The sequence below is a fragment of the Gordonia mangrovi genome, from assembly GCF_024734075.1.
GTDB lineage: Bacteria > Actinomycetota > Actinomycetes > Mycobacteriales > Mycobacteriaceae > Gordonia > Gordonia mangrovi.
Genome location: NZ_CP102850.1, coordinates 2,814,790 through 2,930,132, shown reverse-complemented (window position 1 = coordinate 2,930,132; position 115,343 = coordinate 2,814,790). Strand labels below are relative to the sequence as shown.

General features: G+C 67.4%; 93 protein-coding genes, 4 pseudogenes and 1 riboswitch (2 of these 98 only partly in view). Of the genes and pseudogenes, 41 read left to right on the top strand and 56 right to left on the bottom strand.

Features of this window, described 5'->3' with window-relative positions; genetic code table 11:
• Together NWF22_RS13260 and NWF22_RS13255 are read right to left on the bottom strand one after the other, a co-directional pair.
• Positions 1-2,057 carry the 5' portion of a non-ribosomal peptide synthetase gene (locus tag NWF22_RS13260; RefSeq protein ID WP_233751062.1) on the bottom strand. Its footprint begins 1,516 nt before the window's first position, so the window shows 2,057 of its 3,573 coding nt (coding positions 1-2,057); the start codon lies at positions 2,055-2,057; its stop codon lies beyond the left edge, outside the window.
• The gene (locus tag NWF22_RS13255) at positions 2,054-3,394 is read right to left on the bottom strand and encodes a salicylate synthase (protein ID WP_160902123.1); all 1,341 of its coding nucleotides are present in this window, start codon (positions 3,392-3,394) and stop codon (positions 2,054-2,056) included. The genes NWF22_RS13260 and NWF22_RS13255 overlap by 4 nt, the downstream gene beginning before the upstream one ends.
• Before the next feature lie 126 nt (positions 3,395-3,520).
• On the opposite strand from NWF22_RS13255, the gene NWF22_RS13250 reads away from it, so the two are divergent.
• Positions 3,521-3,811, top strand: coding sequence for a hypothetical protein (locus tag NWF22_RS13250; protein WP_160902122.1), 291 nt, complete (start codon positions 3,521-3,523; stop codon positions 3,809-3,811).
• Positions 3,804-5,483, top strand: a complete 1,680-nt coding sequence (locus NWF22_RS13245; protein WP_160902121.1) for a (2,3-dihydroxybenzoyl)adenylate synthase — start codon at positions 3,804-3,806, stop codon at positions 5,481-5,483. The genes NWF22_RS13250 and NWF22_RS13245 overlap by 8 nt, the downstream gene beginning before the upstream one ends.
• Positions 5,484-5,517: 34 nt before the next feature.
• Here the strand turns inward: NWF22_RS13245 and NWF22_RS13240 are convergent, their stop codons facing one another.
• The gene (locus NWF22_RS13240) at positions 5,518-6,219 is read right to left on the bottom strand and encodes a siderophore-interacting protein (RefSeq protein WP_202398580.1); all 702 of its coding nucleotides are present in this window, start codon (positions 6,217-6,219) and stop codon (positions 5,518-5,520) included.
• Between the two features lie 158 nt (positions 6,220-6,377).
• Complete coding sequence (locus NWF22_RS13235; RefSeq protein WP_160902120.1) at positions 6,378-6,725, bottom strand: GNAT family N-acetyltransferase; 348 nt, start codon at positions 6,723-6,725, stop codon at positions 6,378-6,380.
• A 187-nt stretch (positions 6,726-6,912) separates the two neighbouring features.
• A riboswitch (TPP riboswitch) is annotated at positions 6,913-7,028 on the top strand.
• On the opposite strand from NWF22_RS13235, the gene thiC reads away from it, so the two are divergent.
• The 3 genes from thiC to NWF22_RS13220 all read left to right on the top strand — a co-directional run bounded on the left by thiC (position 7,020) and on the right by NWF22_RS13220 (position 10,396).
• The gene (gene thiC, locus NWF22_RS13230; RefSeq protein WP_160902119.1) at positions 7,020-8,699 is read left to right on the top strand and encodes a phosphomethylpyrimidine synthase ThiC; all 1,680 of its coding nucleotides are present in this window, start codon (positions 7,020-7,022) and stop codon (positions 8,697-8,699) included. It overlaps the preceding riboswitch by 9 nt.
• The gene (gene thiD / locus NWF22_RS13225) at positions 8,696-9,556 is read left to right on the top strand and encodes a bifunctional hydroxymethylpyrimidine kinase/phosphomethylpyrimidine kinase (RefSeq protein ID WP_160902118.1); all 861 of its coding nucleotides are present in this window, start codon (positions 8,696-8,698) and stop codon (positions 9,554-9,556) included. The genes thiC and thiD overlap by 4 nt, the downstream gene beginning before the upstream one ends.
• 57 nt (positions 9,557-9,613) lie before the next feature.
• Complete coding sequence (locus NWF22_RS13220) at positions 9,614-10,396, top strand: HAD-IIA family hydrolase (protein ID WP_160902117.1); 783 nt, start codon at positions 9,614-9,616, stop codon at positions 10,394-10,396.
• 139 nt (positions 10,397-10,535) lie between these two features.
• On the opposite strand, the gene NWF22_RS13215 is transcribed toward NWF22_RS13220, so the two are convergent.
• On the bottom strand, positions 10,536-10,916 hold the full coding sequence (locus NWF22_RS13215; protein WP_160902116.1) for an SHOCT domain-containing protein: 381 nt from the start codon (positions 10,914-10,916) through the stop codon (positions 10,536-10,538).
• Between the two features lie 109 nt (positions 10,917-11,025).
• Here NWF22_RS13215 and NWF22_RS13210 point away from each other — a divergent pair, with 109 nt between their 5' ends.
• Entirely contained in the window at positions 11,026-12,057 is a 1,032-nt protein-coding gene (locus tag NWF22_RS13210; protein WP_160902115.1) for an LLM class flavin-dependent oxidoreductase, read from the top strand.
• On the opposite strand, the gene egtD is transcribed toward NWF22_RS13210, so the two are convergent.
• Entirely contained in the window at positions 12,044-12,997 is a 954-nt protein-coding gene (egtD, locus tag NWF22_RS13205; protein ID WP_160902114.1) for an L-histidine N(alpha)-methyltransferase, read from the bottom strand. The genes NWF22_RS13210 and egtD overlap by 14 nt on opposite strands.
• Entirely contained in the window at positions 12,994-14,265 is a 1,272-nt protein-coding gene (egtB, locus tag NWF22_RS13200; protein ID WP_373691894.1) for an ergothioneine biosynthesis protein EgtB, read from the bottom strand. The genes egtD and egtB overlap by 4 nt, the downstream gene beginning before the upstream one ends.
• A gap of 266 nt (positions 14,266-14,531) precedes the next feature.
• Here egtB and NWF22_RS13195 point away from each other — a divergent pair, with 266 nt between their 5' ends.
• A complete protein-coding gene (locus NWF22_RS13195) occupies positions 14,532-15,278 on the top strand; it encodes a Clp protease N-terminal domain-containing protein (protein WP_160902113.1) in 747 nt (248 codons plus the stop codon).
• Between the two features lie 22 nt (positions 15,279-15,300).
• Here the strand turns inward: NWF22_RS13195 and NWF22_RS13190 are convergent, their stop codons facing one another.
• Positions 15,301-15,834, bottom strand: a complete 534-nt coding sequence (locus tag NWF22_RS13190; RefSeq protein ID WP_160902112.1) for a DUF5709 domain-containing protein — start codon at positions 15,832-15,834, stop codon at positions 15,301-15,303.
• Between the two features lie 137 nt (positions 15,835-15,971).
• Here NWF22_RS13190 and NWF22_RS13185 point away from each other — a divergent pair, with 137 nt between their 5' ends.
• Both NWF22_RS13185 and NWF22_RS13180 read left to right on the top strand, forming a co-directional pair.
• Positions 15,972-17,051 (top strand): DUF2189 domain-containing protein, encoded by a 1,080-nt coding sequence (locus NWF22_RS13185; protein ID WP_160902111.1) that lies wholly within the window; start codon positions 15,972-15,974, stop codon positions 17,049-17,051.
• 123 nt (positions 17,052-17,174) lie between these two features.
• Positions 17,175-17,753, top strand: a complete 579-nt coding sequence (locus tag NWF22_RS13180; RefSeq protein ID WP_160902110.1) for a hypothetical protein — start codon at positions 17,175-17,177, stop codon at positions 17,751-17,753.
• A gap of 150 nt (positions 17,754-17,903) precedes the next feature.
• On the opposite strand, the gene NWF22_RS13175 is transcribed toward NWF22_RS13180, so the two are convergent.
• Positions 17,904-18,479 (bottom strand): HdeD family acid-resistance protein, encoded by a 576-nt coding sequence (locus NWF22_RS13175; RefSeq protein ID WP_160902109.1) that lies wholly within the window; start codon positions 18,477-18,479, stop codon positions 17,904-17,906.
• Between the two features lie 65 nt (positions 18,480-18,544).
• Between NWF22_RS13175 and NWF22_RS13170 the strand changes: the two are divergent.
• Both NWF22_RS13170 and NWF22_RS13165 read left to right on the top strand, forming a co-directional pair.
• A pseudogene (locus tag NWF22_RS13170) lies at positions 18,545-19,413 on the top strand (acyl-CoA thioesterase domain-containing protein).
• A gap of 65 nt (positions 19,414-19,478) precedes the next feature.
• Positions 19,479-20,552, top strand: a complete 1,074-nt coding sequence (locus NWF22_RS13165) for a glycoside hydrolase family 183 protein (protein WP_160902108.1) — start codon at positions 19,479-19,481, stop codon at positions 20,550-20,552.
• Positions 20,553-20,608: 56 nt separating this feature from the next.
• Here the strand turns inward: NWF22_RS13165 and NWF22_RS13160 are convergent, their stop codons facing one another.
• The 3 genes from NWF22_RS13160 to NWF22_RS13150 form a co-directional block, all read right to left on the bottom strand.
• Positions 20,609-21,244 (bottom strand): DUF305 domain-containing protein, encoded by a 636-nt coding sequence (locus NWF22_RS13160; RefSeq protein WP_160902107.1) that lies wholly within the window; start codon positions 21,242-21,244, stop codon positions 20,609-20,611.
• Positions 21,245-21,338: 94 nt separating this feature from the next.
• Positions 21,339-21,746: a hypothetical protein gene (locus NWF22_RS13155; RefSeq protein WP_160902105.1), complete on the bottom strand. Its 408-nt coding sequence runs from the start codon at positions 21,744-21,746 to the stop codon at positions 21,339-21,341.
• Positions 21,747-21,756: 10 nt separating this feature from the next.
• Positions 21,757-22,947 carry a phosphatase PAP2 family protein gene (locus tag NWF22_RS13150; RefSeq protein ID WP_160902103.1) on the bottom strand — a complete coding sequence of 397 codons (1,191 nt, stop codon included), beginning with the start codon at positions 22,945-22,947 and terminating at the stop codon, positions 21,757-21,759.
• Between the two features lie 239 nt (positions 22,948-23,186).
• Here NWF22_RS13150 and NWF22_RS13145 point away from each other — a divergent pair, with 239 nt between their 5' ends.
• From NWF22_RS13145 to NWF22_RS13135, 3 genes are all read left to right on the top strand, one after another.
• The gene (locus NWF22_RS13145) at positions 23,187-23,957 is read left to right on the top strand and encodes a deoxyribonuclease IV (RefSeq protein WP_160902102.1); all 771 of its coding nucleotides are present in this window, start codon (positions 23,187-23,189) and stop codon (positions 23,955-23,957) included.
• Positions 23,958-24,219: 262 nt separating this feature from the next.
• Positions 24,220-26,055, top strand: coding sequence for an acyl-CoA dehydrogenase (locus NWF22_RS13140; RefSeq protein WP_160902100.1), 1,836 nt, complete (start codon positions 24,220-24,222; stop codon positions 26,053-26,055).
• Positions 26,056-26,217: 162 nt separating this feature from the next.
• A complete protein-coding gene (locus NWF22_RS13135; protein ID WP_160902098.1) occupies positions 26,218-28,353 on the top strand; it encodes an MMPL family transporter in 2,136 nt (711 codons plus the stop codon).
• A gap of 62 nt (positions 28,354-28,415) precedes the next feature.
• On the opposite strand, the gene NWF22_RS13130 is transcribed toward NWF22_RS13135, so the two are convergent.
• From NWF22_RS13130 to NWF22_RS13110, 5 genes are all read right to left on the bottom strand, one after another.
• Positions 28,416-28,835: a type II toxin-antitoxin system VapC family toxin gene (locus NWF22_RS13130; protein WP_160902097.1), complete on the bottom strand. Its 420-nt coding sequence runs from the start codon at positions 28,833-28,835 to the stop codon at positions 28,416-28,418.
• Positions 28,819-29,052: an AbrB/MazE/SpoVT family DNA-binding domain-containing protein gene (locus NWF22_RS13125; RefSeq protein ID WP_160902096.1), complete on the bottom strand. Its 234-nt coding sequence runs from the start codon at positions 29,050-29,052 to the stop codon at positions 28,819-28,821. Before NWF22_RS13125 ends, NWF22_RS13130 begins: the two co-directional genes overlap by 17 nt.
• A 126-nt stretch (positions 29,053-29,178) precedes the next feature.
• Positions 29,179-29,955: an SDR family NAD(P)-dependent oxidoreductase gene (locus NWF22_RS13120; RefSeq protein WP_160902095.1), complete on the bottom strand. Its 777-nt coding sequence runs from the start codon at positions 29,953-29,955 to the stop codon at positions 29,179-29,181.
• A gap of 69 nt (positions 29,956-30,024) precedes the next feature.
• Positions 30,025-31,737, bottom strand: a complete 1,713-nt coding sequence (locus tag NWF22_RS13115) for a VanW family protein (protein WP_160902094.1) — start codon at positions 31,735-31,737, stop codon at positions 30,025-30,027.
• 225 nt (positions 31,738-31,962) lie between these two features.
• Positions 31,963-33,258, bottom strand: coding sequence for an acetyl-CoA C-acetyltransferase (locus tag NWF22_RS13110; protein WP_160902216.1), 1,296 nt, complete (start codon positions 33,256-33,258; stop codon positions 31,963-31,965).
• A 147-nt stretch (positions 33,259-33,405) separates the two neighbouring features.
• Here NWF22_RS13110 and NWF22_RS13105 point away from each other — a divergent pair, with 147 nt between their 5' ends.
• Positions 33,406-34,761, top strand: coding sequence for a 3-oxoacyl-ACP reductase (locus NWF22_RS13105; RefSeq protein WP_160902093.1), 1,356 nt, complete (start codon positions 33,406-33,408; stop codon positions 34,759-34,761).
• The gene (locus tag NWF22_RS13100) at positions 34,761-35,648 is read left to right on the top strand and encodes a MaoC family dehydratase (RefSeq protein ID WP_160902092.1); all 888 of its coding nucleotides are present in this window, start codon (positions 34,761-34,763) and stop codon (positions 35,646-35,648) included. Before NWF22_RS13105 ends, NWF22_RS13100 begins: the two co-directional genes overlap by 1 nt.
• Before the next feature lie 206 nt (positions 35,649-35,854).
• On the opposite strand, the gene NWF22_RS13095 is transcribed toward NWF22_RS13100, so the two are convergent.
• The 7 genes from NWF22_RS13095 to NWF22_RS24560 form a co-directional block, all read right to left on the bottom strand.
• A complete protein-coding gene (locus NWF22_RS13095; RefSeq protein ID WP_160902091.1) occupies positions 35,855-36,481 on the bottom strand; it encodes a hypothetical protein in 627 nt (208 codons plus the stop codon).
• Positions 36,482-36,531: 50 nt separating this feature from the next.
• Positions 36,532-36,945 carry a hypothetical protein gene (locus NWF22_RS13090; protein ID WP_160902090.1) on the bottom strand — a complete coding sequence of 138 codons (414 nt, stop codon included), beginning with the start codon at positions 36,943-36,945 and terminating at the stop codon, positions 36,532-36,534.
• 225 nt (positions 36,946-37,170) lie between these two features.
• Entirely contained in the window at positions 37,171-37,557 is a 387-nt protein-coding gene (locus NWF22_RS13085) for an Rv0361 family membrane protein (RefSeq protein WP_444881596.1), read from the bottom strand.
• A gap of 117 nt (positions 37,558-37,674) precedes the next feature.
• Positions 37,675-38,190, bottom strand: coding sequence for a hypothetical protein (locus tag NWF22_RS13080; protein WP_160902088.1), 516 nt, complete (start codon positions 38,188-38,190; stop codon positions 37,675-37,677).
• A gap of 13 nt (positions 38,191-38,203) precedes the next feature.
• Positions 38,204-38,860, bottom strand: coding sequence for a hypothetical protein (locus NWF22_RS13075; protein ID WP_160902086.1), 657 nt, complete (start codon positions 38,858-38,860; stop codon positions 38,204-38,206).
• A 224-nt stretch (positions 38,861-39,084) separates the two neighbouring features.
• Positions 39,085-39,522, bottom strand: a complete 438-nt coding sequence (locus NWF22_RS13070; protein WP_160902085.1) for an Rv0361 family membrane protein — start codon at positions 39,520-39,522, stop codon at positions 39,085-39,087.
• Positions 39,519-40,214, bottom strand: a complete 696-nt coding sequence (locus NWF22_RS24560) for a DUF6973 domain-containing protein (RefSeq protein WP_373691892.1) — start codon at positions 40,212-40,214, stop codon at positions 39,519-39,521. Before NWF22_RS24560 ends, NWF22_RS13070 begins: the two co-directional genes overlap by 4 nt.
• Between NWF22_RS24560 and NWF22_RS13065 the strand changes: the two are divergent.
• Positions 40,155-41,423 (top strand): annotated as a pseudogene (locus tag NWF22_RS13065) (IS3 family transposase). The gene NWF22_RS24560 and the pseudogene NWF22_RS13065 sit on opposite strands and share 60 nt — an antisense overlap.
• A gap of 128 nt (positions 41,424-41,551) precedes the next feature.
• On the opposite strand, the gene NWF22_RS13060 reads toward NWF22_RS13065, so the two are convergent.
• The 3 genes from NWF22_RS13060 to NWF22_RS13050 form a co-directional block, all read right to left on the bottom strand.
• Complete coding sequence (locus tag NWF22_RS13060; RefSeq protein WP_160902084.1) at positions 41,552-41,992, bottom strand: hypothetical protein; 441 nt, start codon at positions 41,990-41,992, stop codon at positions 41,552-41,554.
• A 49-nt stretch (positions 41,993-42,041) separates the two neighbouring features.
• The gene (locus tag NWF22_RS13055) at positions 42,042-42,377 is read right to left on the bottom strand and encodes a hypothetical protein (protein WP_160902083.1); all 336 of its coding nucleotides are present in this window, start codon (positions 42,375-42,377) and stop codon (positions 42,042-42,044) included.
• 472 nt (positions 42,378-42,849) lie between these two features.
• Positions 42,850-43,521: a hypothetical protein gene (locus tag NWF22_RS13050; protein WP_160902082.1), complete on the bottom strand. Its 672-nt coding sequence runs from the start codon at positions 43,519-43,521 to the stop codon at positions 42,850-42,852.
• Between the two features lie 262 nt (positions 43,522-43,783).
• Between NWF22_RS13050 and NWF22_RS13045 the strand changes: the two genes are divergently transcribed.
• Positions 43,784-44,017 (top strand): hypothetical protein, encoded by a 234-nt coding sequence (locus NWF22_RS13045; protein ID WP_160902081.1) that lies wholly within the window; start codon positions 43,784-43,786, stop codon positions 44,015-44,017.
• Positions 44,018-44,195: 178 nt separating this feature from the next.
• On the opposite strand, the gene NWF22_RS13040 is transcribed toward NWF22_RS13045, so the two are convergent.
• Together NWF22_RS13040 and NWF22_RS13035 are read right to left on the bottom strand one after the other, a co-directional pair.
• Positions 44,196-44,807: an MspA family porin gene (locus NWF22_RS13040; protein WP_160902215.1), complete on the bottom strand. Its 612-nt coding sequence runs from the start codon at positions 44,805-44,807 to the stop codon at positions 44,196-44,198.
• A gap of 368 nt (positions 44,808-45,175) precedes the next feature.
• A complete protein-coding gene (locus NWF22_RS13035; RefSeq protein ID WP_258321134.1) occupies positions 45,176-45,568 on the bottom strand; it encodes a hypothetical protein in 393 nt (130 codons plus the stop codon).
• 254 nt (positions 45,569-45,822) lie between these two features.
• Here NWF22_RS13035 and NWF22_RS13030 point away from each other — a divergent pair, with 254 nt between their 5' ends.
• The 3 genes and pseudogenes from NWF22_RS13030 (at position 45,823) to NWF22_RS13020 (ending at position 48,120) form a co-directional block, all read left to right on the top strand.
• Positions 45,823-46,227 (top strand): hypothetical protein, encoded by a 405-nt coding sequence (locus NWF22_RS13030; RefSeq protein WP_160902079.1) that lies wholly within the window; start codon positions 45,823-45,825, stop codon positions 46,225-46,227.
• Between the two features lie 64 nt (positions 46,228-46,291).
• A pseudogene (locus NWF22_RS13025) lies at positions 46,292-47,526 on the top strand (IS256 family transposase).
• A 387-nt stretch (positions 47,527-47,913) separates the two neighbouring features.
• Positions 47,914-48,120: a hypothetical protein gene (locus NWF22_RS13020; protein WP_202398585.1), complete on the top strand. Its 207-nt coding sequence runs from the start codon at positions 47,914-47,916 to the stop codon at positions 48,118-48,120.
• A gap of 323 nt (positions 48,121-48,443) precedes the next feature.
• Here the strand turns inward: NWF22_RS13020 and NWF22_RS13015 are convergent, their stop codons facing one another.
• The 9 genes from NWF22_RS13015 to NWF22_RS12975 all read right to left on the bottom strand — a co-directional run bounded on the left by NWF22_RS13015 (position 48,444) and on the right by NWF22_RS12975 (position 63,968).
• Positions 48,444-51,887 carry a DEAD/DEAH box helicase family protein gene (locus tag NWF22_RS13015; protein WP_160902077.1) on the bottom strand — a complete coding sequence of 1,148 codons (3,444 nt, stop codon included), beginning with the start codon at positions 51,885-51,887 and terminating at the stop codon, positions 48,444-48,446.
• 124 nt (positions 51,888-52,011) lie between these two features.
• Positions 52,012-53,235 carry an ATP-binding protein gene (locus tag NWF22_RS13010; protein WP_160902076.1) on the bottom strand — a complete coding sequence of 408 codons (1,224 nt, stop codon included), beginning with the start codon at positions 53,233-53,235 and terminating at the stop codon, positions 52,012-52,014.
• A 170-nt stretch (positions 53,236-53,405) separates the two neighbouring features.
• The gene (gene mcrC, locus NWF22_RS13005) at positions 53,406-54,506 is read right to left on the bottom strand and encodes a 5-methylcytosine-specific restriction endonuclease system specificity protein McrC (RefSeq protein ID WP_160902075.1); all 1,101 of its coding nucleotides are present in this window, start codon (positions 54,504-54,506) and stop codon (positions 53,406-53,408) included.
• A complete protein-coding gene (locus tag NWF22_RS13000; RefSeq protein ID WP_160902074.1) occupies positions 54,503-56,323 on the bottom strand; it encodes an AAA family ATPase in 1,821 nt (606 codons plus the stop codon). The genes mcrC and NWF22_RS13000 overlap by 4 nt, the downstream gene beginning before the upstream one ends.
• Positions 56,320-57,483, bottom strand: a complete 1,164-nt coding sequence (locus tag NWF22_RS12995; RefSeq protein WP_202398478.1) for a restriction endonuclease subunit S — start codon at positions 57,481-57,483, stop codon at positions 56,320-56,322. Before NWF22_RS12995 ends, NWF22_RS13000 begins: the two co-directional genes overlap by 4 nt.
• Positions 57,480-59,081, bottom strand: coding sequence for a type I restriction-modification system subunit M (locus tag NWF22_RS12990; RefSeq protein WP_160902073.1), 1,602 nt, complete (start codon positions 59,079-59,081; stop codon positions 57,480-57,482). Before NWF22_RS12990 ends, NWF22_RS12995 begins: the two co-directional genes overlap by 4 nt.
• 275 nt (positions 59,082-59,356) lie before the next feature.
• Complete coding sequence (locus tag NWF22_RS12985) at positions 59,357-59,971, bottom strand: TetR/AcrR family transcriptional regulator (RefSeq protein ID WP_160902072.1); 615 nt, start codon at positions 59,969-59,971, stop codon at positions 59,357-59,359.
• Positions 59,972-60,039: 68 nt separating this feature from the next.
• Positions 60,040-62,211: a helix-turn-helix transcriptional regulator gene (locus NWF22_RS24495; protein WP_160902071.1), complete on the bottom strand. Its 2,172-nt coding sequence runs from the start codon at positions 62,209-62,211 to the stop codon at positions 60,040-60,042.
• Positions 62,212-62,216: 5 nt separating this feature from the next.
• Positions 62,217-63,968, bottom strand: coding sequence for an Hsp70 family protein (locus NWF22_RS12975; RefSeq protein WP_160902070.1), 1,752 nt, complete (start codon positions 63,966-63,968; stop codon positions 62,217-62,219).
• Positions 63,969-64,247: 279 nt separating this feature from the next.
• Here NWF22_RS12975 and NWF22_RS12960 point away from each other — a divergent pair, with 279 nt between their 5' ends.
• From NWF22_RS12960 to NWF22_RS12945, 4 genes are all read left to right on the top strand, one after another.
• Entirely contained in the window at positions 64,248-67,403 is a 3,156-nt protein-coding gene (locus NWF22_RS12960) for an IniB N-terminal domain-containing protein (RefSeq protein ID WP_160902069.1), read from the top strand.
• Between the two features lie 52 nt (positions 67,404-67,455).
• On the top strand, positions 67,456-69,285 hold the full coding sequence (locus NWF22_RS12955; protein ID WP_160902068.1) for a dynamin family protein: 1,830 nt from the start codon (positions 67,456-67,458) through the stop codon (positions 69,283-69,285).
• Positions 69,285-70,766, top strand: coding sequence for a dynamin family protein (locus tag NWF22_RS12950; RefSeq protein WP_160902067.1), 1,482 nt, complete (start codon positions 69,285-69,287; stop codon positions 70,764-70,766). The genes NWF22_RS12955 and NWF22_RS12950 overlap by 1 nt, the downstream gene beginning before the upstream one ends.
• A 537-nt stretch (positions 70,767-71,303) precedes the next feature.
• Positions 71,304-73,244, top strand: coding sequence for an HNH endonuclease signature motif containing protein (locus NWF22_RS12945; RefSeq protein WP_160902066.1), 1,941 nt, complete (start codon positions 71,304-71,306; stop codon positions 73,242-73,244).
• A 22-nt stretch (positions 73,245-73,266) separates the two neighbouring features.
• Here NWF22_RS12945 and NWF22_RS12940 read toward each other — a convergent pair whose 3' ends face one another.
• Positions 73,267-73,818: a hypothetical protein gene (locus NWF22_RS12940; protein ID WP_160902065.1), complete on the bottom strand. Its 552-nt coding sequence runs from the start codon at positions 73,816-73,818 to the stop codon at positions 73,267-73,269.
• Positions 73,812-75,014 carry a glycoside hydrolase family 3 N-terminal domain-containing protein gene (locus NWF22_RS12935; RefSeq protein WP_202398477.1) on the bottom strand — a complete coding sequence of 401 codons (1,203 nt, stop codon included), beginning with the start codon at positions 75,012-75,014 and terminating at the stop codon, positions 73,812-73,814. Before NWF22_RS12935 ends, NWF22_RS12940 begins: the two co-directional genes overlap by 7 nt.
• Before the next feature lie 29 nt (positions 75,015-75,043).
• On the opposite strand from NWF22_RS12935, the gene NWF22_RS12930 reads away from it, so the two are divergent.
• From NWF22_RS12930 to NWF22_RS12915, 4 genes are all read left to right on the top strand, one after another.
• Entirely contained in the window at positions 75,044-75,613 is a 570-nt protein-coding gene (locus NWF22_RS12930) for a universal stress protein (RefSeq protein ID WP_160902064.1), read from the top strand.
• Positions 75,614-75,643: 30 nt separating this feature from the next.
• Positions 75,644-76,123, top strand: a complete 480-nt coding sequence (locus NWF22_RS12925; RefSeq protein WP_160902063.1) for a hypothetical protein — start codon at positions 75,644-75,646, stop codon at positions 76,121-76,123.
• Between the two features lie 82 nt (positions 76,124-76,205).
• Positions 76,206-76,406, top strand: coding sequence for a DUF2613 domain-containing protein (locus tag NWF22_RS12920; protein WP_160902062.1), 201 nt, complete (start codon positions 76,206-76,208; stop codon positions 76,404-76,406).
• A 109-nt stretch (positions 76,407-76,515) separates the two neighbouring features.
• Entirely contained in the window at positions 76,516-80,766 is a 4,251-nt protein-coding gene (locus NWF22_RS12915; RefSeq protein WP_258321133.1) for an alpha-(1->3)-arabinofuranosyltransferase, read from the top strand.
• Between the two features lie 59 nt (positions 80,767-80,825).
• On the opposite strand, the pseudogene NWF22_RS12910 reads toward NWF22_RS12915, so the two are convergent.
• Positions 80,826-81,821, bottom strand: a pseudogene (locus NWF22_RS12910) (acyltransferase family protein); the annotation flags it as partial.
• A gap of 179 nt (positions 81,822-82,000) precedes the next feature.
• Between NWF22_RS12910 and pgfA the strand changes: the two are divergent.
• Positions 82,001-83,212, top strand: a complete 1,212-nt coding sequence (pgfA, locus tag NWF22_RS12905; protein WP_160902060.1) for a cell envelope lipid trafficking protein PgfA — start codon at positions 82,001-82,003, stop codon at positions 83,210-83,212.
• Here the strand turns inward: pgfA and NWF22_RS12900 are convergent.
• The gene (locus tag NWF22_RS12900; RefSeq protein ID WP_160902212.1) at positions 83,142-84,308 is read right to left on the bottom strand and encodes a polysaccharide biosynthesis protein; all 1,167 of its coding nucleotides are present in this window, start codon (positions 84,306-84,308) and stop codon (positions 83,142-83,144) included. The two genes, pgfA and NWF22_RS12900, sit on opposite strands and share 71 nt — an antisense overlap.
• 213 nt (positions 84,309-84,521) lie before the next feature.
• On the opposite strand from NWF22_RS12900, the gene NWF22_RS12895 reads away from it, so the two are divergent.
• Positions 84,522-85,442: an HpcH/HpaI aldolase/citrate lyase family protein gene (locus NWF22_RS12895; RefSeq protein ID WP_160902211.1), complete on the top strand. Its 921-nt coding sequence runs from the start codon at positions 84,522-84,524 to the stop codon at positions 85,440-85,442.
• A gap of 7 nt (positions 85,443-85,449) precedes the next feature.
• Entirely contained in the window at positions 85,450-87,222 is a 1,773-nt protein-coding gene (locus NWF22_RS12890) for an MmpA family trehalose lipid delivery protein (protein WP_160902059.1), read from the top strand.
• On the opposite strand, the gene NWF22_RS12885 is transcribed toward NWF22_RS12890, so the two are convergent.
• Positions 87,149-88,330 (bottom strand): glycosyltransferase family 4 protein, encoded by a 1,182-nt coding sequence (locus tag NWF22_RS12885; protein WP_160902058.1) that lies wholly within the window; start codon positions 88,328-88,330, stop codon positions 87,149-87,151. The genes NWF22_RS12890 and NWF22_RS12885 overlap by 74 nt on opposite strands.
• 269 nt (positions 88,331-88,599) lie before the next feature.
• On the opposite strand from NWF22_RS12885, the gene NWF22_RS12880 reads away from it, so the two are divergent.
• Positions 88,600-89,280 carry a TetR/AcrR family transcriptional regulator gene (locus tag NWF22_RS12880; protein ID WP_160902057.1) on the top strand — a complete coding sequence of 227 codons (681 nt, stop codon included), beginning with the start codon at positions 88,600-88,602 and terminating at the stop codon, positions 89,278-89,280.
• 8 nt (positions 89,281-89,288) lie between these two features.
• A complete protein-coding gene (locus NWF22_RS12875; protein ID WP_160902210.1) occupies positions 89,289-90,047 on the top strand; it encodes a class I SAM-dependent methyltransferase in 759 nt (252 codons plus the stop codon).
• Between the two features lie 39 nt (positions 90,048-90,086).
• On the opposite strand, the gene NWF22_RS12870 is transcribed toward NWF22_RS12875, so the two are convergent.
• The 8 genes from NWF22_RS12870 to NWF22_RS12835 form a co-directional block, all read right to left on the bottom strand.
• The gene (locus NWF22_RS12870; protein ID WP_160902056.1) at positions 90,087-90,866 is read right to left on the bottom strand and encodes a hypothetical protein; all 780 of its coding nucleotides are present in this window, start codon (positions 90,864-90,866) and stop codon (positions 90,087-90,089) included.
• A gap of 154 nt (positions 90,867-91,020) precedes the next feature.
• Entirely contained in the window at positions 91,021-93,579 is a 2,559-nt protein-coding gene (locus NWF22_RS12865; RefSeq protein WP_160902055.1) for an ABC transporter permease, read from the bottom strand.
• Between the two features lie 4 nt (positions 93,580-93,583).
• Positions 93,584-94,459 carry an ABC transporter ATP-binding protein gene (locus tag NWF22_RS12860; RefSeq protein WP_160902054.1) on the bottom strand — a complete coding sequence of 292 codons (876 nt, stop codon included), beginning with the start codon at positions 94,457-94,459 and terminating at the stop codon, positions 93,584-93,586.
• A 107-nt stretch (positions 94,460-94,566) separates the two neighbouring features.
• Positions 94,567-95,580 (bottom strand): esterase-like activity of phytase family protein, encoded by a 1,014-nt coding sequence (locus tag NWF22_RS12855; RefSeq protein WP_160902053.1) that lies wholly within the window; start codon positions 95,578-95,580, stop codon positions 94,567-94,569.
• 260 nt (positions 95,581-95,840) lie between these two features.
• Positions 95,841-97,667 carry a phosphoenolpyruvate carboxykinase (GTP) gene (locus NWF22_RS12850; protein ID WP_160902052.1) on the bottom strand — a complete coding sequence of 609 codons (1,827 nt, stop codon included), beginning with the start codon at positions 97,665-97,667 and terminating at the stop codon, positions 95,841-95,843.
• A 165-nt stretch (positions 97,668-97,832) separates the two neighbouring features.
• A complete protein-coding gene (locus NWF22_RS12845; protein ID WP_160902051.1) occupies positions 97,833-98,231 on the bottom strand; it encodes a DUF6802 family protein in 399 nt (132 codons plus the stop codon).
• A 193-nt stretch (positions 98,232-98,424) separates the two neighbouring features.
• Entirely contained in the window at positions 98,425-99,903 is a 1,479-nt protein-coding gene (locus NWF22_RS12840; protein WP_160902050.1) for a GTPase domain-containing protein, read from the bottom strand.
• A complete protein-coding gene (locus tag NWF22_RS12835; protein WP_160902049.1) occupies positions 99,900-100,754 on the bottom strand; it encodes a hypothetical protein in 855 nt (284 codons plus the stop codon). Before NWF22_RS12835 ends, NWF22_RS12840 begins: the two co-directional genes overlap by 4 nt.
• A gap of 102 nt (positions 100,755-100,856) precedes the next feature.
• Between NWF22_RS12835 and trmB the strand changes: the two genes are divergently transcribed.
• The 4 genes from trmB (at position 100,857) to NWF22_RS12815 (ending at position 107,126) form a co-directional block, all read left to right on the top strand.
• Entirely contained in the window at positions 100,857-101,636 is a 780-nt protein-coding gene (gene trmB / locus NWF22_RS12830; RefSeq protein ID WP_160902048.1) for a tRNA (guanosine(46)-N7)-methyltransferase TrmB, read from the top strand.
• A complete protein-coding gene (locus NWF22_RS12825) occupies positions 101,633-102,376 on the top strand; it encodes an NYN domain-containing protein (RefSeq protein ID WP_202398475.1) in 744 nt (247 codons plus the stop codon). Before trmB ends, NWF22_RS12825 begins: the two co-directional genes overlap by 4 nt.
• 119 nt (positions 102,377-102,495) lie before the next feature.
• The gene (locus NWF22_RS12820) at positions 102,496-105,621 is read left to right on the top strand and encodes an MMPL family transporter (protein ID WP_160902047.1); all 3,126 of its coding nucleotides are present in this window, start codon (positions 102,496-102,498) and stop codon (positions 105,619-105,621) included.
• A 158-nt stretch (positions 105,622-105,779) separates the two neighbouring features.
• Positions 105,780-107,126, top strand: coding sequence for an MFS transporter (locus tag NWF22_RS12815; protein WP_160902046.1), 1,347 nt, complete (start codon positions 105,780-105,782; stop codon positions 107,124-107,126).
• Positions 107,127-107,150: 24 nt separating this feature from the next.
• Here the strand turns inward: NWF22_RS12815 and NWF22_RS12810 are convergent, their stop codons facing one another.
• From NWF22_RS12810 to NWF22_RS12800, 3 genes are read right to left on the bottom strand one after another with little or no spacing between them, the layout of a single operon-like run.
• The gene (locus NWF22_RS12810; RefSeq protein WP_160902208.1) at positions 107,151-107,840 is read right to left on the bottom strand and encodes a response regulator; all 690 of its coding nucleotides are present in this window, start codon (positions 107,838-107,840) and stop codon (positions 107,151-107,153) included.
• Positions 107,821-109,035, bottom strand: coding sequence for a MacS family sensor histidine kinase (macS, locus tag NWF22_RS12805; protein ID WP_233751060.1), 1,215 nt, complete (start codon positions 109,033-109,035; stop codon positions 107,821-107,823). The genes NWF22_RS12810 and macS overlap by 20 nt, the downstream gene beginning before the upstream one ends.
• Positions 109,019-110,368, bottom strand: coding sequence for an AI-2E family transporter (locus NWF22_RS12800; RefSeq protein ID WP_160902044.1), 1,350 nt, complete (start codon positions 110,366-110,368; stop codon positions 109,019-109,021). The genes macS and NWF22_RS12800 overlap by 17 nt, the downstream gene beginning before the upstream one ends.
• Before the next feature lie 34 nt (positions 110,369-110,402).
• On the opposite strand from NWF22_RS12800, the gene NWF22_RS12795 reads away from it, so the two are divergent.
• Together NWF22_RS12795 and NWF22_RS12790 are read left to right on the top strand one after the other, a co-directional pair.
• A complete protein-coding gene (locus NWF22_RS12795) occupies positions 110,403-111,554 on the top strand; it encodes a lysylphosphatidylglycerol synthase transmembrane domain-containing protein (RefSeq protein WP_160902043.1) in 1,152 nt (383 codons plus the stop codon).
• Between the two features lie 6 nt (positions 111,555-111,560).
• Positions 111,561-112,028 carry a DUF3054 domain-containing protein gene (locus NWF22_RS12790; protein ID WP_160902042.1) on the top strand — a complete coding sequence of 156 codons (468 nt, stop codon included), beginning with the start codon at positions 111,561-111,563 and terminating at the stop codon, positions 112,026-112,028.
• Between the two features lie 69 nt (positions 112,029-112,097).
• Here NWF22_RS12790 and NWF22_RS12785 read toward each other — a convergent pair whose 3' ends face one another.
• Positions 112,098-113,741 (bottom strand): NTF2-like N-terminal transpeptidase domain-containing protein, encoded by a 1,644-nt coding sequence (locus NWF22_RS12785; protein WP_160902207.1) that lies wholly within the window; start codon positions 113,739-113,741, stop codon positions 112,098-112,100.
• A gap of 150 nt (positions 113,742-113,891) precedes the next feature.
• Here NWF22_RS12785 and NWF22_RS12780 point away from each other — a divergent pair, with 150 nt between their 5' ends.
• On the top strand, positions 113,892-114,638 hold the full coding sequence (locus tag NWF22_RS12780; RefSeq protein ID WP_160902041.1) for a pirin family protein: 747 nt from the start codon (positions 113,892-113,894) through the stop codon (positions 114,636-114,638).
• A gap of 111 nt (positions 114,639-114,749) precedes the next feature.
• Here NWF22_RS12780 and NWF22_RS12775 read toward each other — a convergent pair whose 3' ends face one another.
• Positions 114,750-115,343, bottom strand: the 3' end of a protein-coding gene (locus NWF22_RS12775; RefSeq protein WP_160902040.1) for a dihydrolipoyl dehydrogenase family protein. 852 nt of this gene lie beyond the right edge of the window; only the last 594 of its 1,446 coding nucleotides appear in the window; the start codon falls outside the window, past its right edge — the gene reads right to left on this strand; it ends in the stop codon at positions 114,750-114,752.

Sequence of the window (115,343 nt, the reverse complement as noted above, 5' to 3'; positions counted from 1 at the left end):
ACGCCATCGGGCAGGGCGTCGAGTGCGCCGTCGGAGCCGACGAGCACCCGGATGTCGCCGGTGGTCAGGATCGTCGTGCGGCGCGCGGCCGGCTGGTCGTGACCGATCGGCACCCAGATCGCCGCGGCGGCGAACACCCCGAGCGTCGCGATCACCTGGTCGGGACCTTTGGGGATCTGCACGCCGACCGCATCGCCGGGCAGCACACCCGCGTCGCGGAGGGCGCCGGCCACCGCGAGCGCGTGGGCGGCCAGCTCTCCGTAGGTCAGTCGGCCGTCGCGCCAGATCAGCGCGGTGCGTTCGGGTTCGGCGATCGCCCGGGCGAAGAACTCCTGGTGCAGCACCCGACCGCTGGTCGGCGCGGTGGTGTCGTTGACCCGTCGCCGCACATCGCGTTGCGGTTCGGGCAGGGCGGGGGCGGCGGTGGCCAGCCATCCGGCGTCACCGTCGGTCAGTCGCTCGATGGCCGAGATGTACTGCTCGAACATGGCTTCCACCACCCCCGGCGGAAACGCCGAGGCCCGGACGTCCCAGTTGAGCAACAGTCCGCCACGCACCTCGGTCACTTGCGCGTCGAGTGTCACCTGCGGCCCCTGCGACACGATCCAGGACGGCTCGCCGAGACGGCTCAATACCCCCTTCGAGAACAGTTCACCGAGACCCAGTGCGCTCGTGTACACCACCGGGGCCAGGACCTGCTCGCCGCGGGTGCGGCCCAGGTCGCGCAGGACTTCCAAGGCGCCATAGCTGGCGTGTGAACCGTTGGCGTGCATGGTTTTCTGCATTTCGCGGGTGAGGTCAAGCACCGATCGCGTGTGCCGCACGTCGACGTCGACCAGTATCGAGGAGCTGAAATCCCCGGACACCCGGTCGATCTCGGGATGGAGCGGCTCGCGATGGAAGAGCGGGACGTTGAGCAGGAATCGGTCCTCGCTCGACCACGCACCGATGGTGGCGGCGAACACCGCGGCCAACGCGACCGCCGGCGTCACCCCACGCTCGTGCGCGGCGCGCAGCAGCGTTTCCTTGGCTGTCGCGTCGAACCAATGATGATGGCGCACCACCCGGTTCGAATCCTGCGCACGACTGCCGGTGGCATCGCCGACGGCCTCGGTACGGCTGGGTAGGGCCGGTCCGGACGGCAGCTCGTCGAGCCGCTCCGACCACCAGCGACGGTCCCGGTCGTGGTTCGGGTCCGGGTGTTCGGCGCGGTAGGTGAGGTAGTCGCGGTAGGTGACCTCGGCCGCGGGTTGGGCCTGTCCGTCGTACAGTGCCACCAGGTCGGCGAGCAGCATCCGGTAGCTCATCGCATCCGCGGCGAGCATGTCGATGTCGAAATGCAGCCGGTGCCGGCCTTCCGGCAGCAGGGTCAAGGTGAGGTCGAACACCTGGCCGGCGGCCACGTCCAGCATCTGATGGCTCTTGGCGTCACGGATGGCATCGAGTTCGCGGTCGATCGCTGCCGCCGAGTGTGTGCGGAGATCGCTGACGGTGAACGGGTCTCGGCCGGGGCGATCGAGTATCTGCTGAGTGCCGTCGGGAAGGAACCGCGCCCGGAGCATCGGGTGGCGCTGCACGAGCCGATCGGCGGCGGTGCGCAACTGCTCGGCGTCGAGTCCGGCACCGTCGAACTCGACGTACAGGTGTGCGGCCACCCCGCCGAGGTCGGCGGCTTCGGTACGGCCGATCCAGTACGCATGCTGCATCGGGGCGAGGGGGAACGCTTCCTCGGCCGACTCCACGGTGCTCTCGGCGGGATTCCGGGTTCCGTCGGCGGGATTCCGGGTTCCGTCGGCGGGATCCCGGGTTCCGTCGGCGGGAGGTGCAGTGGTCTCGAGCATTCTGGCCCACGCATCGACGGTCGGCTCGGCGGCGAGTTGAGCGAAGTTGAGTCGGTGTCCGCGCTTACGCCAACCGCCGGCGATCTTCATCATCCGGATCGAGTCCAGCCCCAGGGAGATGAGGTCCGCATCGTCACCGATCTCGTCGCATGGAATTCCCAGCGCGTCGGCGATGGCGTCCTTGACCTCGTCGCGCGCACGCATCGCCTCGCTCATCGGCCGTCCTCCCCGCGCCGCACCACGAACGGCGCGACACTGTCGAGCTTCTCGCAGGTCTCTTCGAACTCGCGTGCCGGATTCGACTGGGCCACAATGCCTGCCCCGGCCCGCAGCCACGCTCCCGCCGCGTTCGCGAAAATCGTCCGCAACGCCAGGGTGGCCTCGAGGTCGCCCGCCGACGATGCGGTGACCACCGCACCCGAGTAGAGGCCGCGACGGTCGGGCTCCAGCCGATAGATGGCGTCGAGCGCCGGCGACTTCGGTATTCCGGAGGCGGTGATGGACGGGAACAACACCGACAGCGCCCGCCACGGGTCGGCCTCCCGGGACATCTCGCCCTCCACGGTCGACGCCAGGTGCTGCACGCTGCCGCGTTCGCGGATGACCATGTACTCACTCACCGAGGTGGTCCCCGGGCGGGCGATGGATGCGATCTCGTCGAAGCATGCCCGCACCGACATGGCGTGCTCGGCGATCTCCTTCGGGTCGGCCAGCAACTCGGCCCTCGCCACCGAATCGAGTGCCCGGCCACGGCCGAATGCCCGTGTGCCGGCGAGGGGTTCGGTGACCACATGACCGTCTGGTCGAGTGGCCACGACGAGTTCGGGACTGAACCCGGCGGCCGACAGCGCACCCAGTCGCAACAGATAGGACCGCGCCGGGTCGCCCGCCTCACGCCCTCGGACGAAGGTGTCCGGCATGTCGATGTCGAAGGGGACATCGACGCGTCGCGACAGGATGACCTTCTGATAGTCGCCGCGACCGATCTCGGCCACGGCGCGGGCCACCCGACCGCGGTAGTCGTCCGGGTCGTCGACGACCCGGACGGGTGTGGCTGGGGCGGGTTCGCCCGCCTCCGCAGCGATCGCGAACAGCCGAGCCGCGAGCGCCGGATCGAGGTCGCCGGTCTCGATGCCGTCGGCGTCGATGACCACCTCGTGTTCGGGCACGATCAGATGGGCCAGCTCGGCATCGTCGGGGACATGCTGGAGCAGGCCGTGGTATGCCGCGCAGAAATCGAATCCGACCCAGCCGTAGACACGCCAGTCGGGGTCGGGCAACGATGCCAGGGACTCCGCAATCGCCTGCGCAGGGTCCTGTGACCACTCGGTCATGCGGCGCGTGGAGCCGTGGATCAGTTCGACACCCCGGCGCGTGAGTACCAGTCGGGCACGCACACCCCCGGCGAACACCCACCGATCCTCGTTCTCGTAGACCACGTATTCGTCGAACGTGTCGGATGCGGCCCAGGCGGCACACACTCGAGCTGCGTTCACGGGCCGAGAAGTCCCCTCGGCCGCACCCCCTGCGGTCGCCTCGACGGCAATCGACATGACCGAGCCCTCCTCGCACAAACCCCGATTCCTGACAACCTTCGTTAGGTAAGCCTAAACGATGGTTGAGCGCAGCCTAGCCTGACATCGGTAAGGCTGACCTTACAAGTGTGTTTGAATACACACATGGGTACTCGGAGATCGTCGTGGTGGCGTCGGGTGAACATCCCCGTGGTGATCGCCGCCGCCGGCGTCGCCGCGGTGATCTCCGCGTTCGCGGTGGCTCTCGTGTTGATCGGCCTGGTCATCGCCGACAGCCGCGAGAGCCCTCCCCCACCGCAACCGAGCGTCATCGACATCGGTGCAGCACAACCCGGCGCAACACAACCCAGCGGAGCAGCACCATCCAGTGAATCCCCAGAGCCGAGCACGCACCGGACATCAACCACCGAGCCCGACGGCGCGCCCCGTGCATGATCACGTCCGGCCGCCCGACCCGGAGGACCTGCGGACCGGCTTCCGCCCGCATCCCGACGTCCTTGCCGAGCGGTACCGACGGGCCGGTCTGTTCGACGAGCAACCGCTGTGGCAGCTGGTCGAGCAGTCCGCGCAACGCCGGCCGGACGCACCGGCAATCACCGACGCCTCGAGCGACGACCAACGCACCCTCACCTACCGGGAGCTGTCGGCGGCGGTGGCGCGGCGCGCCGGCGGCTTCGTCCACGCGGGGCTGCGGCCCGGCCAGCGGGTGATCCTGCAGCTGAACAACTCGGCAGCCTTTGCGGTCACGTTCTTCGGCCTGCTGCGCGCCGGAATCGTGCCGGTGATGACCCTGCCGGCACATCGGATCAGCGAGATCGCCCATCTCGCCGACGGCTCGGGTGCGGTCGCCTACATCACCGAGGACGGTCGCCGCGGCTACGACCACCGCGAGCTGGCCACCGAGTTGCAGCGCCGCGTCGACAGCGTCCGGACGGTGTTCGTCGACGGTGACCCGGGTGACTTCGCCGCGCTGCCCGACGCCGATCCGGCGCCAGCCGAGCTGCCGTCACCCGCGGACACCGACCCGGACGCGCCGGCATTGTTCCTCATCTCCGGCGGCACCACCGGACTGCCGAAACTCATCGCGCGAAGCCACAACGACTATGCGTACAACGCCCGCCGCTCCGCCGAGGTGGCCGAGCTGACCGCGGATGACACGTATCTGGTCGCGCTGCCGGGAGCTCACAATTTCCCACTGTGCTGCCCCGGGATGCTCGGCGTCATGACCGTCGGCGGGCACACCGTCGTCACCGACAACCCCAGCCCGGACAACACGTTCGACCTGATCGAGCAGTACCGGGTCACCGTGACCGCACTCGTGCCGGCACTGGCCCAGGTCTGGTGCGCGGCCACCGAGTGGGAATCCGCCGACATCAGCAGTCTGCGCCTACTGCAGGTCGGCGGCGCCAAACTGGCCGAACCGGACGCCGTGGCCCTCGACGACGCCCTCGGCGATGTGGTGCAGCAGGTGTTCGGAATGGCCGAGGGTCTGATCTGCTACACCCGCCTCGACGACCCGCGCGAGCTGGTGCACGCCGTCCAGGGCTCGCCGATGTCGGAGTTCGACGAGGTGCGGGTGGTCGATGAGCACGGTGCCGATGTGCCCGACGGCACCGACGGAGAACTGCTGGTGCGCGGTCCCTACACCATCCGCGGTTACTACCGCGCCGACGAGCACAACGCCCGCTCGTTCACCCCGGACGGGTTCTACCGGTCCGGTGACCGGGTACGCCGGCTGCCATCAGGCCACGTCGCGGTGACCGGCCGCATCAAGGACACGATCGTGCGGGCCGGCGAGAACGTCGCCGCCGACGACGTGGAGGAGAACCTCCTCGCACACGAGTCGATCCGCGCGGCCGCGGTGATCGGCCTCCCCGACGAGTCGTTGGGCGAGAAGATCTGCGCGGTCGTGGTGCTGTCACATGATCATCCCCACGGCCGGGAACTGTCGCTTCCGGAGATCCGCAGCTTCCTGGGCGAGCGCGGCCTGGCGTCGTTCAAGGTGCCCGATCAGCTCGTCATCGCGGCGTCGCTGCCGGTTACCGCTGTCGGGAAGATCGACAAAGCCCAGGTCCGCGAAGCCCTGGGTGCCATGCGCCCGGCGTGACCGGACCCGATTCTCAGCGCTGCAGGAGCGGCCGTCAGGACTCCGGGCCGTTCTCGCGCCAGTAGGCCTGCGCCTTCACATTCGCCTTGCCGAGTTGGTAGTCGTTCTTGAACGAGGCGGAGACAGCGCGGGTGCTCTTCATGTCCAGGGCGACGAAACCGAAATGGCCGGTGGCATCGAACGCGGCGTCGCGAACCGCATCCGATAGCGCTGGTCCGTCGCGCCGGATCCAGTTGACCGTGTCCTGATCCCGCAAGCGCAGCGGTAGCGCTTTGTCGGAGTCGTGGGCGTACTCGAACCAGACAGTGGCCGCAGCCGACGGGTTCGACGACGCCGAGATCGCATCGAGCAGCGAGTTGATCGCGGGTAGCGCAGCCGCGTCCCCGGCGATCAGCCAGCCCTGCGGGGCCGGGTCGGGGAAGGTGAACTTCGACCCCATGAAGGTCGACGAGATGGTGTCGCCGGGACGCGCGGCCTGCGCCCACCGGGTGGCCGCACCGTCATGGAGGGCGAACTCGAGAAAGAAGGAGTCGGAGGCCGGGTCGGGATCGACCAGCGTATAAGCACGTTGATGCAACTTCCCGTGCTTGTTCTCGAACCAGATCCGGACCCACATCGCGGGGTTCACCGGCCGGTCAGTCAGTAGTCCACCGCCGGTGACACCGAGACGGATGTACTGGTCGGTGACCGGTTCGTTGCTGGTGACGGTGAATTCGTAGTCGTCGGCGCCGAGCATCTTGAGGACGGCACCCTGCCACCCGCGCGACTTGGACTTGGTCTGCTCCACGATGTGGCACGCCTTCCCTCGACAGCAACGTATGTCAGGGTAGCCTAACTTATCTATCCGGCTTCTCGCGTCGAGGTTCCGCCCTTACCGGTGATCGGAGACGGGCCTCACGCCGGCGCCAGCGCCACGATCCCCGGGTGGGCGTCGAGGTAGGACTTGGTGAACGAACACACCGGACGCAACCGTGCCCCTTGGTCGCGGACGTACGCGATCGCGCCGACCATCAGTCGGGTACCGAGGCCGTGGCCGGTGTACTCGTCGTAGAGCACCGTGTGCAGGAACGTGATCGTGGGACGCCCCTCGCTGACCTCGGTGCTGTAGCCGAGCACCCCGACGAGGTCGCCGGCCACCCACAGCTCGAACCTGTCGCGATCGGGATTGTGAACCACCTGGGCGATCTGCTGCAGAATCGCCTGCGCCGACTGCGGTGGCTGATGTCGATGCCTTCTCTGCACAACCCCTCCTGCATGCCACGGATCGCCGCCGGCGGGGCTCCCCTCCCGACCACGGCGCGGATCATATGTGATTCCTGTCACAGGCTACCTTACGATGACGTAGGTTGTCGTTCGCCGCCCCCGATCAGGCGCTGAACGTGGCGACGTCGTAGGGTGGGGCCTGATCGCAGCAGACGCCGCGGTCGACAAATGAACACGCGGGGGCTCCCACGATCACCGGGGGCTGAGATGGCGACGGGACGGTCGCCGACCGCCTGAACCTGTCCGGATAATGCCGGCGTAGGGAGTCGCATCATGGGAACACGTGTATCCGAAACTGCCGTCTCGACGGTCACCCACGGCCCGATCGAGGGAAGCAGCAAGCACTACCGCGAGGTCGATCATCTCCGGGTTCCGGCGCGACGCATCCAGCTGACCAACGGCGAGCACCTCGACGTCTACGACACGTCCGGTCCGTACACCGACGCGACCGCGACCATCGACGTGGAGCGGGGATTGCCGCCGACTCGCGATGCGTGGCACCGACCCGACCCGGTGAACGGGGCGTCGACGCAGCTGGCGTGGGCGCGCGCCGGCATCATCACCGACGAGATGCGCTTCATCGCCGCCCGCGAGGGTGTCGCCGGCGAACTCGTGCGTGACGAGGTGGCCGCCGGACGTGCGGTGATCCCCGCCAATCACCGTCATCCCGAATCGGAGCCGATGATCATCGGCAAGCGGTTTGCGGTGAAGGTGAACGCCAACATCGGCAACTCGGCGGTCACGAGTTCGATCGCCGAGGAGGTGGAGAAGATGGTGTGGGCCACCCGGTGGGGCGCCGACACCATCATGGATCTGTCCACCGGCCGCGACATCCACATGACCCGCGAGTGGATCATGCGCAATTCGCCGGTGCCGGTCGGCACGGTCCCGATCTATCAGGCGCTGGAGAAGGTCAACGGCGATCCCACGGAACTGACCTGGGAGATCTACCGCGACACCGTGATCGAGCAGGCCGAACAGGGTGTCGACTACATGACCGTGCACGCCGGGGTGCTGTTGCGTTATGTGCCGCTGGCTGCCAAGCGCGTCACCGGCATCGTGTCGCGCGGCGGCTCCATCATGGCCGCGTGGTGCCTTGCGCATCATCAGGAGTCGTTCCTCTACACCCACTACGAGGAACTCTGCGAGATCTTCCGTCGCTACGACATCACCTTCTCGCTGGGTGACGGGCTGCGGCCCGGGTCGATCGCCGACGCCAACGACGAGGCGCAGTTCGCCGAACTGCGCACCCTGGGCGAGCTCACCAAGATCGCCAAATCCCATGGCGTACAGGTGATGATCGAGGGTCCCGGTCACGTGCCGATGCACAAGATCGCCGAGAACGTCCGCCTGGAAGAAGAGCTGTGCGAGGAGGCGCCGTTCTACACCCTCGGGCCGCTGGCCACCGACATCGCGCCCGCCTACGATCACATCACCTCGGCCATCGGTGCCGCGATGATCGCGCAGGCCGGCACCGCGATGCTCTGCTACGTGACGCCCAAGGAACACCTCGGACTACCCAACCGTGACGACGTCAAGGTCGGCGTGATCACCTACAAGATCGCCGCCCACAGCGCCGATCTCGCCAAGGGCCACCCGGGGGCCCAGGAACGTGACGACGCCTTGTCCAAGGCGCGCTTCGAATTCCGCTGGACCGATCAGTTCAACCTGGCCCTCGACCCGGACACCGCACGGGAGTACCACGACGAGACGATGCCCGCCGAACCGGCGAAGACAGCACACTTCTGCTCGATGTGCGGCCCCAAGTTCTGCTCCATGCGCATATCGCAGGACGTACGCGCCTACGCCGAGGAGAACGGACTGGAGACCACCGAGGACATCGACCGCAAGATCGCCGAGGAGATGGCCGCGAAGTCGGCCGAGTTCGCCGAGCACGGCAACCGGGTGTATCTGCCGCTGGAAGCGACTGCCGGAGGCTCCCCCACCCGATGACCGACGATCTCCGATTACCCACTGCGCCACCGGGTGTGACGCCACGGCGGGTGCTCACGATCGCGGGTTCGGATTCGGGAGGCGGCGCCGGCATCCAGGCCGACATGCGGACCTTCGCCTTGCTCGGCGTGCACGCCTGCGTCGCGGTGACGGCCGTGACGGTGCAGAACACGGTGGGTGTGCAGGGATTTGCGGAGATCGCGCCGGAGACGGTGGCCGCGCAGATGCACAGCGTGGTCACCGACATCGGTGTCGAGGCCGTCAAGACCGGAATGTTGGCGTCCGCACCCATCATCGAGGCCGTCGCTGCGGCGTGCGCCGACCTCGGGATCGGACGCGACCGGCCGGTCCCGCTGGTCGTCGACCCGGTGTGCGCGTCGATGCACGGCGATCCGTTGTTGGCGGCCGAGGCATTGGACACGTTGCGCTCCACGTTGATCCCCATCGCGACGGTGGTGACGCCGAACCTCGACGAGGTACGGCTGATCACCGGCATCGACGTCGTCGACGCCGGCACGGAGCGGGATGCGGCGCGCGCCCTGCATCGGCTCGGCGCCCAATGGGCGTTGGTCAAGGGTGGGCATCTACGGACGTCCACGCAGAGCCCAGATCTGCTGTTCGACGGCGAACACTGGCACGAGTTCGTACACCCACGCATCGACACCGGCCACGATCACGGCGCCGGCGACACCCTCGCCGCAGCGACGGCCGCTGCACTCGCGCACGGTTACCCCGTGCCCGAGGCCATCGACTTCGCCAAGCGGTGGGTGACCCGCGGACTCGAGGCCGCCTACCCGTTGGGCGCCGGGCACGGTCCGGTCAACCCGCTGTGGCGGGTGTCCGACCGCCCTGGCTGACCGCCCGAACCCGAACCCGCGACCCGGCCATGGCCGATCCCGGCCATAATGCGGTACATGGGCTGGAACTACCTGATGGACATGGACGGGGTGCTCGTCCGCGAGGAACATCTGATCCCCGGAGCCGACGAGTTCCTGGCCGAGCTGCGGGCCAACGAGGTCCCGTTCATCGTGCTGACCAACAATTCGATCCGCACTCCGCGTGACCTTCGGGCGCGCCTGCTGCGTACAGGTCTCGACATCCCGGAGGAGTCGATCTGGACCTCGGCGCTGGCCACCGCCCGCTTCCTGGACTCGCAGCGCCCCGGCGGATCTGCGTATGTGGTCGGCGAATCGGGGCTCACCACCGCACTACACGAGATCGGCTACGTGATCACCGAATCGGACCCCGACTACGTGGTACTCGGCGAGACCCGGACATACTCGTTCGAGGCGATCACGACCGCGATCCGCCTCGTCGAGAGCGGGGCACGGTTCATCGCGACCAACCCCGACGCCACCGGGCCGTCGGCGGCCGGTTCGCTTCCCGCGACGGGCGCGGTGGCCGCGCTGATCACGAGAGCGACCGGCCGCGAGCCGTATTACGTCGGCAAACCGAATCCGCTGATGATGCGCTCGGCCTTACGCCAGATCGGCGTCCATTCCGAACACACGCTGATGATCGGCGACCGGATGGACACCGATGTCATCTCCGGTATGGAAGCAGGCCTGGAGACCATCCTGGTGCTGTCCGGAATCTCGACACCCACGTCGGTGGAACTGTTCCCCTACCGCGCCACCCGGGTGATCGATTCCGTCGCCGACCTCGTCGGCCGCACCGCGAACCCATTCAGGACCTGAGCGGGTTCCGCGCCCAGCACGGCAGCCGACAGAACCCTGTTTCGCGCCGACAGCACCCGCCCCAAAAACCCAACAGCACCCACCCCTACCAAGGAGCGGGTGCTGTCGGCGCGAAACCCGATGCTGTCGGCCGCGAAAGCTAGCTGAGCGCCTTCGCCTTCAACGAGTCGAATTCCTGCTGGGTGATGGTGCCGGAGTCCAGCAGCTGCTTGGCATCGGCGATCTGCTCCGCCGGGCTCTTCGGCGTGGCGACCGACTGGATGTAGCTGTCGGTGGCCTGCTTGGCCTCCTTGACCGCTTCGCTCTGACGTTCGGCCATGCCGCGTCCCTTGGCGAGCAGGTAGACGATGGCGGTGATGTACGGGAGGAGGACCAGGAAGATGATCCACACGGCCTTGATCCATCCGGACGACTTGTCACGGAAGAGGTCGATAATGATGTGCCAGAGGACGATCAGGTAGGCCACGAACGCGAAGATGACGATCGTGTACCAGATGAAGTCCCAGAACGAATCCCACATCGGGCATGCTCCTTAGCCGGTAGGTGACGGTCGGCGAGTCATCGCCGCTGCGTTCCATAGCTTCTCACAGGCACTCGACGGCAGTTTGAATTGGCTACGATTCCTGGTCATGGAACTCGGCCTGGACACCTTCGGCGACATCACGGTCGACGGCGGCGGGACAGAGGTCAGCGCGGCACAGACGATCCGGGACGTCGTGGCGCAGGCGGTCCTCGCCGACGAGGTCGGGGTCGATTTCTTCGGCGTCGGGGAACACCACCGCGACGACTACTCCATCTCGGCTCCCGAGGTCGTGCTGGGCGCGATCGCGACCAGGACCCAGAGGATGCGGCTGGGTTCGGCGGTGACCGTGCTCAGTTCCGACGATCCGATTCGGGTGTTCGAGCGGTTCGCCACTGTGGATGCGCTGTCGGACGGCCGGGCCGAGGTGATTCTGGGACGCGGATCGTTCACCAAATCGTTCCCGCTGTTCGGCTACGATCTCGCCGACTACGAGGATCTGTTCACCGACAAACTCTCGTTGTTCGCACAGCTGCGTACCGGCGAACCGGTGACCTGGACGGGTGCGACCCGCACTCCGCTGACCGCCCAGTCGGTGTATCCGCGGTTGCAGTCGGCGCCACTGCCGACCTGGATCGCGGTCGGCGGCAGCCCGGAGTCGGTGATCCGAGCCGCGACCTATGGTCTGCCGCTGATGCTGGCGATCATCGGCGGCGATCCCGCCCGGTTCAAGCCGTACACCGATCTGTACCGCCGTGCGCTCGGGGAACTCGATCGGCCGACCGACCTGCCGGTCGGCGTCCATTCCCCCGGCCACGTCGCCGAGACCGATGAGCTGGCGCGCGAGCAGCTCTGGCCGCACTACCGGACGTACATGGCCCGCATCGGTCGCGAACGTGGCTGGCCGCCGCCCACCCGAATCGAGTTCGAGCGTGCGGCGGGTCCGGCCGGCGCGCTGTATGCGGGTTCCTCCGAGACGGTCGCCACCAAGATCGCCACAACAGCGAAGACGCTGGAACTCAACCGCTTCGATCTCAAGTACTCGCACGGCACACTGCCGCACGAACACCTGATGCGCAGCATCGAGCTCTACGGGACCCGCGTCATCCCGCGGGTGCGGGAACTGCTCACCGACGACTGAGGGTCAGCAGGAAATCGTTGTGGTCATCGGTCCATTGGTGTTCCACCACGACTCCGGCCTGGGCGAGTTCGTCGGCGAGCACCGTGGGGTCGAACTTGGTGCTGATCTCGGTCAGCACCTCGGCGCCGCGCGCGAGCTGCCACTGCCGGTCCAGTCCGCGGAACCGGACATCGATGTCGCGGCGGGCGCGCAGCCACATCTCGATGCGGTGGTGCATCGGGTTCCACCGCGCGATGTGGTCGAAGTCGTCGACGTAGAGCCCATCGGCGTCCAGCCCGCGGCGGAGCACCTCGATCATGTTCCGGTTGAAATCGGCCGTGACTCCCGCCTTGTCGTTGTAGGCCGCCACCAGCCGACCGGTGTCCTTGATGAGGTCGGCGCCGAGCAGGAAGTAGTCACCCGGTTCGAGCGCCTTGGCCAGCCGGCTCAGGAAGGTCGCCCGCATCGCGTCGTCGAAGTTACCGATGGTGCCACCGAGGAAGACCGCGATCCGCGGACCGTTCGAGGTCGGCAAGGTGAGGTCGGACGCGGTGAAGTCGGCGACCGCCGGTTCGATGTCGATACCCGGATAGTCGCGGGCGAGTTCGGCGGCCGACGATTCGAGGATCTCGGTACTCACATCGAGCGGTACGTAGGTGAACCAGCGCCCGGTGGTCTCGGCCCGATCGGCGAACGCCTGCAACAGCAGCCGCGTCTTGGTCGAGGTACCCGAGCCGAACTCGACCATCGTCGCCGCGTCGGTGAGCGCGGCGATCTCGGTGGCACGGGCGTGCAGGATCGAGGTCTCCCGGCGGGTCGGGTAGTACTCCGGCAGTCGGGTGATCTCGTCGAACAGGAGACTTCCGCGCTCGTCGTAGAGCCACTTGGTGGGCAGGGTCGGCGGGTCGGACCACAGTCCCGCCACGGCGTCGTCGGCGAGCCGGCCGTCGGCGGCGGTCATCGGGCCAGCCGCAGACCGGAGAAGGCCCACCGCGCCGGGGCCGGAAAGAAGTTGCGGTAGGTGATGCGTTCGTGCCCTGGCGGGGTCACTGCGCTCGCGCCGCGCAACACATGCTGGTCGCACATGAACTTTCCGTTGTATTCGCCGACGGCGCCGTTGGCGGGAACGAAGCCGGGATAGGGCAGGTACGCGCTCGCCGTCCATTCCCACACATCGCCGATCATGGTGGACCCGGCTCTCCCCGGATGGCAGCGGGCGACGTCGAGCAGTTGCCCGTGCGTCCGGTCGCCGGTCGCGGCGGCCGCCTCCCATTCGAACTCGGTGGGCAACCGGGCGCCGGCCCAGCGGGCATAGGCATCAGCCTCGTAGAACGAGATATGCACCACCGGCTCATCGGATACCGGCCGGCGCCGACCGGACAGGGTGAACGTCGTCCACTCGCCGTCGATGAAACGCCAGTATTCCGGTGCTTCCCAACCGGTTTGCGAGATGTGTGCCCATCCGTCCGACAGCCAGAGCTCGGGGCGGTGGTACCCGTCGTCGGCGATGAACTCCAGCCATTCGGCGTTGGTCACGGCCCGCTCGGCGATCTCGAAGTCCTCCAGAAAGACTCGGTGTCTGGGGCCTTCGTTGTCGTAGCTGAAGCCGGCCGACCCCTGCGTCATTCCCACCTCGGTGACACCCCCGGCCACCGAGCGCCAGGTGAGCGGTCCGGGTTCCCCGGGTTCGTCGATGTCGCGGTCCACATACACCGGGTCGAACGCGTGCGTGGAGAACAGATGCTTGATGTCCATCAGGAGCAGTTCCTGATGTTGCTGCTCGTGATTGCACCCCAGTTCCAGCAGCCCCAGCGCGTCGTCGTCGAGCAACCCGCGCTCCAACGCGTCGACCATCGCGCTGTCTACGTACTCCCGGTAGAGCCCGACGTCGGCGACACCCGGACGGGTGACCAACCCGCGCTCGGGGCGTGGATGCCGCGCACCGACCGCCTCGTAGTAGCTATTGAACAGATAGCGGAACGTGTCGTCGTAAACCCGATAGGAGTCGACGTTGCGGAGGATGAACTCCTCGAAAAACCAGGTGACGTGCGCCCGATGCCATTTCGCGGGGCTGGCGTCGGTCATCGACTGCGGGGTCTGGTCTTCGGCGGACAGGCGCGCGCTCAACGTGTCGGTCAACGCACGCACGTCGAGGAATCTGCTGGCCTGAGCGGACATGGAGTGCGCCGATTCGGTCTCGATCGACACAGGGCGATTGGTGATGCTCACCGGTACCTCCCGTTGTGGTGGACCCGGCGGCAAGCCGGGGGCGGACGGGCAACCCTTCCATCCATCGTTACCAGCCTCCTCACCGCTGTCAACGACGCTCGGACCAACACACTCGAGCGACGACACTGCGGCGACCGACGCGGCACCGGCGGGGCGGACGGGGTCCAGGTCATCGCAGCACACGCCACCGACAGACTCCGGCAGCCGACGGCCAGATCGTCAACCAGAGGTTGACGCTCCGTCATTCGTCAACCTAGAGTTGACGAATGACGGAGCGCACGCAGGTTCACCATGTCCGCCTCGACGATCTGATCGTCGGTGTCCGCGCCGCGCATGACGACCCCCTCGAGCAGTTGGCCGGCGCCATGGTCACCGCCGAGCACCTCGGCGATGTCGCCGATCATCTGATCGGCCATTTCGTCGATCAGGCCCGGCGGGCCGGCGCGTCGTGGACCGACATCGGCGTCGCCATGGGAGTCAGCAAACAGGCCGCCCAGAAGAGGTTCGTGACCCGCACGCCCGCCGACGCCGCGCCGACACCGCTGGCCGACGAAGCACACCCGTTCGCGCGATTCACCCCACGGGCGCGCAACGTGATCGCCGAGGCGCACAACCTGGCGGCCGCCGAGCGCAGCACTGCGGTGACGCCGGAACATCTGGCCCGGGCACTGACGGTGGCGCCGGAGTCGATCGCCGATCTGGCCTTGCGCGCCCACGGCGTATCGCTGGACACACTCGCCGCGGCGTGCCTGCCCGACCAGCGGGCCACCCCTGGGTCACCGCCCCTGCCGGACGAGAAAACGATTGTGCCGTACAATGATCGGTCGCGCGCGGTGCTGCAGGCGACTCTGACGGCAGCGGTCGAGTTGGGCCACGATTTCGTCGGCACCGAACACATCCTGCTCGGCCTGTTCGAGGATTCCGCGGTGACCGCGACGTTGTCGGAGCTCGGCGTCGAACCCGCTGCTGCGCGGGCGAGGGTGGTCGGCTCGCTCGCCGACGTCGGGCACTGACCGACGGGCGATCAGCCCGGATTCACGCGTCGGTGTCCGACTCCTCGGACCATTCCACCTCGTCGGCATCCAGGTAGTGCACCGCCGCCTCCTCAGCGGAGGCCCCGGCCCCGTCTATACCGACATCACCGGCCACCGCGTCCTTCTCGCGGTCGATACCCGAACCCTCATCGGGCGCGACCAGTCGCCCCGACCGCGCCGCGCCGGCCTGGTCGTCGCCGTCGTAGTCATCCGAACGATCGGATTCGTGTGAACGCCAGTTCTTCTCGACGTCCTCCTCGGCCGCGATGTCGTCGAGGGGGTCGGTGACACCGATGTCTGTTTCCTCCTCGGCAAGTCGCTCATCGAGTGTCTCGCCCTCCCGCTGCTCGCGTTCGGTCAGCCCATGGCGACCCCAGCTGGGCTGGTGATCGGGCGGCGAGTACCCCTCATCGAGGACGTCGTCGACACCACGGTCGACCAGGGTGTCCTCGGGTTGCAGTTGGTCGTCGTCGTCGAGGCTGTACTCGCCGTCGGAACCTTCAGGGGTGCTGCCGATGTCGTTCACCGTTTCCACGATGCCAGCCCGCCGGTGACGAATCCAGGGTGCACGAGTGGCCGAAGATGACCTGGCCCGGGAAATCCTGGCGTCGAGACACGACGCGGTATCGCAAACACTGTCGACCGGGGCCGGTGTTCCGTATCCTCCCTGCCATGACAACACCGTCAGATCCACAGAATCCCGGTTCGTCGGACCCCGATCCGGGCGCCGGCGCCGAATCCGGTGGCAACCAGGAACCGGCCGGCGGCACACCACCGCCGTCCTACCCGCCGCCGGGATCCACACCCCCGCCGCCGTCGGGCTATCCACCGCCTGGTTCATACCCGCCACCCGGTGGCGCCTACCCGCCCCCGTCGGGTCCGCCGCCCCAGGGCCCGCCCCCCGGCTACGGCACCCAGCAGCCCGGATACGGCGCGCAACCCGGCTACCCACCGCCACCCCCGCCCGGCGGCGGCTACGGCCAGCCCGCCGGCGGTCCCGGCGGATACCCGCCGCCCCCCGGCAATTACGGCGCACCGGGCACCTATGGCGGTGGCGAATACGGCGCACCGACGGCCGATCAGTTCTCCATCGGTGAGGCCTTCAGCTACGGCTGGAACCGCTACAAGGAGAACGCGCTGTCCTGGATCGTGGTGATCCTGATCTCGCTCGTCGTCACCGGCATCATCCAGACGCTGGGCAACGTGTCGTCGGACAACGGTCGGATCTTCTGGATCAGCGCCATCTTCGGCATCATCGCGACGATCGTCGGCTACATCTTCCAGGGCGCCTACGCCCGGGGCGCGCTCGACGAGACCTCCGGCACCAAGCCGGACATCGGTCGGTTCTTCAACATCAACTTCGCCGCGGTCATCATCACCGCGTTCCTGGTGGGCCTGGGTACCGTCATCGGACTGATCCTGCTGATCATCCCGGGCATCGTCTTCGCGTTCCTCGCCTACTGGTCGCTGACCTTCGTCGTGGACCGCGACATGGACCCGATCGAGGGCATCAAGGCCAGCTTCTCGGTGATCAGCAAGAACGCCGGCACACTGTTCCTGTTGGCACTGGCCGTCATCGGCCTCAACATCGTCGGTGCGCTGCTGTGCCTGATCGGCCTGCTGGTGACCCTGCCGGTCACCATGATCGCCACCACGTACGCCTACCGGTTCTTCACCGGCGGACAGATCGCCCCGCTGGCATCGGCAGCGCCGATGGCCCCGCCGCCGTACCCGCCGAATCAGCAGTACTGAGCACTCGCTGATCCCGCGCAGACGGCCCGGTCACCTGGTGGGTGGCCGGGCTGTTTCGTGCATGCGTCCAGATGTCCGAATGAATCCCACCCGCGGGAGGACGGATTACGCGACAATCGAGGCATGCTCGCAGAAATGCAGGACGAGGCCGAGGCATATCTTTCGGCGGGCGAGTACTCGCATGCGCTCGCCGAGTTCTCGGTGCTGCGCGAAATCCGGTCGCGCCGCGAAGGCCCGTATTCGGTGATGTACCTGTCCAACCTGCATGACTGTGTGCGGTGTATGTCGCACTTGCACCTGTGGGCTGATTCGACACCCCTGTGTCGCGAGTTGCATGGCAAGTATGTCCGGACCCACGGCCGTGGACAGTCGGACACCGTCGACGTCGCCAAACACTGGGCGTGGGCGCTCGTGCACCTGCACGACTACCCACCGGCCGTCCAGCTGTACCTGACCACTGCCGACGCCCTGTGGGACAGTCAGCCCGACCAGGCCCGGCGACTTCTGGCAGCGGCGGTTGCCCACCGGGCCGATGCCGACCCCGAGGTGATCCTCGATGCGGTCGGCACACGGGTCGATCCGGTGCGGCTGGCGCACAGCCACGACGTCCTCGTCGCGATGAATCAGCTCATCGACCGACTGCCCCGCGACGTCGAGGCCGCCCGCGCCGCGGTGACGATCGACGGCCTCGAACTGACCTGACCGCCGCCTGAGCGAGGACAGCAACCGCGCACCAGCCACGCACGCGCGCACGTCGCGACATGCGCGGCAGCGCGACGGGTGCGCGGTTGGACGAGAGCCGGCCGGGCACCACGATCACCTTGCGCGGTTCGCCGTCGAGCAGCGGACTTCTCAGATCAGATTCCCCGGTTCCTCGATCTTCTTCGGCAGCGTCAGCAGGGTGACCACACTGATCACGATCAGCATGATCGCCGCGATGATCAAGAAGGTGGCCAGCGCGAGTCCGGGGATCAGCATCATGACGATGCCGGCGATGATCGACACCACCCCGGACAGCACCAGGAGCCAGCGCGGCACGTGCTGAGAGCCGGCGGACGCGCGGGCGAGGTCGGCGATCCCCTGGAAGATCCAGCCGATTCCGATGAAGATCGCGAGGAAGACCAGCGATTTCTCCGGGTTGAACACCGCGACGATCCCGGCGGCCAAGATGAGCACACCGATGAGGCCGAGCGCGAAACGCCAACCGCCGGAGAGCAACGTCGACGCCGTGGCCTCGTAGAGGCGGAACAGTCCGGCCATGATGAGCGAGATTCCGAAGAGCACCCCGATGACGAGCAGGGTCGCCTCCGGCCACACGAGCGCAATGATCCCCAACACGAGGCCGACGATCGCGGTCACGATCATCGTGGTTCGCACTGCGGCCACGAGTTCGTTGGGAATCTGCCTTGCGTAATCTGCAATTGTCATGGACGCAGGTTAGTACGCGCCGATTGGTTCGACACCAATTCTTGCGTCGAACAGAAGGGAAACTCGTGACGTCGATCGCCTTCTTCACCCCCGATCCTCAACTCACGGGGTCCCCTGGCGAGACCCGATTTCTGCCGACCCGGTACGCGGCGAGCCTGTGGGCTCCGCGCACCCTCAACGGCCCGGCGGTGTGTGCGTTGGCCGCCCGCGCCGCCGAAGGTGATCACGCGGTGCCCGGCTTTCGGCCGGCACGCTTCACCATCGACCTGTTCAAGGCCGCCCGCGACGTCCCCACCACCACCCGTGGCCGCCTCCTCCGCGACGGCGGCCGGATCAAGGTGGCCGAGGTCGATGTGATCCAGTGGTCGACGATGCAGAGGTCATGGTCGCGCGGAGTACCACGGTCTTCGTGAAGGAGAGCACGAACCCGCCCGGTGAGAGGTGGGAGCGGCCGGCGGAGACCATCGAGTTCCACCCACCCGAGACCGACCGCGACGACCCGTTTCCCTGGTTCGGAACGGCCACCGGATCCGGAGAGATCGAGTGGAGCCACGACATGGGCGCCCACCAGAGCGCCGATCGCAACTGGCTGTGGACGCGTGCGGTCTCGACGGTTGTCGGCGAACGGCCGTCACCGTTCGAACGGTCGGTGATCAGCGGGGAATCGACAAGCCTGGTGTGCAATTGGGGAAGCCAGGGCATCGCATTCATCAACTGCGACCTGACCGTGGCGCTCTCGCGGCTGCCGGTGGGGTCGCGGATCGGCGTCGAGGCGGCCAGCCATGTGGAGGTCGACGGGATCTCCACGAGCACCACGAATCTGTACGACACGGCCGGCCAATTCGGCGTCGGCATGGTCACCGGGGTCAACAACGCCGCCGCCGCCATCGACTTCACCGCCGTGGACACCGGCAGCCGCTACAGCGAGGCGTGATTTTTCATCCGTTCGAAGGCCAATGTCACACTCCGATGACGCTCAGGTCTTGATAAGGTCACGCCATGACGCGGCTGACCGGACGGTGGCGCACGGCCCTGGCGGTGGCAGCTCTTGCCACCACGCTGACCGCCGGACTCGCGGCGACCCCGCAGGCCGAGGCGACCGATGTCGCCGCGGCCAACGGCCGGATCGTCGCTCGACTCACCGGCCCCGGCTCCATCAACGACACCATCGGCCGATTCAACATCGTCGGCACCGATCTCGGCGTCCTGTGGGACAACGGGAACGGTGAGATCATGGCCGCCTTCGGCGACACCCAGACGTTCAACGGATGGTCGCTGCTCTACGGCGAGTTGTGGTACTGGCGCTCCAATGTGTTGTTGCGCAGTAGCGATCGATATCTCGGCGACGGGATGACCTTCACCGGTCACGCCGGACCGCCCGGCCACGCGAAGCGACTGCTCAAACCCGATCTGCGCAAAGAGATCACCATCATCCCGACTGCTGGGGTGGCCGCCAACGGTAAGCAGTACATGAACGTCATGTCGGTCAAACACTGGGGCCCGCCGGGGATCTGGTACACCAACTGGTCCGGTCTCGTGGTGTCGGGGAACAACGGCCAGAGTTGGCGGGCCGTCAACGCGTTCCGCCCCAACGGCGGCGGCAACCACAAGTTCCAGATGTCGGCGTACCTGAAGGTCGGCGACACGATCTACACCTACGGCACCCCCGACGGTCGGTGGGGCGCGGTGTATCTGGCCCGTGTGAAGGCCTCCGACATCGAACACCTCGGGAAGTACGAGTACTTCTCCTGGGGCCGGTGGGTGCGCAACAACCCGGATTCGGCCACCCCGGTGATGGCGGCACCCACCGGCGAACTGTCGGTGGCGTGGAACGAGTACCTCGGCAAGTTCATCTCGTTGGGCCAGACGGATGCCGGCGTCATCCTGCGTACCGCGGATCGCCCGGAGGGGCCCTGGTCCTCGGGCGAACTCGTGGTGCCGGCCAACGATCCGTACTCGGGCTATGCCCCCTACATTCACCCGTGGTCGTCGGGCAGCAGCCTGTACTTCACCTACTCCATCTCTGCGGGCTATCAGGTCTATCTGATGCGCATCCCGCTGCAGAAGCCCTGACGCGCGCGGCGGGCCGAACCCGGCGCGGATGACGCGCCGAGCCGGCCCACCACCGGTCACCGGCGCAGGATCGAGTTCATCTCGTCGATCTCGTCCTGCTGAGTGGCTTTGACCCGTTCGGCCAGTTCCCGCGACGGCCCGTGGACGCCGTCGGCCAGTTCGGCGTCGGCCATCACGATCGCGCCCTCGTGATGGGCGATCATGCCTTCCAGCCACATCCGGTCGAACTCGGTGCCCCGGGCCTGTGACAATGTGGTCATCTGCGCGGGCGTCATCATCCCCGACATGTCATGGCCGGTCGCGTGGCTGCCCACCGCGTGGTCACCACTGCTGTGGCCGTCCCCGTCGCCGGAGATGCCCCACTCGGCGAGCCGCGCGGCCATCTCGTCGATCTCGGGTTTCTGCGCGTCTCTGATGCGGTCGGCGAGCGCGCGCACCGCGGGTGTCGTCGTCCGATCGGTCACCAGGTCCGCCATCACGAGCGCCTGCATGTGATGCGGGATCATCGCCTGATTGAACGTGACGTCGGCGTCGTTGTGTTCCTGGCTGTTCGACGACCCGGGTGCCATCGGCATCGTCGTGGTGATGACGGCCGTCGGCGACGTCGAGGGCGCGGGGTCGTCGGTACTCGAGCACGCACCCAGAAGCGCCGCGGCGACGATGGTCGAGCCCACAAAGATCTGTCGTTTCATTGTCTTGGAATCCTCTGCAGAGTGAAGGGTCCGCGCTGCCATCACGGCAGGCGGGGATGTCGGCGCGCCGGACACGGGGTCCGGTGGCGGCCGATCAGCAGCGGATCACCTGTAGACGTAGGTGGGTGGGCATGGCCCAGGGCGGTGGCCGGCCGGACCGGCCCCGCAGGCGGGCGGGGATCGACCGCAGCAGCGGCGGGATCGGAAATCCCCAGGCCAGCACCAGCACGGCCAGCGCGATGACGACCGGGTCGTCGCTACGCAGGAATACGCACGGGTGTTGATGCGTGTCGCAGTCGACCGCGTCGTGCATGACCGGCTCGTCCAGCGACTGCGGCGCACCGTGGATCGCCGCCATCGAGGTGTGGGCTGGTGCGGGGTGCGGTTCGAACGATCCCGCCACCACCGAATGCATCAGCAGGATGGCCAGAACGCCACCGAGGACCATCGCCGGACGCAGCCCGACCCCGAGCGGACGGCGCAGACGGCGGATGGTCGACACAGCAGCGAGACTACCCAGCCACGGAGGTGTCCGTCTCCACGCGTTGGGCCGCCTCCTGCGCACTCTGTTCGCGTTGACGTCGTTCGTTACGCGGGATCAGCCATTTCCGGTCGATCACGCGGGCGACGAAGATCACGAATGCGGCCAGACCCCACCCGAGCACGATGTCGAACACGTAGTGCTCCGCGGTGTAGACGAGGGTGAACGCCATCGCCACCGCATAGCCCATGAACAGTGTTCTCCCCAGCGCCTTGACCCGGGGCCACATGAACAGCGCGAGCAGCATCGTCAGGCCTGCGTGCAGCGATGGGATGGCCGCAACCAGGTTGGCCTTGCCCTGACCCACCTCCACCAGCGTGGACGCGGCATGGATGTTGAGGAAGTTCCAGCCGCGCGCCGAGATCCGCTCGACATAGGGCGCCGCGTCCGGATTGGTCGGGGTGACCTCGCCGAGGATGCCGCCGTCGGCGACCGCCCCCTGATGGGCCATACAGGTCGGTTCCCGCGGATAGTCGGCGACCTGTTCGGCGGTGCACCGTGCCGCGGCCCACGGCGGCGCGGCCGGCACCAGGGTGTAGCCGACCAGCGCCAGGAACGTGGTCGCGACGAAACACGCCGCATAGCGTCGCCACGCCGATCTGTCCCGCAGCCACAGCACGGCCGCCGCGGCATACGGGACGATGAAGTACGACATGTAGATGACGCTGGTGACCACTTCCCACCACGGCGGCGACGGCTCCTTGATGTGGCTCTGCAGCCACACCGTCGGGTTGACCCCGAACATCCACTCGTCGACGTCCACGGCCAGGTGCCACTGGGTGGGCATGTCGACGATGCGCGCGACGTCGCGGGTCCAGTCGTAGAGCAGCAGGATCAGCGCGAACGGCAGCCAGTCGATGATGACGCTGATCGCCTTGCGCCGCCCGATGGTGGCGGCGAGCATGCCCAGACACAGCAGGATGATCAGGCGCGTGCGGTCGAAGGCGAGTCCCTCGGCGAAGAACTCGTAGATCATGAACAGCACCCAGGCGACGATCGCGATCCGACGCACCATGGTGAGGTCGCGGCGACGTTGCGGTCGGGTGTCGACGGCGGCAGCCGCGGCGACATCGTCGATCACCGGCTCCACGCCACGCGTGCGCGACGTCGCGGCTGACTCGTCCGGCGCTGGGCCGTCGTCGACCGTGTCGTCAATGCTCACTCGTCTTGGTCCTGCCCACCCACGCCCCGCTGAGGCGCACCCGCCGGGACTCCTGCACGTTGTTTGCCGTAAGCCTAGTGATTACCTGACGTTCAGGAACCGGTAAACCGCCGTCGCAGTGCCGACAAATCCGGATTTCACCGTTAGCCGGTGATCGGCATCACCTCACCGCTCGGTCGCCGGCTCGATGGCGCCGACACGTTGGCGGGCCGGTCGGTGCCGGCCACTATCGTTGATCCATGCGCATCGGAGCACATCTGCGTGAGGACACCGACCCTCTGTCCACCGCCGGGGAACTCGGCATCGACGTCTTCCAGATGTTCGTGACCGACCCGCAGAGTTGGAAGAAACCGCAACCACGCCCGGACGCCGAGGCGATCCGCGACTCCGCGATCGACGTGGTGGTCCATTCGAGCTATCAGATCAACGTCGCGAGTCTCAATAATCGACTGCGCATGCCGTCGCGCAAGGCGGTAGAGCAGCAGGCCGCGGCGGCGGCCGAACTCGGCGCCTTCGGCCTGGTGGTGCACGGCGGGCATCTGCGTGACGGCGAGGCCGCCGCGGAAGGGTTCGCCAACTGGCGCAAGCTGTTCGATCGTCAGATCGACAAGGGCGGCTTCGGCGTGCCGATCCTGATCGAGAACACCGCCGGCGGTGACCACGCCATGGCCCGGACCCTGGAGGCCATCGATCGACTCTGGGAATCGGTGGGCGATTTCGATCAGGCGGGGTTCTGTCTGGACACCTGCCACGCGTGGGCCGGCGGCGAAGATCTGGTGGGCCTGGTGGAACGGGTCAAGGCGATCACCGGCCGCATCGACCTGGTGCACCTGAACAACTCCCGCGACGAGTTCGACTCCGGACGCGATCGACACGCCAACCTGGGCGACGGACACATCGACCCCGACGTCCTGGTGGCGGTCGCCGCCGCCGCCGACGCCCCGGTCATCCTGGAGACGCCCGCCGACGGTATCCCCAACGACCTGGCACTCCTCCGCGACGCCCTCTAGCCTGCCCCGGCCCCACCCAGAGTTCGTCCCCCGTGTATCACTTCGTCCGCAGGCTGCCGCTGGGGAAAGAAGCGATACCCGGGGGACGAACCAAGGTCGGGGCACGCTCGCACGCTTGCTCTGGTTAGCGCAGATCACAGACCGATCGATTGCTCCGTGCCGCCGATGGGGCTATTCTGTAGTTACCGGCGAGTAACTTAGCCCCTGCCGATCGTGCTTCACCACACGCGTAGCCCACACAGCCAGTCAGATAGGAACCTCCATGGGCCATTACAAGAGCAACATTCGCGACCTGCACTTCAACCTCTTCGAGCTCCTCGAACTCGACCGGGTTCTCGAAGAGGGCGACTTCGGCGATCTCGATCACGAGACCGCCGTCGACATGCTGCGTGAGGTCAAGGCACTCGCCGAGGGTCCGATCGCGGAGTCGTTCACCGACGCCGACCGCAACCCGCCGGTCTTCGACCCGGAGACCCACAGCGTCACCATCCCGGAGAGCTTCACCAAGTCCTACAACGCGTTCATCGAGGGTGGCTGGGACAAGATCGGCATCGACGAGGAACTCGGCGGCCTGCCCGCCCCGCGCTCGCTCTACTGGGCCATCGGCGAGATGATCCTGGGCGCCAACCCGCCGGTGTTCATGTACGCCGCAGGCTCGGGCTTCGCCAACATCTTCTTCGACAACGGCACCGAGGAGCAGAAGAAGTGGGCCGCCATCTGCTCGGAGCGCGGCTGGGGCGCCACCATGGTGCTCACCGAGCCCGACGCCGGCTCCGACGTGGGCGCCGCCCGCACCAAGGCCGTCAAGCAGGAAGACGGCACCTGGCACATCGACGGCGTGAAACGCTTCATCACCTCCGCCGACCAGGACATGACCGAGAACATCTTCCACCTGGTGCTCGCCCGCCCCGAGGGCGCGAAGCCGGGCACCAAGGGCCTGTCGCTGTTCTTCGTGCCGAAGTTCCATTTCGACCACGAGACCGGTGAACTCGGTGAGCGCAACGGCGTCTTCGTGACCAATGTCGAGCACAAGATGGGCATCAAGGCCTCCGCCACCTGCGAACTGACCTTCGGCCAGCACGGCACGCCGGCCGTCGGCTGGCTCGTCGGCGAGGTGCACGACGGTATCGCGCAGATGTTCGACGTCATCGAGCACGCCCGAATGATGGTGGGCACCAAGGCCATTTCCACTCTGTCAACCGGCTACCTCAACGCGCTGGACTACGCCAAGGAGCGCGTGCAGGGTGCGGATCTGACCCAGATGACCGACAAGACCGCGCCGCGCGTCACCATCACCCATCACCCGGATGTGCGTCGCTCGCTGATGACCCAGAAGGCCTATGCCGAGGGTTTGCGCGCGGTCTACCTCTACACCGCCTCGCACCAGGATGCCGCTGCCGCACAGATCGTTTCCGGGGCGAGCCCCGAGCTGGCCCATAAGGTCAACGACCTGCTGCTGCCGATCGTCAAGGGTGTCGGCTCCGAGCGTGCCTACGCCGTCCTCGGTCACGAGTCACTGCAGACCCTCGGCGGATCCGGCTTCCTGCAGGACTACCCGATCGAGCAGTACATCCGCGACTCGAAGATCGACTCGCTCTACGAGGGCACCACGGCCATCCAGGCACAGGACTTCTTCTTCCGCAAGATCATTCGCGACAAGGGTCAGGCGTTCTCCCACGTCGCCGGCGAGATCACCAAGTTCCTCGAGTCCGAGGGCGGCAACGGTCGACTCAAGGCCGAGCGCGCGCTGCTCAAGACCGCGATGGACGACGTGCAGACGATGACCGCCACCCTCACCGGATACCTGATGAACGCCCAGGAAGATCCCAAGGAGCTGTACAAGGTGGGGCTCGGCTCCGTCCGCTTCCTGCTGTCGGTCGGCGATCTGTTGATCGGTTGGCTGCTGCTGCGCCAGGCCGAGGTCGCGCTGGCCGCTCTGGATTCCGGTGCCTCCGACGATGACACGTCGTTCTACGAGGGCAAGATCGCGGTGGCGAGCTTCTTCGCGAAGAACATGCTGCCCGAACTGGCCACCGCCCGCAGCACCATCGAGAACATCGACGCCGACATCATGGAGGTCGACGAAGCGGCCTTCTGACGTCGGCTGCGCAACCCAATCCGATTCTTCCCCCGGGTATTGTTTCTTGCCCCGCGAGCGCGCGGACGATGAAGCGATAGCCGGGGGAAGAACGTTTGGGGGGTCAGGCAACACGTGGCGGAGTAATCTCTCTCGTGGCACACCACCACGAGAGGATCAGCGATGTTCGCTGCGCTCGCCCGTGTCGTCGTCGCCCATCCCTGGCGGGTGGTCGGCTTGTGGGTCATCGCTGCCCTGGCGATCATCCTGTTCTCCCCCAACCTGTCCGATCACACGACCGGCAACCAGCAGGACTTCCTGCCGTCGTCGTTCGAATCGGTGGACGCCCAGGACATCGGAAACCAGTACTTTCCGGCCACCGCCGGGGCCACCGGAACCGTCGTCGTCTCCCGGATCGACGGCGGGCAGCTGACGCCCACGGACCAACAGACCGCGCTGGGTCTGGCCACCACGCTCAGCAACGACCAGATCGCCGGCGTCACGGCCGTGACCGCGGGGCCGCAGTCGGTGGCCCCCGACGGCAAGGTCGTCGCCATTCAGGTCGCCTTCGCCGGCCAGCCCGGTGAGCCCGACGTGAATGACGCCGTGCCGGCCGTCCGGGAGGCCGCGTCCTCGGCGTTGCAGAACACCGATCTCACCTCCGGGCTGACCGGCAACGCCGCGATCCTCGTGGACAGCAACGCCGCCTACACCACGGCCGAACGCATCATCTCCATCGCGACGGTCATCGTCATCCTGACCACCCTGGGCATCCTGTTCCGCAGCCCATTGATCGCGATCCTGCCGGTGCTCGTGATCGGGGTGGTCTTCCTCGCGGTCCGCGGCGCCACCGCCTGGGCCACCCAGATCTTCGACTTCGAGGTGAGCACCACTCTCGACGCCATCCTCGTGGTGGTGCTGTTCGGCGTCGGCACCGACTACACGGTGTTCCTGCTGTTCCGGTATCGCGAACAGTTGCGCGACGGCCAAGACAGGCTCGAGGGGCTTGTCACGGCGACCGGAGCGGTGGGCCGGGTGATCGCGTCGTCGGCGCTGACCGTCATCGGGGCGTTCGCGGCGCTGTTCTTCGCCCGGCTGGGGTCATTGAACTCCCTGGCGCCCGGGCTGATCATCGCCGTGGCCATCATGCTGATCACCGCGCTGACCCTGATGCCGGCAGTCATCGCGATCCTGTCGAAGGTCATGTTCTGGCCCTTCGGTCCGGGTCGTGAGCCGCAACGGTCGGTCTTCGGCACTCTCGGCCGGGGCGTCGCACACCGGCCGGTGATCACCGCGTTGCTGATCGGCGCGCTGCTGATCGTCCTCGCGGTGTTCAGCTCCGGCTACAAGGCGACCTACGACACGCTGGGCGAGATGCCCTCGGACACCCCGTCGCAGCAGGCCTTCGACACCCTCGCCGCGTCGATGCCGCCCGGCGATCTGAGCCCCACACAGGTCTACGTCAAGGCGACCGGGCCGATCCCGCAGAACGAGTTGGCCACGCTGACAACGAATCTGGAAGGCGTGGCCGGCGTCGCCGCGGTGACGCCACCACGGGTCAGCCAGGACGGCACCGCCGCCGTCGTCAACGTCGTGCTGGACACCTCGCCGTTCTCCACGCAAGCCCTCGACACCATCGACGACTCGCTGCGGCCGGCCGCACATTCCTCGGTACCGGGTGCCGTGGTCGCCGTCGGCGGACAGACCGCCACGCTGGCCGACGTCCGTTCGCAGCTGCACTCCGACACCCGCCACGTGTTCCCGGTCGCCGTCGTCATCGTCTGGGTGATCCTGGGCGCCCTGCTGCTGGCTCTGGTGGCCCCGCTGAACCTGATCGTCAGCGTCTTCGTGACCTTCGCCGCGACGCTCGGCACGCTGGTCATCGTGTTCCAGTACCTGCTCGACTTTGTGGGCATCGACTTCTCCACGCCGATCGTGCTGTACCTGTTCGTCGTCGCCATCGGCACCGACTACAACATCCTGATGGCCGAACGGGTGCGCGAGGCGTTTGTGGCCGGCCAGTCGCCGCGCGACGCGGCGCGGATCGCCATCACCAAGAACGGCCAGACCGCGGCCGCCGCCGGCGTGATTCTCGCGTTGACCTTCGCCTCACTCACGTTGACCGGGTTGAAGAATCTCGCGGAGTTGGGTGCCGGCGTCGCGATCGGCGTGGTGCTGGCCTCGTGCGTGATGGCCCCGATGCTGGTCCCGGCGCTGTCGGTGATCCAGCGGGGTGCCTTCTGGTGGCCGACGCGGCAGTCTGCAACCGGCACCGCCGCCGGCCGACGCGTCGACGACGACGCGCACCCATCACGCTGACGCGCACGTCGCGACGTGCGCGGCCGCACGACGGGTGCGCGGTTGATCTGAAGGGCGGCCGTTCACAGCAGCTTCAGCCGAACCCCCAGCGCGCGATAGATCGGTTCGGCACGACGGTCCAGGCTCAGCAGGGTGAGGTCCGCGTGTGCGGCTGCTGCTCCGACGAGTCCGTCGTACACTGCGCCACCCGAGATACCCACCGCCGCGAACCGTTCGACGAGTTCCGCCGTGTGCTGGGGGCTCAGATGACACCGGTGCGGGAAGTTCGTCGCAATCAGGCGAGCAGCCGCACGACCGGTCAATCGCTGCGGCACCGGCAGGCGGGTGAGCACCGAGTACATCTCGAACGTCGCGTGACCGCTGAGGCCCAGCGTCTTTCCCTTCGCCTCCGCACGGACGTCGGAGTGTCCTTCCTGCTCCGGACGCACCAGCGCGATCGCGGCACTCGTGTCCAGCAGGAGGACCTCAGCGTTGGTCGCCAAGGCGCAGTTCTCGAATACTGTCGGCCGTCAGGTGCGCGCCGCCCTCCGGCAGCATCAGCATTCCTTCGTCCTCGACGAGCTCATCGGTGGCCACCGGTTCCAGAACCAACCCGCTACCCGCAACGGTGATCTCGATCTCCCCCGGTACCAGACCGACCCGGTCGCGCAGTTCCTTGGGCACGACCACGCGGCCGGCACGATCGATGGTCGTTCTCATGCCATGACGCTACCACTGAAATGGCAGCGAACAATGGCGTCACACTCACGCGCACCCGCTCGGCAACCGCGCGCGTCTCGACGTGCGCGCGAGCCGAACGGGTGCGCGTGAGTGTGTGTCGCAGCCCTACTTCGGAGGCATCCGGATGCCACCGTCGACGCGGATCACCTCGGCGTTCATGTAGGAGTTGGTGACCAGCTCGATGACCATCGAGGCGAGTTCATCGGGCTTGCCCAGACGGTGCGGGAACAGCACCGACTCGCCGAGCTTCGCCTTGAAGGCCTCGGCGGCTTCGCCCTCACCGTAGATCGGGGTGTCGATCAGGCCGGGGGCGATGGTGTTGACGCGCACACCGACGGCCGCGAGGTCGCGGGCGACCGGCAGGGTCATGCCGACGACGCCACCCTTGGACGACGAGTACGACGCCTGGCCGATCTGACCGTCGAACGCGGCGACCGACGCCATGTTGACGATGGCACCGCGCTCGCCGGATTCCAGCGGGTCGTTCTTGCTCATCGCGGTGGCGGCGAGCCGGCAGGCGTCGAAGGTACCCACCAGGTTGATGGCGATGACCTTTTTGTACGCATCCAGGTCGTGCGCCGACGAGAACTCGCCGTCGCGGCCGATGGTGCGCTGCGCCCAGCCGATGCCGGCGGAGTTGACCAGCGCCCGCAGCGGGCCGAGCTCGGTGGCCTTGGTGACGGCCGCCTCGATCTGCGCGGTGTCGGTGACGTCGACGCGCACGAATGCACCGCCGACCTCCTTGGCCAGGGCCTCACCCTTGTCGGCCTGCAGGTCGGCGACGACGACCTTGGCACCCTTGGCCGCCAGCTGGCGGACCGCGGCCTCGCCGATACCCGACGCGCCGCCCGTGACGATTGCACTTGCTCCATTGATATCCACGTTGCGGAGCCTATCGAGCGTTACATCGCTCGGTCTAGAGGGGGCCGAGGGTTGGTTGATCTCAGCCGATCACACGCACTTGACGTTGGGCGCGGGGTCGTATTTCACCGTGCGGGTGTGGCGACTGATCTCGGCGCCGGACTCGGCGTCGCTGATGATGCGGGTGTTCGAGGTGGTGAACCCGCGGCTGCCGGTGGACGCGATGCAGTTGTCACCCTTCGGCAGCTTCAGTGACGGTGGGTCGGTGTAGGCGTACCGCTCGCCGGTGATCGACTCGACGTCGACGGTGGTGGTGCTCCACATGCGGACAGTGACGTCGGACGGCGACCAGCCGGTCTCGATGTAGATCCCGTGCTCGGTGTTGTTGCGGAACACCAGGTCGATGGCGCCCTCGAAGACGGTGGCCTCACGCGCCTCCGGGTAACGGGAGATGTAGTAGCTGTGCTCGGTGTGCGTGACGTCCTCGAGACCGGCGAAGTAGGCGGCGTTGTAGAGCGTGGTCGCGAACTGGGAGATGCCGCCGCCGACCGCTTTGTCGGCGTGGCCGTGGTCGATGATGGTTGACGTCACGTAGCCCTGCGCGGTGCCGCGCGGCCCGGTGTAGGTGTTCAGGGAGAACTTCTCGCCGGGTTTGACCAGTGCACCGTCGACCTCGGCGGCGACGAGCCGGATGTTCTCGCCGGATGCGCTGGAGAACCCGGAGGTGGTGAACTCGCTGACCACTTCACGCACGCCGAGTCCGCGTGCCTGCTTGGTGGTCAGCTTTGGCTTCACAGGTGCGTAGGCGACCTCGACGACCCGGGTATCCGATGCGTCGGCCCCGGTCACGGTCGCCGCGGTGGACGCGAAGGTCTTGTCCCAGTCGACCCGCGAACCGTCGCGCGACGGCACCACGGTGGGACTACCGCTGCTCAGTGAGAACGTGGCGTCCACGGCTTCGCGTTCGGTCTCGGCGAGCTGTGGGCGCAACATCTCGGTACTGCGTTTCGGGTCTATCTCCGGTTGCAGTCCGCCGCGCCCGTCGGCGACAAACGTCAGCACCGAGCCCAGCTGGGCGGGCGTGACCCGCACGGAGACATCGTCGGCGCCCTCGAGAGTGACCGGGGCGGCCACCGCGCGGGTGGCGGCCCCGGCGACGGTCTGGCCGACCACCTCGGCCGACACGGAGGGATCGAAATCCTCCATGGGCAGGTCGACGGGCTTGTCGTCGAGCCATTGCGCCATCAGCGTTGTCGCCGCGGCGTCGCGGGCCACGCGCTTGCCGGCGGCCGGCATGTCCGCCACGGGGGTGGCCACGTCGTCGGCCACCTCGTAATGCACCCCGCCTTCGACTGCCGCCTTCTCCAGTTCGGAGCGCAGGTCGTCGAGCGTGGCGTCGAAGACCGCACGGTCGATGGTCACGACCGGTTGCACGGCGTGAGTGCGCCCGAGGATTGCCATCAGCCGGGGCCATGGGTTGCGGGGCTGATCCATCAACCGGGCTTTGGTGGCCTCGGCATCGAAGAACAGGCCGAGGTCATCGGGCGCGACCGTGGCCGACCCGGTATCCGTGTGGAGTCGTACGCGATGAATGGCCCGTTCGGAGAGTTGATCGACGACGGCCTGGGCCTCCGCGTCGTCGAGGTTGCCTGCCGGGATACCCGCGACAACTGCACCGCGTGCGGTCGCGCCGTCGGTCAGGACGAGATCGGTGGCGATGACGATGCCGAGTGCGGCGGCGATGCCGACTGCCACACGCGCCGCCGCGCGTGCGACCGGGGAACTGTTCACGGGATCAACCATAAGAAAACGACGATGGGTCCGCCTTGCCGAGACGTCGGCTGTGGGGCGCCCCACAAAACGTAGGCGCCCCGACCGAGCTGCCGGGTCGGGGGTCTGGCAGCTCAGCCGGAGCTACTCGTATATCTACGCTACTTCTCGCCGCGTTACAGCTTTCCGAGAACTTTTTTTCGGCGAGTGTGACCCGATCGATGCCGAGGCGACGATCGGGTCACATTTGCGCTGGTATCAGCCTTCGACGATGGCGGTGACGCCCTGGCCGCCGGCCGCACAGATCGAGACGAGTGCACGCCCGCCGCCGTTCTCGCGGATGGTTTTGGCGGCCTGCGCGATGATGCGCCCGCCGGTGGCGGCGAACGGGTGCCCGGCCGCCAGCGAGGAGCCGTGCACGTTGATCTTGGTGCGATCGATGGCGCCGAGCGCGTTGTCGAGGCCGAGACGCTCCTTGCAGTACTCCTCGGATTCCCAGGCGGCCAGGGTGGCCAGCACGACGCTGGCGAATGCCTCGTGGATCTCGTAGAAGTCGAAATCCTGCAGCGTCAACCCGTTGCGGTCGAGCAGGCGCGGCACTGCATACGTGGGCGCCATCAGCAGACCGTCGGGCCCGTTGACGTAGTCGACGGCCGCCGTCTCGCTGTCGACGAGGTAGGCCTGCACCGGCAGACCCCTGGCCTCGGCCCACTCGTCGCTGCCCAGCAGCACGGTCGACGCGCCATCGGTGAGCGGGGTGGAGTTGCCGGCGGTCATCGTCGCGTCGCCGAGCGAGACGCCGAAGACCGGCTTGAGCTTGGCGAGCTTCTCCGCGGTGGAATCGCCGCGCAGGTTCTGGTCGCGGGTCAGTCCGAGGAACGGCGTGATCAGGTCGTCGAAGAAGCCCTCGTCGTAGGCGGCGGCCATGTTCTGGTGACTGGCGGCGGCCAGGGCGTCCTGGTCGGCGCGCTTGATGCCGAATTCCTTGGCGGTGATGGCGGCGTGCTCACCCATCGACATGCCGGTCCGCGGCTCACCGTTGCGCGGGATCTCGATGCCGAGTTTCGGCACCAGCTTCAGCGCGGCGAGCAACTGGTCCTTGGTGCTGCGGGCACGGTTGACCTCGAGCATCTGGCGACGCATCGACTCCGAGACGCCGATCGGGGCGTCGGAGGTGGTGTCCACACCGCCGCCGACGGCGACGTCGTAGCGGCCGGACGCGATGCCGTCGGCCACGGCGACGATCGCCTGCAGGCCGGTGCCGCAGGCTTGCTGGATGTCGAAGGCGGGGGTGTAGGGCGAGAGCGCCGAACCGAGGACACATTCGCGCATGAGATTGAAATCACGCGAATGCTTGAGCACGGCGCCACCGGCGACCATGCCCAGGCGCTCACCCTGCAGGTTGTAGCGGCTCACCAGCCCGTCGAGGGCTGCGGTGAACATCTCCTGATTGCTGACCTTGGCGTAGGCCTTGTCCTGGCGGGCGAACGGAATCCGGTTGCCGCCGAGGATCGCGACCGGGCGCTGAGTGCGGGTCTTGGGTGTCTGAGCCACTTCGATCTCCCAGGGGGTGTAGTTCGATGTCTGTACAGTATTCTTACTCATGAGTAAGTTAGTTGTCGAACGTCGCTTCGCGTGAGCGTCGTCGCACACGGACTTCACCCAACACGACCTGCCGTAGAAGCACAGAGGAGACATCCCGTGGCAGCCACTGGCCTGTACTCGAACTTCGTCCATTCCGCACCCGGTTCGTTCCTCGCGAAGCAGGCCGGGCTGCCCGTCCCGCCGACGCTGCGCCGCTACAAGGCGTCCGAGCCGCCGCTGCCCGGCCCGGTGCTGCTGGGCGGAGCGGGCCGGCTCGTGGAGCCGCTGCGCGAGATGCTCTCGGCCCCCGACTACACCCTGATCCAGAACGCCACGTCCGGCCGCAGCGCCGACAAGTATGGTGCCCTGGTGTTCGACGCCACCGGCATCACCTCGCCGGCCGAGCTGCGTCAGCTGTTCGAATTCTTCCAGCCGCAGATGCGCTCGCTCGCGCCCAGTGCGCGGCTGCTGGTGCTGGGCACCACCCCGGAGCTGGTGTCCGATCCGAACGAGCATGTCGCGCAGCGCGCCCTGGAAGGCTTCACCCGCTCCGTGGGTAAGGAGCTGCAGAAGGGCGCGACCGTGCAGCTCGTCTACGTGTCCCCCGACGCCAAGACCGGTCTGACCGGCCTGGAGTCGACGGTGCGGTTCGTGCTGTCGGCGAAGTCGGCGTTCGTCGACGCGCAGGTCATCCGGGTGGGTGAGGCCGACGCGACCGCGCCGAAGGACTGGGACAAGCCCTTGGAGGGCAAGGTGGCCGTCGTCACCGGTGCTGCCCGCGGCATCGGCGCCACCATCGCCGAGGTGCTCTCCCGAGACGGCGCGCATGTCATCTGCGCCGACATCCCGGCCGCCGGCGAGGCGCTCGCCGAGACCGCCAACAAGGTGAAGGGCACCTCGTTCCCGCTCGACGTGAGCGCCGAGGATGCAGGCGCGAAGCTCGCCGAGCACGCCCTGGAACGCCACGGCGGCATCGACATCATCGTCAACAACGCCGGCATCACCCGCGACAAGCTGCTCGCCAACATGGACGCCGCCCGCTGGGATTCGGTGATCGCCGTGAATCTGATCGCGCCGCAGCAACTGGTCAACGGCCTGATCGAGAAGGGCGCGCTCAACGAGGGTGGCGCGGTCATCGACGTGTCGTCGATCGCCGGCATCGCCGGCAACCGCGGCCAGACCAATTACGGCGCCTCGAAGGCCGGCGTCATCGGCCTCGTCGACACCTACGCGCCGATCCTCGCCGAGAAGGGCGTCACCATCAATGCGGTCGCACCCGGGTTCATCGAGACCAAGATGACCGCCGCGATCCCCGTCGCGACCCGCGAGGCCGGCCGCCTGATGAGCTCGCTGCAGCAGGGCGGCCACACCGTCGACGTCGCCGAGACCGTGGCCTACTTCGCCAACCCGGCGTCGAGCGCCATCACCGGCAACGTGGTCCGCGTGTGCGGCCAGGGATTCCTGGGGGCCTGATGGCCAAGACGATCACCCTGTCCAGCGCACCCGGCACCGCCGAGGTGTACTCCAAAGCGGTCGGCGCGATGCTGCCGGTCGTCGGCAAACCCGCCACGGTGCGGGCCGATGCGGTCATCCCGGAACGTACTTATCGGATGGAGAACATCCGGGTGGACCCGGATCGGCTGCACGCCTACACGCGGGTGACCGGCCAGCGATTCGGTTCGACACTGCCGATCACCTACCCGTTCGTGCTGCAGTTCCCGCTCGCGATGAAGGTGATGACCGACGGCGACTTCCCATTCGGCGCAGTCGGTTCGGTGCATCTGGAGAACACGATCCACCGGCTGCGCCCGATCGGCGTCGATGAACCGCTGACCATCGACACCCACGCGGAGAACCTGCGCGAGCATCGCAAGGGCCTACTGATCGACATGATCTCGGAGATCCGGGTCGGCACCGAGTTGGTGACGACGCAGACCGCGACGTTCCTCAAGCAGCAGCGCACCAGTCTCTCCGACGAACCGCGCGGCCCGGAGCCCAAGCAGTACGCTCCGCCACCCCCGGATTCGATCCTGTCGGTCGACCTCGGACGTATCCGTCAGTACGCCGAGGCCTCGGGCGATCGGAACCCGATCCACATGGGCAACCTGACCGCGAAGGCATTCGGCTTCCCGAAGGCAATCGCGCACGGAATGTGGAGTGCCGCAGCCGCAGTCGCCAACGTCGAGGCGCAGCTCCCCGACGACGTCACCTACACGGTGCGCTTCGGCAAGCCGATCCTGTTGCCCGCCAAGGTGAACCTGTACACGCGGCGCATCGACGGGGCCGGGGCGTTCGACATCTCCGTCCTCGACCGTCGCAAGGGCGCCCCGCACCTGACCGCGACCACTCGCGGCGCCTGACCCTCACAGTTCCTCCCCCGGGTTTCGTCACATCCTCCGAAAGCATAGAGGGGGTTTGGCGATACCCGGGGGAGGAACTGTCGCGATTCCACTCGCCACTACCGTCACGAGCCTTCCACTCACCCTGCGGACCGTGGGACGTCGCATGTCAGAGCCACATGCGGGCGGAGTAGATGTTGATCGTGTCATCCACCGCGCGGCCTGGGTCATTCGACTTCAGTTGCGCACACCGTATACGCCCGATCGGGATGAACGAACCTACTCTCAGGGCAGTCGCCGAACTCATAGTCACCGACCAACACCTGCTCGGGGCGAAACACCGCGACCGAACTGCCGTCGCAGTCGACCACGATGGCCTTGGTGTGCAGTACCGAAAGGCACCGACCTTCCACCCAGTTGTAGTCCAGACACAGGACCACCCCGGGCTCACCCTCACTACCGGTCACCGGGTACTTGATGTCCGCATCGGACACGCAGTCATCGATAGTCGCCGCTCTCTGCACCACGACCATTCCAGACCGATCACACGGCTGAAGGGACACGACTTCCTCGACGACGGATTCGCCCTTCTCGTAGTCGATGCCTCGGAACATACGATCGATCCCGACGCAGGAGCCGACAACGAGATCCGCTTTGATCGCATCATTTCCGGCGTTCGCGCGATCCACCTGGCGCGCATTCGCTATCTGGTCGTCGAACGACTCACCCGAGGGGACGCTCGGTCGGGGGTCCTCGTCCGGGCCAACGCAGCCTGCCACCACGCCAACGGCAAGAACGGTAGCCGCAACGATGCAGAACCCGCGGCGCAGGACTTGCCTACCAACCTCAGTCACAGAACTTCCACCCGTCATCAGCCAGCTGGCTCAAGTCAGCAGCTCACGCGCTAGGTTCTCCTCCTTTCGCGCACTGCACAAACCACCGACACTCCAAGCGCGATGATGACGATCGCTATCGCAACCGCCGCTGCAGGGGTCTGTGGGTAGTGCCCTGTTTCACCTGCGGGAACGAGTTCGTAATGTTGCGGCACAGTGAGTAGGCAGAGCACGACCGGAATGACCAGCACAACGGGTAGGCCCCAGCTGATCACCCCGCCAACCGTGGATTTGCGGGCGGCCAGGAGCATTGCGGTCAACCCGTAGCAGATAGCGAATACAACGGGAATCACCAGCAGCAGAGGCTCGGTGACGAGGTTCAATCCAAGCGAATCGCCCGACGCGCCACCAGGGACGAGCACGACATTAGGCGAACGCGTCGAATACCAAACCCCGATCGTGACCAGACCAAGAACCAGACCCACGCCAGACCAGCGGAAGAATGCAGATCTAACGGCTGTTTCCCCATTCATGCTCTCGCTTCCAAGTCGACGGAGTCCCACGTTGACCGTCCCTTCACGATCGCGGTGAGAGAACGCAGCACCCCGATGACCGTCGTCGCCAGCTCGACGGCATTGCTTTTTTGCCTGGAGCTGCCGACTTGCGTGCGATCTGTCAGCGACCGCCGCGCCGACGATGGAATGGTTCTCCTAGCAGGCGAGCCATTCGCCTTCTTCCCGGATGACATTGATCTTCTCTGTGTGATCGGCGTCGCCAGATTCGTCGGAGTAGCGAAACCGTACCTCCACCTCAGCGGACGTATCGGTGCGGCTGGTGATGTTGACGCCCCGGACTTCGAGTCGCGACATCATTTTAGCCAGGCCAGGGTCCATCGGAGTGTCTGAACGCTGCTGAGTGCATTGCAGGCTGTTGTACCGGTCCCAGTCGTTGCGAGACATCGCCTCGTATAGCTGCACTGCGGTAGTCCGTATAGCGGTTTCCGTGGCGTACTCCTCGCCCATGATGTCTTCTTGAGAGTCTGGAGCACCGCAAGCGGTGATTGACCCGCAGGTAAGTGTCAGACCAAGAACGATCACAGCGAAGTGTGCCAGCCGGCGAATGAAAGCCCCTCTTCTGTTGGTCAATGTGCAGGTAGGTAGGCGTCAAATGCGTGGCGGCCGTGGTGCTCCTCAGTGCTACAAATGCGTCTACGTCTACGAGGTGGGCTCCATCGACAACCCAACCAGGCATTTGGAGTCCGCGCTGAACATGACTCGAAGCGATCCCCACGATGGCGGGGGCAGTGAACGCGAGTACGTCGCGTTCGGTCCGGGCGGCATCACGTAGCCATCGCCGAGTTGCCCGTAGCGGTGCGCGACGTCGTCTTCGGTTATGCATTCGTTGGGAGTGAAATCGATGGCGGTGAAGGTCCAGCCGTCCTCGTTGAGTCCCATCATGACCTTCACCTGACTCAGTTCGGGGCTGAGATCGACCGATTCGGTCTCGAACCGGTAGTCGGTCACCGCGTAGGAGTCCTGCCCGGTGAGTTGCTCGGCTTTGGTGGTGGTGTCCGGCGGGTTAGCGGCAATATGGTCGATCAACTCCCATGCGGTAGTGGGCATAACCTTCTCCGACTCCTGTGCGCTGGCGGGTGTGCCGTTGGCTTCGTCATGTCCGCATCCGGCGAGCATCACCACACCCACAGCCAGCGCGGCAACCGTTCCCGCCACACGTCGCGCCCGGCTACTGGCAGTACTGGCCGTAGTAGTTCGCACAACGTTGTCCTGTCGTCGATGTTGTCAGCTGCCCGTACTCGCGCCCGAGTCCGGTCCATGCACGTCGTTTGGCCGCCTGCTCAGCTTCGGGCGTCCAGATACCGGCGCTTCTCATGCGGGCGACGTCGCCGAGATACCGATCGTAGATGGCGTTCGCGGTGCCGGCCGGAGGCCCGGAGATGCCGATGTCCATGCCGCCGGCGGCGATGATCTCACGCTGGATCACAATGTTGTTGAATGTCGCCTGCCCCTCGCCGATGAGAAAACTGTCGACACAAGTCTGATAGGTCGACCTATCGATGGGCTCAGGCGGGTAAATGGCGTGCCCCATCTCGTGGGCGAGCCACTGCGAGGTCTGCGCGGTGCCGTAGGAGCCGTCGATCTGGACGACCAGACCAACGGGTAGGCCGCAGCCGATCACCCTGCCAACCTTGGGTTTGTGGCCAGCCAGGAGCATTGCGGTCAACCCGTAGCAGATAACGAATACAACGGGAATCACCAGCAGCAGAGGCTCGGTGACGAGGTTCAAGCCGAGCGAATCGCCCGAAGCCCCACCAGGGACGAACACGAAGTTTGGCGAACGCGTCGAATACCAAACCCCGACCAGACCAAGAACCAGGCCCACGCCAGACCAGCAGAAGAATGCAGGTCGACGGCTGCCTCCCCATTCATGCTCTCGCTTCCAAGTCGAAAGAGTCCCACGTTGACCGCCCCCTGACGATCGCGGTAAGAGAACGCAGCACCACGATGACTGTCGTCACCAGCTCGACGGCATTGCTTTTTGGCCTGGAGCTGCCGACTCGCGTGCGATCTGCCAACGACCGCCGCGCCGACGATGGAATGGTTCGCCTAGCAGGCGAGCCATTCGCCTTCTTCACGGATGACATTGATCTTCTCTGTGTGATCGGCGTCGCCAGATTCGTCGGAGTAGCGAAACCGTACCTCCACCTCAGCGGACGTATCGGTGCGGCTGGTGATGTTGACGCCCCGGACTTCGAGTCGCGACATCTTTCTAGCCAGGCCAGGGTCCATCGGAGTGTCTGAACGCTGCTGAGTGCATTGCAGGCTGTTGTACCGGTCCCAGTCGTTGCGAGACATCGCCTCGTATAGCTGCACTGCGGTAGTCCGTATAGCGGTTTCCGTGGCGTACTCCTCGCCCTTGATATCTTCTCGAGAGTCAGGAGCACCGCAAGCGGCGATTGACCCGCAGGTAAGTGCCAGACCAAGAACGATCACAGCGAAGTGCGCCAGTCGGCGTGGGTAACGGGTGTCTCGCGATTTCGTCATGGCCTGATCACCACCAACTTTCCGTCGCAGGCACCGGGGATACCGTCCCCCGGCTTGGGAACCACGGGAGCTTCACGAGCGAGTGTTACACACTCCGAGATGAGCCCGGCTTCGTCACCCTCGTGGCGTAGTCCGACGTCACGGCCAACTCGATTGTTGTGTTCGTCCATAGCGTGTGAGTCGGGGTTACCGTCTCCGCCATCCATTTCATGGGCGTCGCCAATCTCCTGCGCGAATCCGGAGTTAGCCTTCTCAGTCGTACTCGCCATCCAGATACAGTGCCGAGCCGCGTCCGAACGATTGTCGACCGTCGGTCCGGGGAAGTACTTCTGCGATTCTCTGTTCGCGATCTGAGGAGAGGATTGAGCGCGCGAGCAGTCGTACGGGCTGGTCGAGCACGCAGACTGCTCGTTGCGACCCAAGTTGTCGTAGCCGGTTGGTAGCCAATAAGTTCCGTCAATATTCCCACTCTCGTCCGGATCACCCACTGCAGGCACGCGACCCGGGACCGTCCCGCTCGTGAATCTAGGGGCAGTTCTGACCTCAGATCGTTCTGCTGGCTGCGGCAGTGCTGGATGATCTGAACGTCCCCGGGCCTGGTGCACACCTCTTTGTGAGGGAAGGTTGGCACCATGCCGAAGAAGTACGACGAGGCGACCCGGGCCAAGGCTGTGCGGTTGGTGATCGAGCATCGCAACGAGTATCCGAGCGAGTATGCGGCGATCACGGCGACGGCCAAACGGCTCAAGTTGACCCCGGAGACGTTGCGCAAGTGGGTGCGTCAGCATGAGGTCGACGAAGGCCAGAAGCCGGGGGTGACTCGCCAGGAGGCCGGCGAGGTTCGGGCGTTGAAACGTAAGGTGGCCGAGTTGGAGGATACAGTCGAAATCCCTAAGGCGGCAACGCCTTTCTTCGCGCGGGAGAGCGACTCGCGACAGCAGTGATGTGTGCGTTCATCGCCGAGCATCGGGCTCGGTTCGGGGTCGCTCAGATCTGCCGTGTGCTCACCGCGCACGGCGCACCGATCTCCCCGAGAACCTTCCACGCGTGGGTGGCGCGGCCACCGTCGAAACGGGCCCTGTGGGACACCACGATCACCGAGATCCTGGCTGGCTACTACAAACCTGACGAGCAGGGCAAACGCCGCCCAGAATCGCTGTACGGGGCGGTGAAGATGTGGGCTCACCTGCAACGGGAGGGCATCGAGGTGGCCCGGTGCACGGTGGAACGGTTGATGCGGGCCAACGGCTGGCACGGGGAGACCCGGCGCAAGAAGGTCCGCACCACGATCCCGGATCCGGGAGCGTCGCGGGCCCCGGATCTGGTGGACCGCCCGTTCCAGGTGCCGGCACCGAACATGCTGGTCGTGGCCGATTTCACCTACGTCCAGCGGGCCAACGGCACGCATGTGTACACCGCGTTCGTGATTGACGCGTTCGCGGCCGGATCGTGGGATGGGAGTGCTCGGCCTCCAAGACCGACCGGTTCGTCCGTGATGCGATCCGACAGGCTGCGCAAAACTACGGCATCTGGAGGGTAACCCGTTGTCCAGCAATACTATTCATCATTCGGATGCGGGCAGCCAGTATACCTCGGTGCGATGCGGGGAAACGCAGAAACTGTCTGGGTTGATGCCGTCGATCGGATCGGGGACGCCTACGCCAATGTCCCTCGCGGAGACAACCATAGGATTGTTCAATGCCTGCGCAGTACAACATGATTCGCCGTTTCGGACTGGTCCGCTACGCCACGTCGGGGATGTCGAACATCTGACCGCTGTCTGGGTCGGCTGGTTCAACGTCAGTAGGCTCATGCACCGACTCGGACGCATCCCGCCGATCGAGGCCGAGCAGAACTACTACACTCAACGTGCCGCCACATCCGTGGAGGCACACCAGTAACCAGGTGTGCACCAAACCCGGGGCGGTTCAACTTGGACGGTTGGCACTTGACGCCGGCCCCAATGGCCTGCAGGCGTATGTTTCCGACACAAGGACTGCGGGTCGTCGTGTCGCAATCAGTGCGATCGTTAGAGGGTTGTCTGGGCGCCGCACACCTGCCAGGGAGCCGACGTGGTATTGCGTTGGAGGGCAAACCTCACGACCGGCCAGGGAATCGAACTGTCAACGCGCTCTGCGTACTCGAGACGGGCGTAGACAATCGCGGTGGTGTCGATGGTGCTGTGATAGTGGAAGTCGGTGACAGTCGTCACGGGGCCGCGCCACAGGTTCTGGACGTAGTCGACGCTGGTGTCGAGCGGGTCGTACTTACCGTTCTCCACAAGCATGCGTAGCTGTCCGCACGTCGTGCTGAGCAGCGCGTCGCTGTCCTTGTCTCGCAGCTGTTGAACAACCTGTTGGACAGCTGATTCCAGAGATGAAGTGTCCGCAGGGGCGGAGCTCTGGCTATCACGAGAGGTGAAGTGGACGACAGCTACGCCAAGGATCACGACGAGGGCGGCAATCGCCACGGCTAGCGCTATGCGGCGGACTGGCCTTCGACGGGCTGTGTGTTGCCGACTAGGTGCCGGTGGTGGTGTTGTCATCGCCGTCTTCCGGTTCTGGATCGTGGTCGTGGCGGGTCGTAAACTCGAGGATGATCATCAGAAGTACGTAGAGCAGGTAGACCGCCCCCAACACTGAGATGAGGATTTCCCCCACCGGGTAGCGTCCTTCAGAGACTTCGCTGACCGAAACCAGCACAGAACCCGCCCATAGCGGGGCGACAAGCAACGCGGTGACCAGATAGAACGGTTCGATGCGAAGCTTGGTGGCAAGCCAGATCATTGCTCGGGCGATCAGCAGGAATGGATAGATGACGATGGCGATCACCGCGGCGCCGATGTTGGCGATCACGGTGTGGGACCTGGTGTACGCGCTTGACAGTTGTCGAAGTACCACTTGCCGTCTGAGGCTTTTGTCCAGGTGCGGCTACCCGCGGGAAAGTCGGGTCCCGGCGGCGGTGTCAACGTCACCACCGCGGTCGTATCAGACTGCAGTTGTACCGTTGCGTGGACCTTGGACCCAGGAAACGCCTTGTCCCCGAGTAGGTCCCGCATGGACCCGACATACTCCTCTTGGGCAAAATCGTCTCTGCATGCCTGTGACCGGTACTGGTACGCCGAGGCGTAGTCGCCCCGGAAGACTGCCGAGTACATGTCGGTAACCCGGCTCTGCAACTCGGCCCGGGCATCTTCCTGGCCCTCGTTCGGACGCACCAAGATCGCGACGATCGCTATCGCGACAATAACGATGCCCACCGCGCCAGCGAACGCTGCCAGCCGCCGCCGGTTCCGTCTCGTGCCAGCTGCGGAATCTTGTCTCGGCATCACACACACACCTCCGGCTTGACTTTACATTCACTCACCGGCGGATCAGCAGGCGGAGGAGGTTGGGAAGTGGTCGTCGGAGGAGGCGTCCACGTCGGCGTGGGCGTCGGCGTGGGCGTCCAGGTCGGTGTGGATGTCGCAGTGGGTGTGACGGTCGGCTGCTGCTGTCCGCTGTCGTTGTCCTCCGAGCCGCCGCCCTGATCGCCTTCTCCGCCGCTCCCGGAATCCCCCGACTCACCGGAGCCGTCGCCGTCACCTGAGTCGCCGCCGCCACCGCTGTCGACACCGCCACCGCCACCGCCACCGCCACCGATGATCTCGATGAGCTTGCCGCATTGTGTCCATACAGCCACGATTCCGAAAGCTTCCAGGATGAGCTCGACCTCATTTCGGTAAGTTGTCATCCATTCTTTGAGCTCCGCTGGGAGTCGCTTGCCTACGATCCCGTCTTCGGCCTTGTCGATCCGGCTGCGCATCAGTATCTTGCGCAGTGCCTCGGCGGCCTTGAATACGCTGGGATACTTCATGCCGATTTGGAACAGTTTGACTAGGAACCCTGGGGTACGAAGCAAGGGCAGGAACAGCGTGGCGAGGGCGACCGCACACCGCGCGCCGTAGTAGGGGATCCTCCAACTGTCGGGAACATCGAAAAGCCCTGCTGGAGTCGCCATGAACGTTCCAGCGAAATCGTTGGACGTCAGCTGCGATAGCGCGTCTGTATCGACGTCTGCGTCGTTCCATCCCGGCGGCATGGCGATCGGCCCGGCTGGGTCAGCGGGCGAGAGCGGACCGGGGTCGTCCGGTGGACGCGCAGGAACCGGCAAACTGTTGGGCACGCTCGTGGACGAACCTGATTGGTCGCCAGGTGCTGCGGAAGGACTCGGAGAAGCAGCAGCACTACCTTCGCTCCCGCCAGGCCTCGGTACGATTGGTGTGGCGCCTGCTGAGGGGATGTCGGTGGGTGCGTGTGCACCCATATTCGGTCCACCCGAATCCGCGGTATTGGTGTCCGTCGGGATGGTCGGTGCGGTGACCGACGGTGGCGGGGTGGTCGACGACGTGGGCGGTCCGGGGTCGACACACACGTACGGCACCGGCGGCGGCGGTGCCTGGCTGGCGGGTTTGCCGTTGGAGGCCGCCCACGATTGCGCCCAGGCACTGTTGTAGGTGGCGGTCTCCCGCGCGCAGCGTTCAGCGGGGGTTTCCGCACTCGCGGTAGGGGCTACGACCAGCGTGAACGCCGTCACCGAGGCGATGACTATCGCAAGGACGGGCGCCCAGGACGGCCTCGCGCGCCGTAGCGGCGAGGCCGTCCTGGCGCGGGATATGGTCGCGGCCGATGCCATCACAGCCACATCCGTGTGGAATAGAGGTTGAGGGTGTCATCAGCAGTCGGCGTCGACACCGACAGTCGCACGATGATGCGCACGGTCACCGGGCCGGCACATCCGTCCACCCGCACATGCACACGTTTGGCGCGGATCGACGCCCGATCGGTCTGCAACGTCTTCTTGCCCAGGGAAATCTCGTTGATGGTGCCAGGTGTGAGTTTCGCCGAGATCGACGGCGACACCGACGCCGACGCCCCTACCGACACGTTCGGCTGACCCGAGATCGTCACATTCGCGTTCGGACCGAACGACGACCCGAAACCGAACGTCGCCCCATCCGACACATCGATTTGACACCCCACCACCAGAAACTGTTCGAGCACACCCGAACTCACCGGTTGCGACGGCACCCGACCAGCCGCCGGAGTGATCAGCGCCCCTACCCGCGACGACACCCAGCCCTCCCGAGAAGCGAAACTGTTGGCGATATTGCTCATCGGGTTGACCACCAACTCCGAGGCCCGCAACTCGACGGTCCACCCATCATCAGTGACCAGCCGGTCATAGGTCGACGCCAACGGCGTCGGTACCGCGCCCCCAGAACCGGCCCCCACCACAAGACCCATCAACGCGGCAAGCACAGCACACACCGCCGCACCACCGACCCGCCCCACACCGCCCAGAATCCGAAACACAGTGCCCCCCTCAACAACTGCCAGAAACCGGCCGAGAGCGAGACGTGTCGCCAACCCCTCCAGCCTCGCCCGAAGACCCAATCGGCACGAAGGACTGGAGGACCGCACGTGAAACCCCCGACCAACACCCCACATCAACGATGTATGATAGTGAAGTGCATCTGCACTATGGCACACCCCTCGCTGCGGTGGCAACCACTTCACGAGCGTCACCCGCGAGGATTGATCGCACACGGTGACAACTGGGCCGGGACCGGTTGCCCGCTAGGGGGATTGCGGTTCGATCACGATGACGGAGATCACCCCGCCAGGCATGCCCCTTGTGCGAGATTGCGGGCGCGAGCTTGAGAATTGGCGTAGTAGTCTGCCGTCCCACCACCGGGCAGCGCGACTTGACACACCCAGGTCGCGTGAGCGGCCTCGAACTCTTCCTGGGTGATCACTTCCCCGGCAACACACGGCCCACCGGTGGGATCACCGACGACCACCGCCCAGTACATGTGCTGGTAGACCGGAGACACTGCACACCAAACGATTTCGTCTCCGTTGGCAGTGTATTGAATCCCTGACGGTAGTGCCGCGGTACTGCCCGACACCGAAGCCGGCTCAGTGCTGCCCGGCGTGCAGGCGGCGACCGAGAACGCTGAAACAACGCCCACCAGAACCGCGATGATCCCCCGACTCATCGTCATGGGGTGAACCATACGGTTCAGACCAGCCGACCCGGTACCGCGTGGCACAACTGGGATGCGAATCGCAAATCCCGAACCGAAGTGACGCAAGTCATCAAACCCCGGGGGCACCTCACCCCGACATCCTTTCGCCCGTGGCGATATCAGGAAGTGGCTCATTTCGGGGGCCCTAGAAGCCTACCCAGCGATCGACACCCCCAAACGATGCGCTATGTTCGCCACAGCAATGCCTGGCTTTACGAAAGGAAACTGCCGTGGGGGAATCCAAACCAGGCGTGCGCGCCGCGGTCGCGAGTGTGCTGTTCACTGTCGCAGTGGCCACCGGTGGTGCGGTGGCGGCCAGCCCGCCGGCACAGGCCGCGCGGATCATCCCCACCGCGCAGCCGGGTGTAACTGTGATCGAACTCAGTCACGCCGACACCGTGTCCGCCGCCCACCTCGGCGCCGGACACGTCATCAACATCCTGCTGGGCAACGACAACTGGGGTGTCATCCTCGACGACGACTCCCGCTACCGGGCCGGTTCCTACTACCGTCCGGACAAGCATCGCACCTGGAACGATGTGACCGGCCAGCAAGTGATCTCCGAGGCGGGTAAGTCCCCTGGAGTGGTGGGAAATCGGATCCGGTCCCAGCCAGGCGTGTCGGTGCCGGGATAAGTGAGGGCCATCGCGTAGATCAATGAGTTACCTCTCACAGTGACTCACAGAAAGTGACTACGCGATGACCCAGGACCATTCTGCCTTGCTGCTCAGCTTGAGGTGTTCAAGTCCGCCGAAGCCGGCGCGATGTTCGCCGAACTGATCCGCACGGGGCTGCAGGAGCTGATCGAGGCCGAGGCCACGGCGAAGATCGGTGCCGGCCGTTACGAGCGCTCTGCGGGGCGTTCAACCCACCGCAACGGGTCGCGGAGCAAGACGGTGTCGACCACCTCCGGTGATGTCGAGGTCAAGATCCCCAAGCTGCGGTCGGGGTCGTTCTTCCCGTCGTTGCTCGAGCGGCGCCGCCGCATCGACAAGGCGTTGCATGCAGTGGTGATGGAGGCCTACGTGCACGGGGTGTCGACCCGTTCGGTCGATGACCTCGTCGCCGCACTCGGGGTGGACTCGGGGATCTCCAAGTCCGAGGTGTCACGGATTTGTGCTGGTCTCGATGCGGAGATCGCGCAGTTCCGTGGGCGCACCTTGACCCACACCGAGTTCCCGTATGTGTTCTGCGATGCCACGTTCTGCAAGGTGCGGGTCGGGGCGCATGTCGTCTCCCAGGCCCTGGTGGTGGCGACCGGCGTGTCGATCGACGGCAGTCGGGAGGTGTTGGGCACCGCGGTGGGTGATTCGGAGTCGTTCGAGTTCTGGAAGGAGTTTCTTGCGAGTCTGAAGGCTCGTGGTCTGTCCGGGGTGCAGTTGGTGATCTCTGACGCGCATGCCGGGTTGAAAGCTGCTGTGGCCCAGCAGTTCACAAACTCGTCGTGGCAGCGGTGCCGGGTGCATTTCATGCGGAATCTGCATGGGGTGGTCTCGGCGAAGCAGCAACCGGTGGTGTCGGCGGCGATCAAGACGATCTTCGCCCACACTGAACCTGACGATGTGGTGGCGCAGTGGGATCAGGTTGCCGACAGTCTGGCCGACGCGTTTCCGAAGGTGGCGGCGATGATGCGTGAGGCCACAGCTGACGTGCTGGCGTTCACTGCGTTCCCGAAGGCGCACTGGCAGAAAATCTGGTCGAACAACCCGATCGAGCGGCTGAACAAGGAGATCAAGCGCCGTGCCGATGTGGTGGAGATCTTCCCGAACCCGGCCGCGTTCCTACGGTTGGCGACCGCGGTGGTCATCGAGGCCCACGACGAATGGCAAGTCACCCGCCGCTACATGTCGGATGTGTCGATGGATGAACTCAAGGTGGTGATCGCCAAGAAACACGCCGCCCAAGCGCTGGACAAAGCCCACCAAATCTCCTAACGTTCACCATGACTCGTTGATCGAAGCGACAAGCTCACCGATCCGAAGTCCACCACTCCAAGGGACGCTGTCTCCGAGGCCGCTGCCCACCCGGGCGGGCGCGTGGTGCTCGCGGTCTACACCGGCCGCTCCTTGAGCAGGTACGGACAACCGCTGTGGGTGCAACAGATCTGGTGACCGGCCGGACAACAGGGGACTCCGATGCCGTATCTCGGGTTGATCTATCTCGTGGTGCCGCTACATCCCGGCAGATGAGCCCGCCGACCGAGAGTTCCTCCAGCAGTTGCGTGATCGCGCCGCACAGCAACGCCGCACCGTCCGCGAACAACAACATGCCGCCGACCGCGCCACGTCACCGAACCGCTGGATGATCTCTCGCCAACATGGATGCGCACGCTGGGATTCGGTGAGCGCCGCGAACGCAAGCCTGTCCGACGAGCCGCGCGGTCCCGAGCAGACGCAGTACGCGCACCCGCGCCGGATTCGGCCCTGTCGGTGGATCTCGGGCGTATCCGTCAGTACGCCGAGGCATCGGGTGACCGCAACCCGATCCACATGGGCAACCTGACCGCAACGACCCGCGGCGGCGCCTGACCCTCACCGTTCCTCCCCCGGGTTTTGTCACATCCTCCGAAAGTTTAGAGGGGGTTTGGCGATACCCGGGGGAGGAACCGTTATGGGTTTCAGCCTCCATCTCAGTGGAATAGCACATTTGCGGTGAGCAACCCCGCAACGAATGCGAGGAGCGGGGCAAACGTCCGGCACTCCGTGACGTGGAAGATGGCTTCGCGCGATGCCGAGCCTCTTGGCCCTCTCCATCAGCGTCCCGTGCTGACATCAAACGAACCACCCCCTTCACAACCTTGGCGGCATCCGCGCGTATGCGCCTATGCAGCTGACATGCGCTCTCGCCATTCTCAGCTCGCCACGTCACCGAACCCTTCGATGATCTCGACAAGCTTGGTCAACCTCGTCATGTCGAACACCTGGTCCGGCCCCTGCGGGGCCTTGTCGGTGAACGGCGGATCGTAGAGTTGACCAGGTTCCATCGTGCCGTTGCGCGTCAGGTGGTCGATGATGAGCCCGACGAAGTCGATCTGGTCGGCGGTCGCGTTGGTGTCGGCCAGGAAGTCGGTGAAGCGTTCGTTCACGGCTTGTCGGTCGAGTCCGACGAGGGAACGGATGAACCTGCCGAGACCGTCGGCCTCGGCAATGGCCTGCTGGAGATCATCGGCGCTACCGGCGCCGCTGCGGGCCAGCAACTCCTGCAGTGAGTCCAGATCGCTGTCGGTCAACGGCTTTCCGGTGCGCAACTTCTGCAGGGCCAGGTTGTCGGGCTGGTGACGCAGATAGTCGCGGATCTTGGCCGTGAACCGCGCCTTGTCGGTACCGGTGGACATGGTCGGCATGTCCACCTCCTCGACGTTGGCGATGAACGAATCGGTGAAGTCGGTGTAGATCGCCGGCTGCTTCGTCTTCTCCAACAATCCGACCAGCGAGCGCAGGTCCTTGCGTGCACCCTCGAGCATCTCCGGCGTCACATCGACCCACCACTCGTCGGACGCAACCTCCCGCAGTAACTCCTCCTGCGCCTTGATCTTCGGGATGGAGAGCTGTTCGAGTAGCGCGTCGGCGATCTCACGCATCCGGTCGCGGCGGCGGTCGAACTCCGACTCGTCACCTTCAATCACGGCCAGTTGCCCACTCAGCACGATCAGATCGAACCGTTTCGCCATTTCGTCGGGATCGCGGATTGTGGTGGGCAGATCGGCGAGGTTGTCGACGATGTCGCGCAACTTCTGCTCGGTCAACGACTCCCAAGCCCCGCGGTCACGATAGGTCTCCACCTGCCGCCGCCGCGGACGTACCAGGAAGTTATCGAGATTCATCGCCTGGACGTGGCGGTGGAGCCCGTCGGCGATCTCATTGCGCAACACTTCATGTGACTGCGATCGGTCGAGGGCGTAAACGATGTCGGTGCGCTTCTCGAACAGACGCTGCGACAACGACTTCGCCATGTTCCCTTCGGCCGGGGCAGGATTGGTCCCGAAGAATTCCATGTTGCCGCAGAGATCGAAGATGAAGAAGTCGGTCTTGTCCTGATCGGGGCCGTACAGGTCGGGTCGCAGACGGGTTCCACGTCCGACCATCTGCCAGAATTTCGTCTTCGACCGGACAGGTTTGAAGAACACGAGGTTCACCACGTCTGGGACGTCGATGCCGGTGTCGAGCATGTCCACCGAGATAGCGATGTGGGGTTCGGCGTTCGGCTGCGAGAACTTGTCGATGAGGTCCTGTCCGTGCGACACGGAGTGGGTGATGACCGCCGCGAAACTCCCGTGGTACTGCGGGTAGTTCACATCGAAGCGCTCCGCTATGAAGTCTGCATGACGCTGGTTCTTGGCGAAGATGATGGTCTTGCCCAGACGGTCCCCACCGGCGACTCGGTGCCCTCTGGTCATCAACACCTCGAGGGCTTTGTCGACGGTGTCGGTGTTGAACAGCCATTTGTTGACGGCTTCGGCGTCAACCGCGTCGGGATACTCGTCCTCGTCCGGATCGGATTCGTCGTCCCAGTCCGTCGATTCCCACCGCTTCTTCTCGTCGTCGGTGAGTTCGTCGTACTTGATGCCGGTGCGCTGGAACTTCAACGGCACGGGCACTGCCCGCGGTCGGACGAGGTAGCCGTCGTTGATCGCTTCTTCCAGTTCGTAATCATCGGTGGGTACACCGGTTTCCAGACCGAACAGCTGGAAGGTGTTGTAGTCGACTTCGTCTTTCGGTGTCGCGGTGAGGCCGAGGAGGAACGAGTCGAAGTACTCGAAGATGCGACGGTACTTCTGGTAGACCGACCGGTGTGCCTCGTCGATGACGATCAGGTCGAAGTAGCCGGGCCCGAAGCGACGCGTTCCGTCGTCGACCTCGTTGATGAGATTCATCATCGTCGGGTAGGTGGACACGTAGATGCGGCCGTCGGTGTTCTTGTCGGTCAGCAGGTTCACCGGCGGGGCGTCGGGCAGGAAGGTCTTGTAAGCGTTGACTGCTTGTTTGACGAGTGCGACGCGGTCGGCGAGGAACAGGATCCGCTTGGCCCAGTTCGCACGCATCAGCATGTCCGACAGCGCGATGACCGTGCGAGTCTTGCCCGACCCGGTGGCCATCACGAGCAGCGCAGCGCGTTGTCGTTCGTCCTCGAAACGGTCGGTGACACGGCGGATCGCCCTGGTCTGGTAGTGCCGTTCGACGATGCCGGCAGGTACCTCGATGCTCGCGAGTTGCCTACGGCTGGTGCGGCGTTGGATCTCGAGTTGCAGCTCGTCACGGGTGTAGAAGCCCTCGACCAGACGCGGCGGATAGCGGAGGTCGTCGTACAGATAGGTCTCGAAACCGTTCGTGTAGAAGATGATCGGCCGTTGACCGGTCATCGACTCGAGACAGTCCGCGTACAGGCGGGCTTGGTGCTTCCCCGCCTCGGCGTCCTTCGACGTCCGCTTGGCCTCCACCACCGCCAGGGGCAGGCCGTCGGTTCCCCAGAGCACGTAGTCGACGTATCCGTTCTTGCCGTCGGGCATGCCGGTGACCGGATATTCGCGGTCGCGGGGTTGGTCGAGGGGCCAGCCTGCTTCGTGCAGAAGCAGGTCGATGATGTCGCGGCGGGTCTGCGCCTCGTTGTAGTCGTGGGTGTCTGGTCGCGCCGCAGCCGCCTTCTGCGCGGCAGCCACCTCGGCCCGGAGCTTGCCCACGAGGTCTTCCAACGATGCCTTGTCGGCGTCGGCCGCCTTGAGCTCGTTGTCACGGGCGAGGAGCTGTTCGGTGAGGTCGGCGCGTTGGGCTGCGGCCTGCGCGAGCTCGACGTCCTTATTCTCGAGCTGCTCGTTGAGCTGCTGGAGTTGCACGATCGTCTTCGCCATGGCCGGCCCGCCGCCAGGTTTCGGCAGGCGGTCCCGATCGAACTGGCGCTCGGCTGCCGGTTTGGACTCCGGCTGAGACGCGCACTCGCGGGCCAGCCACGACAGGATGTGAAACAGTTCCTCAAGGACACGCAGCCCGAACTCCTTGGTCACGGGCCTGTCGTCGTGCACCGCGTGGTTTCCGCTCTTGCGGATGAGGTTCATCTTCGGGAACAGCTGCGGTGGCAGGATCGACTGGAAGTCCGGTTGATGAATCCGAGCCGACAAGTCGTCCTTGTAGGGAGTCGGCAGGTGGTGTGCCGTGTAGAGCCATTTGACCGTCGCCTCGAGGGTGCGCCGGGCGTAAAAGCAGGTCGTGCGAGCGTCGAACAGGGCGTCGCGTTCCGCGCGCTTCGCGCTGTCATGGATCTGCGGCCACTCGCTCTGGAGAAAGTCAAAGTTCCCGGCCACGCTGCCTCCCTTCACCGCTGCATCCCGATCTTGGCACACTCGTGCCGCTCGTGGTTCGAGCCGATCAGGGTACCGAAGGGTTCTGACAGAACTTCTCGACCAACCCGACGCTCGTCACGGTCACCTACTTGCGCCGTCGTTTTCTCGGTTTGATCGCAGGTACTTTGAGCTCGGGAACCGACCTCTTCATGAACTGGTCGAAATGAGGAACGGTGAACGCCGCGTATCCGTGGCCCGGGGTGTACAGGAGGCCTTTTTCGATGAGTGTCGATCGTGTCGGAGCGCATTGTTGAGAACTGCGATTCAGCAGACGAGCAACGTCGCCGGCGAGTTGAGGTTGAGGCCCGAGTTCCGCCATTGCGCGCATGTACGCCTGCTCCAGCTCGGTCGCTCGGTCGAGTCGAACCCGGAAGAAGCTGGAATCGAGTTTGTCCTCGTATGTCGTTTGCGCCTCCCGAACGTCGTCGACGGTGATGGTTTGGTCAGCTGCGACACCCCAGACTGCATAACCGAGTTCTTGAATGAAATACGGGTATCTACCTGTTAGTTCCAACGCAAGGTCGAGTGCACCATCCGTGAACTCGGCCCCCTCCTCCTTTGCGGGTTCGTTCAACGCGTAGCGCGCGTCTTCCTCACTAAGCTCACCAATGGTCGGGAACTTGAACAGCCGCTCCGCGTACGATTTCGCCTCGCCGGCCAACTCGGCAATCTGGGGCAGCCCCGCTCCAACCATCGTGATCGGGACTTGACGCTGGACACATTTGTGGATTCCCGCGATCAGCGCTTCCAACTGCTCGCGGCGTAGGAACTGGATCTCATCCAAGAGCAACACCACGCCCTTTCCCTTGTCCTGGGCTGCCTCGCCCACCGCAACAAGGAGCTCGGTGAGGTCCATAGCGAGGTCGCCTGTGTCCGCGGCAGCATCGTCGTATCCCGAGACGTCCCACCCCGCTGTGAGGCGGCCCTCGCTGTCGACCGTCAGAGTGAACGAGCGCAGAATCGCAGCTGCCTTCTGACCTCGGGCCCCCCACCTCGTGCGGGGGGAGATACTCAAGAGAGCTTGCCTCACAACCTGCCCAATCTGGCGGCGGAAGTACTGGTCGTCATGCTTGCTCACTTCGAGCTCGACGATCGCCCAACCTCGGTCATTCGCCTTCTTCTGGAACTCGCGCAGCAGCACCGTCTTGCCTACACCGCGAAGCCCGGTGACGATCATCGACTGCTCGGTCCTAGACCTCTCCAACCGGGCAAGCAGGAGTTCGAAGTGCCGCATCTGGTCGTCGCGGCCAACGACTACGGCTGGCGTTGCTCCCGCGTTCGGCGTGTACGGGTTGAGCAATGGGTCCATATCAAGGTTTATAGCATTTTATAGCTGGACTATAAACCGCTATAACTCTTGCTACACAGCAGAACGTTGCTGAAGCAGGCGGTGCATCGGGTCACGGTCCAGGACTCCGTCACGAACGCCAAGACGTGGATGAGGTACAACTTCTGATCGAGAGCGAGACAGCCCAACAATCACCTGACCGCACCCGCGTTCCGCGGAACGCTTAGCAGCGTGTCGCGGATGGAGGAAGCACTCGCGCCGAGATCGACCGTCATGAACCGGTAGCGGTGGCCCTGGATCGTCGCGGTCTCGTCGAGGTGCTGTCCGACGACCGGGTACAGCAGCACTCCTTCGGCGGTTGTCGAGAGTTCGTCTTTGCCATGCTGCGACTGCACGTAGGCGTAGAGCTGAAAGACGTGGTCACGGGAGAGCTTGATGGCGCCATACTGATTGGGTTTGAGTGCGTCAGCGAATTTGGTTTCGACGATGATGCGCCGCGATGCGGACTCGAGCAGCGTGTCCGTCTTCATGATCGGCAGTACAGCCATCAGGCCGCTACTCGCGCCGATGACCGGCCAGTGGTGATGCACCTCGCCAACGGCGACCTTCCATTCGGAGGGCAGCACTGCGCGGTAGAAGCCGCGCACCGCGGCCTCGTAGAGCCTGCGGATCGCCTGCGCCTCGCGTTCGGGATCTCGTGTCGAGTGCTTACCCACCGACTCCGCCGGAATCGTCATCTGCAGCAGCAGGCGTGCGGCATCGATCGCTTCGACATCGTCCTGCTCATTCCGACCCAGCGCGAGTTGCGCTGCCTCACGCTGGGTCACCAGTTGAGAGGACACTCCGTACTGGGTGAGGATCTCGGCCAGTGACCGCGCTCGGCGCTCCAGCGTGAGGTCGCCGACATGCCGCGCGGCCAGGACCAGTGCTGTCCGCAGCACTCGGTTGCGGAGGTTGTCGACCGAGAGCTCGTCGAACCGGCACGCGACCCGACCTTGGGCGAGCAACATTCTCGACTCGGTGGCAAGGACATCGATCTGCCCCCGCACCCGGGTGAGCGTGTCGGATCGAGATCGGTACTGCCGGCCAAGGCTTCGCTGCAGGCGCCGCTCGGTGGCGGTGACCAGGATTTCAGACACCAGGTCGAACAGCTCATCGGGGTTGTCTTCGATGGAGCCGGTGCGGAGACGCTCGTCGCGTTGGAACAGCGTGGAGGCGTACAGCATCAGCAGCCAGAGGTTGCGTACAGGTATTTCGGTGCTGCCGCTGACGATGACGCCTGGTGTTGTCAAGGCGTGCCGATCAACTTCGCGGTCTCGGTCTCCACTCTCGCCGGGTCGTCGAACCAGTACTCGGCCAGGAGCGGCCGAATCTCTTGGTCGACGACACCACGGATCCACGAAGACGGATCGTCGATCCGCGTGTCATTGGCCGGCGTGAAGAAGCTGTGGCCAATGCAGTACTGGGCGCCGAGCGACCGGTACTCGGCGATCTGCGTGTTGAGCGCGTCGATTCGGGTGGCCAGGTCGGCGAGAACGGTTGCGTCGACACGGTTTCGGGACGACACCCAGTTCCGCCACGCGTCGTTGAACTGCGGCGACAGATCAGCGAAGGCAAACCGGCGTCGCAGCGCGAAGTCGACGATGGCCAGCGACCGGTCGGCGAGATTCATGGTGCCGATGATGTAGAGATTCTCGGGGATGAAGACCGGGTCTTCGTTTGGCTTTCGATATGTGAGGGTCAAGGCCTCCGTGGCTACACGCTTGTCGGCCTCCAGGAGTGTCAGCAGCTCACCGAAGATCTGCGCGAGATTGCCGCGGTTGATCTCCTCGATCACCAGTACGTGTTTGCGGCCGGGTGTTGCGAGCGCGTCGTTGATGATCTCCAGAAACAATCCGTCTTTGAGGGTAAGCCTGCCATCGCCGCTCGGGCGCCAACCGCGAACGAAGTCCTCGTAGCTCATCGTCGGATGGAACTGGACCGATCGAAGAACGTCAGACGCACCACGACCGATCAACGCTCGGCCAAGTCGTTTGGCAAGCCAAGTTTTCCCCGTTCCAGGTGGCCCTTGGAGGATCAGATTCTTCTTGCGATCAAGAGCTTCGAGGTAGCCAGCAAGCGTCGAGGATGGGATGAAACAGCCGTCAGCGATGATGTCGGCGATTCCGTAGGTCGGGGTCGACGGAAGTTCTTCCTCGAGCGTCTCGTCGTCACCCTCGTCAAGCACCACTGGGGCATCATCGCCAAACCTCTCGGCCCACGCACCCGTGTTGCGGAACTCGTCATAGTCTTGGTCTTCACCGTCAAATGCAAAAGCTATGAGTGCCTTTGACTTCCAATCGGCTGGCTTGACCTGCCACACCGTCTGCTGATTCGTGTAGAAGTACCACTCCCTCACCGAGTCCAGAGGTTCCCAGTCGACATCGATGTTGTAGCCATCTCCATGGTTATAGCGAATCGTCCCAACGGCTTTGATCGCCATCACCGACACGCGGTGTCCCTTGGTCTCGAAGGGCAGATCGTGCATGCGCGTGAACGCGGCCTTGATCGCGATTCTCTCGCCTGACTTCATCGACCTGACATGATCGAGGTACTTGCCCTCGTTCCCGTTGAACCAGCGACCTTCCCTGACAAACTGCTCAGTTTGATCGCCGATCGGCCCCACGTAACCCTCGAGGTCAGCAAAGAAGGCTCCAACGAACCAGTGAGACGGCAGCGCTTCTACATCAAGACCAACAGGGGTGGATGAGCGCTTCTTCGGCTTGTATTCCTGATATGCGGGAATCGCCTTGAGGTCAGCTTCGGTGATCTCAACCGGATGATCGCGAAGCATCTGACGCCCGAAATCGGTGATTCGCGACTGACCATTCTTGATCTTCTCGACGGCTTGGGCACGAGTAACGAAGGACAACGCCCAGCCGATTCGGTTGTCAGCCTTACCCTGTCCGGAATTCAGCGTCTCCGCAAGCTGCTCTTGGGTAAGTTCTTGACGGGTCATCACGGCCTGTTTGAGATCTGCAGTCTTCCAGACGTTCCCATCACTGAGAACATCCAGGACTGGGCGCGCAAACTTAGGCCACGGCGGCACAAGGGGTACGGCGGTGCTCACAACTCGCCTCGAAATGCGCGGGATTGCAGCGACGAGAAGAGGGAGTTGAGGACGACGTACTCATCCTCTAGCGAGCGTTGATGGGCTTCCACCGCGGCAACTGACTGTGCGTACGCTCGCTGGTCGACAATCGGCGGTTTGAGGATCTTGATGCCCTGCAACTCTCTGGCGTTGATGTTCGCCATGCCTATGATGCTCTTGCACATGCTCCGAAGTACAGCCTTCCCATGTCGGGAGTTGAGATAGCCGGATATGTACTCTGGATCACCGTTGTCGTTGGTGCGCACCCTGATCAGATAACCCGCGTAGGCTGCAGGGTCTGACGATCGATATACCGCGGTCTTTCCAACGAGATCGGGGCTGTTGGTGCGATTGAACAGCAGGTCACCTGATCTGACCGTGTATCGCTCAAGCTGATCGGCTGCAAGGTCCATGTACTTCAGATCGCTCACGTCGATACGTCCATTCGCAGTGAGATTTCCCATTCTCAGCACGGGGTACTTGCCCTCGGTCGAGCTCTTTTCAGACGTTCCATACCGGGCGCTCTCGACAAGTTCGCCTATCGAACCGATAGGCAACGATCTCGGGTTCGCGGATGGATCGCCAAACATGTCGATGAAGATCGACTGCTTAAGCTCGTCGAGCCGCGCGATCGTCTCCCGGCGCTTGGCGCGGAGGGCGTCGGCGTGGTCAAGGATGGCTGCGATCCGGCGTTGTTCGGGGAGGGGAGGGAGTGGCACATTCAGGGACGCTAGCCGCTTGAACGGGATGGCTTTCCGCCGTTCTGCCGACCCGCTTCCGAGGCTGGGATAGACCGCAAGCGCCCTAGCCGACTTCAAATACCGAAGCAGATATCGCGGTTCGACGAGGGCCGGGTTGACCTCAAAGACGGTGTACATCGGACTGACCAACGAGTCCTCGGGTGCGATCCCTACTGAACCTTCGTCCAAGTGAATAGTTGCATAGGCGAACTGTCCGGCCTTCACGGTCCTGTAGCCCGACAAATCACGACTGAACACCTGCTTGTTGAAGTAGTCCGAGCTGCGAACGAAACCACGGTGCTTGGTGACGGAGTAAACGGGCAGGCGGCTACCTGCCTCGCCCGCCTTCGGTCCGGCGACACCTGCGACTTCGCCCAACGCAACCTGCGGCCAGCTCACTCCCCACCCCCAGCCAGCATCTCCCGCAGCTCCGCCAACCCTGACTGGATGCCCAACTCCATTTTCTCTAGCTCGTCGAGGATCTCCGCCGGTGTCCGGTGCTCCACCTCTTCGTGGACGATCTCCTTGTAGCGATTGAGGCTCAGGTCGTAGCCCTGCTCCTCGATCGCGTTCCGCGGAACGCAGAAGGACTGCTCAGTGCGGGCGCGTTTCAGTTCGGCGCCATCACGTTCGGCCCATCGCCGCAGGACGTCGGGGAGGTTGTTCTTGGCGTGGTCTTCTGTGGTGAGGGGGTCTCGATACGCGGCTCCTTCGCCGCCGCCCTCAGCCAGCAGAGAACTCGAGTCGGGCTGGTCGGTCGCAGCGATTGCGGGGATCGGTCCGAGCTTGGCGGCGTCGAGGAGTGGGGTTCGCTTGTCGTCGAGCGAGTATCCATCGGCCTGGACGTCGTAGAACCAGACGTGGTCGGTGCCGCCGGAGTTCGTCTTGGTGAAGAAGAGGATCGCGGTCGAGACACCGGCGTAGGGCTTGAACACGCCGGACGGGAGTTTGACCACGGCGTCGAGCTTGTGGTCGTCGACCAGCATCCGCCGAAGCTCCTTGTGCGCCTTGGATGATCCGAACAGCACGCCGTCGGGCACGATCACTGCGGCGCGGCCGCCAGGCTTGAGGAGCCGCAGGAACAGAGCCAGGAATAGCAGCTCGGTTTTCTTGGTCTTGACGATTTGCTGTAGATCCTTGGCGGTGTTCTCATAGTCGAGGCTGCCGGCGAACGGCGGGTTGGCCAGCACCATCGAATACGCGCCTGCGTCACCGGTGTTGGCTTCGGCCAACGAGTCCCGATAGCGAATGTCGGGCTGCTCGACGCCATGCAGCAGCATATTCATCGAGCCGATCCGCAGCATGGTGTTGTCGAAGTCGAAGCCGTGGAACATGTTGTGGTGAAAGTGCTTCGCGCCGGGACCGGAGTTGACCTCGCCGGCGTGGTGCTCGCGCACGTATTCGGTGGCAGCGACGAGGAAGCCGCAGGTGCCCGAGGCCGGGTCGACGATGGTGTCCCCCACTTCCGGGGCCATCATCTCCACCATCAGTTTGATGATGTGGCGGGGAGTGCGGAACTGGCCGTTCTGTCCGGAACTGGCGATCTTGGCGAGCATGTACTCGTAGATGTCGCCCTTGGTGTCGAGGTCTTGCATCTCGATCTTGTCGAGCAGATCGACGACCTTCACCAGCATCGCCGCGTTGGGGATCGCGAGCCGCGCATCCTTCATGAAGTGCGCGTAGGTGGAATCCTCGTCACGCATGGTCTGGATGAACGGGAAGACTTTCTTGTCGACGGTCTCGAACATCTCGTCGGCGGCGTAGTTCTTGAACACCGACCAGCGGAGTTCGTCGCGATCGACCGGAAACGGGTTGTCCTGGATTGGCTTCTTGGTCAGGTTGGCGCGGTTCAATGCGCGCGTCTGCTCATCGTCGAGGCGTCGGATGAACAGCAGGTAGGTGATCTGCTCCATCACCTGCAACGGGTTGGCGATGCCACCCGACCAGAACGCGTCCCAGACCGCGTCGACCTTGCTCTTCTGCTCTCCGGTGATCACTGATTGCACTCCATACAGTTGTTGGCGAACCCGAACAGAACTGTATAGCGGAGGCTTCCGACAACGCCCGGGGTCAGTGGGCTTCGTGACGCGACTCCTCCGTCGCCGCTCCTCAGCCAGCGGGTCGAGATACCCCACCAAAGTCTCGCCACAGCGGCCGAGAGAACCCTGTTTCGTGTCGAGAGAACCCAGCAGACCCACCCGGCTGGGTTCTCTCGGCGCAACTCTGGGTTCTCTCGGCGCGAAACAGGGTTCTCTCGGCGTACGCCGAGGGCTCAGTCGAGGCCCGCGTCGGCGGTGCCGACTCCCTTCAGACCGCGCCAGGTGATGCCGACGAGTAGGTCGGTGGCGGTCTCGAGGTCCACATCGCCTTCGGTGATGCGGTCGGCGACGGCCTCACCGGCACCCACCAAGGCGACGGCGGTGAGTTCGAAGTCGATGTCGCGGGCGCCCTCGACGGTGGTGCCCGCGCGGATGAGTTCGGTGACCATCTCGGTGACGCGTTTGCGGCTGTCGGAGACGAAGTGCGAGAACGTCTGGGTGCCGACGGCGACGCGATAGAGCACCTTCCACGACTGCCGGTGCTCGTCGACGAAGCGGAGGAACTCCTTGACGACGGTGTAGGCCTGGTCGCGCTGGCGCAGCGACGGGTCGAAGCCGACGCTCATGGCCTCGATGAACCGGGTGGACTCGCGCTCGATGCAGGCGCTGAACAGCTCGTCCTTGGAGCCGTAATACAGGTACAGCATCGGCTTGCTGATCTCCGCCTCGGCGGCGATGGAGTCCATCGACGCCTCGCGGTAGCCGTTCTCGGAGAACACCTTGACCGCGGCGTCGAGCATCTGCTGTTCCCGCACCGCACGGGGCAACCGTTTGGTACCGCCGGCCATCACCACTCCTTCACCGCTAGCCCAGATCGCGCGTCAACGCGTTCGGACCATCTTACCCGGGGGTAAGTTCAGCGGTAGCCGACCTCGCGAATTGCGGCCAAGAGTTCCGAGCGGGAACCCGCGTCGAGCCGCCTCCGGATGTTGGCGACATGATGCTCGACGGTCTTCGCCGAGATGAACAGACGCTCACCGATCTCCCGGTAGGTGTATCCCGCCAGCAGCTCGCGCGCAACTTCGGCTTCGCGATCGGTGAGCGGACCGTCGACGACGGGGTCCGCCGGCGGCGCCTGCGCCGGTGCCGCGGGCGCGGATGCGTCGCTCGACTGCCAGGCACGATGCCACGCCGTTCCGGAGCCCAGCGCGCCCAGCAGATCATCGACCGCCGCACACTGGCGGTGCAGCCGGTCCGCATCGTCGAGGAGGGCGGCGCCCTGCCGGCACTCGCCGACGACGAGCAGGTCGTGCAGCGTCACCTGCATCATCGACACCACCGGCGCCACTTGCTGCCACCGGGCCGCCAGCGCGGCACGATCGTCGGCCCGACGGGCAGCGGCGAGTCCGGCGACCAGTGCCCGCAGGCGAATCGTCGGCGGCAGCTGGTCGAGGTGCACCATCTCGGTGTCGATGCCGCCGGACAGCGCCGACACCCAGGACCGCAGGACGGCGCGGTCGGCCGGCGCAAGTGCGTCGACCATGTCAGCGAGAGCTCGTGCCCCGTCGAGCTCCCCGCGGTGCACGGCCAGCGCGAACACCGGCCACGCACAGGGTCTGAGTGCGACGGCGTCCCCGACGGCCGACCACGCCGCGACGACCGCGTCGCAGGAGCTGTCGCCGTCACCGGCATCGAGCAGATAGCCGATCACGGCGTCCTCGGCGTGCCGCAGCGTCGACGGTGGTCCGGTCCCGGCGGCGCGGAAGGCCTGCGCCCCCGACCGGTCGCCGACGGCGAGCAGCGCACACACCGCGGCCGCGCGATGCCCGCCGACATGGTCGGCGCCCAGCCAACCGAACAGCTCGGCGGCGTGCGCGGGACGCCCGGCGGCGGTGGCGACCTCGGCGGCCACGGCGACGGTCTCGGCGATGGCCGGGCCGGGTGCGTGCCCGGACTGCAGAACCTCGTCGAGTAGCGCGGCGGCGCCGACGACGTCGCCGGAGTCGAGGACCAGACGCGCCCGACGCGGACGCAGAATTTCCCGGGCTCCGCCACCGCGTTCGGCGGTGGCCAGCAATGCTGCCGCACGTTCGGGCGGCGCGCCGGCCGCGGCGTCACACAGTGTGTCGACGATGGCCGCACCGGTGAGGCCGGCCTCCACCGCTCGGATCGCGTCGTCGGTGGTGAGGGTGCCGGCGTCCAGCGAGGCCCGCGCGGTCCGGCGCCGCAGCACGCCGAGGCGGATCTCGCCGACGACGTCGCGCAGCGTGTCGATCAGTTCGGGCAACATCCGGTCGCACGCGCTGAGGAGACCGGTGCCGCGGGCACGGTCGACCGCGACCACCGCGGCCGACGGGTCGAGATCGAGGATCGTCGACACCGAATGCGGGTCGAGTCCGCCGCCGGCGGCAGCCATCGCGAGGACGTCGAGGGTGTCGTCGTCGAGGTCGCGCAACAACTGGTGATGCCAGTCGCGGGCGATCCGGGTCGCGATGGCCACCGGGTCGAGCTCGGACAGCGAATCCGGGTCTTCGATGTCCTCGCCGCACACCGCCTCGAGCGCGACGTCGATCAGCGCGCCGGCACCGGCGCATCGGCGGCGGATGTGGGACGCCTCGGTCGGGGTCAGCGACACACCCATCTGGGCCGCCCGGTCGATCACCTCGCCGGTCGACGTCGGGTGCCGCTCGAGCTCGAGACCGTTGCGCCGGGCCCGCGCGATGAGGGCGGCGACACCCGGGTCGCGCCGACGCCTCTCGGTCGCGCCGACGAGCGCGGCCTGTCCGTGCTCAAGGTGCGCGGCGAGCTCGGCCACCACATCGGCCGGCCAGCTGTGCAGGTCGTCGGCGATCACCACGGGGCGCCGGTCGCGGCCCGCCGACGCGCCGGCCGGTCCCACCACGACGGGCACACCCGCGTCGCGCAGGGCCTTCTCGACCACCGCGAGCAGCCGTGATCGACCGGTGCCCGGTGGGCCGACGATGAGCGCGCAGTCACCCGTACCGCTGCCGAGCCGTTGGACGACGTCGTCGATCCAGTCACCGGCCACGGGCCGCCGATGTGCCGGCTCGGCGATCTCCAGCGACATCGGCGCTACCCGCCCAGACACACCAGGTCGGTCACACCGCAGACCGTGTCCCCGGCACCGCCGACGATCTCGCCCGGTAGCCGGGTCAGGCCACCACCGCCCGAACCACCGCCACCGGTGCCCGAGTCATCGGGGAATTCGGCCGGCGGGGTGGTCGCCGGCGGATTCGGGTCGGGGTTCTGGGTGGTGCCGGGTGAGCTGGTTCCCGGGGGCGGCGTGCCGGGGTTCTGGCTTCCGGGGGCCGGCGTTCCGGGGGCTTGGGTACCCGGCGCTTGGGAGCCCGGCGCCTGGGTGCCCGGCGCCTGGGTGCCCGGCGCCTGGGTTCCGGGCGCGGGCGGCGTGCCGGTCTGTTCGGCTGCCGTGGTCCCGGGTGCGGTTGTCGTCGCACCCGCCACACCGCTACGACTCTCGAGTTGTTCGACCCGTGGTTGCGGGGTGGTGTTCGTCCCGGTGCCCGATGATGTGCGGCTCGCCGGGGCCTCGGTGACGGCGGCGCCGGCCGGAGCGGGTGTCGCGGGGTCCGAATTCCCCACGAGGCCGGTGCCGACGGACAGCCCGGTCGCGGTGATCACGGCCAGGGCCGCCGTGCCGACGGCGACGAGTGTCCCGCGTCGGCGACGACTGAGCCGCGGTTCGGGTTCGCCGACCGGCAGTGCCGGCGCCGGGATGATGCCGCGCAGGGGCGGTTCGGCCGGCTGCACCGCGGTCGGGGTGGCCGCGGCCGCGGGCAGAACGGCGGTCGCTGCGGCCGACCCACGCGAGAGCAGCAAGGCCGCGCCCGCCGCGGGTGCGCTGACCGGGTCGGGATCGACGACCACCGGGACCCGCACCGCGGTGGAGAGCAATTCGGCCACCAGCGGGATCGCGGCGCCGCCACCGGTGGCGACGATCGCGGTCACCTCGGTCGACTCGACGTCGGCGGCGATGAGCGCCTCGCGGATCAGTGCGGCCGACTCCAGGATCGGGGCGCGCAGGAGGTTCTCGACGTCCTCGCGCACCAGCCGGGCCTCGGTGCGGACCGATCCGACCGCGACGTCGACGACGGTGTCGGTGTCCACCGACAGCGCTTCCTTGGCCGCGCGACAGTCCGCGCGCAGTCGGTCCAGATCGTCGAGGACGGACGGGTCGGCAAGTGTCGACTCGGCCGCGGTACCCAGTGCGGCGCCGGCACCGGTGACGTCGAGGACGTCGGCGAGCAGCAGCCGGTCGAACTCGCGGCCACTGACCGCCGACGACGTGAGCGACCGACCGACCAGCTCCGGTTCGTCGCCAACCCGCACCACCGACACCGTCACCGCGGAGGCGCCGAGGTCGTGGCAGACGACCAGCGAATCGTCGGCGAACGACCCGTGCGCGTGCTCGGCGGCAGCGACTGCGGCCACGGCGGTGGGCTGCCACACGGCATCCAGTCCCGCCAGTCCGGCGCGGTCGGCGACAGTTCTGCGCGCCGCGTCGAGGGCTTCGGCAGTCCAGCCGTCTGGATGGGCGATACCCAGCCGCGCCGACGACACATTGCCGATCTCGTCGGCGACCGCCTGCACCAGGGCTTCGACCGCGTCGGCGAAGAGGTCCGCGGCAGCGATCGGGGCGCCGTCGGCGTCGACGAGCGCGACCGGGTCACCGACACGGTCGAGGAAGTCATCGCGTCCGACGAGTCGAGCGGTGTCACGCATGATCGTCGCTTCCCATGCGGCGTCGGACGCCACCGTCGCCACGCACGTGTCGGCGCCGATCTTGACGCCGATTCCGAGGGTCATCACCCACACTCCTGTCCTCGCACCCGGTTCGGAGTCGACAGTTCCGACATCACCTGTCGCCGGCGATGGCCCTGGTCTCCCGCGGTGCGCTTGCTGAGTGTGTCGTGCCCCGAAGGCCTTTCGTTAGCTCTCCGCACAAGATGGGGACAAAACCCCGGGGGTGCCCCGGGCATCCCGCAGAACCCGGGATTTTCCCCGATGCGGCATGGGTGAGCGGGTCCATACCGTCGACTCAGACACGAGACCACCTCGGTCTCGTCCGACGAGGGGACGATCCAGATGGCCACCAACGCCGTACTCGACTTCATTCTGGGCCTGCTGCGCGACGACGAGTCGATTGCCGCGTACTGCCGCAATCCGCAGGCCTCCCTGGACGCCGCCGGCCTGCACGGGGTGACCCCGGCCGACATCTCGGCCGCCACCCCGCTCATCGCCGACGCCGGGCTGGTGTCGGCGGGTGCCGGGATCGGCGCGATCACCGGCGCCGGCGTGGCGATCGGCGGCGGTGTCCTCGGTGGCGGCGGAGCTGCCGGCGGCGCCCTCGGAGGGGTGGGCATCGGCGGTGGCTCCGTCGGCGGTGTGGGCCTGGGCGGGATCGGACTGGGCGGTGTGGGTACCGGCGACGTGGGCGTCGGCGGCGGCTCGGTGGGTGGGTTCGATCTCGGTGGCTTCGGGCTGGGTGATGTCGGCCTCGGGGGATTCACGATCGGCGACATCGATTTCGGGTCGGCGCTCGGCGGCATCGGCCTGGGTTCGGTGGACCTGTCGGGTTTCCAGGTGAGCGATCTCGATCTGGGTGGTATGGCCTTCGGTGACCTCGACCTGGCCGGGCAACTCGCGGTGATGCTGGGGGCCACCCTGTCGGCCGGACTGGCCGCAGGCGGTGCGGTGGCCGCACAGTTCGGCGGCACCATCGGCGCTGCGCTGGACACCATGCTGGCCGGCGGGATGTCGGCGGCCGCGGGTATCGGCGGGCAGGCTGCCGCGGCGCTGTCGGCGGCGCTGGGGGCCGAGGGCGCACTCGTCGGCCAGTTCGCCACCGCACTGGATGCCGCGCTCGAGGCGGGCGGCGGTCTGGCGGGTGCCGTGAGTGGCGGACTCTCCGGGGCGTTGAGCGCCGGTCTGGAACTCGGCGGTGCGGCCGCCGGCGCATTCGGCGCGACCCTCGGCGGCCTGGTGGGCGCCGGGATCGGCGCGGGCGCCGGCCTGGGTGCCGAGCTGGCGACCGCGTTGTCGGCGGGACTCGGCGCCGGCGGGGCGGTCTCCGCGGTGCTGTCCGGTGCGCTGGGCCTCGATGCTGCGCTGGCCTCCGAACTCTCGGCCGCATTCGCCGGGACCCTGGCCGCGGCCGGAGGGGTGGAGGCCGCGCTGAGCGGACTGCTCGACGCCCAGGCCATCAGCGCCCTGTCCGGGGAACTCGGCGCCACCCTGAGCGGCGGTCTGGCCGCCGGACTCGGCGCCGGTGGTGCGGTCGCCGCCGAACTCGGTGCTGCGGTCACCGCGGTGCTGTCGGCGAGCGCTGCGGCCGTCGGCGGGATCGCGTTGACGGGCGGCGCAGGCCTCGGTGCGGTGATGGGTGGTGCCGTCGCCGCCGTGCTCGGTGTCGGCGGCGGAGCCGAAGCCGGGTTGTCGGCTGCCCTCGACGCCGCGCTCGGCGCAGGCCTGGAGTCGGTGATCGCCGCGGGCGGCGATCTTGAGGGGACGATCGGCGCGGCGCTGTCGTCGACGCTGGCCGCGGGCGGCGATGTCGCCGCCGACCTCGGTGCCGCGCTCGGCGGGGCGTTGGGTATCGCACTCGACGGCGGCCTGGAACTCGACGGACTGTCCGCGGGTGCCGCACTCGACGGGCTCCTCAACGCGGGCGCCGGCCTCGACACCTCGCTGTCGACCGTGCTGTCCGGGGCGCTGGGTGCCGGCGGCGAGGCGGGCGCCGACCTCGGCGGCGCGCTGGCGGGCGCGCTCGGCGCCGGCGGCGTACTCGGCGCGGTCCTGACGGGTCTGCTCGACGGTGGCCTCACCGGCGATCTGTCGGCGGGGCTGGCGGCGGTCGGCGGGGCCGGCGGCGAGGTCGCCGCTGCGTTGGGCACCTCGCTGGGCGGCATGTTGGACGGCGCCGTCGGCGTCGACGGTCTGCTGTCGGCCGCATCCGGGGTCAGCCTCGGACAGCTGCTGGCGGCCGATCTGGGCACTTCGCTCGGCGTCGACGGCGCGCTGGTCACGTCCCTCGGCAGCTCACTGGACGCCGCGCTCGGCGGCTCACTGACCGGCGCGTTGGGTGGCGAGGTCTTCACCGGCACAACGGCCGAACTCGGCGGCGCGCTGTCGACGGCGCTCGGCGCCGGCGGCGAGATCGGCGCAGGTCTCGGCGGTTCGCTGGGTGCGGTGCTCGGCGCGGCGTACTCGGGCGATCTGGGCTCCGAGCTGACCGGGCAACTCGACGCCGGCACCGACCTCACCACCGCGGTCACCTCGACGTTGGGTACCGCTCTGGCTCTGGACGCCTCGGCCGCCGACGGCATCACCGCCACCCTCGACTCGAGCCTGCACTCCGTCGGCGGGCTCGGCAGCCTGGTGACCGGCGAGGTCGACGCGATCGCCAACCCGACCCTCGCGCTCACCGACACCGGGTTGTCGGCGACCGGACCGCTCTCGGTCGGCGGTTCGCTGGCATCGACCGGACTCCTCGGCGACGATCTGTCGCTGACCGGCGACTCCGGCGTCACGGGCGCCCTCACCGGCGGCCTGGACAGCGGACTCGGACTCACCAGCGGGCTGGGCCTCGACGATGGCCTCGGTCTCGACACCGGCTCGGTTGTGGGCGGTGGCGTGGACCTGACCGGCTCGGCTGCCGGCACGGTCGACCAGACCGTGCAGGGCGCCGGGGTCGACCTGGGTCTGTCCGGCGATGGAGCCGGTTCGGCATCGGGCGGCGGTGAACTCGATGGTGCCCTCGCCGGCGGCGCCGGCCTGACCGACGGCCTGGGTTTGCAGGGCGGCCTCGATCTGCCGGACGGTTCCACCGGTGGCGGGCTCGACGTCGGCGGCGTCACCGATACCGCGGGTCAGGTGACCGGCGGGGTGGAGAGCAGTGTCGGCGGCGGTCTGGAGGCGGCACTCAGTGGCCCGACTGCGGCGCTGAGCGGCGGCGCGGGAGGATCAGCCGATTCTGCTGTGGACGGCTCTGCATCCGGTGGGGCGGAGGCGTCCGGTGGGGGCGAGGCAACCGGTGGTGCAGGAGCCGAGGGCTCGCTGACTGACTCGTCCGGAGGCGCCCTGTCCGGGACCGTCGACACCGCATCCGGGTTGACCTCGGACCTGTCGGGCGGACTCGGCGGTGGACTGACGAGCGGCCTGACGGGTGGGTTGTCCGGCGACGCCGAGACCGGCGCCACCCACACCGATCCGGCCGGTCACGACGGTCTGCTCGGAAACTGACCGCACAACGCGATCGCCACGACCCGTCTGCCACCGATACCGTGAAGGCACCATGACCGACAGATCTCCCGCTCCGGGTAACGCTGCCGCGGGCGCCCTCCCCGACTTGCTCGACCGCATGGTCGGCATCGCCGAGGAGGCCGGCCGCGGCGACCTGGTCACCCGGTTGGCGGGGGCGCGAACACGATTGACCGATCCACGGCTGCGGATCGTCGTCGTCGGTCAGCTCAAGCAGGGCAAGAGCCAGTTCGTCAATGCGCTGCTGAACCTGGAGGTCTGCTCGGTCGGTGACGACGAGACGACGGCGGTGCCCACCGTGATCGGCCATGCCGCGCAGCCGATTGCGCACCTCGTCGTCGGCGGCGCGGCCGAAGACCGGGTACCGGTGCCACTCGAGCAGATCACCGCCATCACCCCGGCCACCGATCTCGCCGCGGGGCGGGAGGTGGCGCGGCTGGAGGTCGACGCACCGGGGCCGTTGCTTGCCGACGGACTCGTCGTGGTCGACACACCGGGTGTCGGCGGTCACGGACACCCCTATGCGGCAACGACCCTGGGCATGGTGGCCACCGCCGACGCGGTGCTGTTCGTGTCCGATGCCAGCCAGGAGTTCACCGCACCGGAGATGCGCTTTCTGCGGCAGGTCACCGAGCTGTGCCCGACCGTGGCGTGTCTGCTCTCCAAGACGGACCTCTACCCTCAGTGGCGGGTGATCGCCGATGCCGACCGCGCGCACCTACGCACCGCCGACATCGAGATCCCGGTACTGCCGGTGTCGTCGGCGTTGCGGATTCACGCATTGCGCCTGCAGGACGAGCAGCTCAACACCGAGGCCGGGTTCGTCGACCTGTACCGCTATCTGCGTGGCAGTGTGGTCGCCAACGCGCAGAAGCTGACTCGCGAAACCGTCGCCAATGACCTGCGGGTGGTGTCCGAGCATTTGGCATTGACCTACGGCAGCGAGCTGACGGGCCTGCGCGATCCGTATACCGCCCGGCGCGCGGTGACCGGTCTGCAGGAGGCCAAAGAGTACGCGGAGAGCATGCGCCGCCGCACCGCACAGTGGCAGCAGACCCTCGCCGACGGGATCGGAGATTTGGCCGCCGACATCGACCACGACCTACGGGACCGACTCCGCGCGGTGACCCGGGAAGCCGAGCGGGCCATCGACGACGGCGACCCGGGCACCGACTGGGATCGGTTCGCCGAGTGGTTGGCCGAGCAAACCGCGGCCGTGGTCGGCGACAATTTCGTCTGGGCACACGAACGATCGGTGTGGCTCGCGCAGCGGGTGGCCGCACACTTCGCCGAATCCGGCGACGAATCGCTGCCCGCGATCGACATCGCCGACCTGGACGGGGTATTCGATTCGGTGGCCGAACTGGCCGCCCTCGACGCCCAGAAAACCGGACTGAGCCAGAAGCTGCTGGTGGGGATGCGCGGCTCGTATGGCGGCGTGCTGATGTTCGGCCTCATCTCCACGATGATGGGGATGGCGCTGATCAACCCGGTGTCCGTCGGTGCCGGGGTGTTGTTGGGCAGCAAGGCCTACCGCGACGACAAGGAGGCGCGCATCGTCGAACGGCGGGCCAAGGCCAAGAACGCGGTGCGGGCGTTCACCGACGACGTCAGTTTCCAGGTCGGCAAGGAATCACGCGATCGTCTGCGGGTGATCCAACGGGTGCTGCGTGATCACTTCACCACCGTCGCCGAGCAGACGTCACGCTCGATCGCCGAGTCGCTCAGCGCCGCCCAGTCCGCTGCGGCGCTGGCCGACACGCAACGCACGGAACGGGCTGCCGCAGTGGAATCATCTCTGAAAGACGTTGCCGCGCTGCGCCGTGCCGCGGACCGTCTGGAGTCTCTCGCGGTGACGGCATAATGACCGATGTCGATCAGGCCGCCGAGTTCATCACGGCGGCCCGCGAGGCGGTCGCCGGCGATCGCGCGGCCATCGATGCGGTTGATCGGTGCGCCCAGCGCCTCGACGAGCCCGTGCGGATCGCGCTCGCCGGGTCGTTGAAGGCGGGCAAGTCGACCCTGCTCAACGCCCTTGTCGGACAGGATATCGCGCCGACGGACGCCACCGAGTGCACTCGCGTGGTCACCTGGTACCGCCGCGGTCAGGTGGCATCGGTGGCCGCGCGCACCGTCGATGGACAATCGGTCTCGATCCCGGTCACCCGAACGACCGGCCACCTCGGTTTCGACTTCGGCACGTTGACCGCCGACGACGTCGACCATCTCGACGTCGAGTGGCCATCGCGCGCCCTGCACACCCGCACCATCGTCGACACCCCGGGCACGGCATCGCTGTCCACGGAGTTGTCGGCGTCCACGCTCTCGCTGATCACCCCCGAGGACGGTCAATCCGGCGTCGATGCGGTTGTCTACCTGATGCGTTCGCTGTCGGCCACCGACACCGACATGTTGCGTCGCATCGCCACATCCATCGGCGGCGGTTCTGGGCCACTCGGCGTGATCGGCGTGGTCTCCCGCGCGGACGAACTCGGCGCGGGCCGGATGGACGCGATGATCTCGGCCGAACAGATCGCCGGTCGGTTCGCGACCGAGTTGTCGCGGACCGGCTTGTGCCAGGCGGTCGTTCCGGTGGCCGGGCTGTTGGCGCTGGGCGCACGCACGATGCGCGAGGTGGAGTTCCGCACCTTGATGGATCTGGCGGCGGTCGCGCCGGCCGACCTGGAGACGGCACTGCTCAGCGTCGACCGCTTCCAGCGACCCGACCTGCTCCCCCACATCGACGCCGCGGCTCGGCGAGCGCTCGCCGAGCGATTCGGGGTGTTCGGGATACGGCTGGGAGTGACCCTGATCCGCTTCGGTGTCACCACGTCGGCACAGCTCGCCACCGAGATGATCAACCGCAGCGGCCTGGCCGAACTCAGTGACGTCATCGACATCCAGTTCGGCCAGCGAGCCGATCAGCTCAAGGCGCACTCGGTGCTGGTGACCCTCGACCATGTGCTGTCGCACAACGGGAGTGCAGCCGCCGCAGAAGTGCGTGAGTCCGTGCGGCGGGCGCTCGCCGACGTCCACGGGTTCCGCGAACTGCGTCTGCTCAACACGCTTCGCTCCGGTGGTCTACCCTTCGCAGCCGATCAGACCGAGCAGCTGAGCCACCTGATCGGCGGCCACGGCGTCGACCCCGCCTCCCGACTGCGTCTGCATCCGGACGCGTCCGTCCCGGAAATCCGTGCCGCTGCTGTGGATGCCGCGCAGTCGTGGCGCACACTCGCCCGCCACCCACTGCTGCCCGCCGAAGCCGCCGCCGCCTGCACCACCGCCGCGCGAAGCGCAGAAGGTGTTGTCGCGCAAGTTGATGCGCACTCCGCTCACGTGAGCTAAGTGCCGAAGTTCCGCCCTCGCGAAGAGCGTCGCCCCAGAATCCGGGGCCGAGGAGCGACCGAGCTTGCGAGGAAACGTCACGAAGGGTCACCACCCCAACCACACTCGCCGCCCAAAGTTGCCACACCCCAGCGATATCCTGAACCCAACACTTCACCAAGCAAGTCCATCCACAGCCCACCAAAACTGTCGGACCCACCCGATACTCTGACAGCAGTCCGATTCCCCACCAACCAAACCCGCGAACACTCCCCTCTGGTGGTCGAGTAGACCGAGGCGCTTGCCGAGGTCGTATCGAGACCACCACCACCCGAGACAGACTCACCACAAGCTCTGCCTCGCAGGCTATGTCACCCCGAACGGAATTGTCACACCCCACCGATATCCTGAACCCAACAGCTCAACGACCAGTCAATCCACACCCCACCTGCAGCCCACCGAAACTGTCGGACCCACCCGATACTCTGACAGCAGTTCGATTCCCCACCAACCAAACCCGATCCCGATCTCACTGTCGTCGCCGGAAAGGAGCGTGTCGTGTTCACCTTCACCGACCGTGCCGCCGACGACGCCCTGCTGGCCACCAGCAGCCTCGACGAGTTGGCCCAATACGGCCGCGACGCCCTCCGGCTGAGCAACCAAGCCCAAGCCATCGCCATGCAGATCGCCCGCCAAATCGGTCAATCCACCTACAACGAGCGCCTCACCGGATACAACGACTACGCCCCGAACCGAATCCGCAACGCCGCCGACAAAGCCGCCAAAGGCGAAATCTCGCTGCAACTGGGCATCGCCCGAACCAAAGCCGGCGAATGGGTCCACCTCGACGAACTCCTCGACGAACACCCCAAGATCCGTGACGCCTTCCGCGCCGGCGACCTGAGCCCCCACCGCCTGGGCGTGGCCATCCGCGCCGCCGCCACCGGCCCCACCGGCGACCTCCGAGCCCGACTCGCCGAACTCACCGACACCACCGACACCGACGACACCGACGAGGACCTCACCCTCGACTTCGACACCGACGATGCCGGCACCGACGGTGACGGCGCCGATGACGCCGGTGATGGTGCGGCCGAGACCGATCCCACCGACGATGAGCCGTGGGATTTCGACGATGTCGTGCTCGACCTGGCCAGCCGCCCGACCACCGACACCGCGCTGCAAGCCGATCTCGACGCCATCATCATCACCCTGGACCCCGACCGGGCCGTCGAAGCCCACGACGACATCGCCGACCTATTCGGCGATGTGAAAATCGGTGCCGAAGCGTTCGGACACATGACCGTCGACGCCTGCATCCCCGCCGAACACGGCGTGCACCTACGCGAGCGGATCAGCGCACTCATCGGTCGGCGAGTGTGCCGCCGCGACGGCCGCAGCATCAAAGCCCAACGCGTCGCCGCGTTCGCCGAGATCATCAAGGCTCCCGGCGCGACACTGCGCTGCCACTGCGGCGACGACACCTGCCCCGCCACGCAAACCCGCACCAACAACCCGACGCCCGCCACCACCCCGAGTGTGGGTGACAGCAGTGTCCGCGACTCGTCGGTCGACACCAGCACGGGCGGCGACTCCACTGCACCCGTCGACGCCACCGACGAACCCGCAATGGGTGGACCCGACGCGGCCGAAGAACAGCCGATCACCCTCGCCGACATCGACGATCACCGTCACATCGACTCAGACATCGCGCCCACCGCGGAATCCCGACGAGACTTCATCACCGCACCTCGCGCCGAGCACGACACCGACGGGGCCGATACGGAAGCGACCCACGACGCCGACGCGGACGACGCAGACACTGAAGTCGCCACGGCCGCAGAAGTCGAACTCACCACCGATAACGAACTAGCCGACGCCACCACAGACGCCGAGGTAGCCGAGGCCACCGCCGACACCGACCCGGACACAGACACAGACTTCCAGTCCGATTCCGGCCTCGTCGTCCCCGGCCTGACCCTGCTGCACGACCCCACCGGCCTCGATCCGACCCGCCTGATGGGTTACGGGGCGATCGATCCTGCCCACGCCGCACGCCTGGCACCCCACGCCACCACCATCACCGCCCCACCGAGCGAAACCCGCACCGCCAGCGGCCTGACCATCTTCGGCAACCGGACACCGGCACCACCGATCGACCCCACCGGGCACGGCGGCTTCGCCACCCCACCACCCGGGGCACTGACCTACGCACCCTCAGCAGCCTTACGCGCCGAAATCATCCAACTCGACCGACGCTGCCGCTACCCCTACTGCGGCCGACCCTCCGAAGAGTGCGAACTCGACCACCTGCACAAATTCCTCCACGCCGACCCGCTGGCCGGCGGCTGGACCGTGGCCTTCAACCTCGCACCCCTATGCCGACCCGACCACGACCGCAAACACGACGGCCCGTGGCTCCCCACCATGCACACCGACCGCACCATCACCTGGCGCAACACCCGCACCGGACAAACCATCGTCACCTACCCCAGATGACGACGGTTTGTCCGGCGCCGACTCACGTATCCGCGCTGACGTAGGCGATCACTGTCGCTACAGCTCCGATCGCAGCCCCCGCGGCCGGCACCGGCCACTGGAACACCACAGGCAGTCCCGCCTCGACCACAGCGGCCGACGACGGCCCCACGACGATCGCTTCACCGACAGTCGCCGCCACCGCCGCAATCAGCGCAACCACCAGCCACCCGCGCCCCGAACCTGCGCCCTGCCACAGCCGAGTGCATCCGTAGGTCGCCGCCACCACGACGACACCGACCAGCACCGCACCCACGCCGAATGCGATGTTCACCGCTCGCACCACCTCGTCGGCCGTCGCTCCCGGCTCCTCCCGCGCCAGATCGAGCGACAACACCACCCGGATCTCGTCCAAGTGCAGCGCCACCAACACCGAAGTCGCGGCGATCAGCACGATCGCCGCCGCCCACAGACCGACCGCAACCAGGGTCCCGCGGCCACGCACGGGATCGTCAACCCGCATCGGCGTGATCTGCACCCGAGGTCGTGGCGGCGGGTCGTGTCCCGCCGAACCGTCAGACGGCTCGTTCAGCACGTCAGCACACCCTTGGACCGCAGGACCCGCACCACCGACCGATCGACACGCTGTTCGGTCAGCCGGTTGGAGGCGACCTGCTGTTCGAGCGTATCGAGCACTGCAGGCACCCGATCGGTCGAAAGCCACAATGCGACATCCGCTCCCGCGCGGATCGCCATCGGCGCCGCCTGCTCGATCGGGTAGCGCGCACTGATCGCCGCCATACCCGAGAGATCGTCGGTGAACACCACACCGTTGTACGCCGGTCCGCCGTAGGGCTTTCCGGTCCGCAACATGCCGTAGGCGCGCGGGCTGATGCTGGACGGCGTCTCCGGGCCGGTCAGGCCGGGCACGATCAGATGCCCCATCATCACCGCCGCCGGGCCCGGATCCTGCAGCAGCGTCCGGTACGGCACCAGATCACTGTTCTCCAGCGTCGACAACGGCGGCGTCACCACCACCCCCAGATGCGAGTCACCCGAGCCATGCCCGTGACCCGGAAAATGCTTGAACACCGGGGTGATTCCGGCCGATGCCAACCCTTCCGCATAGGCCTGCGCATACTCGGTCACCACCGCCGGATCATTGCTGAACGATCGGTCCCCGATGACCTCTCCGTCGGCCTCGTCGCTCACATCGACGACCGGCGCGAAGTCGACCGTGACACCCAGCTCGCGCAGCTGACGTCCCGTCGAAGCGGCCAGGTCCCGTACCTGCGCCGGTGTCCGCGTCTGCGCGAGCACCCGCGCGGACGGGCTGTCGATACCCAGCCCCGACAGCCGCGAGACACGGCCGCCCTCCTGATCCACCGTGACCATCAACGGGATCGGACTGCTCTGCGAAATGCGCGCAGCGGCCCCACTGGTCAGGATCGACTTGTCCGTCCAGCTGCCGACGAAGATCCCACCGATCTGCTCGGAATCCACAATCGCCTGCGCATCCGCGGCGCCGGTCACCCCCACCACGACAAGCTGAGCGAGCTTCTGCCGCAACGTCATCTCGTCCAACTGAGCCGAACCACACGCGGCCACCGGAGACGGCGTGACCGCCGACGAGCTCGGCGACGACGCCGCGGTGCCGGCCACCGACGTCACGCTGCTCGTCGGGTCCGACGGTTCGCTGCTCGTGCAGCCGACGCTCACCACGGCCACCGCCGCGACCACGATCATCGACACCACGCCACGCGCACCGGAACCTCGGGTAGATGAGCCCATGCGACGAGTCTGGCATGTAACCTGGGGCAATGGACGTGGGGTCCGGCCCGAACGAACCCACCACCGCCCAGTCCGCCCCGGGTGCCGGTGGTCTGGACCGCAGTGCCCGCCAGACCCTCATGATCGCCTACGACGGCTCCGACAACGCCGACCGCGCCATCCGCTACGCCGGCCGTTTCCTGCGCGCGCAGACCGCCTACGTCGTGACGGCCTGGCAGCCGGGCGAACTCTCGCCGGCGCGGTTGTCGACGTTGTCCGGCGGTATGCAGCCGTTCATCGACACCAGACTCGAGGCCGGCGTCGACGAAGCGCTCGAGCACGAGGCCCAGAACATCAACCGCCGGGGCGTCGACCTCGCCGTCGAGGCGGGACTGTCCGCGCGCGGCTCCCTGGTCGAGGTCGAGTCGACGGTCTGGGGTGCACTGGTCGCCGCCGCCGACGCCCTCGCCGTCGACCTCCTGGTCACCGGCACCCGCGGCTCGTCCGGGTTGAAGGCGCTGCTGCATTCGAGCGTCGCCGAACGCGTCCTCAAACACTGCCACCGCCCGGTGTTCATCGTCCCGGCCCAATGCGACAAACAGCCGCCGGTCACGCTGTAACCCGCAACACACTCTCGACGATCAACCAGCATGGCACGCACACGTTCCCGCTTCGCCTCCGTCGTCGTGGCCGTCGCCATCGCCGCAGCCGGCACGCTGGGACTCGCGACGGCAACCGCCGCCGACGCCGCAGCCGCCACCGAGCACCGACTCACCCAGTGCATCGGCCTGAGCCCCAACATCGTCGACATCCCGTTCCTCCCGAACCGCGCCATCGTGGCGCAGTACGCCGGCAAGACCTACATCGCCGTCGACTTCACCAGCTACTGGATCGGCGTCGGCTACCGGTCCGATGCGCGCCTGGACTGGCACAACCTCCGCACCGGCAAGCACGGTGTCCTGCGGTCGACCACCCACATCAGTCCGCCTTACCAGGGTGTGCACAACTTCGTCATCGACACCGCGGCCATCGGCCGTGGCAACGTCGCCATCACCCTCGGCGCCACGAACAGCAACGCCCTGTGGTCGATCCCGGCGATCTCGTGCAGTGGCACGATCGTGGTCCGCTGATCACGGCCGAACCCGGTTGCGCCACGAGCCCTCTTCACCGTGCTGACCATCGTCATCACCGGTCGATGGTAGTTTCGTCGCCATGACCAACAACCGTCTCGTCGCCGGCGCCGTGGCCGGGGTCGCCGGCATCGTGGTGGGTCTCGGGGCGGTCTTCCTCGGCGGTTTCCTGTCCACCGAGACGAGCCCGTCGACGGACGTGAACAGCATCAACCCGAACAACGGGTTCGTGCAGGGCTCGGTCGACTACGGCTCGCGCGGCGATTCCGGGTCCGACAACTGACTTCGGGCGGCCCTCCCTGACGCCGATCACGCCAACAGCACCGCACTCCCCCACGCCCCAGCACTCCTCGACCGCGCACGACGTCACGCTCTCCCGCCGCGGCATCGCGGTGGCCACCCTGTGCGCACTGATCATCTCGCTGCTGCAATCCCCCGGCCGGATCTCGGCGGACACGAAACTCGACCTCACCGCCAACCCGATCGGCTTTCTCGCCCGCGCCGCCCACCTGTGGTCGCCGAACGCCCCACTCGGGCAGGTGCAGAACCAGGCCTACGGCTACTTCTTCCCGCACGGCGCGTTCTTCGCGCTCGGTGACCTGCTGCATCTGCCGCCCTGGGTGGTGCAGCGGCTGTGGTGGGCGTTGCTGCTCGTCGTCGGCTTCGTCGGCATCGTCCGGCTCGCCGAGGCGATGCGCATCGGCTCCCCCGGCTCCCGGGTCATCGCCGGCATCGTCTTCGTGCTGAGCCCGCGCATCCTCACCACCATCGGGTCGATCTCGTCGGAGACCCTGCCGATGGTGCTGGCCCCGTGGGTGTTGGTGCCGCTCATCCGGGTATTGAACCGCGAACCCGACCGTCCCATGTGGCGCGCCGCGTTCCAGTCGGCGGCCGCGGTCGCCCTGATGGGTGCGGTCAACGCCGTGGCCACCCTCGCCGCCCTCGGCGTCGCGGCACTGTGGTGGCTGCTGCACGCGCCGCGGCTGTCCACGGTCCCGACCCGCCGCTGGTGGCGCTTCGGCGCGTGGTGGGCCCTCGGCCTGACGATGGCCTGCGCGTGGTGGGTCATCCCGCTGCTCATCCTGTCGCGGGTCAGCCCGCCGTTCCTCGACTTCATCGAGTCGTCGCGGGTCACCACCGAATGGACTTCGCTGACCGAGGTGTTGCGCGGCACCAGTTCCTGGACCCCGTTCGTCTCCCCGGAACGGGTCGCCGGTGCCGTGCTGGTCACCCAACCCGCCGCCGTCGTCGCCACCGGGGTGCTGGCCGCCGCCGGGCTGGCCGGACTGTGCATGCGGCGGATGCCCGCCCGCGGACGACTCGTCACCGTGCTGGCCGTCGGATTACTGCTGATGTGTCTCGGCTACACCGGCGAACTCGGCTCCCCGATCGCCGAACCCGTGCGGGTGTTCCTCGACGACAGCGGCGCCTTCCTGCGCAACATCCACAAGTTCGAACCGTTCATCCGGATCCCGCTGGTCCTCGGCATCGCCCATCTGCTGGGCCGCGTACCGCTGCCCGGCAGCTCCTCGATCCGCGACAGCGCCGCATCCTTCGCCCACCCCCAGCGGTCGCGACCGGTGGCGGCAACGATCGTCGTGGTGGTCGCCGCCATCGGCGCCGGATCGCTGATGTGGACCGGCCAACTCGCGCCCGCGGGGACTTACACACAGATCCCGGCCTACTGGCAGGCCACCGCGACCTGGCTGTCACAACACAGCTCCGGCCCGGACACCGCCGCCCCCACCCGCACCCTCGTTGTGCCCGGGGCACCGTTTGCCGACCAACTATGGGGCCTGACCCGCGACGAACCGCTCCAGCCGCTCGCCGACGACCCCTGGGCGGTGCGCGACGCCATCCCCCTCACTCCGCCGGGCGCCATCCGCGCCCTGGACTCGGTACAACGCGCGATCGCCGACGGACGCGGCTCACCCGGCCTCGCCGCCACCCTCGCCCAGCAGGGCATCGGCTACGTCGTGCTGCGCGCCGACCTCGACCCCGACACCTCCCGGTCGGCCCGTCCGCTGGTCGCCCAGCAGGCCCTCGACACCTCGCCGGGACTCGACCGGGTGGCCGTCTTCGGTCCGGAAGTGGGGCCGGCCGGCGTCCCGGGCGTGGTACGCGACAACGGGTTACGACCGGCCATGCCCGCCATCCAGATCTACGCGGTACAGGCCGACACCGGTTTCCCCGGCACCGGACCCGTCCTCGTCGACGCCGCCGACATCCCACGCGTGGCGGGCGGCCCGGAAGCCCTCGGCGCCATCCAGGAACAACGCGCCCGCATCGGAGCCCCGCCGATGGGGCCGGCACTACTCGCCGCCGACGCCCGCCGCGCCGGGCTCGGCGACGGCCCCGGCGTGCTGGTCACCGACACCCCCACCGACCGCGAAACCGACTTCGGCCGCGTCGACGACCACAGCTCGGCCATCCGCGCACCCGACGATCCGCGGCGCACCCAGAACGCCGTCGCCGACTACCCGGTCGACGGACAACCACTGGTACACGGCGAGTGGCTGCTGAACAACCAGCCCGGCCAGGTCCGCGTGACCACCTCCGGATCGGCCTCCGACGCAACGCAACCAGGGCAGACGTCGCCGGCGAACTCGTCGGCCGCGGCCTTCGACGGTGACCCCGACACCGCATGGGTCTCCAACGGCCTCGATGCCGCGGTCGGCAAGTGGATGCGGCTCGACTTCACCGAACCTCGCTCCGACCTCGCGGTCACCCTGACGACCGCACCAGCACTGGGCTCCGACGTTTCGGCCATCCTGGTCAGCACCGAATCGGGCAGTGCGGTCACCCAGAACGTCGAATCCGGCACCCCGGTCACGGTGACCGCGCCGAGCGGCCCGACCCGATGGGTGCAGATCCGCGCCATCAGCACCGTCGACGGCACCGCGGGCAACCAGTTCGCGCTCGGCGAGGTGTCGCTCACCGACCTGGCCTCGCGCAGCCCACTCACCATCCGCCATCGCGTGACGCTGCCCGACCTGCCGGCCGACACCACGGTGTCGGGTTGGTTACTCACCCAGGAACTCGGCGGCCGGTCCACCTGTGTCGCCGACGGCACGGCCGTCCGCTGCGCACCCGGTCTCGGCCTGACCCCGGAGACTCCCGGGATCTTCACGCGCGCACTGTCGGTACCCGACCCGGTCACCGTGGACCCGACGGTCGTGCTGCGGCCGAAATCCGGGGACGCGTTGCGCGCGCTGATCCACACCCCCGGCCAGGTCATCGCCGACGGCCCCACCGCCGTCGACGATCCGCGCGGCAACGCGAGCGCCGCCGTCGACGGCAACCCCGAAACCACCTGGACCGCACCCGAACCCGCCACGCGTTCGGATGACGACGACGCCGACGACCCGGAGCTGGTGATCCGGCTCCCGCAGCCCCAGCGCGTCGAGCGTCTGAAACTCCTGCTGCCCGAGCGGTATCCGGCTGCGCCGCGACGCGTCACCGTCGACCTCGGCACGGGCACCCAGGCACGGACCGTCGGACGCGACGGTGTCGTCGACCTGACCCCGGCGGTCACCGACCGGATTCGGTTGACCGTCACCGAGACCGAGGACCTCATCGACGTCAACAGCCTCGGGTTCGCCCGCCCCGCCCCGGCCGGGATCACCGACATACAGATCCTGCCCGGACCGCAGCCGACCCCCGACGACGACCGGGTCGTCGACATCGGCTGCGACGCCGGCGTCGGGCTGACGGTGTCCGGTCAGGTGATCGGGCTGTCGGCCCGCACCACCGCCGGCGACCTGCGCGCCGGCCGACCCGTCGTCGCCCGGCCGTGCGCTCCCCAACCGGTGGCACTACCGGCCGGTGAACAGGAGCTGTCGGTCAATCCCGGGCCGGCGTTCAGCGTCGACCAGGTCTCGTTGCCGGTCGATCCCGCGGCAACCGCCACCACCACCGAGGCGCGACCCGCCGACGTCACCGACTGGTCGGCCACCCACCGCAGCGTCGCGGTCGACGCCGCCGATCGCGAGCGCATCCTGGTGGTGCCGGAGAGCACCAACCCCGGGTGGCAGGCGTCGCTCGGCGGCCGCGAGCTGGCCCCGGTGGTGATGAACGGCTGGCAGCAGGGTTGGGTGGTGCCCGCGGGCACGGCCGGCACCATCGAGCTGACCTACCGGTTCGACTCGCTCTACCGCTGGTCCCTCGGCCTCGGGCTGGCGCTGACAGCGCTGCTGTTGCTGCTGGCCTGGTGGCCGCGACGCACCTCGGCCCACCCCCACCCGGAACCGGTCACCGGCCCCGGCCTCTCGGAATCCTGGCTCGCCGGCGCCGCGGCAATGTCCTGGTTGGCCGCGGCATGGCTGCTCGCCGGGTGGTGGGGCCTGGCCCTCGCGGTCCTCACCGGAGTGATCACGCTGAGCCTGCGCCCGCAGGCCGTCGTGACCCTGGTGTTCGCCGCGATGGTCGCCGCCACCCTCGGCCTCGCGAGCGGACCCTGGCACGCGTCGACCGGCTACACCGGCTTCGACTGGTGGGTTCAGCTGCCGGCGTTGATCGCCGTGTCGTCCACGGTCTGGTCGGCCGTGGCCGGCGACGAATCCGGATGGGCGCGTCGACGGTTCGCCCGCGCCGTCTCCCAGGTGCGCAACCGTCGCCGAGCCGGTTCCTCGACGAAGGCGTAACTCGCCGCCGACACCCCGATCGTCAGGGCCAGCGTGATGGCCCACACGAGCACGAAATCGCCGTTGAACGGCACGATCCCGAACAGTCCGAACACCGCGGCGAGCACCGCGAGATGCCAGATGAAGATGCCGTAGGACCACCGTCCGAGCGCCAGCATCACCCGCGAACACAGCACCCGGTACGGCCCCGCCGACAACACCAATGGCGCCAACACCGCGAACCCGCACACGGCGCCGAGCACCATCTTGACGGCGAACTGCCACGGCGCCAGATCCCCGAGCCCGGTGGGGCCCGCCAGCGGGGTGCAGGCCAGCACGTAGGCGACGACGAGCAGCCCCGCCATCACCCACCGTCGGGCACCGATCCCGGCGGTGACCCGCAGCCAACGCGCGACGGGGCGGTGGGTCTCGTATTCGATGGCGCCGACCATCTCCGCGAGTACCAGACCGGCCAGGAACCACGGCAGATGCCCGAACACCCAGTTCTTCGGTTCCACCCCGGCCGCCGTCGGGAGAGCGATGGCGAGCCACGCCCACCCCAGACTGAGCACACCCAGGCCGAGCAGCGCCGGTATCCGCCATCCGACCCGGCCGGTGCCGCTGCCGCCGGCGCGCAGCCGCAGCATCGCCAGTCCGATCACCGGCAACAACGAATAGAAGGCGACCTCCACCGACAGACTCCACATCTGGGTGAGCCCCGCGGTCAGCGACAACGGCACGAACACCTGGGTCAACGTGAGGTTGGCCAGCCACACCGTCAGGTCGGCCCCCTTGGCGTCGGGCAGCAGGGTGAGCACCACGAACACCACCACCACATACGCCGGCCAGATCCGCACCACCCGGTGCAGCAGATAGCGACGCACCCGTGGGGTCGGCGCGGCCCGATGCGCCGCGGCCACCCATGGGCGCCACAACAGGAATCCGGACAGTCCGAAGAACAAGGCCACCGCCAGATCGAGCCGGCCCAGGAGCGGACCGAGCACCGGGAGTTCCACGGTCCGGGTCTGGAACGCGACGTGAGTGGTGAGCACGCCGATCGCCGCGATCGCTCGCATCCCCTCGAGCTGCGGGAAGAACCGGCGCATCTCGGGGACGCCCGCGCTCGGCCGATCGGGCGTCGGATCGGTACTGCTGGGGGGATCGATACTGGTCATGCTGGTCCACCAGGGTAGCCGGGCGCCGCACCCCAGGTCACGCGCACAGTACCGGCGCAGCGGGTCAGTACCCTCGCCCTATGTCGTCGCCCGGTCCCCACAGTGTGCAGACCAGCCGCCTGCAGACCACCGACCTCATCGGACCGGTGCTGTTGTTCGTGGGTGGGTTCCTGCTCGCCGCGGCGATCGCCCTGCCGACCCTGCTCGTCGACGGTCTGCGCACCATCCCGCTGTCCACCGACGTCACCACCACCGCGCTGAGCAGTGGCGTCGGGGATGCCGACGCAGCGCAGATGTTCGACCGGTGTTCGTTGGGCACGCCGACCGCACAGGTCGTCGACGCCGAGCTCGTCCGGCAGCAACGGTTCGTCGCCGTCCAACCGTCCGACGCGGACCGGGTGACCCTGCAGGCGGGGACGTCCATCCAGGCCGATCAGCTGCGGGTCGACGGTCGGGAGGTGGACCCGCAGGCCCCGCGCGCCGGCAGCGAGACCGAGCCGCCGGCCGGGCAGGCCGCGTGCACCGACCCGACCGTGGCCGCCGTGCGCGACCGCATCACGTTGGACCGGACGACGGCCCTGCCCGACCTGGGTCCGTCCGGTGGTCAGCCCGGCAGCTCGGAGATCCAATACGACAGCAACGCGGCACCGATCCGGGTCCCCGACCGCAGCGGCTACACCTATCTGCTGCCGTTCGGGGTTACCGACACCGAACACATCTGGTTCGACGTGACCACCCGGCGTGCGGTGCCGCTGCGTCCCGCGGGCGCCACCACCCTGCACGGCCGCGACGCCACCCGCTTCGTCGCCGACATCCCCGACACCGATCTGCACCAGATCACCGGGGACGCCCAGAGCTCCCCGCCGACGATCATCACCCGACCCGCCGCGTGGTTCGGGGTGCCCGACATCGACCCGGCTCGCGAGTTGACGGCCACCCTGCACCACAGCGGCCGCACCGAGATCGCCGTCGACACCGCCACCGGCACCATCCTCGACCAGCAGATCACCATCGAGCAGAACTACCGGTTCATCGACACCAGCCTGCCCGACCGACGGCTGACCGCGTTGTCGGCGACATTCGGCTACGACAACCCGACGCAGGCGCGGATGAGTGATCGCGCCACCTCGCTGGGCACCCCGGTCACGATCTGGGGCCGCGTCGTGCCGATCCTGGCCGCCGTCGCCGGGTTGGCGTTCCTGGCCGCCGGGCTCACACTCATCACCCGCGGGTGGCCGCCCCGACGACCTCGTCCACCCGCTGCGCACGCAGACCCCACACCGTCGTCGTGACAGCGGCGATCGTCGCCGCGGTCGCCGCCGTGGCCGCGAGCGCCACGATGGTGTCCACCACACCCACGATCACCGCGACCTCCACGGCGAGGACCATCCAGGTCACCGCCGACACCGCGGTCGCCGAGCGGGCGATCGCCGACAGCAGCGCGACCTGCAGGACCGCCAGCATCGCGCCCGTGTAGGCGAACAGCCACAGGATGGGCACCAGCGGCGCGTAGTCGGGCCGCACCAGCACCGGTACCAGCGGCCCGGCCAGTCCGGCGCCGACGGTGAGGATCACCCCGATCCCCGCGACCACACCGACGGCATGCATCAGCGAGCGCCGCGACGTCGCCGGATCGGCCAGCCGCGGATAGAACACGACCCCCACCGCCTGCGGCAACCAGAAGGCCACCTTGGTGGCGATCGCACCCAGCGCGTAGATCCCCGCATCGTCGGGTGAGAGCACCGTCCGCGACAGCAGCAGGTCGATCGACGCCGCCACCACCAGCACCAACTGCACGCCGGAGGCCTGCACCACGTCGAGCAGGTCGATCCCGCCCGAGTTCCGCGCAGGTGTCGGCGGGCCGGTCGCGGCCACCCGGTTCGCGTACCGCACCACCACCGCGGCCACGGCGATGCCCGCCGCGCTCGCCGCCAGCGCCCCGGCCGGGCCGGCCCCGACCGCCAGTGCCGCGATCAGCGGTACCGTACGCAACACGCCGACGGCCGCGAGTACCCAGCCGAGCAGACGGAATTGCTTGTGCCCCTGCAGCACTCCCTGACCGGCTCCGATGATGGTGAGCAGCGGCGCGGCGACGAGCGCGGCCGCGGTGGTGTCGATGTTCATCGACGTCACCCACGCCGTCGGGACGATGGCCACCACCACCAGGACGCACACGCCGATCGTCGTCTGCGTGGTCACCCGACGAATCCGGTGCGGGTCGGCGCGGTGCACCACTGCGCGCGCGACCACCGCCTGCAACGCCAGCGCCGCAACCGTCAGCACGAGCATCGCGGTGAGGCCGACGGCGAGTTCGCCGTACTCGGCGGTGTCGAGCCACCAGCGACTCGCGGTCAGATGGATGAGATAGGCGCAGACGTTGGCGACCATCGACCCGCCGGCCACCCACCCCAGCGCCCCGGCCACACCCGAACGGTCGGTCCGCCCATCGCGCTCAGCGATGCGGTCGTCGTAGCCGGCCATGGCCTCAAGTGTGCACGTCGCGCCCGCCCGACCGTGGGCGGCACGGTGTTTTGCACGCCGCACACGCCATGAGCAACGATGGTGAGGTCCCATCCGCCGCCGCAGGAGCGCACCACCTCGATGTACGACCAGAACTTCCCCGACGACGCCTCGAGCACCGACCCCGTCGGCTTCCGTATCGATCCGGTGCTCGCTCGCAGTTGGCTGCTGGTCAACGCGACCCAGGCCGGACGCTTCGAGGCGGCACACCGGTCCCGCGCCGACATCGTGGTGCTCGACATCGAGGACGCGGTGGCGCCCAAGGACAAGCTGATCGCCCGCGAGCATGTGGTGGACTGGTTGAACGCCGGGCACTCCGACTGGGTGCGGGTCAACGGTTTCGGGACGCCCTGGTGGGCCGACGATCTGGAGGCGCTGGCGGCAATGTCGGTGGGCGGGGTGATGCTGGCGATGGTCGAGTCGGTCGATCACGTCTCCGAAACGGCCAAGCGGCTGCCGGATGTGCCCATCGTGGCGCTGGTGGAGACCGCGCGTGGGCTCGAGCGGATCAGCGAGATCGCCTCGGCCAAGAGCACCTTCCGCCTGGCGTTCGGCATCGGCGACTTCCGGCGCGACACCGGCTTCGGCGACAACCCGGCCACCCTCGCCTACGCCCGATCCCGATTCACCATCGCCGCCAAGGCGGCTCACCTGCCGAGTGCGATCGACGGGCCCACCGTCGGGTCGAGTGCACTGAAACTGTCCGAGGCGACCGCGGTGAGCGCGGAATTCGGGATGACCGGCAAGATCTGCCTGACCCCCGATCAGTGCCATCCGGTCAACGAGGGACTGTCGCCGTCGCAGGACGAGATCAGCTGGGCCAAGGAGTTCTTCGCCGAGTTCGAACGCGACGGCGGCGAGATCCGCAACGGCTCCGACCTGCCGCGGATCGCACGCGGCACCAAGATCTTGGATCTGGCACGCGCGTACGGCATCGAGATGTCCGACTACGACGACGACTCGGTGCACTCCCCCGCCCCGTCGGACACCTATCACTACTGAGCCGGCCATGACCCGGCAGCGCCACCCGGTCGTACTCCTGGTCGCCGTCAGCGGCGCCCTGACCGCGCTGATCATGGCGCCGCTGCTGCGGCCCGGACATCTGCTCTACCGCGACGCGGTGTCCACGCCGCGCTCCTTCGTCACCGACACCGCCCTGGGGCTCGGTGACCTCGCCCCGCGCGCCGTCCCGCAGGACTGGGTGGTGGCCACCGCGTCCGGCCTTCTCGACGGCGGTGTGGTGGTCGTCGGACTCACCGTCGCCGCCCTGGTGTTCGCCGGCGTCGGGTACGGTCGTCTCGCGCTGCGACTGGTGGGCGTGGCCGGACGGACGGGTGCGGTGGCGGCTGCCGTCGTCGCGATCTGGAATCCCTATGTGGCCGAACGCCTCCTCCAGGGCCACTGGAGTCTGCTGGTGTCGTATGCGGCACTCGGGTGGGTTGCGGTCGCCGCGGTCGACATCTTGCGCACGCACGCCGGCGATCCCCGTGCGCCGGGCATCCGGTGGGCGCCGTGGGCGCAACTGGTGGCCGGACTCTGTGCCGCCGGGTTCACCCCCACCGGGTCGATGCTGTCCGGGGTGCTGCTGATCGCCCTCGGCGCCGGTGTCCTGGTGCGCAGTCGGACCGGCGCCGCGTCGGCGGGTGCCGAATCCACCACCGGCCGTCGGCTGTGGTCGATCGCCGCATGCGCGGTGGCGTGGGTCGTCGCCGCCTTGCCGTGGCTGACCGCAACCCTCGTCGGCGGTGCATCCACCACCGGCGGCGACAACGGGTTCGCCGTCTTCGGGGTGCGCGCCGAACCCGGTCTGGGCACGCTGGGCACCGCACTCGGACTGACCGGCATCTGGAACTCCGACGCGGTTCCGGCCAGCCGCACCATCTGGTGGGCGGCGGTGGCCACGGCGGCATTGCTGATCGTGGTGGCGGCCGGGACGGTCTGGCTGTGGCGACACCGCGGCCGCGACACCCCCGTGATCGCGACGTTGGGAGTGTTGGCCGCGGTCTGTGCGGTCGCTGTGTCGGTGGCGGCGATCGGCCCCGTCGCCGAAGCGCTGTCCGACGCCGCCGTGCACGTGCCGGGACTCGGTTTGTTCCGCGACACACAGAAATACCTCGCCCTGATGGTGCCGTTCGTCGCCGTCGCGACCGCTGCGGCGATCGCCGCGGCCCGCCGGTGGGTGCCCGCGGGATTCGCGTTCGCCGCGGCGGCACTCCTGATCGTCGCGCCGCTACCCGATCTCGCGTGGGGTGTCGGCGGAAAGATCTCGCCGGTCACCTACCCGCAGGACTGGGCGGCGGTCGCCAACCGGATCACCTCCGATCACGGTGCGGTGGCGGTGTGGCCGACCGGTTCGGTGCGGCGCTACACGTTCGCCGACGGCCCGTCGCTGGACCCGCTGCCGCGGATGGTGCGTGCACCGGTCGTCGAATCGGGCCGGCTGGTGGTGGATTCGGTGGTCGTCGATGCCGCATCCGGTCGCGGTGCCGACGTCGATGCGGCGTTGTCGGCAGGCGGCTCGACGCAACGGCTGGCCGAGTTGGGTGTCGGCTGGGTGGTGGTGGAGAACCACCACACCCCACCGGCTCTCGTCGCCGATGCGGCAGTCGAGTTCCGCGGCGACGATCTGACCTTGTATCGCGTACCCGGGCCGATCACCGACCTCGGTGCATCGACGGCGGCCCGGTCGAGTGTGGTGGCCGCCCACGTCATCTGGGCGACGACGGCACTGGCCGCGACGGTGGCGGCGTGCTATGCAGCAGCCCGTCGACGACGCCGATGAACCCGTCGGCGGTCGCCGACCACGAGTACCCGGCCGCCTTGCGCTGCGCATTGCCCCCGAGGCGGGCGGACTCCTCCGGGTTGTCGATGAGTTTCCGTGTGGCGCTGACCAGTTCATCGACCCCGTCGACGAGCAGACCGGTCTCACCGTGCTCGATGGATTCCGCCAATCCGACCGAGCTGCGGTAGCCGATCGTGGGCACCCGATGTTGGGCCGCCTCCACCACCGCCAGACCCCAACCCTCTTTGCGCGACGGCATCAGGTGCACGTCGGCGCGGTCGAGCAGCTGGTGTTTGCGGCGTTCGTCGACGTGGCCGTGGAAGGTGACGCACCGTTCGACCCCGAGTCGAGCGGCGGTGGCGTGCAACTCATCGCGCCACCAGCCGCCGCCGATCACGTCGAGGTGGACATCGGCGCGGGTGTGGCGTAGTTCGGCCACCACGGCCAGGGCGTCCTCCACCTGCTTGTGTGGCACCAGGCGCGACAACACACAGAGCCGGGGGCCGGCGGTGCGGTCACCGGTCCCGTCCGTACCGGCCGGCTCCGCCGCGACGGGGTCGATCCCGTTGCGGATCACCGTGATCCGCTCACGATCCACCCCCAACGCGACGAGTTCGTCGGCCGACGGCCCCGACACGGTGACGTACCGGCTGCGGCGGTGCACCCGCGGAGACACCCGCGATTCGAGGAACCAGCCGAACCGGCCGAGCAGGCGCCCGGCCACCGGCCACTGCTCACGATGACAGTGATGGACCAACACCACGGTGGGCGCGCGCGACACAGTGCCGGCGAAGAACGGGATGCCGTTCTGGGTGTCGATCACCACGTCGGGCGCGGCCGGCAACCGGCCACGCCCCCAGCGGGCGGCAACGATCGTGAGCAACGCGCGCGGATACACCGACAGCCGGCCACCGGCCCGCAGGATGCGGATGCCCGCCCGGTCCTCGAGCGCGGGCGCGTCGTCGTAGGCGGCGGTCAACAGGGTCACCCGCATGCCGCGATCGACGAGTTCGGCACCGACGCGTTCGAGGTAGCGTTCGCTGCCGCCACCCTGCGGGTGCGTGGTGTCGCGCCAGCAGAGCAGCAGCACATGAATCGGATCGGACATTGCGACCAGCGTAGGCGATCACGGCGAACGAAAACCCCCGAGGTCGTACGTGGTATCCCCTCCATACCGCGTCCGAACCTCGAGGGTCTCGATCCGACGACAGACAACATGTCTGTTGCGGCTACACTGTAGCCGCTAACCCCGCGGACGTCTACAACGGTAGTTGAGACGGTCCGTACCGGCGAGGGGAGTGCGACGGGTGGACCGAGTGCCGCGGCCACGGATGCGCCGACACCGCCGAGACGCCCATGAGCTGAGAAGGAACCTCGATGTCGGAGCACCCCCGCGGTCGTCCACCGCTGCCCGTCGACGGGATCTTCACCGAGGCACTCGCGCTGCTCGCCGAGGGCGGTATCGCGACACTCGGCATGCGGGCGCTGGCCCGACGACTCGGATCGTCGACGTCCACGCTCTACCGGCAGTTCCCGGGCGGCAAGGACGAGTTGTGCACCCGTTTGGCCGAACACATGATGTCGAAGATCGTCGCCGCGCTGGCGCACTCCGATCTCGGCGGTCGTTGGGACATCGTCGTCGAACGATCGGCCGTGGTCACCTTCGACGTGTTGCACAGCCACCCCCATTCGGCGAGCCTGTTCGCAGGTCAGGTGCGCTTCGGCCCGATGGGGCTGACCCGCTACGAGCGGTCGTTGGGGCTGCTGATGACCACCGGATTGTCGGCCTCGGACGCGGCCGCCGCCGACCACGCCCTGGCCCGGCTCATCGTCGGATATGCGTTGCAGTCCGCGGAGGACACCGAGGAGAGCCGCGCCACGGTGATCGAGTACTACCGCACCCTCGATGCCGCCCAGTTCCCGGCGGTCACCACCGTTGTGCCGGCACTGCCCGAAGACGTGCGCTCGGAGTTCCTGTTCGCGCTGCACACCTTCATGATCGGGTTGCGCGACCGCGCCGACGGGTCGCCGGGCGTGGCCGCAGGTGCCCACCCGTGAGTCGGTTCATGCGGCGGCGCGGCGCCCCGCCGGATTTCGCGCGCTATGCAACGCTGTCCCGCGCGGCGCGGCTCCTCGGCGATTTCCGGTTCGAGCAGTCCGACCCGGCCCGCTTCTACGGCGCCATCGCCGCCGACACCGCCCGGATGGTGGCCGACTGGTATGCCGGTCCGCTCGCGGGCGCAGTGATCCTCGACGTCGGCGGCGGTCCCGGCTACTTCGCCGACGCCTTCGCACGGCGCGGCGCGCACTACATCTCGGTGGAACCCGACGCCGGCGAGATGCACGCAGGCGGTCTCGAGCACCGTGCGACGGTCCGCGGGTCCGGACAGCAGCTACCGTTCGCCGACGACGCGATGGATGTGACGTTCTCCTCCAACGTGGTCGAGCACACCGCCCAGCCGTGGCAGATGTCCGACGAGATGTTGCGGGTGACCCGGCCCGGCGGGGTCGTGATCGTCAGCTACACGCTGTGGTGGGGGCCGTTCGGCGGACACGAGATGGGGCTGACGCACTACTTCGGCGGACACCGTGCCGCGCGGTGGTACACCCGTCGGCACGGTCACCCACCGAAGAACCTCTTCGGCACCTCGCTGTTCCCGGTCACTGCGACCCAGGGTCTGCGGTGGGCGCACGCCGTGTCCGGTGCCGACGTGGTGGCCGCCTTCCCCCGCTATCTGCCGTGGTGGATGTGGTGGGTGATGGCCGTACCCGGTCTGCGCGAAGTCCTCGGCACCAACCTGGTGCTCGTGCTACGCAAACACTGAGCCCGGCCGCCCGGCACCCATCCGACCCGGCGTCAGGCGTCACTGCAATGTCGCCGAGCAACGCAGTGGCCCGCCGCGACTGGTCGACGAGGCCAGCAGATCCTCACCGCGCAGGATGTTGCAGGTCACCGGGCCGCGGATCACGATGGCGGTGATCTCCGCCGACGTCCCGCCGACCGTCGCGGCCTGCGACCACGGGGTGCCGGCTGCCGCGACCACCGTCGAACTGCCCTGTTCGAGGTAGCGGATACCGACGACGTCGCCGTTACCGGTGAGCTGATAGACCACCTCACCCGGGGAGACCGTCGGCGTCGTCGTGGTGGTGGTGTCCTCGGTCGTCGTGGTGGTCGTCGTGGTAGAGCTGTCCTCCTCGGTCGTCGACGTCGTCGCCGACGACGAGTCGGCACCCGCGGCTGCGTCCCCGCCGTCGTCGGTGCCGCCACGCGCGATCAACACACCGACCAGCGCCAGCACCACCAGCGCGGCGAGTGCGGCCAACGCCAGGCCGACGGTACGTCCGGTGTTCTTCGGCGGGGGCGGCCCCGGCGGTACCGGTCCGCTGTAGCCGGGACCTCCGTACCCCGCACCGTAGTTGGCCGCGGTGTAGGCCTGCGGTGCGTCGTAGGGTCCGGGCTGCGCCGTCGGCGGCGGCACGTCCGGGCCCGCACCTGGCTGCTGACCCGGGATCTCATCGGTGGGCCCGAAGGCAGCCGTCTCGTCGGTGGGCTCGAAGGCGGCTGTCTCGTCGGTGGGCTCGAAACGTCGCGTCTCCGGGCTCTCTCGATTCGGATCCCAGGGTTCGTCGGGTGGTCGGGTCATGGACCGATTGTGTCACTGCCCGCCGACGGGCCGGCCGTACGACCCGAGGCCGTCGCCGGCCAGACCGCATCGGTCGGCAGAGACCTTCCGCGCAACCGAGGTTTCCGCCGACCGATGAGGTCGCTGCGCCCACACCGCTGCGCTATCCGACGACTCACGTCTCGACGATCGCCTCCAGCGGCCGCGTGCGCGCCGCCCGGACCGCCGGCCACAGCGCGGCGAGGACACCCACCACCGCCGACGCGATCAATGTGATGCCGATCAGACTCCACGGCACGACCGGTGTCCCGAGGCCCCACTTCGCCAGCGTCCGCACCAGCGCCACGCCGATGACGGTACCGAGCACCACCCCGAGGATGGCCCCGAAGATCGCGATCAGCACCGACTCCAGATAGATGCTGCGACGAACCTGGGCACGCAACATGCCGACGGCACGCAACATGCCGATCTCCCGTTTACGCTCCACCACCGACAGCGCGAGGGTGTTGATGATCCCCAGCACCGCGATCAGCAGCGCCAAGCCGAGCATGGCGTACAAGGTGGCCAGCATCTGGTCGATCTGGCTGGACACCGAACTCTTGAACTGGGTGCGGTCCTGCACCTGAACGGTCAGATACGACGCGGTCGCATCCTCCAGATTCGTCCGCAGCACCTCCGGCGCCACGCCCTGCTCCGGCGCCACGAAGATCATCGCGCTCACCTGCGCCGAGGCCGGCACCAACCGGTCGTAGACATCGGGGCCGACCAGCCAGGGCTGCAGCGCCTCGTTGTCGGCGTACACCCCGGAGACCGTGACCGGCACGTCCTGGCCGGTGGGACCGGTGAAGGTCACCACGTCGCCACGGTCCCAGCCCTTGTCGATGCTGGTGCGTTCGCTGACGAACATGCCGTCGGCCGGCAACTGGTCCGACGCTCCGTCGCGCATGTCGAGCACCGCGACGTCGGCGGGCTGGCCGCCCACCGCGCCGTACCCGGTCACACGCTGCCCGTCGGCGGTCGCCTGGATGATGCCGAAGCTGACCGACGACGCCACCCCGTCGACCTCCTCGACCGCGTCGGCGACCGCGCCCGGGATCGGCAGCTGATTGCTGCCGACGATGATGAACTCCGCGGTCATCCCGCTGTCCACCGCCTCGTTCACGGTGCCCTTGAACGAGGTGCCCAGGGTGCCGATCACCGCCACCAGCATGAGGCCCAACGTCAGCGCGAACGCCGTTGCCGCGGTCCGTCGCGGGTTGCGCACCGCATTGGTGCGGGCCAGGCGCCCGATCCTGCCGAACGGGGCACCGAGCACCGAGCCGAGCGCGCCGACCACCGGCCGCGACAACGCCGGACCGGCGAGCACCACTGCCGCGATCGCGCCGGCCGCGCCGACCCCCACGGCGATCGCCGGGCCGACACCGACCCCCATCGCCCCGGCGATGATGGCCACCAGTGAGATGACGCCCACGACCGCACCGATGGCCGTGCGTCGCGTCAACGGCGCCGATCCCTCGGCCATCCCCGCCCGCATCGCCTCGACCGGCGGCACCCGCGACGCGCGGACCGCCGGCACCCAGGCACTGATCATCGTCACCACGATGCCGACGAACAGCGCCGCCAGCACCGCCCAGACACCCACCTGCAGCGGCGCGTCCGGCAGACCCGACGCCGAGGTGGTGAGTGCCTTGAGCAATGCGGCCAGACCGACACCGACGGCCAGACCCACCAGGCCGCCGATGACGCCGACCACGAACGCCTCGAACAGCACCGAACGCGACACCTGGCGCCGGCTCGCACCGACCGCACGCAGCAACGCCAGCTCGCGATTACGCTGCGCGACGATCATCGAGAAGGTGTTGTAGATGATGAACGTACCCACGATCAGGCCGATGGCCGCGAAGGCCAACAGGATTGCGGTGAAGATGGTCAGGAACTCGTTGACCTGATCCTTCTGGTCCTGACGCACCTGATCGCCGGTACGCACCTCGTAGGTGTCGGGCGGCAACGCGGCTGCGACCCGCTGCTGGAGTTCCTCGGGGGTGACACCCTCGACGGCGGACATGTCGACCTGGGCCACATGCTCACCATCGGAGAACAGGCTGCGTGCCGTCGCCTCGTCGAACTGCACGTTCACATAGCCACCGGTCGAGCCGGGCAGATCGAGCAGTCCGACCACCGTCACCTCGCGCGGCGCGGCCGAACCCTGCCCGACCACGAGTTGGGTGGTGGACCCGACCTGGAGGCCCGCCTTCTCCGCAGCCGACGAATTCAGCGCCACCTCACCGGAATTCGTGGGACCGCGACCACCGGGCAGGATCTTGCTGGTGTCCGGGGACAACGCCTCATCGGGTGGCAGGTACGCGGTACCGACACTCGGCGCGCCGCCTGTCTGCAGTGCCTTGCCCTCGGCATTGGCGATGGTGACCAAGCCGGTGTAGTTGGCGACGATCTTGTCGATACCCAATTCCTGCTTCTGCGCGGTCAGGTCGTCGACGATCGTGAGCGGGACACCCGGCGACTGATTGCTGTCCGGGGTGATCTCCACGGCCACACCGGGTGCCGCCGAGTCGAAGATGTCGTTGAACGCCTTGGAGATCGTGGACGTGAACACGATGGAACCGGCGACGAACGAGGTGCCGAGCACGATCGAGAACACGGTCAGGAAGAGTCTGAGTTTGTGAGCGCGCAGGTTGCGCAGGGAGACCCGGCGCATCACGGTCGATGTGGCCATGAGTTCAGCGCACCTCGGAGGCGTTCTCGTCGGCGGCGTGCCTGGGACCGGTTGAATTCGGCCCGCTCGCTTCGCTCCCGGCGCCGGACACATTCGGCCCGCTCGCTTCGCTCCCGGCGCCGTCCAAATTCCTCATCACCTCGAACACGTCGTCGGCCGATGGACGCGCGAGTTCGCGGACGATCTGACCGTCCGCCAGGAACACCACACGATCGGCGTAGGAGGCCGCCCGCGGATCGTGGGTGACGATCACCACGGTCTGGCCGAATTCGTCGGTCGCGGCGCGCAGAATCGACAGCACCTCACCGGAGGATCGCGAGTCGAGATTGCCGGTCGGCTCGTCGCCGAAGATGATCTCCGGCTTGCCGACCAGCGCGCGGGCACACGCCACGCGTTGCTGCTGCCCGCCGGACAACTCGCTGGGCAGATGATCGAGCCGATCGGCGATCCCGAGTCGCCCGATCACCGTGTCGAACCATTCCTGGTCGATGTCGCGTCCGGCGATGTCGACCGGCAGTGTGATGTTCTCGCGAGCGCTCAGCGTGGGAACGAGGTTGAACGACTGGAAGACGAACCCGATCCGGTCGCGCCGCAACTCGGTCATCGCCTTGTCCGAGAGACCGGTCAGGTCAACCTCGCCGATGTGAACCCGGCCGTCGGTGGCCACATCGAGTCCGGCGAGGCAATGCATCAGGGTGGACTTGCCGGAGCCCGACGGCCCCATGATCGCGGTGAACTCGCCCTCGGCGAACTCGATGTCGACGCCGCGCAGGGCCTCGACGACGGTGTCACCCGTGCCGTAGACCTTCGTCAGATCCGCCGCGCCGGCGGCGACCGCGCGCGTGTCGATGGGTGAACCGTCTGTGTGAGCCGATGTCATGGCCTCAACGGTGCCAAATCTCCCGACCGTTGGCCATCAGGAATATCCCTGAGATGGACTCGGGGTGGGCCACCAGGTCATTCGGACACCCGAAATTGTGTGCGCCGTCAGCGGATGGGCAGGTGGAACTCCAGGCCGTGTACGCGCGTCGGACCGGCGAACATGTCGTTGGTCACGATGTACAGGATGCGCGCGCGGTAGCCCCTGGACGGAGTCGCCGGAAGCCAATTGCCCCACGCCAATCCCGACATGTTGCCGGTGGCGAGCCGGGTCAATGGCGCAGTCGAGAAGACCCGTTTCTTGGGCATCACCTTCTCCTTGCCCGACAGCTCCTTCTTGCCGCTCACCGCAGTGGCCCCGCGGGTGGTGGTCCAGTAGATGCGGGCCGCTCGGCCGTTGCCGCGTTCGAGCACCAGATAGTCGGTGTTGTTCACCGCCAGCACGTCGGCTGCGACCTTGTCGCCGTCGGTGCGGTAGACGTACTCCGATGTGTTGCGCCCCGCCCAGGTGATCAATCGTGCCGACGTGCGACGATCCTGTTTGAGGCCGCCCGCGGTGATCGCACTGATCCGATCACCGGGCGACACCGCCACTCCGGTGAGCCCGCGCTGACCGTTCAGACCGGACTTGCCGGTGACCCGATAGGCCGACGGCAGCGGCAGATCGCGGACATGATTGCCGATCGGCCCGGTGACGCGAACGAACTGGTTCGCACCGCCGCTGGCCACCACATAGCCGCCGCCCAACCGGCGAATGCCCTCGAACTGCGCCCCACCGGGAAGGATCGGCAGGTTGTAGGGAGCGAATACCGTGCCACCACCGGTCACGCGTCCCCCGCCGGTGAAGCCCAGGTTCGACGTGAACGGGATGGTGGCGTTGTAGGTTCGGGCAGGCCCGAACCGGCCGACATCGGTCGAGATCAGCACGTACGTGCCATTTCCGGTGCGGTCCAGGCCGGAGATGCCACCAAAGGTCGGAACACCGCCGATGATCGTCGAATCCCGATACAGCGCAATCGGTTCGTCACTCGGCGGCGCCGCGACCACCGCACCCGCGGTCATCGTCGAAAGCCCTACAGCACAAGCGGACACGAGCGCCGCCCCCCACAAGCGAAGTCTCATGGTAGGGCACCCTACCCCATGGACCCGCCGCCGACCCGCTCACCGAGCCCCTCCCCCCTAGCAACCCGACCGCCCAACTCACCCCACGGAGGCCGAGAGAACCGCAAAAAGCGTCGAGAGAACCCAGCCACTCACGCAGCCGGATTCTCTCGACGAAATTCTGGGTTCTCTCGGCGCTTTTTGGGGTTCTCTCGGCGCGAAGGTGGTCGGCCTCCGTCGCTTGCGCTGGGAGGGTGGCCTGCGCTGGGCGATAAGTTGCGTCAGGCCAAGCGCTGCTTCAGGTGATCCAACTCGTCACGCAGCGAGCTCGGGAGCTTGTCGCCGACGAAGTCGAACAGCTCCTCGATCAGCGGGATCTCCTGACGCCACTCGTCGGCGTTGAACTCGAGCGCCTCGGCGAGATCCTCGGAGGACACATCGAGACCGCTGACGTCGATCTCCTCGGGCTTGGCGACGACCCCGATGGGCGTCTGGACGCCTTCGGACTCACCCTCGATGCGACCGATGATCCACTTGAGCACGCGGCTGTTCTCGCCGAACCCGGGCCAGAGGAAGCGCTTGTCGTCGCCGCGACGGAACCAGTTGACGTAGAACACCTTTGGCAGCTTGGTGGCGTCGGCGTTCTTGCCCAGGTCGAGCCAGTGCTGAAGGTAGTCGCCCACGTGGTAGCCGATGAACGGGAGCATGGCCATCGGGTCGCGCCGCACGGTTCCCACCTTGCCCTCGGCGGCAGCGGTCTGCTCGGAGCCGACGGTGGCACCCATGAACACACCGGTCTGCCAGTCGTGGGCCTCGGTCACCAGGGGCACGGTGGTCTTGCGGCGACCGCCGAAGAGGATCGCCGAGATCGGCACACCCTTCGGGTCGTCCCATTCCTCGGCCAGCGACGGGCACTGCGAGATGGGTGTGCAGTACCGCGAGTTGGGGTGCGCGGCCTTGTGGTCGGATTCCGGTGTCCAGTCCTCACCAAGCCAGTCGGTCAGGTGGGCCGGGGTCTCGCCACCGATGCCCTCCCACCAGATGTCGCCGTCGTCGGTCTCGGCGACATTGGTGTAGATGGTGTTCCCCTGCTCGATGGTGCGCATCGCGTTGGGGTTGGAGTCGTCGCTGGTGCCGGGCGCGACGCCGAAGAAGCCGAACTCCGGGTTGATCGCGTAGAGGCGGCCGTCGTCACCGAATCGCATCCAGGCGATGTCGTCACCCACGGTCTCGGCCTTCCAGCCCGGGATGGTGGGCTGAATCATCGCGAGGTTGGTCTTGCCGCAGGCGCTGGGGAAGGCGGCGGCGACGTAGTAGACCTTGTCCTGCGGGCTGGTCAGTTTCAGGATCAGCATGTGTTCGGCCATCCAGCCCTCGTCGCGCGCGATCACCGAGGCGATGCGCAGCGCGTAGCACTTCTTGCCGAGCAGGGCGTTGCCGCCGTATCCGGAACCGAACGACCAGATCTCGCGGGTCTCCGGGAAGTGGGTGATGTACTTCTCGGAGTTGCAGGGCCAGGGGACGTCGGCCTGCCCCGGCTCCAGCGGCGCACCCACCGAGTGCAGACACTTGACAAAGAACCCGTCGTCACCGAGGACGTCGAGCACCTCACGCCCCATTCGGGTCATGATCTTCATCGACAGCACGACGTATTCGGAATCGGTGAGCTCGACGCCCAGCTTCGGGTCGTCCGAACCCAGCGGCCCCATGCAGAACGGGATGACGAACATCGTGCGGCCCCGCATGCTGCCGCGGTAGAGGTCGGTCATGGTGGCGCGCATCTCGGCCGGGTCGACCCAGTTGTTGGTGGGACCGGCGTCGGCGGGATCGGCCGAACAGATGAAGGTCCGCGATTCCACGCGCGCGACATCCGCGGGATCCGACTTGGCCAGGAAGGAGTTCGGCTTCTTGTCGTCGTTGAGCCGCTCGAACGTGCCGGCTTCGACGAGCTGCTCGCTCAGCCGCTGCCACTCCTCGTCAGTTCCGTCGGCCCACACCACCCGTTCCGGCTGCGTCAGTTCCGCTACCTCGGCGACCCACGCCAGCAGTCCGGCGTGTTTTGTCGGGGCGGTGTTCGGATCCAGGCCTGGAATGGTGGCTGAGGTCATTGTCGGTTCTCCTCCGAGGTGACGGCGCGATGCACAGCCGTCGCGATGTCGTCGTCACCACAGGATACGTTCACCGAGCGCCCGCTAGGTACCGGGGTGATCCAGATGCGGCAAATCCCACACCATGACATCGATCATTGACATATCCGCGGGCGTGCGTTCGGTTCAGCCCAATCGTCCCGTGTCGGTGGCCACCCAGGTGCCGCTACCGGGGTCCAGCACCCGAGACGAGAATGCCCCTTCCCCGTCGACCTCGGTGATCTTGTCGACCTGACCGTCGCGATCGCTGTCGGTGTACACCGCGAGCCCGCCGTCACCGGTGCGGGTGAGCGAATCGGGCACGCCGTCGTCATCGGTGTCGACATCGGCCGGCCCGAGGTCCCAGATTCGACCGTCGGAATGCATCCACAGGTGATCCTCGGGTCCCGACGAAGCGTCCGGATGCTCGAACACGGCGCCGGCGTCGTGGCGGCCCGTCGCGGCAATCCCGTCCGGACTCACCGACCCGTGACTGTCGAACGGTTCGTCGCCGAGTGGGTCACCACCCAGAAATGACATGTCCATCCGCACTCCCCTCGTCGATGCCGCGTCCGCACACCACCGTGATGATAAGACGCGCGAGGCGGCCGATCGGTTCCATCGAGATCCGGGACGACGGCGACACGGCCCGATCGACACCCCGGTTCCTCCGCCCGGTCTCGTCATAGTCCCCGATGATTGCGAGCGGACGAACTGATCTGCGGAGGACCACCCCCGGTTATCCGGGCTCGGCTGATGGTCGCCGGCCCGCTGCGGTGCGAATGAGCTCGGTGCGCAGCGCCCGCACCCGGGCGAGCCGATCACGGGCGGGCTGCCGGGCGGCCCCGGAGCGCAGTGCCCGCAGTTGATCGTCGATCACCGCGACGTCGGCGGTCGCCTGCCGGGCGCGACGCTCGTGGAACCGGGTGACCTGACTGACCAGGTGTGACTCGGCCGCGGCCACCCGCGTACCGACCCGGTGCTCGAGTCGCCCTCGCGTCTCGGTGAGCACGTCGCTGCTCCAGGTGCGCAACTCGGCCCGCACCGCGGCAGAGCGTCGGACGCGGATGACCAGCACTGCGGCCACGACACCCAGTGCCAGCGTCAGCGGCATGCTCACCCACTGCAGAGTCTGCACCGAGGCCATCGGTGCGACGATGAGTCGGCCGAGCCCGAGTCCGCTGGACGCACCGATGAGCACGACCAGCAGGTCCTCGCCGCTGCGGCGGAGCGGGGGCAGTGGTCTGTCGAACGGCGGCCCGACGTCGTCGGCGCCGAGAGGCCCGGGGTGCGGTGCGGCCGCATCGATGCCGAGCAGCGCAGCGGCCTCCACCTCGTCGAGACGCTGGTCGGTGGCCTCGTCGACACGGGCGCGCAGCGCCACGGTCTGCTCGGTCAACCAGCGGGCGAAGTCCTCGCGGCCACGTGCGGACAACCCGGCCGACCGGGCGGTCGCCTCCGCGGCGAGCGCCCGGGTGGCGCCGGCGATGTCGGCGAACGTCTCGCTACGTGCCCGGGCGAGCCCGGTGCGCACCGCCACCAGCCGGTCGGCGCGCCCGCGGTCCCGCGACTCCAGCACCGCCCGACGGCGCGCGGCCAGCTCGTCGGGGTCGTCGTCTCGACGCGCCCCGGCGGCAACCAGCTCGTCCTCCAGCTGCCCCAGCGCGGCCAGCGCGGCACCGGTCCGGGCGCGTTCGCGACGCTCGTCGGCGGGGGCCGACACCTCGTCGGCCGCCCATGCGAGCAGCCCGTCGACGCCCGACTCCGTCGCCGTCCCGGCCAGCGCGAGGGTCGACGACACGGCGAAGACCGGTAGCTCCTCGCGCGGATCGAGTGTGGCGCGGTGCGCCCGCAGGATGCGCGGCCACTCCCAGAATGCGTCGATCTTGGTGCAGACCAACGCGACGATCCCGAACCGTCGGCGCAGTTCGTCGGCCGCGGCGCGTTCCTCGGCGCCCACCGACGACGTCGGGTCGACCACCAGCAGGGCGGCGCCCACCGCCGCGTCGTCGGCGCGTGCCCCCCATCGGCCGCGCTCCATCCGGATACCGGGTTCGGTGCGACGACAGGCCTCGAGCAGGCTCGACACCCCGGTCCCGCCGATGCCGAACACCGCGATGTCGGTGCCTCCGCCGATGGTCGGCGCGGGGTCGACGCCGGTCAGTTCGGCCACCGCGGCCGCCACATCGGTGACGGCGGCACCCGGCACGGCCATCATGCCGCCTCGGACTCGGCGAGTTGCCGCAGGAGCGGCTCCACCGCGTCACGGTCGTGCCCTCGTGCGGCGATGATCTCGAGTCGGGTACGCAGCTCCGCCAGCCGCCACCGCCGGACCACGCCGACACGTTCACGGATGGGCGTGATCACGTCGTCGATGCCGCTGCGCTGCCACAGTTCGCGGTCGAGCATCGCGGCGTCCACTGCGTCGTCGGGGTCGGCCGCGAGCAGATCGAGCGCCACCTCGATGCCGGCCCGATCGATCCGCCGCAGCACGGCGGCACGCAGCGACCGTTCGTCATCCGGGCCTGCCGTGAGAAAGGCCCCGGCCATCGCGGGCATCATCTCCCCGGCTCGTGCCAGACCGCGGAGGAAACCGAGCTCGGCATCGGTGACCGCCGTACACGCCAGCAGAGCCGACACCGGGATCACCGTCCGGTCGATCTGCTCCGCGCAGCGGCCGGCGACCTCGGCGGCGACAAACCGATCGCGGTGGGTGTCCGCCTTGTTGAGCACCACGATCGTCCGGTCGGCCGGCAACCGCGCCAGCATGTCGGTGTCGGCGCCGCGCGGCGGGCCGGTGAGGACGTGCAACCACAGATCGGCGTCGCGATCATCACGATCGCTGGATGCGGCCACCGAGAGGCGCTCACCGAGCGCACGCACACAGGTCGCCCGCCCGCTGCCGACGCGACCACTCACGTGGATCTGCAGCGGCCGTGCATAGCGGCGCGCGGCGTCGGCGAGTTCCGCACGGGCGGGTGAGTCGGGTGCGACGACGTCGGCGAGCCGCCCGGACTCGGCGAGCCGGGCGGGCGCCTGCGCAGGCATGGTGCTCGGGTCGACCGCCATGGCTGGCAATCTATCGGTATATCGGATCGGCGCGGTGTCCGGAGCGCGGGATTGGCCGCTGACCGGGGCAGAAGCGGTGTCGACTGTTCGGCAGCGCACCCGATGCGCAACGATGGACGGGTGAGCGAGAGCGTCGATCAGTCACGTCTGTACCCGCGGGTGACCAGTTTCCGATTCCGTCGGGGCACTCTGACGACGGGTCAGCAACGCAACTGGGAGCAGCTGTGGCCCCGGCTCGGCCGCGACCTCGCGATCGGCGCCGACCGTGTTCCCGAGGAGCCGCTGGACCTGCCGCAGTTCTTCGGCCGCAGCGCACCGGTCGTGCTGGAGATCGGGAGCGGGACGGGGATCTCGACGGCGGCGATGGCGACCGAGGAACCCGACGTCGACGTCCTCGCGGTGGAGGTCTACAAGCCGGGCCTCGCACAGCTGCTGGGACTCGTCGACCGCGGCGGTCTGACGAATGTGCGGATGGTGCGCGGCGACGCGGTGGTGGTGCTGACCGAGTTGCTGGGTCCGGAGTCGCTGACCGGAATTCGGGTGTTCTTCCCCGATCCGTGGCCGAAATCACGCCACCACAAGCGCAGGCTCATCCAGAGCGGCACGCTGGAGTTGATGGCCGACCGACTGGTGCCCGGTGGAGTGCTGCACATCGCGACCGATCATGCGGGCTACGCGGAGTGGATCGCCGAACGCCTCGCGACGCAGCGCCGCGACCGCCCGCACGTCATCCAGGCGACCACCGGGGCACCGATCCTGCTCGACCGTCCCACCACCAAATTCGAGGGGCGCGCCGAACGAGAGGGTCGCGAGGTGAACGAGTTCGTATATGTTCGGCCCCAACCACCCACTTCCCGACCCACCGAAAGCGGCGGAGCATGAGCGACGACGTCACCGCGACCCAGCCCGCCCCATCGCGGAACACCGGGTCAGCACCACAATCCGGGTCGTCGGAGACGGCCGCGCCGAGCCGGTTCGGCGATACGATCTCCGGGCAGAGCGGCACCCCCCGGGTCCTGCTGGTCTGGGACGCACCCAACATGGACATGGGACTCGGCGCGATCCTCGGTGGCCGCCCGACCGCGGCCCACCGCCCGCGGTTCGACGCGTTGGGCCGCTGGCTGCTGCAACGCACCGCCGACATCTCCGCCACCCGAGACGCCGCGACGACGGTCGAGCCCGAGGCGACCGTGTTCACCAACATCGTCCCGGGCAGCGCCGACGTCGTGCGGCCCTGGGTCGATGCGCTGCGCAACGTCGGCTATGCGGTGTTCGCGAAGCCCAAACTCGCCGACGACAGCGATGTGGACAGCGACATGCTCGACCACATCGCACTTCGCAGGCACACTGTGGGACTAGCTGGGCTCATCGTTGCCTCGGCCGACGGCCAGGCGTTTCGGGAGCCGCTGCTCGAGGTGGCCGCCGACGGCATCCCGGTCACGGTGATCGGGTTCCGCGAGCATGCCAGCTGGGCCCTGACCACCGAGGAGTTGGAGTTCGTCGACCTGGAGGACATCCCGGCGGTGTTCCGCGAGCCGTTGCCGCGCATCGGCCTCGACTCGTTGCCCGACGATGGGGCGTGGCTCACACCGTTCCGGCCGCTGCAAGCGCTGCTGCACTGATCACGGCCGTGGTCGCCGCGGCCGACTCAGGGATCCCTCAGGACCGCTTGCCACAATCCCGCCTGTAGAACTTCCGCCGGTAGACGTCCGGCCAGGCACGACCGAGAAAGGAACGAGGCGTGTTCGGAGCCATCGGCACATTCGTCTTTCGAATGCGCTTCGCCGTGATCGCGATCCTGATCGCCCTGATGGGCGGTCTCGGTCTCTACGGCCTCGACCTCGGCAAGTACCTCAGCCAGAGCGGGTGGTTCGACCCGACGTCGGAGTCGGTCAAGGGATCGGTGGTCGCTGACACCGCGCTCGGCCGCGATCACCGTTCCGATGTCATCCTGCTGATCACTCCGCCCGAGGGCACCACCGTCGACGACCCCGAATTCGGCGCGAAGGTGGAGAACTTCGTCGACGACCTCATCGCCCAGCACGGCGACATCGTCAACCGCGAGGATCCGGGCATCATCGACCCGTTCTACCTGCGCGATCAGACGGCGACATCGCAGGCCGCCCAGGCCACCATCCGGGAACGGACGTTCACCGACGACGGCCGGCACGCGTTCATCAGCATCGGCGTCACGGGCGACGACGACACCACCGTCCTCAACAACTATCAGGTCATCGAACCGTTCTTCGACGACATCGGCGCCAGATTCAATCTCGAGGGCACCGACTTCGAACTCGCCGGGCTGCAACCGGTGGCGGGCAGCATGGCCGACGGCATGGACAAGGACATCCACCGCGCCGAGGTGATCGCCCTGCCGTTGGTGGCCATCATGCTGTTCTTCATCTTCGGCGGGGTGATCGCGGCGTGTCTGCCGGTGCTCATCGGCGGTCTCACCATCGCCGGGTCGCTCGGCATCATGAAGATCCTCGCCCAGGTCACCGAGCTGAACATCTTCGCCCAATCGGTGGTCACGCTGATCGGCCTCGGCATCGCCATCGACTACGGCCTGTTCATCGTCAGCCGTTTCCGCGAGGAACTCGCCGAGGGGTACTCCACCAAGGCCGCCGTCCGCAGAACCGTCATGACCTCGGGCCAGACGGTGGTGTTCTCGGCCACCATCATCGTCGCGGCCCTGGCGTGTCTGCTGATCATGCCGCAGGGGTTCCTCAAGTCGGTCGCGTACGGCGCCATCGCGTCGGTGTCGCTGGCCGCGATCCTGTCGATCACCGTGCTGCCGGCGATTCTCGCCATCCTCGGCCCGCGCATCGACGCGCTGGGCCTGCCGTTCCTGCGCCGCACCAAGACCAAGGAAGAAGTCGAGAACGGCTTCTGGGGTCGTCTGGCCGGCTGGGTGATGCAGCATCCGGTGGCCACCGCGGTCCCCACGGTGCTGCTGCTGTTGGTGTTGACCATCCCGTTCGGCGGGATCAAGTTCGGCGGCATCAGCGAGGCCTACCTGCCGCCGGACAATCCGAATCGGGTCGCGCAGGAGAACTTCGACGAGTACTTCCCCACCGAGCGGACCGAAGAGATCAAGCTGGTCGTGGCCTACGATCCGAACGACAGCGCGAGCGGCGCGAAGATCCAGCAGATCGCCGACGAGGCCAATCAGATCCCCGGCTTCACCAAGGACTTCAGCCCGTCGTCCGACGGCGGCGCGCTCACCGGCCAATACGGTGACAACGGCCCGCAGATCATCCAGATGTCGGCCGGCCTGGTCGACCGCACCACCGCCGCGCCGGCCATCGAGGATCTGCGTGCCATCGACACCCAGGGCCTCACGATGTGGGTGGCCGGCACCCCGACACTGACCCAGGATTCGATCGATGCGCTGATGTCGCGATTGCCGATCATGGCCGTGCTGCTGGTGCTGGTGACCGGATTCCTGATGTTCCTGGCGTTCGGCTCGCTGGTGCTGCCGATCAAGGCGGCGCTGATGACCGCGTTGGGTCTCGGCGCGACGCTGGGCATCCTGACCTTCGTCTTCGTCGACGGCCACGGCGCCGCGCTGGCCAACTTCACGCCGGGCCCGCTGTTCGCCGCGGTGCTGGTGCTGATCATCGCGATCATCTTCGGCCTGTCCACCGACTACGAGATATTCCTGTTGTCGCGCATGGTCGAAGCGAGGCAGAAGGGCGCGACCACCACCGAGGCCGTCCGGGTGGGTACCGCCTACACCGGCCGCATCATCACCGCGGCCGCAGCGATCCTGGTGGTGGTCACCGGCGCGTTCGGCCTGTCCGAGATCGTGATGATGAAGTACATCGCCTACGGCATGATCGCCGCGCTGATCCTCGACGCCACGATCATCCGCATGCTGCTGGTGCCGTCGGTGATGAAGATGCTCGGCGACGACTGCTGGTGGGCGCCGCGCTGGATGCGGGTGATGCAGCAGAAGATCGGCCTCGGCGAGACGGTCCTCGACGACGAGCCCGACGAGATGCGCGATCAGGCGGCCGCCGCCCGGGTCCGCTCGGCCGGCACCATCGTCGCCGAGGCACCCACCTCCACGATGCGCGCGGCCCCGCGTTCCGCCCGCGGCGACATCGGGGTTCCGGCTGCCGCCGCGACCGGGACGGCGACCCGCGGCCCCGCTCGTACGGCACCCCGGCCGGCGCCGGATCGTCAGCCACCTCGACGTTCCCCGAACACCGCTGCACCGCAGCCGGCGCCGGGTGGCCGGCTGCCGCAGGCGCCGGTGGAATCGGCACCCGCGCGTGTCACGCCCACCTTTTCCCGGGCGGGACGGTCTCGCTCGAACGGTCCGGACACCGGCGGCTGGAGCCTGGGCGCCGGCGGTATCCGTCTCGGCAACGACGAGCCCGCAGCATCCGCGCCCGCCGGAGCTGTGTCACCGCAGGCGGCGATGTCCGAGCCGGCGACACCGCCCGCGCCGCCACAACCGCCACGACCCGCCACACCGCCGGCGCCGCCCGCCGCGCCGGCGCGCCCTGCAGGCGGTCCGCCGGCCGATTCGGCACTCGGCCGGCGTCCGGCGCTCGACAGCACCGGCAAGCGCCCGTTGGCTGCATCGCTGAGCCCCGAAGCGCAACGCCGCACGTCACGGTCGCAGCGCTCGGCGGACTCCCCGATGGATCGCGGTCTCAGCAACGGAACCCCGTCGTTGACCGCAGATCAGCAGAGTCCGGGGCGCTCGGCACCACCCGATCCGGCCGATGGCGGCGAGGGGCGTCGCCGTGCGACGGATCGCCACGCCCGCTCCGACAACGAGGGTGACGGCGCACAGATCAGCGTGCAGGAACTGCTTCGCCGCAGTCGGTCGGAGAACAGCCGCTCCGAGAGCTGAGTTCCTGCGGTGCTGCTGCACCGATGCGATGGCGGTGATCAATCGCACGCGCAGCGTTATCAAATGCACCCCGGGTCAGGACTGGCCATTGCCCTGATGTGATTGATCGCACATGGCCGCAGGATTGTCTCCCAGCACACCAATCTCGGAGGCAGCCCATGAATGCACCCACCACCTGGACGAACCCGGAGCACCGCAGAAGCGTGCTCTGGGTGGTGACCCTGGCGGCGATCGCCATCGTCTTCGACGGATACGACCTCGTCGTCTACGGCACCGTCCTGCCCACCCTGCTCGACGACCCGTCACAGCTGGGGGAACTGAGCCCCGGCACCGCCGGCGCGCTCGGCTCCTACGCCCTGATCGGCATGATGATCGGCGCATTCATCGCCGGGTCCTTCGGCGACCGGGTCGGCCGGCGTCGAATGATGCTGATGAACATCGTGTGGTTCTCCATCGGCATGGGCGCCACGGCGCTCGCGCCGAATGTGGCCACCTTCGGCATCCTGCGGTGCCTCACCGGAATCGGCATCGGCGGTCTGGTCGCCACCGTCGGCGCCCTGGTCGCGGAATTCGCACCCACCTCCAAACGCAACCTGTTCAACGCCATCGTCTACAGCGGTGTCCCGTTCGGCGGCGTGGTGGCGGCAGTGATGGCGTTACTGCTCGCCGATCACATCGGCTGGCGCGGTTTGTTCTGGGTCGGCGCGCTGCCCTTGGTGACCCTGCTGCCCCTGGCGTGGCTGAAGATGCCCGAGTCGCCGCAATGGCTGGTGTCGCGGGGTCGTGTCGACGAGGCACAGGCCATCGGCAACCGCACCGGTATCCCGGTGGATCTCGCCCCGCAACCCGCCGGTGACCGCGCCCAGCAGGTCGAGAAGGTCGGCTTCGCCGCGCTCGCGTCGCGTCGCTTCCTGGTCCCCACCCTGTTGCTCGGAACCATGAGCTTCGCCGGCCTGCTGCTCACCTACGGACTCAACACATGGCTGCCCCAGATCATGGAGTCGGCCGGGTTCGACGCCAAGGGGTCGTTGTCATTCCTGCTGGTCCTCAACGGCGGCGCCATCGTCGGCGGACTGATCGCGGCGCGACTCGCCGACCGCCGCGGACCGCAACGCATCGTGGCGACCTCGTTCTGCCTGGCGACCTTCGCCCTGGTGTGCCTGACCCTCGGCTTCCCACTGCCGGTGCTGCTGGCCGCGGTCGCCGTTGCCGGTACGGGCACCATCGGCACCCAGGTCCTGATCTACGGCTACGTGTCGAATTTCTACCCGACCTCGGCCCGCGCCGCCGGCGTGGCGTGGTGCGCCGGCTTCGGACGGCTCGGCGGCATCGTCGGTCCGGTGATCGGCGGACTGCTGATCGGAGCCGGAGTCTCCTCCAGCTCGGCGTTCTACATCTTCGCCGGCATCGCGCTGGCCGGCGCCGCCGCGACGATGCTGGTACCCCACGACCGGCGCGAGGTCGCCAAGCCGGTCACGGAAACACAGCTGGCCGCCGCCGAATAAGGATCGCGGCCCAGCCGCCCTGGCCTACTCATCCAACCCGTGTTCGATCGCATACCGCGTCAGCTCCACTCGGTTCCCGAGCTGGAGCTTTCGCATTGTCGCCTGCACGTGGTTCTCGACGGTTCGATGGCTCAGCGACAGCCTGGTGCCGATCTGCTTGGCGCTCAATCCCTTCGCCACCAGACGCAGCACCTCGGTCTCCCGGTCGGTGAGGGTGGGACGGGCGTCGACCGGACCGGGGGCCGCCGAGATCCGCCGGTACTCACCGAGGATCAATCCCGCCAGCCCCGGCGTGAACACCGCTTGTCCGTCGGCGGTGGCCCGGACCGCGGCCACCAGCTCGGCCCGCGATGCACTCTTCACCAGATAGCCACTGGCACCGGCTTTCACCGCCTGCAGCACATCGTCACGTTCCTCCGACGCCGAGAGCACCAGCACGCGACTGTCGGGGGATACCTCGAGCACGCCGGCGGTCGCCTCGGCGCCGGTACCGTCCGGCAGCTGCATGTCCATCAGGACCACGTCGGGCGCGACCGCACCGGCACGACGCGCGGCGGCGCCGACGCCGTCGGCGGTCGCCACCACGTCAAAGCCCTCCTCGGCCAGGTCGCGGGCCACGCCCTCACGCCAGATCGGATGATCGTCGACCACCATCACCCGCAGCGCCGCCGCGGCACCGTCGTCGTCGGCCGGCTCACCCGTCCCGCTCGGCATCTGTTGTGCCATCGCCCCTCCCGTCCACCGGAATCGTCAACTCCCATTCTGTGCCGCCCTCGGGTGCGCATTCGAGCGCAGCGGTGCCACCGATCGACTCGATGCGCCCGACGATCGATGTGGAGATTCCCATCCGTCCCTGACGTTGCGCCTGCGCGAGGCGTCCGGGCGCGATGCCCACCCCGTCGTCGCGGATACTCACCACCAGTTGATCACCGAGATCCTCGAGGAGCACGAACGCGTGCGCGCCTGATCCGGCGTGGCGGGCGACGTTGTCGAGGGCGTTGATCACCGCGGACGTGATCTCGGTGGCCACGTTCGCCGCCACCTCGACTGCGGTCCCCGGAGCACTGACCGAGATCCGGTCGGCGGCCAACGCACGCAACTGGGCAGCGAGATCGACTGTGCTCCCGCCCACGCCGATGTCATCGGCGACGCCCGAGACCAATCGCCGCAGGGCGTGTTCCTGCTCGCCGGCGAGTTCGGCGAGCTGTGTGGTCTCACCACCGATCTCACGTCCCCGGCGAGCGATGAGGGCCAGGACCTGCAGCACGCCGTCGTGCACCTCGCGCGAGAGCCGTTCGCGTTCCTCGGTGGCCGCGGCGATACCGGCCGCGCGCGCCAGCGCCTCCTGTGCGCGCCGGGCGATCACCGCTGCCAGGCCGACCGCCATCCCCGTCGCCACGATGATGAGGATGGTCGCGTTGCGACCGAAGTTCAGGTCGAAGGCGCCCTTGACGAACGCACTGGTCCCACCCACGAGCAGCCCCGAGCCGATGCCCCAGACCGGCCCGGCGAGCAACGCCACCGAGATGACGGAGTTGACCGCCCACAGTGTGGTCGGCCAGCTCTGGTTGTCCAGTGCCCACGATTCGGTCGCGACATAGGACGTGGACAGCATCATCACGCAGGCGATCGCGACGTCGGCGCTCACCCAATAGCGGTTGCGGCCGAATCCCACGAAGTAGGCGACACCGCCGGCCCCCGTCCACACCGTGAGCACCCCGAACAGGACCCAGGTGGTTCCGCGGTGCAGCAGATCATCGTTGATCGCGATCTGGAATCCGAGCGCGTAGCAGTAGGACACCAGCCGGAACAGTTGCGCACCGCGCCACAGCGGGCCCACCGGATCGGTGTCGGCAGCCGTCGCCAATTGCGCGGATCGGCTCGGCGGCCGATCAGCTGTCGCGGCCATGTGCGCTCGGCCCATCCTCGTTCGCCGGCGGTGTCGGCGCAGCTGGTGCCGGCGCCTGCTCGTCGGTGGCCTGCTCGTCGGTGGCCTGCTCTGAGGTCGCGGCGGTATCGCTGGCGGCGGTATCACTGGCGGCGGCGTCCCGGTCGTCGTAGAGATCCCAGTGCGGTTCATCGGGTTCGGCCGAGTACATGGGCCGGTCCGCGCGCGCCGCGCGACGTCGCGCACTGGCCGCACTGCCGTTGAGATGCCGGATGGCGGTGTTGAGGAAGGCGATCAGCGGGACGGCCAGCAATCCACCGATGATGCCTGCCGAGACGATGCCCGCGGCGATGCCCAGCACCACCGCGACCGGATGCAGGCGCACCGATCGACCCAGCAAGAACGGCTGCAGCACATGACTTTCCACCTGCATCACGCCGATCACGATGGCCAGCGCGATGACCGCGGCGATCCAGCCCTGCGTGACCAGGGCGACCAGCACCGCCAAGGTGCCCGTCACCAACGCACCGACGATGGGGATGAAGGCGCCGAGGAAAACCAGCGACGCCAACGGCAGGGCGAGCGGCACGCCCAGGATCGCCAGTCCGACACCGATACCGAGCGCGTCGACGAATGCCACCGCCACCGTCGCCCGCACGTAGCCGACGAGAGTGCCGAAGCCCGCGGTCCCGGCCGCCCGCACCCGACCGCGGGTCCCCATCGGGATGACCTTGGTGACGAACGTCCAGATGTGGCCTCCGCCGTACAGGAAGAAGATCAGCAGGAAGAACGCCAGCAAGGCGCCGGTGATGATCTCGGTCGCGGTGGTGGCGGTCGCCAGGGCACCACTGGTCACCTGGTCCTGGTTGTGCTGCAGGAATCCGGTGACATCGTTGCCGATGTTCTGCACCTGCTCGCGGTCCACGCCGAACGGCCCGTCGACCAGCCAGTCCCGGGTGCGGTCGATGGTGGTGGTGATCTGCGCGGTGAGGTCGGGGAACCCGCGGATGAACTCCTGCACGACGAAGGTCATCACCGCCGACAACAGGCCCAGCACCACGACGATCGCGATCAGCACCGCCACCGACCGTGGCAGGCCGATCCGGTCGAGGGCGTCGACCACCGGGACGAGCATGGCCGCGCCGAGCACGGCCAGCGCCACCGGCACCAGCACTTCCTGGAACTGGTTGAAGGTCAGGACAACGGCGTAGGCGGCACCGGCGATGACCAGCAGGCGCCACGACCATTCAGCGGTGGACCGGACCAGCGGGTGCACCTTTTCGCGGTCGACCGCGGCGATGTCGGCGAGCCGATCGGGCCGTGGTGATCGATCCGCGGTGTCGACATCGCTCACAGACTCCACCCTAGCTGTGGATATGGTGTGCACTATGTCGTCGGAGGGGTCTACCAGGGGTGGCGTGACCACACGGTCCCGCTACTGGTGGCTGCGATGGGTCCTCCTGGCGATCGTGGTGGTCGTGTTGACCGTCGAGATCATTCTGATCTCGCCGAGCCTCGAGGAGGCCTGGCAGCGGATCGGCGACCTGGATTGGGTCTGGATCGTGGCCAGCATCATTGCGGCGATGCTCTCGATGGACAGCTTCGCGCGGGTGCAGCGGGCACTGCTGCGTTCGGGCGGTGTCAAGGTCCGCCAGTGGCAGTCCATGTCGGTGGTCCTCGCCTCCAATGCGGTGAGCCAGACGATGCCCGGCGGACCGGTTCTCTCGCCGGCGTTCGTCTACCGCGAGACCCGCAAGTGGGGTGCGACACCGGTGGTGGCGTCCTGGCAGGTGGTGATGTCGGGCCTGCTCGCCGGCGTCGGGCTCGCCGTCCTCGGCTTCGGTGGAGCGCTGCTGGCCGGCGCCAAGACCAGCCCGTTCTCGGTGATCTTCTCCGTGGTCGGTTTCATCGCCGTCGCGGTGGTGTTCCAGTACCTGGCCAGCCATCCCGAATCGTTGCGGAGCACGCTGCTGCGGGTCATGGACTGGATCAACCAGTTGCGCAGCAAACCCAACGGCCACGGACACGACCGCATCCTGGAAACACTCGAGCAGCTGCGTGCGGTGCAGCTGTCCAAACGTGACCTCGGGATCTCGTTCGGCTGGAGCCTGTTCAACTGGGTCGCCGACGTCGGCTGCCTCGCGTTCGCCTGCTGGGCGGTCGGCGCGCATCCCAGCATCGCGGGCCTGATGGTGGCCTATGCGGCGGGCAAGGCGGTCGGCACCGCGGTTCCGCTGCTGCCCGGCGGGATCGGCGTGGTCGACGCCGTCCTCGTGCCCGCGTTGACGTCGGCGGGTATGCCGGCCGCCGACGCCATCACCGCCGTGCTGGTGTATCGCGTCATCAGCTACATCCTGGTCGCGGCCATCGGCTGGATCGTGGTGCTGTTCATGTTCCGCAACTCGTTCCGCAACGGCGATACCCTCGAGGAGGAGTTGGAACACGACCTGGGCCCGGAGTCGGCCACCGAATCAGGTCCGGCGGATGACCGCGATGCCGATCCGGGTGATGGTCGACGGCCCGACGACCCGCTACCGTAGAGGACCATGTCGAGTTCTCCCGTTGTCGCAGGCACCGACGCCCGGGCGGCTCGGGGCCGCGCGCTGCCGATGCCGGTGACCGCACTCATCGATCTGGCCGCGATCACCGTGTTCGTGCTGATCGGCCGGTCCAGCCACGACGAGGGGCTGACCGTCATCGGGGTGCTGCAGACGCTGTGGCCGTTCGCGGTGGGGGCGGCGGCCGGGTGGTCGATCGCGTACGTGTTCTCCCACGTGCGGTCCAGCGAGTGGTTCGGCCACGACTTCCGTCCCGAGCGGCTCGCACCCAGCGGGGTGATGATCTGGTTCTGCGCCGTCGCGGTCGCGATGATCCTGCGCTACCTGCTGCACCAGGGTGTCGCCCCGAGCTTCGTCATCGTCGCGACCATCACCCTCGGCGTGTTCCTGCTGGGGTGGCGCGCAACCTACGGGGTGGTGGTTCGTCGGCGCTCGACGTCGTCGCGCGCCGGCTGATCAACCGCGCGCGCAGCCTCACGCGCGAACGATCGATGCGCGCGCGAGGACCTCGCCACACGCTCGCCGCTACTTGATCCGGAAGTACTTCTGCGCCACCTGCAACGCCGCGGTACCGGACGTGTCGCCCTCGGTGTAGATGACGATGACCTTGCCGCCCTGAAGTCCGAGGAACCAGCCGGGGCCCTGCGGCCCGTTCGTGCCCACCAGCGCCTTCAGGCCGGGCGCACCGGTCAGGTCGCTCGCGTCGCCGCTCCTGGCGACGGTCGTCATCGCTCGCAGGATGGGTGCGGTGGTGGCGGCGTCGAGCTCACCCAGCTGACCGCCGGCCACCGTCGTCGGCACCCCCTTCACCACATACGGCGCCACCGAGGTCATCTTGCCCATCGAGCTGCGAGCCAGCGCCACACCCAGGGCGCCCATGTTCATCATCGACATGTTGGCGCCGTCCGGGCGGAAGTCGACGGTGGCGACGCCGGGCTGGTCTGCGGTCGGCGTACTGGCGCCGGGGACGGTGAACTGCACACCCAGACCCAGCCGATCCATGATCGAGTCGCTGGATTCCTGGTTGGCGTTCGCGGTGCGCTCCACCTCGGTGAGCACCGGGTTCAGCGTGGTGCCGACGGGATAGACGGTGTCGGCGTTGATACCGCGGTCGACTGCGTAGCTGTTGCGAGCCATGCCGAGTACCGCACCGCTGGCGGCGTCGAGTGCCAGGATGGTGGCCGGCTGACCGACCTCGACCGCCGCGTCACCGAGCGTGAGCTGCAGGTTCTGGTCGACGGTGGTGTTCACATCGGGCCCGGGCGGCCCCTGGTCACCGGCGAGCTTGCGCGGCTTGATGCCCGGACCCACCATCTGCACCTGCCAGCCGGCGGTCGCGTCACGAATCGCCTGCCAGTAGTTTGTGAGCCCTGCCTCCAGCGGCGACGACAGCCGCCGATCCTTCATCACCAGCATGCCGGCCTTGCGCACGATCACGCCGGGCACGGCTTTCGGGTCCGACTGCAGCACCTGCATGTCGGGGTCGCGCAGCGTGACCGCGGTGATGGGTTCACCCGGCGCCTCGGCCAACTTCTCGGAGATCACCTGCGTGGTGATCAGCGGCGCGATCGGTTCGATCGTGCGGGCCAGTGCCCGGACCGAACGCCGCACGTCCCCGGTCTGATTCGGGTCGAGGATGATGTCGTTGACCGGCTGCAGGTACATGAATGTCTTGCCCGACCGGCTGCGCACGCGGGGAGCAGGGGTGGCGTCGGTGCGGATCTCGCGCAGCTGTCCGCCCACCGGCAGTCCGGGGTGGATGACCGACGGCTCCCAGGTGATCTTCCACCCGGTCGACAGATGGCGCGCAGTTCCCGAACTCGTCGTCTCGTAGGTGCGGTCCTTGTCCCAGCGCCAGGTGGTCTTGAGCGCGAAGGACGCCGTTCCGTCGCTGTACTCCACCGGATTCTGCACCACCATGTCGATGTGCTCGGCATCCATGGCCTGCAGGGTCTCGGTGAGTGTGGCGCCGGCCTGGCCGGGTGCGGTGGTGAACTTCGCGGCCCCGCCGGCGTCCTGCCGTTCCATTGCCGCGGCGAACTGACTGACCGCCCCTGCGGCGTCGTCGCTGTCGGCACCCGGACCCCCGCATGCGCTGAGCGCCACCACGGCACTGCAGGTCGCCACCGCGCAGGCCATCTTCGGCGCACGCCTGACCCAGATCTTCATAGTCTCAATTTTCACTCTTGTCACACTGGATATCGATGCCGTCCGCTTCCATTCGGGGATCCGAGGGGTCACGATCGGGTCTCGGGAAACCTGCGGTCGCTCAACTGATGTGACAGGTACCACACGTTCGTTCGCAGCACATAATGGGTCATGGTCTACTCCGTGATTCCGGCCGTCGATCGCGCGGTCACCACCACCGACTGGCTCACGTCCCGACACAGCTTCTCCTTCGGTGATCACTACGATCCATCCAACACAAATCACGGCTCGCTATTGGTGAATAACGATGATGTGGTCACTCCGTTACAGGGCTTTGACCAACATGCGCACCGCGAGTCTGAAATCGTCACGTGGGTCACGTCCGGCGCACTGGTTCACCAGGATTCGGAAGGTCACTCGGGAATCGTCTACCCCGGTCTGGCACAACGGATGAGCGCAGGCACGGGGGTGCTCCACTCGGAGCGCAACGACACCTGGCCGGACCATCCCGGGGCGGGCACCGTACCCGTCCGGTTCGTGCAGATGTGGGTGATGCCCGACGAGTTCGGGCTGGCGCCCTCCTACGCCGCCGCCGACATCGCCGACGAGCTGGCCGCCGGCCGTCTCGTACCGGTTGCATCCGGAGATCCGAATCGTGACTCGGCGATCCGCATCGCCAACCGTTCGGCCACCCTGTTCGCCGCCCGCCTCGATGCCGCGAGCACGATCGAGTTGCCCGGCGGACGCTTCACCCACCTCTTCGTCACCCGGGGCACTGCGGTGTTGGGCGACGATCGGCTGACCGAGGGCGACGCGGTCCGCGGTGGCGATCTCGGCGGCCTGCGATTGTCGGCGACCGACGACGCCGAGGTCCTCATCTGGGTGATGGATCGAGAACTGCGCGAACTCATGGGCTGAGCCGCCGCCCCATCGCCCACAGAACCCAATTTCTCGCCGACAGAACCCGGTTTCGCGCCGACAGAACCCCAAATCTCGCCGAGAGAACCCCTGAACCCGCCGACAGCATCGTCACCTCAGCGACTCCAGCAGCCGCAACCAGATCTCGCTGACCGTCGGATACGACGGCACCGCATGCCACAGCCGCTCGATCGGCACCTCGCCGACCACCGCGACAGTCGCCGAGTGGACGAGTTCGGCTGTACCGGCGCCGACGAACGTCGCGCCGATGATGACGTCGCGCGCCCGGTCGATGACCAGCTTGGCGTGCCCGGAGTACTCGGGATCCAGCAGGTAGGTGCCGGCGACCGCGATGTCCATGTCGGCAACCGTCACGTCGACACCGTCGTCGCGGGCCTGCTGCTCGGTGATGCCCACCGCAGCCACCTCCGGCCGGGTGAACACCACCTGGGGGACCGCGGAATGGTCGGCGAACGCCGAGTACCGCGAGCTGTCGAGGTTGCGTCCCTCGGCCCGCGCAGCGATCACGTCGCCGGCGACGCGCGCCTGGTACTTGCCCATGTGCGTCAGCGCCACCCGCCCGTTGACGTCACCGACCGCGTAGAGCCACGGATGGCCGGACACGATCAGATGGTCGTCGACCGTGAGCGGTCCGGTGTCCGGCAGGTCGATGGCGCCGAGGCCGAGATCCGCGGTGGCCGGGGC

Bases quoted from the DNA above. Each gene is read 5' to 3' on its own strand.
- NWF22_RS13255 (WP_160902123.1), bottom strand. From the start codon at position 3,394: ATGTCGATTGCCGTCGAGGCGACCGCAGGGGGTGCGGCCGAGGGGACT.
- NWF22_RS13250 (WP_160902122.1), top strand. From the start codon at position 3,521: ATGGGTACTCGGAGATCGTCGTGGTGGCGTCGGGTGAACATCCCCGTG.
- NWF22_RS13240 (WP_202398580.1), bottom strand. From the start codon at position 6,219: ATGCTCGGCGCCGACGACTACGAATTCACCGTCACCAGCAACGAACCG.
- thiC (WP_160902119.1), top strand. From the start codon at position 7,020: ATGGGAACACGTGTATCCGAAACTGCCGTCTCGACGGTCACCCACGGC.
- thiD (WP_160902118.1), top strand. From the start codon at position 8,696: ATGACCGACGATCTCCGATTACCCACTGCGCCACCGGGTGTGACGCCA.
- NWF22_RS13220 (WP_160902117.1), top strand. From the start codon at position 9,614: ATGGGCTGGAACTACCTGATGGACATGGACGGGGTGCTCGTCCGCGAG.
- NWF22_RS13215 (WP_160902116.1), bottom strand. From the start codon at position 10,916: ATGTGGGATTCGTTCTGGGACTTCATCTGGTACACGATCGTCATCTTC.
- NWF22_RS13210 (WP_160902115.1), top strand. From the start codon at position 11,026: ATGGAACTCGGCCTGGACACCTTCGGCGACATCACGGTCGACGGCGGC.
- egtD (WP_160902114.1), bottom strand. From the start codon at position 12,997: ATGACCGCCGCCGACGGCCGGCTCGCCGACGACGCCGTGGCGGGACTG.
- NWF22_RS13195 (WP_160902113.1), top strand. From the start codon at position 14,532: ATGACGGAGCGCACGCAGGTTCACCATGTCCGCCTCGACGATCTGATC.
- NWF22_RS13185 (WP_160902111.1), top strand. From the start codon at position 15,972: ATGACAACACCGTCAGATCCACAGAATCCCGGTTCGTCGGACCCCGAT.
- NWF22_RS13180 (WP_160902110.1), top strand. From the start codon at position 17,175: ATGCTCGCAGAAATGCAGGACGAGGCCGAGGCATATCTTTCGGCGGGC.
- NWF22_RS13175 (WP_160902109.1), bottom strand. From the start codon at position 18,479: ATGACAATTGCAGATTACGCAAGGCAGATTCCCAACGAACTCGTGGCC.
- NWF22_RS13165 (WP_160902108.1), top strand. From the start codon at position 19,479: ATGACGCGGCTGACCGGACGGTGGCGCACGGCCCTGGCGGTGGCAGCT.
- NWF22_RS13160 (WP_160902107.1), bottom strand. From the start codon at position 21,244: ATGAAACGACAGATCTTTGTGGGCTCGACCATCGTCGCCGCGGCGCTT.
- NWF22_RS13145 (WP_160902102.1), top strand. From the start codon at position 23,187: ATGCGCATCGGAGCACATCTGCGTGAGGACACCGACCCTCTGTCCACC.
- NWF22_RS13140 (WP_160902100.1), top strand. From the start codon at position 24,220: ATGGGCCATTACAAGAGCAACATTCGCGACCTGCACTTCAACCTCTTC.
- NWF22_RS13135 (WP_160902098.1), top strand. From the start codon at position 26,218: ATGTTCGCTGCGCTCGCCCGTGTCGTCGTCGCCCATCCCTGGCGGGTG.
- NWF22_RS13125 (WP_160902096.1), bottom strand. From the start codon at position 29,052: ATGAGAACGACCATCGATCGTGCCGGCCGCGTGGTCGTGCCCAAGGAA.
- NWF22_RS13115 (WP_160902094.1), bottom strand. From the start codon at position 31,737: ATGGTTGATCCCGTGAACAGTTCCCCGGTCGCACGCGCGGCGGCGCGT.
- NWF22_RS13100 (WP_160902092.1), top strand. From the start codon at position 34,761: ATGGCCAAGACGATCACCCTGTCCAGCGCACCCGGCACCGCCGAGGTG.
- NWF22_RS13070 (WP_160902085.1), bottom strand. From the start codon at position 39,522: ATGACGAAATCGCGAGACACCCGTTACCCACGCCGACTGGCGCACTTC.
- NWF22_RS24560 (WP_373691892.1), bottom strand. From the start codon at position 40,214: ATGCTCGATCACCAACCGCACAGCCTTGGCCCGGGTCGCCTCGTCGTA.
- NWF22_RS13050 (WP_160902082.1), bottom strand. From the start codon at position 43,521: ATGGCGACTCCAGCAGGGCTTTTCGATGTTCCCGACAGTTGGAGGATC.
- NWF22_RS13040 (WP_160902215.1), bottom strand. From the start codon at position 44,807: ATGGGTCTTGTGGTGGGGGCCGGTTCTGGGGGCGCGGTACCGACGCCG.
- NWF22_RS13035 (WP_258321134.1), bottom strand. From the start codon at position 45,568: ATGACGATGAGTCGGGGGATCATCGCGGTTCTGGTGGGCGTTGTTTCA.
- NWF22_RS13020 (WP_202398585.1), top strand. From the start codon at position 47,914: ATGCGCACGCTGGGATTCGGTGAGCGCCGCGAACGCAAGCCTGTCCGA.
- NWF22_RS13010 (WP_160902076.1), bottom strand. From the start codon at position 53,235: ATGGACCCATTGCTCAACCCGTACACGCCGAACGCGGGAGCAACGCCA.
- NWF22_RS12985 (WP_160902072.1), bottom strand. From the start codon at position 59,971: ATGGCCGGCGGTACCAAACGGTTGCCCCGTGCGGTGCGGGAACAGCAG.
- NWF22_RS24495 (WP_160902071.1), bottom strand. From the start codon at position 62,211: ATGTCGCTGGAGATCGCCGAGCCGGCACATCGGCGGCCCGTGGCCGGT.
- NWF22_RS12975 (WP_160902070.1), bottom strand. From the start codon at position 63,968: ATGACCCTCGGAATCGGCGTCAAGATCGGCGCCGACACGTGCGTGGCG.
- NWF22_RS12960 (WP_160902069.1), top strand. From the start codon at position 64,248: ATGGCCACCAACGCCGTACTCGACTTCATTCTGGGCCTGCTGCGCGAC.
- NWF22_RS12955 (WP_160902068.1), top strand. From the start codon at position 67,456: ATGACCGACAGATCTCCCGCTCCGGGTAACGCTGCCGCGGGCGCCCTC.
- NWF22_RS12950 (WP_160902067.1), top strand. From the start codon at position 69,285: ATGACCGATGTCGATCAGGCCGCCGAGTTCATCACGGCGGCCCGCGAG.
- NWF22_RS12935 (WP_202398477.1), bottom strand. From the start codon at position 75,014: ATGGGCTCATCTACCCGAGGTTCCGGTGCGCGTGGCGTGGTGTCGATG.
- NWF22_RS12930 (WP_160902064.1), top strand. From the start codon at position 75,044: ATGGACGTGGGGTCCGGCCCGAACGAACCCACCACCGCCCAGTCCGCC.
- NWF22_RS12925 (WP_160902063.1), top strand. From the start codon at position 75,644: ATGGCACGCACACGTTCCCGCTTCGCCTCCGTCGTCGTGGCCGTCGCC.
- NWF22_RS12920 (WP_160902062.1), top strand. From the start codon at position 76,206: ATGACCAACAACCGTCTCGTCGCCGGCGCCGTGGCCGGGGTCGCCGGC.
- pgfA (WP_160902060.1), top strand. From the start codon at position 82,001: ATGTCGTCGCCCGGTCCCCACAGTGTGCAGACCAGCCGCCTGCAGACC.
- NWF22_RS12900 (WP_160902212.1), bottom strand. From the start codon at position 84,308: ATGGTCGCCAACGTCTGCGCCTATCTCATCCATCTGACCGCGAGTCGC.
- NWF22_RS12895 (WP_160902211.1), top strand. From the start codon at position 84,522: ATGTACGACCAGAACTTCCCCGACGACGCCTCGAGCACCGACCCCGTC.
- NWF22_RS12890 (WP_160902059.1), top strand. From the start codon at position 85,450: ATGACCCGGCAGCGCCACCCGGTCGTACTCCTGGTCGCCGTCAGCGGC.
- NWF22_RS12885 (WP_160902058.1), bottom strand. From the start codon at position 88,330: ATGTCCGATCCGATTCATGTGCTGCTGCTCTGCTGGCGCGACACCACG.
- NWF22_RS12880 (WP_160902057.1), top strand. From the start codon at position 88,600: ATGTCGGAGCACCCCCGCGGTCGTCCACCGCTGCCCGTCGACGGGATC.
- NWF22_RS12875 (WP_160902210.1), top strand. From the start codon at position 89,289: ATGCGGCGGCGCGGCGCCCCGCCGGATTTCGCGCGCTATGCAACGCTG.
- NWF22_RS12870 (WP_160902056.1), bottom strand. From the start codon at position 90,866: ATGACCCGACCACCCGACGAACCCTGGGATCCGAATCGAGAGAGCCCG.
- NWF22_RS12865 (WP_160902055.1), bottom strand. From the start codon at position 93,579: ATGGCCACATCGACCGTGATGCGCCGGGTCTCCCTGCGCAACCTGCGC.
- NWF22_RS12860 (WP_160902054.1), bottom strand. From the start codon at position 94,459: ATGACATCGGCTCACACAGACGGTTCACCCATCGACACGCGCGCGGTC.
- NWF22_RS12855 (WP_160902053.1), bottom strand. From the start codon at position 95,580: ATGAGACTTCGCTTGTGGGGGGCGGCGCTCGTGTCCGCTTGTGCTGTA.
- NWF22_RS12850 (WP_160902052.1), bottom strand. From the start codon at position 97,667: ATGACCTCAGCCACCATTCCAGGCCTGGATCCGAACACCGCCCCGACA.
- NWF22_RS12845 (WP_160902051.1), bottom strand. From the start codon at position 98,231: ATGGACATGTCATTTCTGGGTGGTGACCCACTCGGCGACGAACCGTTC.
- NWF22_RS12840 (WP_160902050.1), bottom strand. From the start codon at position 99,903: ATGATGGCCGTGCCGGGTGCCGCCGTCACCGATGTGGCGGCCGCGGTG.
- NWF22_RS12835 (WP_160902049.1), bottom strand. From the start codon at position 100,754: ATGGCGGTCGACCCGAGCACCATGCCTGCGCAGGCGCCCGCCCGGCTC.
- trmB (WP_160902048.1), top strand. From the start codon at position 100,857: ATGCGCAACGATGGACGGGTGAGCGAGAGCGTCGATCAGTCACGTCTG.
- NWF22_RS12825 (WP_202398475.1), top strand. From the start codon at position 101,633: ATGAGCGACGACGTCACCGCGACCCAGCCCGCCCCATCGCGGAACACC.
- NWF22_RS12815 (WP_160902046.1), top strand. From the start codon at position 105,780: ATGAATGCACCCACCACCTGGACGAACCCGGAGCACCGCAGAAGCGTG.
- NWF22_RS12810 (WP_160902208.1), bottom strand. From the start codon at position 107,840: ATGCCGAGCGGGACGGGTGAGCCGGCCGACGACGACGGTGCCGCGGCG.
- macS (WP_233751060.1), bottom strand. From the start codon at position 109,035: ATGGCCGCGACAGCTGATCGGCCGCCGAGCCGATCCGCGCAATTGGCG.
- NWF22_RS12795 (WP_160902043.1), top strand. From the start codon at position 110,403: ATGTCGTCGGAGGGGTCTACCAGGGGTGGCGTGACCACACGGTCCCGC.
- NWF22_RS12790 (WP_160902042.1), top strand. From the start codon at position 111,561: ATGTCGAGTTCTCCCGTTGTCGCAGGCACCGACGCCCGGGCGGCTCGG.
- NWF22_RS12785 (WP_160902207.1), bottom strand. From the start codon at position 113,741: ATGAAGATCTGGGTCAGGCGTGCGCCGAAGATGGCCTGCGCGGTGGCG.
- NWF22_RS12780 (WP_160902041.1), top strand. From the start codon at position 113,892: ATGGTCTACTCCGTGATTCCGGCCGTCGATCGCGCGGTCACCACCACC.